Origin of the sequence: Sphingorhabdus rigui (genome assembly GCF_014196595.1) — a bacterium.
GTDB lineage: Bacteria > Pseudomonadota > Alphaproteobacteria > Sphingomonadales > Sphingomonadaceae > Sphingorhabdus_B > Sphingorhabdus_B rigui.
In genome coordinates, this window is record NZ_JACIEA010000001.1 from 834,415 (window position 1) to 947,442 (window position 113,028).

The 113,028-nt window shown below is 56.1% G+C and carries 112 protein-coding genes, 4 tRNA genes and 1 other RNA gene (2 of these 117 cut by a window edge); 61 read left to right on the forward strand and 56 right to left on the reverse strand.

Going from position 1 to position 113,028, the window contains the following annotated elements:
* The 4 genes from hisD to GGR91_RS03855 all read left to right on the forward strand — a co-directional run.
* On the forward strand, window positions 1-934 hold the 3' portion of the coding sequence (hisD, locus tag GGR91_RS03840) for a histidinol dehydrogenase (protein WP_183940221.1). Its footprint begins 356 nt before the window's first position; 934 of the gene's 1,290 nt are visible here — the last part of the coding sequence; its start codon lies off the left edge, out of view; its stop codon occupies window positions 932-934.
* The gene (nusB, locus tag GGR91_RS03845; protein WP_183940223.1) at window positions 931-1,392 is read left to right on the forward strand and encodes a transcription antitermination factor NusB; all 462 of its coding nucleotides are present in this window, start codon (window positions 931-933) and stop codon (window positions 1,390-1,392) included. Before hisD ends, nusB begins: the two co-directional genes overlap by 4 nt.
* Window positions 1,393-1,450: 58 nt before the next feature.
* Window positions 1,451-2,368: a thiamine-phosphate kinase gene (gene thiL, locus GGR91_RS03850; protein ID WP_183940225.1), complete on the forward strand. Its 918-nt coding sequence runs from the start codon at window positions 1,451-1,453 to the stop codon at window positions 2,366-2,368.
* Between the two features lie 136 nt (window positions 2,369-2,504).
* Window positions 2,505-4,601: a sodium-translocating pyrophosphatase gene (locus GGR91_RS03855; protein ID WP_183940228.1), complete on the forward strand. Its 2,097-nt coding sequence runs from the start codon at window positions 2,505-2,507 to the stop codon at window positions 4,599-4,601.
* A gap of 168 nt (window positions 4,602-4,769) precedes the next feature.
* Here GGR91_RS03855 and GGR91_RS03860 read toward each other — a convergent pair whose 3' ends face one another.
* Window positions 4,770-7,484, reverse strand: a complete 2,715-nt coding sequence (locus GGR91_RS03860) for a porin family protein (protein ID WP_183940230.1) — start codon at window positions 7,482-7,484, stop codon at window positions 4,770-4,772.
* Between the two features lie 183 nt (window positions 7,485-7,667).
* Here GGR91_RS03860 and infA point away from each other — a divergent pair, with 183 nt between their 5' ends.
* The 5 genes from infA (at window position 7,668) to GGR91_RS03885 (ending at window position 9,767) form a co-directional block, all read left to right on the forward strand.
* Window positions 7,668-7,886, forward strand: a complete 219-nt coding sequence (gene infA / locus GGR91_RS03865) for a translation initiation factor IF-1 (protein ID WP_125230427.1) — start codon at window positions 7,668-7,670, stop codon at window positions 7,884-7,886.
* 18 nt (window positions 7,887-7,904) lie between these two features.
* Entirely contained in the window at window positions 7,905-8,480 is a 576-nt protein-coding gene (locus GGR91_RS03870) for a Maf family protein (RefSeq protein WP_183941541.1), read from the forward strand.
* Complete coding sequence (locus GGR91_RS03875) at window positions 8,473-9,462, forward strand: ribonuclease E/G (protein WP_183940232.1); 990 nt, start codon at window positions 8,473-8,475, stop codon at window positions 9,460-9,462. The genes GGR91_RS03870 and GGR91_RS03875 overlap by 8 nt, the downstream gene beginning before the upstream one ends.
* On the forward strand, window positions 9,446-9,625 hold the full coding sequence (locus GGR91_RS03880) for a DNA gyrase inhibitor YacG (RefSeq protein WP_183940234.1): 180 nt from the start codon (window positions 9,446-9,448) through the stop codon (window positions 9,623-9,625). Before GGR91_RS03875 ends, GGR91_RS03880 begins: the two co-directional genes overlap by 17 nt.
* 67 nt (window positions 9,626-9,692) lie before the next feature.
* Window positions 9,693-9,767: transfer RNA gene (locus tag GGR91_RS03885), tRNA-Phe, on the forward strand.
* 144 nt (window positions 9,768-9,911) lie between these two features.
* Here the strand turns inward: GGR91_RS03885 and GGR91_RS03890 are convergent.
* Entirely contained in the window at window positions 9,912-12,464 is a 2,553-nt protein-coding gene (locus GGR91_RS03890) for a TonB-dependent receptor (RefSeq protein ID WP_183940236.1), read from the reverse strand.
* 223 nt (window positions 12,465-12,687) lie between these two features.
* Between GGR91_RS03890 and GGR91_RS03895 the strand changes: the two genes are divergently transcribed.
* Window positions 12,688-12,828, forward strand: coding sequence for a DUF2256 domain-containing protein (locus GGR91_RS03895; protein WP_183940238.1), 141 nt, complete (start codon window positions 12,688-12,690; stop codon window positions 12,826-12,828).
* Between the two features lie 31 nt (window positions 12,829-12,859).
* Here GGR91_RS03895 and GGR91_RS03900 read toward each other — a convergent pair whose 3' ends face one another.
* The 8 genes from GGR91_RS03900 to GGR91_RS03935 form a co-directional block, all read right to left on the reverse strand.
* Window positions 12,860-13,582 (reverse strand): HvfC/BufC N-terminal domain-containing protein, encoded by a 723-nt coding sequence (locus GGR91_RS03900; protein ID WP_183940240.1) that lies wholly within the window; start codon window positions 13,580-13,582, stop codon window positions 12,860-12,862.
* 23 nt (window positions 13,583-13,605) lie between these two features.
* Complete coding sequence (bufB, locus tag GGR91_RS03905) at window positions 13,606-14,430, reverse strand: MNIO family bufferin maturase (protein WP_183940242.1); 825 nt, start codon at window positions 14,428-14,430, stop codon at window positions 13,606-13,608.
* 36 nt (window positions 14,431-14,466) lie between these two features.
* Complete coding sequence (locus GGR91_RS03910; protein ID WP_183940244.1) at window positions 14,467-14,733, reverse strand: BufA1 family periplasmic bufferin-type metallophore; 267 nt, start codon at window positions 14,731-14,733, stop codon at window positions 14,467-14,469.
* A gap of 212 nt (window positions 14,734-14,945) precedes the next feature.
* A complete protein-coding gene (locus GGR91_RS03915; protein ID WP_322788763.1) occupies window positions 14,946-15,350 on the reverse strand; it encodes a BufA1 family periplasmic bufferin-type metallophore in 405 nt (134 codons plus the stop codon).
* 90 nt (window positions 15,351-15,440) lie between these two features.
* Window positions 15,441-15,516 (reverse strand) — tRNA-Thr (locus tag GGR91_RS03920).
* 18 nt (window positions 15,517-15,534) lie between these two features.
* The gene (locus tag GGR91_RS03925) at window positions 15,535-16,383 is read right to left on the reverse strand and encodes a hypothetical protein (RefSeq protein ID WP_183940246.1); all 849 of its coding nucleotides are present in this window, start codon (window positions 16,381-16,383) and stop codon (window positions 15,535-15,537) included.
* Between the two features lie 25 nt (window positions 16,384-16,408).
* Complete coding sequence (locus tag GGR91_RS03930; RefSeq protein WP_183940248.1) at window positions 16,409-17,734, reverse strand: replication-associated recombination protein A; 1,326 nt, start codon at window positions 17,732-17,734, stop codon at window positions 16,409-16,411.
* Window positions 17,735-17,782: 48 nt separating this feature from the next.
* Window positions 17,783-18,949: a glycosyltransferase family 4 protein gene (locus GGR91_RS03935; protein WP_183940250.1), complete on the reverse strand. Its 1,167-nt coding sequence runs from the start codon at window positions 18,947-18,949 to the stop codon at window positions 17,783-17,785.
* 35 nt (window positions 18,950-18,984) lie between these two features.
* Between GGR91_RS03935 and GGR91_RS03940 the strand changes: the two genes are divergently transcribed.
* Window positions 18,985-19,695 (forward strand): MOSC domain-containing protein, encoded by a 711-nt coding sequence (locus GGR91_RS03940; protein WP_246337038.1) that lies wholly within the window; start codon window positions 18,985-18,987, stop codon window positions 19,693-19,695.
* 7 nt (window positions 19,696-19,702) lie between these two features.
* On the opposite strand, the gene GGR91_RS03945 is transcribed toward GGR91_RS03940, so the two are convergent.
* The 11 genes from GGR91_RS03945 to GGR91_RS03995 all read right to left on the reverse strand — a co-directional run bounded on the left by GGR91_RS03945 (window position 19,703) and on the right by GGR91_RS03995 (window position 27,602).
* Window positions 19,703-20,641, reverse strand: a complete 939-nt coding sequence (locus GGR91_RS03945) for a hemolysin family protein (protein WP_183940252.1) — start codon at window positions 20,639-20,641, stop codon at window positions 19,703-19,705.
* 32 nt (window positions 20,642-20,673) lie between these two features.
* Window positions 20,674-21,180, reverse strand: a complete 507-nt coding sequence (gene ybeY, locus GGR91_RS03950) for an rRNA maturation RNase YbeY (protein ID WP_322788764.1) — start codon at window positions 21,178-21,180, stop codon at window positions 20,674-20,676.
* Window positions 21,173-22,168 carry a PhoH family protein gene (locus tag GGR91_RS03955; RefSeq protein WP_183940254.1) on the reverse strand — a complete coding sequence of 332 codons (996 nt, stop codon included), beginning with the start codon at window positions 22,166-22,168 and terminating at the stop codon, window positions 21,173-21,175. The genes ybeY and GGR91_RS03955 overlap by 8 nt, the downstream gene beginning before the upstream one ends.
* A complete protein-coding gene (gene miaB, locus GGR91_RS03960; RefSeq protein WP_183940256.1) occupies window positions 22,169-23,503 on the reverse strand; it encodes a tRNA (N6-isopentenyl adenosine(37)-C2)-methylthiotransferase MiaB in 1,335 nt (444 codons plus the stop codon).
* Window positions 23,504-23,512: 9 nt separating this feature from the next.
* Window positions 23,513-24,313, reverse strand: a complete 801-nt coding sequence (locus tag GGR91_RS03965) for a lysophospholipid acyltransferase family protein (RefSeq protein WP_183940257.1) — start codon at window positions 24,311-24,313, stop codon at window positions 23,513-23,515.
* Window positions 24,285-24,707, reverse strand: a complete 423-nt coding sequence (locus GGR91_RS03970) for a Fur family transcriptional regulator (RefSeq protein WP_183940259.1) — start codon at window positions 24,705-24,707, stop codon at window positions 24,285-24,287. Before GGR91_RS03970 ends, GGR91_RS03965 begins: the two co-directional genes overlap by 29 nt.
* A gap of 91 nt (window positions 24,708-24,798) precedes the next feature.
* On the reverse strand, window positions 24,799-25,233 hold the full coding sequence (locus GGR91_RS03975) for a MucR family transcriptional regulator (RefSeq protein ID WP_183940261.1): 435 nt from the start codon (window positions 25,231-25,233) through the stop codon (window positions 24,799-24,801).
* Window positions 25,234-25,330: 97 nt separating this feature from the next.
* Complete coding sequence (locus GGR91_RS03980) at window positions 25,331-25,786, reverse strand: GNAT family N-acetyltransferase (protein ID WP_183940263.1); 456 nt, start codon at window positions 25,784-25,786, stop codon at window positions 25,331-25,333.
* Window positions 25,783-26,391: a tRNA (adenosine(37)-N6)-threonylcarbamoyltransferase complex dimerization subunit type 1 TsaB gene (gene tsaB / locus GGR91_RS03985; RefSeq protein ID WP_183940265.1), complete on the reverse strand. Its 609-nt coding sequence runs from the start codon at window positions 26,389-26,391 to the stop codon at window positions 25,783-25,785. Before tsaB ends, GGR91_RS03980 begins: the two co-directional genes overlap by 4 nt.
* 21 nt (window positions 26,392-26,412) lie before the next feature.
* Window positions 26,413-27,003: a malonic semialdehyde reductase gene (locus GGR91_RS03990; protein WP_183940267.1), complete on the reverse strand. Its 591-nt coding sequence runs from the start codon at window positions 27,001-27,003 to the stop codon at window positions 26,413-26,415.
* Window positions 27,004-27,026: 23 nt separating this feature from the next.
* Entirely contained in the window at window positions 27,027-27,602 is a 576-nt protein-coding gene (locus GGR91_RS03995) for a NifU family protein (RefSeq protein WP_183940269.1), read from the reverse strand.
* Window positions 27,603-27,699: 97 nt separating this feature from the next.
* Here GGR91_RS03995 and GGR91_RS04000 point away from each other — a divergent pair, with 97 nt between their 5' ends.
* Entirely contained in the window at window positions 27,700-28,524 is an 825-nt protein-coding gene (locus tag GGR91_RS04000) for an SDR family NAD(P)-dependent oxidoreductase (RefSeq protein WP_183940271.1), read from the forward strand.
* A 53-nt stretch (window positions 28,525-28,577) separates the two neighbouring features.
* Here GGR91_RS04000 and GGR91_RS04005 read toward each other — a convergent pair whose 3' ends face one another.
* Together GGR91_RS04005 and ccmA are read right to left on the reverse strand one after the other, a co-directional pair.
* Window positions 28,578-29,225, reverse strand: coding sequence for a heme exporter protein CcmB (locus GGR91_RS04005; RefSeq protein ID WP_183940273.1), 648 nt, complete (start codon window positions 29,223-29,225; stop codon window positions 28,578-28,580).
* On the reverse strand, window positions 29,222-29,833 hold the full coding sequence (gene ccmA / locus GGR91_RS04010) for a heme ABC exporter ATP-binding protein CcmA (RefSeq protein WP_183940275.1): 612 nt from the start codon (window positions 29,831-29,833) through the stop codon (window positions 29,222-29,224). The genes GGR91_RS04005 and ccmA overlap by 4 nt, the downstream gene beginning before the upstream one ends.
* A gap of 49 nt (window positions 29,834-29,882) precedes the next feature.
* Between ccmA and GGR91_RS04015 the strand changes: the two genes are divergently transcribed.
* The gene (locus GGR91_RS04015) at window positions 29,883-30,182 is read left to right on the forward strand and encodes a 4a-hydroxytetrahydrobiopterin dehydratase (RefSeq protein ID WP_183940277.1); all 300 of its coding nucleotides are present in this window, start codon (window positions 29,883-29,885) and stop codon (window positions 30,180-30,182) included.
* Here GGR91_RS04015 and GGR91_RS04020 read toward each other — a convergent pair.
* The 3 genes from GGR91_RS04020 to rlmB form a co-directional block, all read right to left on the reverse strand.
* Window positions 30,163-30,984, reverse strand: a complete 822-nt coding sequence (locus tag GGR91_RS04020) for an SDR family oxidoreductase (protein ID WP_183940279.1) — start codon at window positions 30,982-30,984, stop codon at window positions 30,163-30,165. The two genes, GGR91_RS04015 and GGR91_RS04020, sit on opposite strands and share 20 nt — an antisense overlap.
* 120 nt (window positions 30,985-31,104) lie before the next feature.
* The gene (locus GGR91_RS04025; protein ID WP_183940281.1) at window positions 31,105-31,728 is read right to left on the reverse strand and encodes a DNA-3-methyladenine glycosylase family protein; all 624 of its coding nucleotides are present in this window, start codon (window positions 31,726-31,728) and stop codon (window positions 31,105-31,107) included.
* Between the two features lie 89 nt (window positions 31,729-31,817).
* Window positions 31,818-32,576, reverse strand: a complete 759-nt coding sequence (gene rlmB, locus GGR91_RS04030) for a 23S rRNA (guanosine(2251)-2'-O)-methyltransferase RlmB (protein ID WP_183940283.1) — start codon at window positions 32,574-32,576, stop codon at window positions 31,818-31,820.
* Between the two features lie 144 nt (window positions 32,577-32,720).
* Between rlmB and GGR91_RS04035 the strand changes: the two genes are divergently transcribed.
* Window positions 32,721-32,806 (forward strand) — tRNA-Tyr (locus GGR91_RS04035).
* Between the two features lie 82 nt (window positions 32,807-32,888).
* Here the strand turns inward: GGR91_RS04035 and GGR91_RS04040 are convergent.
* The gene (locus GGR91_RS04040; RefSeq protein WP_281370180.1) at window positions 32,889-33,905 is read right to left on the reverse strand and encodes a LacI family DNA-binding transcriptional regulator; all 1,017 of its coding nucleotides are present in this window, start codon (window positions 33,903-33,905) and stop codon (window positions 32,889-32,891) included.
* 31 nt (window positions 33,906-33,936) lie between these two features.
* On the reverse strand, window positions 33,937-35,064 hold the full coding sequence (gene ald / locus GGR91_RS04045; RefSeq protein WP_183940287.1) for an alanine dehydrogenase: 1,128 nt from the start codon (window positions 35,062-35,064) through the stop codon (window positions 33,937-33,939).
* A gap of 130 nt (window positions 35,065-35,194) precedes the next feature.
* Here ald and GGR91_RS04050 point away from each other — a divergent pair, with 130 nt between their 5' ends.
* The 11 genes from GGR91_RS04050 (at window position 35,195) to GGR91_RS04100 (ending at window position 47,583) form a co-directional block, all read left to right on the forward strand.
* Window positions 35,195-35,662: an Lrp/AsnC family transcriptional regulator gene (locus GGR91_RS04050; protein WP_183940289.1), complete on the forward strand. Its 468-nt coding sequence runs from the start codon at window positions 35,195-35,197 to the stop codon at window positions 35,660-35,662.
* Between the two features lie 338 nt (window positions 35,663-36,000).
* Window positions 36,001-36,726 (forward strand): TorF family putative porin, encoded by a 726-nt coding sequence (locus GGR91_RS04055; RefSeq protein ID WP_183940291.1) that lies wholly within the window; start codon window positions 36,001-36,003, stop codon window positions 36,724-36,726.
* Between the two features lie 74 nt (window positions 36,727-36,800).
* Window positions 36,801-38,147, forward strand: coding sequence for a glutamine synthetase family protein (locus GGR91_RS04060; RefSeq protein WP_183940293.1), 1,347 nt, complete (start codon window positions 36,801-36,803; stop codon window positions 38,145-38,147).
* On the forward strand, window positions 38,147-39,418 hold the full coding sequence (locus tag GGR91_RS04065) for an NAD(P)/FAD-dependent oxidoreductase (RefSeq protein WP_183940295.1): 1,272 nt from the start codon (window positions 38,147-38,149) through the stop codon (window positions 39,416-39,418). The genes GGR91_RS04060 and GGR91_RS04065 overlap by 1 nt, the downstream gene beginning before the upstream one ends.
* A 20-nt stretch (window positions 39,419-39,438) precedes the next feature.
* Window positions 39,439-40,761 carry an aspartate aminotransferase family protein gene (locus GGR91_RS04070; RefSeq protein ID WP_221204212.1) on the forward strand — a complete coding sequence of 441 codons (1,323 nt, stop codon included), beginning with the start codon at window positions 39,439-39,441 and terminating at the stop codon, window positions 40,759-40,761.
* A 23-nt stretch (window positions 40,762-40,784) separates the two neighbouring features.
* A complete protein-coding gene (locus GGR91_RS04075) occupies window positions 40,785-42,188 on the forward strand; it encodes a glutamine synthetase family protein (protein WP_183940299.1) in 1,404 nt (467 codons plus the stop codon).
* Between the two features lie 124 nt (window positions 42,189-42,312).
* Window positions 42,313-42,407: signal recognition particle sRNA small type (gene ffs / locus GGR91_RS04080), an RNA gene on the forward strand.
* A 178-nt stretch (window positions 42,408-42,585) separates the two neighbouring features.
* Window positions 42,586-44,232, forward strand: coding sequence for a DNA polymerase III subunit gamma/tau (locus tag GGR91_RS04085; RefSeq protein ID WP_183941545.1), 1,647 nt, complete (start codon window positions 42,586-42,588; stop codon window positions 44,230-44,232).
* Window positions 44,229-44,564 carry a YbaB/EbfC family nucleoid-associated protein gene (locus tag GGR91_RS04090; RefSeq protein WP_183940302.1) on the forward strand — a complete coding sequence of 112 codons (336 nt, stop codon included), beginning with the start codon at window positions 44,229-44,231 and terminating at the stop codon, window positions 44,562-44,564. Before GGR91_RS04085 ends, GGR91_RS04090 begins: the two co-directional genes overlap by 4 nt.
* A 154-nt stretch (window positions 44,565-44,718) precedes the next feature.
* Window positions 44,719-47,118 carry an endopeptidase La gene (gene lon, locus GGR91_RS04095; protein ID WP_183940304.1) on the forward strand — a complete coding sequence of 800 codons (2,400 nt, stop codon included), beginning with the start codon at window positions 44,719-44,721 and terminating at the stop codon, window positions 47,116-47,118.
* Window positions 47,119-47,310: 192 nt separating this feature from the next.
* Complete coding sequence (locus tag GGR91_RS04100; protein WP_183940306.1) at window positions 47,311-47,583, forward strand: HU family DNA-binding protein; 273 nt, start codon at window positions 47,311-47,313, stop codon at window positions 47,581-47,583.
* Between the two features lie 183 nt (window positions 47,584-47,766).
* Here GGR91_RS04100 and GGR91_RS04105 read toward each other — a convergent pair whose 3' ends face one another.
* On the reverse strand, window positions 47,767-48,006 hold the full coding sequence (locus tag GGR91_RS04105) for a hypothetical protein (protein WP_183940308.1): 240 nt from the start codon (window positions 48,004-48,006) through the stop codon (window positions 47,767-47,769).
* Window positions 48,007-48,184: 178 nt separating this feature from the next.
* A complete protein-coding gene (locus tag GGR91_RS04110; protein ID WP_183940309.1) occupies window positions 48,185-48,595 on the reverse strand; it encodes a hypothetical protein in 411 nt (136 codons plus the stop codon).
* Window positions 48,596-48,833: 238 nt separating this feature from the next.
* Between GGR91_RS04110 and rpsB the strand changes: the two genes are divergently transcribed.
* The 26 genes from rpsB to GGR91_RS04240 all read left to right on the forward strand — a co-directional run bounded on the left by rpsB (window position 48,834) and on the right by GGR91_RS04240 (window position 72,878).
* Complete coding sequence (rpsB, locus tag GGR91_RS04115; RefSeq protein ID WP_183940311.1) at window positions 48,834-49,643, forward strand: 30S ribosomal protein S2; 810 nt, start codon at window positions 48,834-48,836, stop codon at window positions 49,641-49,643.
* A gap of 148 nt (window positions 49,644-49,791) precedes the next feature.
* Window positions 49,792-50,718, forward strand: coding sequence for a translation elongation factor Ts (tsf, locus tag GGR91_RS04120; protein ID WP_183940313.1), 927 nt, complete (start codon window positions 49,792-49,794; stop codon window positions 50,716-50,718).
* A gap of 102 nt (window positions 50,719-50,820) precedes the next feature.
* A complete protein-coding gene (gene pyrH, locus GGR91_RS04125) occupies window positions 50,821-51,546 on the forward strand; it encodes a UMP kinase (RefSeq protein WP_183940315.1) in 726 nt (241 codons plus the stop codon).
* A 3-nt stretch (window positions 51,547-51,549) separates the two neighbouring features.
* Entirely contained in the window at window positions 51,550-52,107 is a 558-nt protein-coding gene (gene frr / locus GGR91_RS04130) for a ribosome recycling factor (protein ID WP_183940318.1), read from the forward strand.
* Window positions 52,108-52,258: 151 nt separating this feature from the next.
* Entirely contained in the window at window positions 52,259-52,978 is a 720-nt protein-coding gene (gene uppS / locus GGR91_RS04135; protein WP_246337039.1) for a polyprenyl diphosphate synthase, read from the forward strand.
* A complete protein-coding gene (locus tag GGR91_RS04140) occupies window positions 52,975-53,712 on the forward strand; it encodes a phosphatidate cytidylyltransferase (protein ID WP_183940320.1) in 738 nt (245 codons plus the stop codon). The genes uppS and GGR91_RS04140 overlap by 4 nt, the downstream gene beginning before the upstream one ends.
* A 2-nt stretch (window positions 53,713-53,714) precedes the next feature.
* On the forward strand, window positions 53,715-54,881 hold the full coding sequence (locus GGR91_RS04145; protein ID WP_183940322.1) for a 1-deoxy-D-xylulose-5-phosphate reductoisomerase: 1,167 nt from the start codon (window positions 53,715-53,717) through the stop codon (window positions 54,879-54,881).
* Entirely contained in the window at window positions 54,871-55,992 is a 1,122-nt protein-coding gene (gene rseP, locus GGR91_RS04150) for an RIP metalloprotease RseP (RefSeq protein ID WP_322788765.1), read from the forward strand. Before GGR91_RS04145 ends, rseP begins: the two co-directional genes overlap by 11 nt.
* A gap of 185 nt (window positions 55,993-56,177) precedes the next feature.
* Entirely contained in the window at window positions 56,178-58,769 is a 2,592-nt protein-coding gene (bamA, locus tag GGR91_RS04155) for an outer membrane protein assembly factor BamA (RefSeq protein WP_246337040.1), read from the forward strand.
* Window positions 58,769-59,473: an OmpH family outer membrane protein gene (locus tag GGR91_RS04160; protein ID WP_183940326.1), complete on the forward strand. Its 705-nt coding sequence runs from the start codon at window positions 58,769-58,771 to the stop codon at window positions 59,471-59,473. The genes bamA and GGR91_RS04160 overlap by 1 nt, the downstream gene beginning before the upstream one ends.
* A 5-nt stretch (window positions 59,474-59,478) precedes the next feature.
* Window positions 59,479-59,940 (forward strand): 3-hydroxyacyl-ACP dehydratase FabZ, encoded by a 462-nt coding sequence (fabZ, locus tag GGR91_RS04165; protein WP_183940328.1) that lies wholly within the window; start codon window positions 59,479-59,481, stop codon window positions 59,938-59,940.
* A gap of 112 nt (window positions 59,941-60,052) precedes the next feature.
* Window positions 60,053-60,280: a 50S ribosomal protein L31 gene (rpmE, locus tag GGR91_RS04170; RefSeq protein WP_125230382.1), complete on the forward strand. Its 228-nt coding sequence runs from the start codon at window positions 60,053-60,055 to the stop codon at window positions 60,278-60,280.
* Between the two features lie 85 nt (window positions 60,281-60,365).
* A tRNA-His gene (locus GGR91_RS04175) sits at window positions 60,366-60,442 on the forward strand.
* 116 nt (window positions 60,443-60,558) lie between these two features.
* Complete coding sequence (locus tag GGR91_RS04180) at window positions 60,559-61,590, forward strand: Leu/Phe/Val dehydrogenase (protein ID WP_183940330.1); 1,032 nt, start codon at window positions 60,559-60,561, stop codon at window positions 61,588-61,590.
* 52 nt (window positions 61,591-61,642) lie between these two features.
* Complete coding sequence (gene ccmC / locus GGR91_RS04185; RefSeq protein WP_183941548.1) at window positions 61,643-62,359, forward strand: heme ABC transporter permease CcmC; 717 nt, start codon at window positions 61,643-61,645, stop codon at window positions 62,357-62,359.
* Entirely contained in the window at window positions 62,359-62,490 is a 132-nt protein-coding gene (ccmD, locus tag GGR91_RS04190; protein WP_183940332.1) for a heme exporter protein CcmD, read from the forward strand. The genes ccmC and ccmD overlap by 1 nt, the downstream gene beginning before the upstream one ends.
* Window positions 62,487-62,936, forward strand: coding sequence for a cytochrome c maturation protein CcmE (ccmE, locus tag GGR91_RS04195; RefSeq protein ID WP_183940334.1), 450 nt, complete (start codon window positions 62,487-62,489; stop codon window positions 62,934-62,936). The genes ccmD and ccmE overlap by 4 nt, the downstream gene beginning before the upstream one ends.
* A gap of 10 nt (window positions 62,937-62,946) precedes the next feature.
* Complete coding sequence (locus GGR91_RS04200; protein ID WP_183941549.1) at window positions 62,947-64,878, forward strand: heme lyase CcmF/NrfE family subunit; 1,932 nt, start codon at window positions 62,947-62,949, stop codon at window positions 64,876-64,878.
* Window positions 64,875-65,405, forward strand: a complete 531-nt coding sequence (locus GGR91_RS04205; protein WP_183940336.1) for a DsbE family thiol:disulfide interchange protein — start codon at window positions 64,875-64,877, stop codon at window positions 65,403-65,405. The genes GGR91_RS04200 and GGR91_RS04205 overlap by 4 nt, the downstream gene beginning before the upstream one ends.
* Before the next feature lie 2 nt (window positions 65,406-65,407).
* Window positions 65,408-65,803: a cytochrome c-type biogenesis protein gene (locus GGR91_RS04210; RefSeq protein ID WP_322788766.1), complete on the forward strand. Its 396-nt coding sequence runs from the start codon at window positions 65,408-65,410 to the stop codon at window positions 65,801-65,803.
* The gene (locus GGR91_RS04215) at window positions 65,800-66,456 is read left to right on the forward strand and encodes a tetratricopeptide repeat protein (RefSeq protein ID WP_183940340.1); all 657 of its coding nucleotides are present in this window, start codon (window positions 65,800-65,802) and stop codon (window positions 66,454-66,456) included. The genes GGR91_RS04210 and GGR91_RS04215 overlap by 4 nt, the downstream gene beginning before the upstream one ends.
* Before the next feature lie 128 nt (window positions 66,457-66,584).
* Window positions 66,585-68,525, forward strand: coding sequence for a potassium transporter Kup (locus GGR91_RS04220; protein WP_183940342.1), 1,941 nt, complete (start codon window positions 66,585-66,587; stop codon window positions 68,523-68,525).
* Window positions 68,526-68,611: 86 nt separating this feature from the next.
* Entirely contained in the window at window positions 68,612-69,355 is a 744-nt protein-coding gene (locus GGR91_RS04225) for a hypothetical protein (protein ID WP_183940344.1), read from the forward strand.
* 48 nt (window positions 69,356-69,403) lie between these two features.
* Entirely contained in the window at window positions 69,404-69,877 is a 474-nt protein-coding gene (locus tag GGR91_RS04230) for an AHH domain-containing protein (protein WP_183940346.1), read from the forward strand.
* A 217-nt stretch (window positions 69,878-70,094) separates the two neighbouring features.
* Window positions 70,095-71,765 carry a 2-isopropylmalate synthase gene (leuA, locus tag GGR91_RS04235; protein ID WP_183940348.1) on the forward strand — a complete coding sequence of 557 codons (1,671 nt, stop codon included), beginning with the start codon at window positions 70,095-70,097 and terminating at the stop codon, window positions 71,763-71,765.
* Window positions 71,766-71,906: 141 nt separating this feature from the next.
* Window positions 71,907-72,878: an NAD(P)H-dependent flavin oxidoreductase gene (locus GGR91_RS04240; RefSeq protein ID WP_183940350.1), complete on the forward strand. Its 972-nt coding sequence runs from the start codon at window positions 71,907-71,909 to the stop codon at window positions 72,876-72,878.
* Window positions 72,879-72,986: 108 nt separating this feature from the next.
* Here GGR91_RS04240 and GGR91_RS04245 read toward each other — a convergent pair whose 3' ends face one another.
* The 5 genes from GGR91_RS04245 to miaA form a co-directional block, all read right to left on the reverse strand.
* On the reverse strand, window positions 72,987-73,616 hold the full coding sequence (locus GGR91_RS04245; RefSeq protein WP_183940352.1) for a YceI family protein: 630 nt from the start codon (window positions 73,614-73,616) through the stop codon (window positions 72,987-72,989).
* Window positions 73,617-73,692: 76 nt separating this feature from the next.
* Window positions 73,693-74,712, reverse strand: coding sequence for a ketol-acid reductoisomerase (ilvC, locus tag GGR91_RS04250; RefSeq protein WP_183940355.1), 1,020 nt, complete (start codon window positions 74,710-74,712; stop codon window positions 73,693-73,695).
* Window positions 74,713-74,794: 82 nt separating this feature from the next.
* Entirely contained in the window at window positions 74,795-75,310 is a 516-nt protein-coding gene (gene ilvN / locus GGR91_RS04255) for an acetolactate synthase small subunit (protein WP_183940357.1), read from the reverse strand.
* Complete coding sequence (locus GGR91_RS04260) at window positions 75,310-77,070, reverse strand: acetolactate synthase 3 large subunit (RefSeq protein ID WP_183940359.1); 1,761 nt, start codon at window positions 77,068-77,070, stop codon at window positions 75,310-75,312. Before GGR91_RS04260 ends, ilvN begins: the two co-directional genes overlap by 1 nt.
* An 83-nt stretch (window positions 77,071-77,153) precedes the next feature.
* On the reverse strand, window positions 77,154-78,080 hold the full coding sequence (miaA, locus tag GGR91_RS04265; protein WP_183940361.1) for a tRNA (adenosine(37)-N6)-dimethylallyltransferase MiaA: 927 nt from the start codon (window positions 78,078-78,080) through the stop codon (window positions 77,154-77,156).
* On the opposite strand from miaA, the gene serB reads away from it, so the two are divergent.
* Window positions 78,073-78,963 carry a phosphoserine phosphatase SerB gene (serB, locus tag GGR91_RS04270; protein WP_183940363.1) on the forward strand — a complete coding sequence of 297 codons (891 nt, stop codon included), beginning with the start codon at window positions 78,073-78,075 and terminating at the stop codon, window positions 78,961-78,963. The two genes, miaA and serB, sit on opposite strands and share 8 nt — an antisense overlap.
* Before the next feature lie 73 nt (window positions 78,964-79,036).
* Window positions 79,037-79,576 carry a superoxide dismutase family protein gene (locus GGR91_RS04275; protein WP_183940364.1) on the forward strand — a complete coding sequence of 180 codons (540 nt, stop codon included), beginning with the start codon at window positions 79,037-79,039 and terminating at the stop codon, window positions 79,574-79,576.
* Between the two features lie 15 nt (window positions 79,577-79,591).
* On the opposite strand, the gene GGR91_RS04280 is transcribed toward GGR91_RS04275, so the two are convergent.
* Window positions 79,592-80,344, reverse strand: a complete 753-nt coding sequence (locus GGR91_RS04280; protein WP_246337041.1) for a murein L,D-transpeptidase catalytic domain family protein — start codon at window positions 80,342-80,344, stop codon at window positions 79,592-79,594.
* 77 nt (window positions 80,345-80,421) lie between these two features.
* Here GGR91_RS04280 and GGR91_RS04285 point away from each other — a divergent pair, with 77 nt between their 5' ends.
* The 3 genes from GGR91_RS04285 to GGR91_RS04295 all read left to right on the forward strand — a co-directional run bounded on the left by GGR91_RS04285 (window position 80,422) and on the right by GGR91_RS04295 (window position 83,574).
* Window positions 80,422-81,192, forward strand: coding sequence for a L,D-transpeptidase family protein (locus tag GGR91_RS04285; protein ID WP_183940366.1), 771 nt, complete (start codon window positions 80,422-80,424; stop codon window positions 81,190-81,192).
* A 98-nt stretch (window positions 81,193-81,290) separates the two neighbouring features.
* The gene (locus GGR91_RS04290) at window positions 81,291-81,743 is read left to right on the forward strand and encodes a MerR family transcriptional regulator (protein ID WP_183940368.1); all 453 of its coding nucleotides are present in this window, start codon (window positions 81,291-81,293) and stop codon (window positions 81,741-81,743) included.
* A 31-nt stretch (window positions 81,744-81,774) separates the two neighbouring features.
* Window positions 81,775-83,574: an acyl-CoA dehydrogenase C-terminal domain-containing protein gene (locus tag GGR91_RS04295; protein WP_183940370.1), complete on the forward strand. Its 1,800-nt coding sequence runs from the start codon at window positions 81,775-81,777 to the stop codon at window positions 83,572-83,574.
* Window positions 83,575-83,637: 63 nt separating this feature from the next.
* Here GGR91_RS04295 and cysK read toward each other — a convergent pair whose 3' ends face one another.
* The 4 genes from cysK to GGR91_RS04315 all read right to left on the reverse strand — a co-directional run bounded on the left by cysK (window position 83,638) and on the right by GGR91_RS04315 (window position 89,450).
* Window positions 83,638-84,558, reverse strand: coding sequence for a cysteine synthase A (gene cysK / locus GGR91_RS04300; RefSeq protein ID WP_183940372.1), 921 nt, complete (start codon window positions 84,556-84,558; stop codon window positions 83,638-83,640).
* Window positions 84,555-85,883, reverse strand: coding sequence for an MFS transporter (locus tag GGR91_RS04305; RefSeq protein ID WP_183940374.1), 1,329 nt, complete (start codon window positions 85,881-85,883; stop codon window positions 84,555-84,557). Before GGR91_RS04305 ends, cysK begins: the two co-directional genes overlap by 4 nt.
* An 86-nt stretch (window positions 85,884-85,969) precedes the next feature.
* Complete coding sequence (locus GGR91_RS04310; RefSeq protein WP_183940376.1) at window positions 85,970-87,115, reverse strand: aspartyl/asparaginyl beta-hydroxylase domain-containing protein; 1,146 nt, start codon at window positions 87,113-87,115, stop codon at window positions 85,970-85,972.
* Window positions 87,116-87,161: 46 nt separating this feature from the next.
* Window positions 87,162-89,450, reverse strand: coding sequence for an ATP-dependent helicase (locus tag GGR91_RS04315; RefSeq protein ID WP_183940377.1), 2,289 nt, complete (start codon window positions 89,448-89,450; stop codon window positions 87,162-87,164).
* A 103-nt stretch (window positions 89,451-89,553) separates the two neighbouring features.
* Between GGR91_RS04315 and GGR91_RS04320 the strand changes: the two genes are divergently transcribed.
* On the forward strand, window positions 89,554-90,837 hold the full coding sequence (locus tag GGR91_RS04320; protein ID WP_183940379.1) for an MFS transporter: 1,284 nt from the start codon (window positions 89,554-89,556) through the stop codon (window positions 90,835-90,837).
* A 63-nt stretch (window positions 90,838-90,900) separates the two neighbouring features.
* Here GGR91_RS04320 and rsmD read toward each other — a convergent pair whose 3' ends face one another.
* Together rsmD and GGR91_RS04330 are read right to left on the reverse strand one after the other, a co-directional pair.
* Window positions 90,901-91,455 (reverse strand): 16S rRNA (guanine(966)-N(2))-methyltransferase RsmD, encoded by a 555-nt coding sequence (gene rsmD / locus GGR91_RS04325; RefSeq protein ID WP_183940381.1) that lies wholly within the window; start codon window positions 91,453-91,455, stop codon window positions 90,901-90,903.
* On the reverse strand, window positions 91,455-92,300 hold the full coding sequence (locus GGR91_RS04330; RefSeq protein WP_246337043.1) for a pseudouridine synthase: 846 nt from the start codon (window positions 92,298-92,300) through the stop codon (window positions 91,455-91,457). The genes rsmD and GGR91_RS04330 overlap by 1 nt, the downstream gene beginning before the upstream one ends.
* A gap of 91 nt (window positions 92,301-92,391) precedes the next feature.
* On the opposite strand from GGR91_RS04330, the gene GGR91_RS04335 reads away from it, so the two are divergent.
* Window positions 92,392-93,954, forward strand: coding sequence for an AmpG family muropeptide MFS transporter (locus GGR91_RS04335; RefSeq protein ID WP_183940384.1), 1,563 nt, complete (start codon window positions 92,392-92,394; stop codon window positions 93,952-93,954).
* Between the two features lie 2 nt (window positions 93,955-93,956).
* On the opposite strand, the gene GGR91_RS04340 is transcribed toward GGR91_RS04335, so the two are convergent.
* The 9 genes from GGR91_RS04340 to GGR91_RS04380 all read right to left on the reverse strand — a co-directional run bounded on the left by GGR91_RS04340 (window position 93,957) and on the right by GGR91_RS04380 (window position 104,131).
* Window positions 93,957-95,297, reverse strand: a complete 1,341-nt coding sequence (locus GGR91_RS04340; RefSeq protein ID WP_183940386.1) for a bifunctional folylpolyglutamate synthase/dihydrofolate synthase — start codon at window positions 95,295-95,297, stop codon at window positions 93,957-93,959.
* A 34-nt stretch (window positions 95,298-95,331) separates the two neighbouring features.
* Complete coding sequence (accD, locus tag GGR91_RS04345) at window positions 95,332-96,186, reverse strand: acetyl-CoA carboxylase, carboxyltransferase subunit beta (protein ID WP_183940388.1); 855 nt, start codon at window positions 96,184-96,186, stop codon at window positions 95,332-95,334.
* Window positions 96,183-96,974 (reverse strand): tryptophan synthase subunit alpha, encoded by a 792-nt coding sequence (trpA, locus tag GGR91_RS04350; RefSeq protein ID WP_183940390.1) that lies wholly within the window; start codon window positions 96,972-96,974, stop codon window positions 96,183-96,185. The genes accD and trpA overlap by 4 nt, the downstream gene beginning before the upstream one ends.
* Window positions 96,975-97,029: 55 nt before the next feature.
* Window positions 97,030-98,271 carry a tryptophan synthase subunit beta gene (trpB, locus tag GGR91_RS04355; RefSeq protein WP_183940392.1) on the reverse strand — a complete coding sequence of 414 codons (1,242 nt, stop codon included), beginning with the start codon at window positions 98,269-98,271 and terminating at the stop codon, window positions 97,030-97,032.
* The gene (locus tag GGR91_RS04360) at window positions 98,258-98,899 is read right to left on the reverse strand and encodes a phosphoribosylanthranilate isomerase (RefSeq protein ID WP_183940394.1); all 642 of its coding nucleotides are present in this window, start codon (window positions 98,897-98,899) and stop codon (window positions 98,258-98,260) included. The genes trpB and GGR91_RS04360 overlap by 14 nt, the downstream gene beginning before the upstream one ends.
* An 80-nt stretch (window positions 98,900-98,979) precedes the next feature.
* Window positions 98,980-99,654, reverse strand: a complete 675-nt coding sequence (gene pyrF / locus GGR91_RS04365; protein WP_183940397.1) for an orotidine-5'-phosphate decarboxylase — start codon at window positions 99,652-99,654, stop codon at window positions 98,980-98,982.
* Window positions 99,651-99,956: a hypothetical protein gene (locus GGR91_RS04370; protein WP_183940412.1), complete on the reverse strand. Its 306-nt coding sequence runs from the start codon at window positions 99,954-99,956 to the stop codon at window positions 99,651-99,653. The genes pyrF and GGR91_RS04370 overlap by 4 nt, the downstream gene beginning before the upstream one ends.
* A gap of 105 nt (window positions 99,957-100,061) precedes the next feature.
* Window positions 100,062-101,372 carry an adenylosuccinate lyase gene (purB, locus tag GGR91_RS04375; protein WP_183940414.1) on the reverse strand — a complete coding sequence of 437 codons (1,311 nt, stop codon included), beginning with the start codon at window positions 101,370-101,372 and terminating at the stop codon, window positions 100,062-100,064.
* A 143-nt stretch (window positions 101,373-101,515) separates the two neighbouring features.
* Entirely contained in the window at window positions 101,516-104,131 is a 2,616-nt protein-coding gene (locus tag GGR91_RS04380) for a TonB-dependent receptor plug domain-containing protein (RefSeq protein ID WP_183940416.1), read from the reverse strand.
* Between the two features lie 211 nt (window positions 104,132-104,342).
* On the opposite strand from GGR91_RS04380, the gene parC reads away from it, so the two are divergent.
* Window positions 104,343-106,670, forward strand: coding sequence for a DNA topoisomerase IV subunit A (parC, locus tag GGR91_RS04385; protein ID WP_183940419.1), 2,328 nt, complete (start codon window positions 104,343-104,345; stop codon window positions 106,668-106,670).
* A gap of 276 nt (window positions 106,671-106,946) precedes the next feature.
* Window positions 106,947-108,452 carry a putative bifunctional diguanylate cyclase/phosphodiesterase gene (locus GGR91_RS04390; protein WP_183940421.1) on the forward strand — a complete coding sequence of 502 codons (1,506 nt, stop codon included), beginning with the start codon at window positions 106,947-106,949 and terminating at the stop codon, window positions 108,450-108,452.
* On the opposite strand, the gene GGR91_RS04395 is transcribed toward GGR91_RS04390, so the two are convergent.
* From GGR91_RS04395 to GGR91_RS04410, 4 genes are read right to left on the reverse strand one after another with little or no spacing between them, the layout of a single operon-like run.
* Entirely contained in the window at window positions 108,410-109,636 is a 1,227-nt protein-coding gene (locus GGR91_RS04395; RefSeq protein ID WP_183941551.1) for a CCA tRNA nucleotidyltransferase, read from the reverse strand. The genes GGR91_RS04390 and GGR91_RS04395 overlap by 43 nt on opposite strands.
* Window positions 109,636-110,211, reverse strand: coding sequence for a CoA pyrophosphatase (locus GGR91_RS04400; protein ID WP_183940423.1), 576 nt, complete (start codon window positions 110,209-110,211; stop codon window positions 109,636-109,638). Before GGR91_RS04400 ends, GGR91_RS04395 begins: the two co-directional genes overlap by 1 nt.
* Entirely contained in the window at window positions 110,208-110,759 is a 552-nt protein-coding gene (locus GGR91_RS04405; protein ID WP_183940425.1) for a DUF1285 domain-containing protein, read from the reverse strand. The genes GGR91_RS04400 and GGR91_RS04405 overlap by 4 nt, the downstream gene beginning before the upstream one ends.
* Window positions 110,760-110,797: 38 nt before the next feature.
* Complete coding sequence (locus GGR91_RS04410) at window positions 110,798-111,277, reverse strand: GNAT family N-acetyltransferase (RefSeq protein WP_183940427.1); 480 nt, start codon at window positions 111,275-111,277, stop codon at window positions 110,798-110,800.
* Window positions 111,278-111,451: 174 nt separating this feature from the next.
* Between GGR91_RS04410 and GGR91_RS11730 the strand changes: the two genes are divergently transcribed.
* Entirely contained in the window at window positions 111,452-112,309 is an 858-nt protein-coding gene (locus GGR91_RS11730) for a DUF1499 domain-containing protein (protein WP_183940429.1), read from the forward strand.
* Window positions 112,310-112,324: 15 nt separating this feature from the next.
* Here GGR91_RS11730 and GGR91_RS04420 read toward each other — a convergent pair whose 3' ends face one another.
* Window positions 112,325-113,028 carry the 3' portion of a PQQ-dependent sugar dehydrogenase gene (locus GGR91_RS04420; RefSeq protein ID WP_183940432.1) on the reverse strand. Its footprint extends 430 nt past the window's final position, so only the last 704 of its 1,134 coding nucleotides appear in the window; its start codon lies off the right edge, out of view; it ends in the stop codon at window positions 112,325-112,327.

The following is a 113,028-nucleotide window of genomic DNA, read 5'->3' on the forward strand; positions in this document are numbered from 1 at the left end:
TTGGTCAGCGGTCGATGCGGCGGGGGTCTATGTACCCGGTGGCCGTGCCGCCTATCCATCGTCGGTGCTGATGAATGCCATTCCTGCGAAGGTTGCAGGGGTGGAGCGCATTGTCATGGTCACGCCAACGCCTGGCGGCGAGACAAACCAAGCCGTTATGGCGGCGGCCTATCTGGCTGGTGTCGACGAAATCTGGCGCGTCGGCGGCGCGCAGGCGATTGCGGCGCTCGCTTATGGTACGGAGCGTATTCGCGCCGTTGATGTCATCACTGGCCCCGGCAATGCATGGGTCGCCGAAGCCAAGCGTCAGCTATATGGTGTGGTCGGCATTGATATGGTTGCTGGCCCATCCGAAATATTGGTGGTTGCAGATGCGAAGAATGATCCCGAATGGATTGCCGCGGACCTTTTGAGCCAAGCCGAGCATGACCCGACCAGCCAGTCGATTTTGTTCACCGATGATGCCGGTTTTGCCGACGCAGTCGCAAAAGCCGTTGATGCCCAGATTGCATCACTCGCAACCGGCGCCGTCGCGCGGCAGAGCTGGGATGATTTCGGTGCGATTGTGCTGGTCGACGATCTGGAAGGCGCGATGCCACTGGTCAACCGCTTGGCGGGTGAGCATTTGGAGCTTGCCGTGGATGATGACCGCGCCGAACGGCTTTTCGATCTGGTGCGGCACGCAGGTTCGGTTTTCTTAGGGCGTATGACGCCAGAGGCCATTGGCGATTATGTTGCCGGGCCCAACCATGTGTTGCCAACGGGACGCCGCGCGCGATTTGCGTCGGGCCTCTCGGTTCTCGATTTCATGAAGCGCACCAGTTTTATCGCGCTCGATAAAGCCGCCATCAATGCTATAGGCCCAGCAGCGGCAACGCTTGCCGATGCCGAAGGTTTACCCGCCCATGCGGCGAGTGTCAGGAAAAGATTATGAGTGCCAATAACGCAAGTGCGAAGTCTAAATCCCGTTCGGCAGCGCGTCTCGCGTCGGTGCAGGCGCTGTACCAAATGGATATGGAAAACATCGGCATTGCGCGCCTTTTGAATGAATTTCATGCCCATCGTTTGGGGCAGGAAATCGAAGACGCACAATATGCGGACGCCGATGCCGACTTTTTTGACGACGTTGTATCTGGCGTTGATGCCCGCCGCGAAGAAATTGACCTGCTCGTTGACGCAAAGCTTGGCGAACAATGGAAGATGGGGCGTCTGGACAAGACCATGCTTCAGCTATTGCGCTGCGGTACGTATGAATTGATTGCGCGGCCTGATGTCCCAACGGCGACGGTGATCGACGAATATCTCGACGTCGCGCACGCCTTTTTCGACAAGAAAGATGCGAAGTTCGTCAACGGTTTGCTGGACGCAGTTGCGAAAGATGTCCGTAATTGAATGTCCTTTCGTCCTGAACATGTTTCAGGATAGCGCACACATCGGCTAAAGTTGCAGCATGACCACCGAATCCGCTTTCATCAATATATTGCGTGGTTTCGCGAAAGACCCTGCGGCGCGCGGGCTTCTGGATGACGCTGCGGTAGTGGAAATCGGCGACAGCTGCCTGATCATCACGCACGATATGATGGCCGAAGATGTGCATTTCAAATCCAATGCAAATCCCGCCGATGTCGCGTGGAAACTGGTCGCCTCGAACCTTTCCGACCTCGCGGCGAAGGGTGCTTCGCCCATTGGCGTGCTGCTGGGCTTCATGCTTGGTGATGATGATTGGGACAGGGCGTTTGCCGCCGGTCTGGAAAAGGTGCTTGGCCATTATGGCGTTGCTTTGCTTGGTGGGGATACGGTTTCCAACCGTGGCGACAAACGCGCGCTTGGGTTAACCGCGCTTGGTATTGCGGCCAATCGCCCGGTGCCTTCACGCGCGGGCGCGCAGGTCGGCGACATACTGTACGTGACCGGAACATTGGGTGACGCACTGGCCGGGTTTGAGCTGATCGATGCTGGCTTTGATGAGGTGGGCCCGCTTGCCGACGCATTCAACCGGCCACAGGCGCGCTTGGCCGAAGGACAGAAGCTTGCGCCATTTGTCCACGCGATGATGGACATATCCGACGGGCTTTTGATCGATGCAGAGCGCATGGCGACCGCCAGCAGGCTTGGCATCGAAATCGACCTCGCGTGCATTCCATTGTCGCCTGCTTATGTCAGCTACCGCACGGACAGCCTCGAAAGCCGAATGCAGGCGGCAAGCTGGGGCGATGATTATGAACTGCTGTTCTGCGCGCCGGCGGACGCCCGCTTAAATGTCGACGCAACCGCGGTGGGACGTGTGATTGCGGGTGGGGGCCTGACATTGCGCAACGGCGATGAACTGGTGAAATTGCCGCCTACACTGGGTTATCAACACCATTGACCGAAGCGGCGGAACTGGCGGCGTTTAAGGGTTGCTAAGTCTGACGATGCCGCCTTATACCCCTACGGCTTGCAGTTCTCGGGAGGAGAATGGCAACAGGAGTTGTTTTTATAAACAGGAGGGGAGAGATAATTTCATGTCTCTGACAATTATTGCAATAATATGCGGGTTGCTTGCCGTCGTGTACGGTATTGTAACCAGCCGCCAGGTGCTGAGCGCCTCGGCTGGCAATGAAAAAATGCAGGAAATCGCCGCGGCTATTCAGGAAGGCGCAAAAGCCTATCTTGGCCGCCAATATCGGACCATCGCCATCGTCGGCGTTGCTGTTGCGGTGCTTGTGGCGGTTTTCCTTGGCGTCATTCCAACCGTTGGCTTCGTCCTCGGTGCGGTGCTTTCGGGCGTTGCGGGTTATATCGGGATGAACATCTCGGTCCGTGCAAACGTCCGCACGGCCGCTGCGGCGCAGACCGGGCTTCAGGCTGGTCTGACCATGGCATTCCGCGCAGGGGCGATTACCGGCATGCTCGTGGCTGGCCTTGCCTTGCTCGCGATTGCTGGCTTCTTTTGGTATCTGACCGATGTCGCGATGATGGCACCGAACAGCCGCCCCGTAATCGATGCGCTGGTCGCATTGGCATTCGGCGCGTCGCTGATTTCGATCTTCGCACGTTTGGGCGGCGGTATCTTTACCAAGGCCGCTGACGTCGGCGCTGACCTTGTTGGTAAGGTTGAGGCTGGAATTCCCGAAGACGATCCACGCAACCCTGCGGTTATCGCCGATAACGTTGGCGACAACGTAGGCGATTGCGCTGGTATGGCGGCTGACTTGTTCGAAACCTATGTCGTCACCGTTGGTGCAACGATGGTTTTGATCGCGCTGCTGGTGCAGGGCGTCACCGACACTGGATTGTTCATGAACCTCATGAGCTTGCCGCTGTTGATTGGCGGCGTGTGTGTTATCACGTCGATCATCGGAACCTATTTCGTCCGTCTTGGTGGCGGCACGAACATCATGGGCGCAATGTACAAGGGCTTCCTTGTAACAGCAGTGCTTTCGGTTCCTGCGATCTGGTGGGCAATCAGCCATGCGCTTGGCGGCATGGAAACGGATGTTGGCGGGTTCACCGGCCGGACATTGTTCTATTGCTCGTTCCTTGGTCTGGTTATCACTGGCCTGATCATCTGGATCACCGAATATTATACCGGCACCAATTACCGTCCGGTCCGTTCGATTGCGAAGGCATCCGAAACGGGTCACGGCACCAACGTTATTCAAGGTCTGGCAATCAGCCTTGAATCCACCGCGATGCCAACGATTGTGATCTGCGCGGGTATCATCATCGCGTATCAGCTTGCTGGCGTTATCGGCATTGCCTTTGCCGCAACGGCCATGTTGGCATTGGCCGGTATGGTTGTGGCGCTTGATGCATACGGTCCAGTTACCGACAATGCCGGTGGTATTGCCGAAATGGCTGGCCTTGATGAATCGGTGCGTGAAAAGACCGATGCACTCGACGCCGTTGGGAACACCACAAAGGCTGTGACCAAGGGCTATGCCATTGGTTCGGCTGGTCTTGCCGCACTTGTGCTGTTCGCATGCTACACCGCCGACCTACGGGAATATTTCCCCGATCTTCAGGTGAATTTCAGCCTTGAAAACCCCTATGTCATCGTCGGGCTCTTGCTCGGCGCGCTTCTGCCGTACCTGTTCGGTGCGATGGGCATGACAGCGGTTGGCCGTGCTGCGGGTGAAGTGGTGAAGGACGTGCGTGACCAGTTCGCGAACGACCCAGGCATCATGACCTTCAAGTCCAAGCCAAATTATGCCCGTACAGTTGACCTCGTTACCAAGGCCGCAATCAAGGAAATGATTATTCCTTCGTTGCTGCCAGTACTGACGCCAATTGCGGTATATTTCATCATCTCTGCTGTTGCAGGTCAGGCAGAGGGCTTTGCGGCTCTCGGCGCGCTCCTGCTTGGTGTGATTGTGGGCGGACTGTTCGTTGCTATCTCGATGACCTCGGGCGGCGGCGCATGGGACAATGCCAAGAAATATATCGAAGACGGCAACCATGGCGGCAAAGGTTCGGAGGCCCATAAGGCAGCCGTTACCGGTGATACCGTTGGTGACCCTTATAAGGACACCGCTGGTCCAGCCGTAAACCCAATGATCAAGATCACGAACATCGTGGCCTTGCTTCTGTTGGCGGCATTGGCCCATGGTGCCATGTAAAACTTAACCGCATTAACGGTTTAAAAAGCCCCGCCGGAAGCGATTTCGGCGGGGTTTTTCTTTAGGAGGGGGCGCCACCTAACCTTGTCACTATTGAAGGCATATCGCTGGCGGTATAGGGCGTGATGCCTGCGAATGCGCAAATTACGCGTGGGCTGAACGCGGCAGTTAAAACCGCTTTCTAAAGCTCAGTTCAAACACACGGCCGCGCGGGTCGATATATCCTGGCTGATAGCCCAGCGGCACATTGCCGTTCTGGTCACGCACATCGACAATGTCGTTCAGGATGTTTTCGACACGGAATGTCACGCGGCTGCCCTTCAAGAAGGGCATTGCGTTCACAACGCGCGCCTGTTGGTCGAGGTTGATGAACAGGAAGGCGTTGACCGCTGCAAGATCGCTGAAGCGCAGATCATTGCTGCCGGGCAGTCCGGTGCCATTGGCGGCCGTGCCGCTCTTGTACGTGCCCTGCAGGCGCAAACCAAAGCCCTTGTGGAACATACCGCCCGAAAGCTCGACCTCATGCCGTGACGCGCCACCATTGCTGTTGGTGGCCGACCCATTGAGCAAATCGAGCACCGGAACGCCCGGACGGATCAGGACTTCCTCCTGAATGCGATATGTGTGGTACAAGGCGATGTTCCAGCGGCTTGGCTGGCCGCCGCCACCGCCAAAGCCACCACCGCCAAAGCCGCCACCGGCACGTGGTCCACGCGGCACGCCAGCGGGGGCAGCCGCGCCGGGTGCGCCACCGGAGCCACGGGGAGCGCCCGCGCCAGGAGGGCCGCCAAAGGGCCCGCGCATTGGCGGGGCTGCGCCGATATTTCCGGACATGTTAAAGCCCCAGCGAATGCGTTGCGACGTTTCACGGTCATAATTCACCGGCCGCTGGTCCACGCTCACTAGGCGACCATTTACGTCACGCACGACGCGGCTTGCGAACGCAGCCTCAATTTCGGGGGTCAGCAATGGAAAAGACGCGGTTGTATTGCGGCTGTTGTTCCGGAAATAGCTCGCCTGAAGCGCGAAATCCTTAATGAAGGTCGGGGTCCAGTTGGCGTTCAGGATCAGATCGCGGCGCTTTTCACCAATCAACGCCGGATTGCCGCCGGTTGTGACATTGATGAACAGGCTTTCCCCGCGGGTAAAGTCATAGGTCGCGACATTTGGCGTGACTAAGGTGGGGTTGCCGAGCTGGCCAATGCCGGACGCATTTTCATCACCGGTAATGGACGCCTGAAATGTCAGGTTGCGGGCAGGGGCCCAACGCAAACCTGCGCCATATTCAACAAGTTTGCCAAAGTCCGACAGGTCGCTGAACCCGACATTGCCGTTGATCGACCATTCGCCGATGGTTGAACCAATGCCGAAATCGCGGCCTGTGATGGGTAGTTCGGCGTTAACCGATTGGTTTATGATATTGCGGCGCAGGGCAACATTTGTGGTGACACCCGACCGCCATGTTTCGCTGTCGAGCATCTGGCGTGTGAAACCGGAGGCCAATGTTGTCTGCACCTCGCCAGCGGGCAGGGTGAGCACGGAACCGGCCAACGTACTGCGGACATCCAGATTTTGGTTCAGGCTGCTCGCCAGATCAGGTGCCAGAAACAACAGATCCGCGCCAAAGCCCGCGGCAAACGGGTTCACCGTTCCCGCAAGGACGCCCGCACGCAAAGCGGTGTAGTCTGCGTTGCGCGTGGTGCGGGTTTCATTGTCGGTGCGCGCGTAATTCCCCGTCACCGTCCAGCGCCATCGCCCCAGCACATGATTGAACGTGCCACCGGTTTGGAAAACATGCGTTTCGCTCTCGCGCTCGAGCGGGCGGGGCGTGTCGAAATAGCGGCTGAGCGTCACATCTTGGCCGAACGGGGAAAAGGGGCTGTTGCCCGGCAACACGAAGCTGGTTCCGGGCAAGCCAAGTAATGATGCGCTGCCATTCAGCGCATAATTGGCATTGAACGACAGCCCCGTCTGTGGGCCAAGCGATCGGCTCCATGTGCCATTGACTTCTAGCCGTTCGGTCCGTGGCAACAGCGTGCGGGCATCGCCGATGTCGCTATCGTTCAGCCGGTTTGCGGTGCCTGCAAATTGCGCCAAGGTTGGGTTGGCAATGCCAATCGGCACGCCAGCCTGTGTGACCGCCGCACCTGCAGCAGCGTTGAGCGATGGCGATATTACGCCATTGAGGCCAAGGCCGCTGATATTACCGCCACGGGCCAACAATGAACCATTGGTTGCAATCAGGTCGCGTTCGCTTTCGGTCAATGCGGTCGCGCGTTCCAGTTCCACATCAAGGTTGAAGCGCGTGCTGGCGCCAATACGCGTCAGCGTCGCTTCCAATTCATTGCTACCAAAACCGCCCGCTTCGGGCTGTGCATGTTCAAACTCGGTTGCGAAGGATGCAAAATTGTCTTTCAATATGAAGTTGATGACGCGTTGATCGGGGCGATAGCCATATTTCAACGCAACTTCTTCGGGGAAAATTTGGACCTGCCGAATGGCTTCGGGTGGCAGATCGCGCAATTCGCGAAAGCCGGAAACGCGCTGACCATTGAGCAAGATGATCGGCATGCCGCCGCCACGGCCACGCCCCGAATTGGCTTGCGGTGCAACCGCCGCGACCAGATCGGTCAACGATGATGCGCCTAAGGACGCAATATCGGCTTCGTTCAGCTGCTCCACGGGCGGAACGTCGGTATCAACTGACCCGCGAATGCGTTCTGCGGTCACGACAATTTCACCCGATGCGCCTTCGTCAACGGGCATGTCTTCGTCGTCTTGCGCGATGGCAATAGTGCTGCCGGTGGCCTGTACATCAACGGCCGCCATGGCAGGCACGGCAGTCGTGGCAAGCAGGATGATGCTGAACGGAAAAATTTTCATTGGGGGGAGAAACTCAGTTTATGTTGTTAAAGCACGGGTTTCATAACGCATTACAACATTGCGTATAGCTGAACATTGTAGCATTTTGTCGCAATAACGTGAATATACTGTAGCGCTTCCCTTTTTCCAACATGTGGTTTAAAGGCGCAGCAAGTTTGGATTTTTGACGATTTAAGGGGCCGAATGGCAAAAGAAGAATTACTCGAAATGCGCGGTACAGTACGTGAACTGCTGCCTAACGCGATGTTCCGTGTCGAGCTGGAGAATGGCCATGAAGTTTTGGGCCATACCGCCGGAAAAATGCGCAAAAACCGCATCCGCGTTCTCGTGGGTGATGAGGTTTTGTGCGAACTCACCCCTTATGATCTGACCAAAGGCCGGATCACCTACCGCTTTAAATAAGGGCGGCAGACCTTGGGTCTGAATCCCACACTCATATTGGCATCATCAAGCCCGCGCAGGCGCGAATTGCTTGCGCGGCTTGGCGTCGTGCCCGATCGCATAGCATCGCCGGACATTGACGAAACGCCGCGTAAGGGCGAGGTGCCGCGCGTTTACGCGCTGCGCATGGCCGAGGAGAAGGCTGTCGCTGTTCCGCGCGCAACCGGTGAAATTGTCATCGCGGGCGATACCACGGTCGCAGTCGGCCGCCGTATCCTGCCGCAAGCGGCCGATGGCGATATGCAACGCGGGTTTCTGGAGCTGCTGAATGGCCGCCGCCATCATGTTTTGAGCGCGGTCGCCGTGATTGACGCGGACGGACGGATGCGCAGCCGCCTTTGCGACAGCATCGTCCGCTTCAAGCGTTTGTCGTCCGAAGAAATCGAAAGCTACATCGCGTGTGGCGAGGGGCTGGGCAAAGCCGGTGGCTATGCCATTCAGGGCAGGGCAGAGGCGTTGATTGACTGGATGGCGGGCAGCCATTCGGGCGTCGTTGGCTTGCCGCTGTATGAAACGCGCACGTTGCTGCGCGCATCGGGTTATACGCTTGCCTGAACTTTGGCGCGACGATGCGCCCGGCGAACGCCGCGCCGCCTACGTCGAAGACGGTCAAATAGTCGAAATTCATATTCAGCGCGATGCACATTGGGTGCTTGGCGAATGCGGCATGGGCCGTGTCGACCGGCGTACACCGGCGGGCGCTTATATCATTACCGAAGATGGCAGCGAAGTTTTGCTGCGCAGCAAGATGGGCGCGGCCGAAGGCACACATGTGGCGTTTGAAGTGACGCGGGAAGCCATTGCCGAGCCTGGCCGGATCAAGCCGCCGGAGGTTATCTTGCGCGATGGCTTGCCTGAAGACGCTTTGTCGAAAGATGGTCTGTGGGAACAGCGTCTGGCGGCTTTAGGCAGCTCCACTGCTAAGCAAGCTCTCGATGACGTCTTTGATACTGCCATTGCAGGCTATTCGCAGGTTGGGGATGTCATCATCAGTTTTCAACGCACGAAGGCAGGGCTGGTATTCGATGTCGACGGTATTGGAGACGCCTTTGCCATTAACCGCGTCGCTGCCGGGGAAATCGCGCGGCTGCTCCGCCTGTATCAGGTGGGTGCGATGGTCATGATCGATTTTGTGTCGATGGAAGCCAAATCCCAGCGTGCGGAGATTGCGAACATTTTTGACGCGGCGTCGGCAAATGACAGCCGTCCCTTCGAACGCACCGCGATCAATGGCTATGGCCTTATGCAAGTCGTACGCGCGCGTCCTCGGCCTTCTGTGCTCGATCATCTGTTTGGCACCCGCATTGCCGCCTTGTCCGATGAAACGCAGGCCTATTGGTTGTTGCGCAGCGCGGCGCGGTCATCGGGTTTCGGGGTCCGAACGATAACGGCCCGCCCCGCAGTGGCGCATGTGTTGTCGTCCGAACGCTGGCAGGCGCTGCGCACCGAATGCGCGCGTCTGGCGGGGGCAGGGATTGCGGTTGTTGCAGATGAAAATGCCACAGGCTATGGGCATGTGCATGTCGCGCAAAGCTAATCAATGCCCTTTATGTGGGAAGCCACAACAGCCTGAAACCAAACCTTTTTGCAGTGAGGGATGCAAGGATCGCGATCTGCTGAAATGGCTGGATGAGGGCTATCGCGTGCCTGGTCCACCGGCGGATTATGCAGATAGTTTTGGCGGAGACGACATAGACTGATTTTGCGCTTGCCAAGGGGCGTATCGTCTCTCTATAGGCTGCGCTCCCACGCGGTTTTTACCGTGTAGCCCGAGTAGCTCAGGGGTAGAGCAGCGGATTGAAAATCCGCGTGTCGGTGGTTCAAATCCGCCCTCGGGCACCATTTTCCAGGTGTTTTATATTTATCCAGCGCGCGGCCTGTTTGGCCGGTCGTCGGCTTTTGTGCGCCGTGCATCTGCCGCAGGCAAAGAAAAAGCCGGAGCAGCACTGCTGCCCCGGCTCAATCTGCCCTGAGGTTCTCAGGATATTAGAACTTGTACTTCACCGAAGCACCATAAGTGCGTGGTGTGTTTGGATAGCCCGAAATCGAACCCGACTGCACAACACTTGGGAAGTTGACGGAAACATATTTCGCATTCGTCAAGTTGCGGCCCCAAAGCGAGAACTGCATACCAGTATCCAAACGCAACGTTACCGCTGCACTCAGGTCATTAACTTCGCGCTTATACTGACGCCAAGCTGGGTTTTCGTTGATAACGACATTCGATTCATTGTGGTAATCGGCGTTCAGGATCAGCGTTTTGCCGTCGTTCAATTCCGCTGTGTAGGTTGCACCCAATGTTGTCGACAATTCTGGAATACCAGCAACCGACTGGCCACTGATGTCACCAAATTGCGAACCAACATAGCTGTCATACTTGGCATCGAGGTAGACAAAGGCAGCACGCAATTGCAGTGCGTCGGTCGGATTGACACTGCTGTCAAATTCGATGCCCTTTACAGACTGCTTACCCGCGTTAGCCAAAACAAAGCCCGTACCGATGAAGCTGTTGCCCTGGAAGTTTTTGATCGCCTGATCAAAAACGGTCAGGTTGAATGCAACGCTGTCCCATTTCGCTTTCAAGCCCAGTTCCTTAACCGTCGCCTCTTCAGGAAGCGCATAACGCGTTCCGCTGGTGAGGTTAACCAAGGAAAGACCTGCCGTACGAATTGGCGACGCGGTGATCGGTGCGCCTTGTGCAGGTGAACCCGCGACGAAATCCGAAACGAACGGACGCGAGTCAATCGACATGTTCCACGACGTTGCCTTAAATCCTGTGCCATAGCTGGCGTACAGGTTGATATTGTCGGTGGCTTCCCATGCCAAGCGTACCGAATAGGTCAACTTGCCATCGCTCGTGCGGCCATTTTCTACCGCATTCGGGATATTCAGGAATGGCGGCAAGAATTGCAGCGCCTGAAGGCCGAGGAACGGGTTACAGACAGTTGGCGCGCCATTAGTATTCGGGCAAGCCGTGATGCGTGGGTACAATGTGCTGGTATTGCCAACTGCACCAGCTGGAAGAACGGCAGGGACGCCCGCTGCACCCGCAACCTGGATCAAGTCGATGCTTGAGAACACATCCGTGATAGTGGTGTTGCTCGCAAGGTTCTTCTTGTCCTTGGTGTAGTTGAAACCGCCCGTCAGAACGAGGCCGTCTGTCAGTTCCAAATCAGCCGTACCGAAGACGGAATAGGCTTTGTTCTTGTAATCCCAATCTTCGAAACGACCTTGTCCTTGGCCACCAAATGGCGCGGCTGTCGAAGGGACGCCTGCCAAGGCGCGGATGAGCGCCTCATTGCTGGTATATGCACCGGCAGTTAAGGCGTTTGCATAGTTACGGAAATCACGACCAAGCGTCAGTGCCTGCTTATTGTTGATGCTTTCGTTGAAATAATAGGCACCAAGCAAGAAGTTGAATGGACCGTCAAAATCCGATGCCAAACGCAATTCCTGCGTTTTTGTGGTGATATCCACGTCGCCGCGGTTCGCACCAATCAAATCTGCACTGGTGAAATCACTGTCCGCATTCGTTTTTGCGCGTGATTCACGATAGGCGGTGATTGAGGTGAGGCTCAACGCGCCCATTTCATAGTCCGCCTGCATCGAGACACCACCATTGGTGATTTTGTTTTCCGATGCAAAGTTCTGATATTCGCTATAGCTGAAGATGCCAGCCGAATTTACGCGACCACCGATAGCACGAATGGCTGCGCCGGTTGGGCCGTCAAAGATATTGCCGACGAAGCAGCAATCTTCGTCAATCTTGTCATAGTCGCCGATGAAACGCAGCTTGAAGCTGTCCGAAGGCTCGATCAACAATTGTGCACGGCCATACCAGCGGTTACGCTCGCTTGTTTTTGATCCGTCAACCAAGTTGGTGCCGTAACCGTCCGCCTTGTTGATGCCGCCAGCAAGGCTGAAAGCGACATTGTCAGAGATTGGGCCCGTAATATCGGCCTTCGCTACGATTGCGTTACGATTGCCATAGCTGACTTCAGCCGAACCGCCGAATTCATAGCTTGGTGCTGCAGTAACAATCGAGATAACGCCAGCCGAGGCGTTTTTGCCGAACAGGGTCGATTGTGGACCGCGCAACACTTCGACGCGTTGCAGGTTTGGAAGATCACTGATCGCTGCAGCTGAACGCGAACGGTAAACACCGTCGATGAACACGCCAACCGAGCCTTCGATGCCTGGGTTGTTGGCGCCATTGCCGAAACCGCGAATGATGAAGTTCGTGTTGGCCGAGCTTTGCAGCTGGCTGACGCGGAGCGAAGGAACGAGTGTCTGCAGATCCTTAAGGTCGCGAACTTGCGCGCGTTCGATTGCAGCAGCCGAGGTCACCGAAACGGCAACTGGCACTTCTTCAAGTGTCTGTTCGCGCTTCGTTGCGGTTACGATGATGACATTTTCGTCAACTTCATCGCTTGCCTGTGGCGCAGTGTCTTGTGCGAACGCTACCGAGCCAGCGCTCAGCGACACAATGCTGATCGTTGACAGCATTGCAGCCTTCAGCAGATGATTTTCGAATTTCATATTCACTCTCCTGTTGATCACTTTCGTAAGGCTTCCGGCCTTTTTTATTGGGGATGAACGCTTAATTTGCCCCCAGCATCCCTCTGAGCGGCCTAAAGGCGTATTGGGCTGATAACGTTTGAAATGCTGCGCAGCAAATAGTTAGTTTCATTTGTAAAAATATAGCGGAAACTGCGATAAAAATGTTACGCATGTAATAGGCGCTCAAACATGGAAGTTCGCAATGCCCAAGATGGTCAAAAAATCAGACCTGCCGTCGAAAATATGCGCGGCATGTGAAAAGCCGTTTGCGTGGCGCAAAAAGTGGGCGAAAGATTGGGAAAATGTGCGCTTCTGTTCGGATCGCTGCAGGCGGGCGCGTTAACCGCGTTCTGGAGGGCCACTGGGCAGGCGTATCAGGTTGCTGAGACGCTGACGGCTTCATCATCCGCCCACCGCGCCAAAAGCAAGCCAGCGCGTGCGATGCCGGCTTCCTCTCCATGTTTTTGCTCAAGCTGTGCGCAAATGTCCACAAAGCGCAACGCGGGGTTCATTTGCATGAAAATTTCCGCTTCGTCGGCATCAACTATCCTAAAACACGGGGCCCAATCGCTTCTCCAAACGAGGATGTCGATGGGAGCCTTCGCAGTTTTGGGCACTGGCGAGATTTCCGCGCGCGACAGTGCGGACCAAATCTCAGCTGCGTTGCTGGTGTGACGCAGCACCTGGCCCCCCGACGCATGTGTGAGGGAAACCTGTTCCCAATCGAGATGCGTGAACATGTCACGGGATAAGGGCAGTCGGTCGGCTGCAGTCTGGGCGTCGCTCAGCGCCAGCTCCAATTCGGCAAGTTCGTGTGCGACCAGATCATCGGGAAACAGCGTGCCGACTTCAGCGGCAAAGGACACAGGGTAGGCGTCAAGCGTCCACGCGACTGGTGGCTGCGCCATGATATGGCAACGGGCGCCTGCGTGAAACCGGTCACTGCCAAGCCATGTTCGCGTGTGGGGAAATGCGCGGTCAAGGCAATGCAGCAATTGCGTCCGGTAATTGTTGAGATAGACGTTAAGCCCTGGCTGCGCGGCATCGCCGAAGTCTACGACGTAATCCGGGTTTCCGGTTTCGAGCCATCCCCTCATGGCCTTCTGTATGCTGGCGAGGTTCAATGTCCCAATCCACGCTTTGCGGCAGCGTCTGCGCACGCACGTGCCATTGCAAGTTCGTCGAGCAATTCGCCAATCGGGGGGATATTGTTGTCGCGTTCAATCATAACCGCAACGGGCCCGACGAGAGTCATTGCAGTCTCAAAAAGATCCCAGACGGCGTCGCAAACGGGTTGATCGTGCGTGTCAACCAGCACGTCCTGACCTTGGCTGTGGCCAGCGATGTGGATCTGCCGCACATTAGCCATAGGAAAGTGCGCTATATAATCCGCAGGATCGAAACCCAGATTGAGGGCGCTTACATAGACGTTGTTCACATCCAGCAGCAGGCCGCAGCCAGTTTGCGCGCACAGTTTGGAGAGGAAGTCCCATTCGGGCATCTCTGACTCGGCAAAACCAAGATAGGCGGACGGATTTTCGAGCAGTATCTGTCGCCCAAGTATTTCCTGCGCCGCCTGAACATGGTTAGAAACGATGTCCAGCACCTCCTGCGTATAGGGCAGCGGGAGAAGATCGTGGGAGCTGAAGCCAGGAACCCGGGTCCAACATAAATGGTCGGACACGAACAGCGGATCGATGACATCGACCAATGCCCGAAGCCTCTGCACATAGTCCCGATCGAGACCTGATGCGGAGCCTACCGACATCGAAACACCGTGCAAGGCAACCGGGCATTTTTCCCGGACAGCCAATAAATCAGCGAGCGGACGACCACCGGGAAACATGAAATTTTCCGAGATTACCTCGGCAAAATCGAGTTGCACATTTCCCGACAGGACGTCTTCATAATGTGGCTTGCGCAGGCCCAGCCCGAACAACGTCATTGGCTGTTGCTCATGACTGGTTCAGCAAGCGAATTACTACTTGGCAGACTTGGCAGGAGGCGTGGTTTTACCGCGTTCTTTTTCGCATGTGCCCTTGGCGACATATTTCCATTCGGTTGCACTTTTATCAGCCTTTGCCTGACCAGCGCAGCTATGAACGCCGTTAGCGTCAGCACAATCATTCTGGCCTGCCTTGGCAATACCATAGCATTTTTCTTTGCCATCGGCTGCTACAGCAGGCGCGGTGCTAAGGGCGACCGATACGGCGAGAGCCGCAATAGCGAATTTACGTTCCGTTTTCATGATCACTGTGTTCTCATCTCATTAGATTTTGGGCGACATGATGCCAGCTAGTCCAAATCATTTTACAAGTATATTTAAAAGCGGAGAGCGACTTTCGTGCGCGCCCCACATGGATGTCCGCGCATCAATGTACTTTGCGATATATGCACCCAGTGAATGGCCAGTCCAAACAACGCCATTGGCCGCCGCGACAACTTGGTTCGGCAAGATACCTACTTCTTACTAGGGGGCATGGTTTTGCCGCCGACTTTCTCGCATGTGCCTTTTGCGACGTATTTCCAGTCGTACGGATTATTATCTGCTTTTGCTTGGCCAGCGCAGCTGTGGCTTCCGTCCGCACTAGCACAGTCATTGGCACCGGCTTTGGCAACACCAAAGCATTTTTCTTTGCTTGCTTTGTCACTGGCAGCCGCAGCAGGCACGGTGCTGAGTGCGACTGATATGGCAAGCGCCGCGATCGAATATCTACGTTCCGATTTCATGATCATTTTTTCCCATCTTACTGGATTTGTGGAAGTGATGCGGTCAAATAATCCAATAAATTTTACAAGTACATTCAAAAACTGACGGGCACTACTCTCGTACCACGCACAGAAATTAGGGCCCGAACGCGTCATGCTATGCGTCCGCCACTAGCTGGGTGATTTCTTGGAAAAAGGCCCGAATACAGATCCTATGGATCAAAATCGCAAGATGAACGGGAAAAGTGGTGCCGGCTACAAGGTTCGAACTCGTGACCCCCTGATTACAAATCAGGTGCTCTACCAACTGAGCTAAGCCGGCACTGTGGCGCCCATTGCCTCAAATGATGCCAAAGGTCCAGCCCTCAGTTGCGGCTATTTCGCAATTTAATGCGGTTGGGGTCCAAAATTGTGGATTTGACGCGGTTGCGCGCAGCCATGCGGCGGTGAGTAGGGCATCTGTCGCATGGTCTGTGTAGCGTTCGAGCGGTGTGTGGGGCAGGGAACCCAACGCACTGAGAGCGTCGTCGAGCCCGTTTGCGTCGCGAATCTTGCTGCGGCCTTTGGCGACGCCTGCGGCGCGGGCGGCGATTGTTGTATATATCTCCACCACTACAGGCCCGCGTTCGGGCAACGGGTCAAATGGCCATATGGCGACATGGTCGCGGACATGGTGCAAAAAGCGCATGCCGGCAAAGCTGGCCTTTGCGACTTGCGACGCGCCGATCGCATCAAAGACGGTCGAGATTTTTCCGCTGCTGTGCTTGTTCAACAACTCGCACTGCCGCCAATGCAGAAATGTCGATTTTACGCCATCGGCAGCGCCGAAGTAAAAATGGCGGCGATGGTGTTTTTCAAGGAATGAGGCTGCGCCCAAATCGGGATCATCGCAGATGTCGTCAACATAGGCCCAAAAAGGCTTCGCAGTTGTTGGCAATTCATCGCCCGGTAAATAGGCGCCGCGCGCAATCATGGGCGGTGCAAAGCTGAAGTCGAAGGCAATCAGCAAATCATCATCTTGCGCCAGCAACCAATCGGCAACCGCCTGACGCGACCAAATGCCGGAGGGGGCAGGAACAAGGCGCGGGGCTTCATTGCCGGCTTCGCAGACGGCAAGGGCGATGCCGGGATGGCGGCTGCCCTTTGCCCCGGACCAATCGGCGCAGGCAAAACGCGCAAAGGGCCGCATCAGGCGTTTTGGCGGTGGGCGGACATCATGTCGCGTCTGGATCGGCTTTGCGGGCGCGCAGACGATCCCAATATTGCAGCCGTTCTATGATCTTGCGTTCAAAGCCTCGTTCGACCGGCTGATAAAGCTGCGTTGGCGGAACTTGGTCCGGCCAGTAATTGGCGCCGGAAAATCCGTCCGCGCTGTCATGGTCATACGCATATCCCGCGCCATAGCCGATGTCTTTCATCAGCTTGGTTGGCGCGTTCAATATGTTCGCGGGCGGCATTAACGATCCGGTATCGCGTGCCAGCTTCCACGCGGATTTTTGCGCTTTATACGCAGCGTTCGATTTTGGCGCGGTGGCCAGGTACAGGCATGCCTGCACAATGGCGACTTCGCCTTCGGGGCTGCCCAGAAATTCATAGGCGTCCTTTGCGGCGAGACATTGGACGAGCGCTTGTGGGTCGGCGAGGCCGATATCTTCGCTGGCGAAACGGACGAGGCGGCGCAGGACATATAATGGCTCTTCGCCCGCCACCAACATCCGTGCCATCCAATAAAGCGCGGCCTGCGGATCAGAGCCGCGCAAGCTTTTGTGCAGCGCGGATATCAGGTTGTAATGCCCTTCGCGGTCCTTGTCATAGACGGGCATCCGCCGCTGCAGCAACGCCGCCATCGCAGACGGGTCGAGCGGGTTTTCGATTGTGATGGAAAACAACGTCTCGGCTTGATTAAGCAGGAAGCGGCCATCGCCATCCGCGCTCGATATCAACGCGGATTTGGCATCGGCCGTGACGGGCAGGGGGCGCTCCATGATATCTTCTGCGCGTGCGAGCAATATTGCCAACGCAGCGTCATCAAGACGGTGGAGCACCATGACCTGCGAACGCGACAACAAAGCGGCGTTCAGTTCGAACGACGGATTTTCCGTTGTGGCGCCAACGAGCGTGACCAAGCCGCTTTCGACAAAGGGCAAAAATCCGTCTTGCTGCGCGCGGTTAAAACGGTGGATTTCGTCCACGAACAATAAGGTTTGCTTGCCCGTCCGCGCCATAGTCTCGGCTTCGGCAAACGCCTTTTTGAGGTCCGCGACGCCCGAGAAGACTGCGGAGATCGGTTTGTAATGCATGTTGACGGCATCCGCCAGCAAACGCGCGATGCTCGTCTTTCCCGTGCCCGGCGGACCCCAGAGGATCATGGACGACAACTTGCCCGCGGCCACCATCCGGCCAATGGCGCCCTCTGGTCCTGTCAGATGCTCCTGACCAATGACCTCGCTCAACTGCGCAGGACGAAGCTTATCCGCCAGTGGCGCTGTTTTCGGCAGGGTCCCTGTTTGCGTTGGTTCATCGTGGAAAAGGTCGCTCATGCGGATGGGGATCCGGTCCCAAGCAGCCCGTTCAACACATGCACCACGTCAGCGCGCAGCGATTGCACGTGCGGCATGTTGACGGATGAGGCGCAGGTAGGTGTCTGCAACGGTCTGGTTGATCGCATCCCAGCTATAATCATGTGACCTGCGTTCGCCGGCGCTGCCATGTTCGGCGCGCAGGTCTGCATTCACGCAATAGGCCTGCAATGCATCGGCATACTGGTTGATTGCGCCCGGCGTTATAAGGCGTCCCGACACTTTGTCTTCGACCAGACTTTGGCTGCCGGTTGCTTTTGCGGCGACGACGGGCAACCCGCAGGCCATTGATTCAAGCGTTACGTTGCCAAATGCTTCCGTGACCGATGGGTTGAAAAACACATCCATGCTCGCGACGGCTCGCCCAAGATCAGCACCCACTTGAAATCCGGCAAATTTCGCGTCGGGTATCCGCGATTCAAACCATGCACGTGCGGGGCCGTCTCCGATAACCAAAACCTGATGCGGGACGTTGCGTCGTTTCAGTTGGTCAATCGTGTCAGAAAAGACATCAAGACCCTTTTCCATCACCAGACGACCCAGAAACCCGATGACAGGTATATCGTCCGACATGCCAAGTCCGCGCCGCCATTCCATGTCACGGCGGCCTGGATTAAATATGCCCCTGTCGACACCACGCGACCAGATGTCGATGTCGTAGTTCATACGCTGTTGGCGCAAGACCTGAGCGAAGCTTTCGGACGGTGCAACCAAGGCATCGCATTTTCGATACAGGCGGCGGATCCATGCTTCGACGACCGGCTCGATGAATGACATGTTGTAGTAGCGGAAATAGGTTTCAAAACGGGTGTGCACCGAACACAGAACGGGAAGGTTCTGCTTTTTTGCCCATTTGACGGCCTTGCGTGAAACCCGGTCAGGGCTTGCGATGTGGACAATATTTGGATTGAAAGCTTCAAGATCACGTCGAACGCTTCGCGATAACGACAATGGTATGCGATATTCGGGGCGAAAGGGAATGGCCATTGAAGGCACGGACACCAGATCGCCCGTTGCTTCAAATGCGGGATTTTCCACTGTCGGCGAATAAATACGCACTGACGCGCCTTGGCTTAAAAGATATCCCACCAGCCGGTTGAGCGCCTGATTGGCGCCATCACGTACATAATTATAATTGCCGCTGAAAAGCGCAATGCGAAGGTCGCTGGTGTGCATTTTGGGGCTTTTATCTGCGGTAAAGCAAAATGCCAATGGGAATGCTGCATTTGGTCGGATATGTTGTCGCAATGATTTTAACCCAAGTTGATACGCTGCTGATTGGCAGCCCCAAGGCCTTCCGCGCTGACGGCACGATGAGCGCCATGGCCCGCGCGCCTGTGGACCGGCCTGTGATGCTAGGCAAAATGGGGTTTGCCGGCGATCAAGTGGCCGATCCAACGGTGCATGGCGGCGTTGATAAAGCGGTGCATTTTTACCCTGCCGAACATTATCCCAAATGGATTGCCCATTTCGCAGCGGAAGGTTTTACGAATCCGAAACTCGATTACGCTGGCGCCTTTGGCGAAAATATTAGTGCATCAGGGCTGACCGAGGACAAGCTGCGCATCGGTGACAGGCTTCGGATCGGAAAGGCCTTGATTGAGGTTGCGCAGGGGCGTCAGCCATGTTGGAAGCTGGACCATCATTTCGGTGTGCATGGCCTGTCCGGCGTGGTCATTAGCTCAGGCCGCTGCGGCGGCTATTTTCGCGTTATTGAGGAAGGGGAAGTCGCGCCGGGTGACTGCATAGAGCAAGTCGAACAGGCGGGGCACGACTGGACCGTCGCCCGCACATTCAAACTGCTGATCGGCGGTGGGCATAAGCAAGTCGATGCGCTCGCGCAGTTGCAGGCGCTTTCGCAGCTTGAAACATTGGCCGAATCCTGGCGGATGCGCGCCGCGAAACTCGCCGCGCAGCTTTAACGCCGCCTTATTCGTCTATTTCGTCCGTGTCGGGCGATGGCGCGAACAACCGGATGCGCGTGACCCGTTTTTCGTCCGCTTCCAATATTTCGAGTTTCCACCCGCTCGCTTCGTGCGTCAGCATTTGGCCGACATCGGGAACTTGCCCGGCAATAACAAACGCTAGTCCGCCCAGTGTGTCGACATCTTCTTCAACTTCGGACAATTTAGCATCAATGGCTTCAGCCAGATCGTCGAGCTCCGCGCGCGCATCGGCTTCCCACATGACGGGGCTTAACTGCGTGAACATCGCTTCAGGTTCTTCGTCATGCTCATCTTCGATTTCACCGACGATCTCCTCAACGAGGTCTTCAATCGTCACCAGACCTTCGGTGCCGGAATATTCGTCAAGAACGATGGCCAAATGCGTGCGCGTCCGACGCATTTCGTCGAGCAACGCCAATACGCTCATATTCTGCGGAACGAAGCGGGGCTGACGGATGAAGGCTTCCAAGCTTTCCGGAGGCTGTTCATCAGACGCAAGAACGGCGAACACATCCTTGATATGGATCATGCCGATGATGCTGTCCAAAGTATCGCGATAGACGGGCAGGCGGCTGTGCCCATGCTCGGCAAAGGCCGCGATGCAATCGGTAAAGCCAGCGCTTTCCTCAATGGCGACAATATCACTGCGGGGCACCATGACGTCGTCAACCCGGTGCTCGCTAAAATGCAAAAGGTTGCGCAGCATGGTGCGCTCAACCGCGGTCAGGTCGCCGTCATTGTCCGATTGGTGGGCATTGTCGCTGTCTTCTTCATGCTCGGCAATCGCTTCTTCAAGCTGCTCGCGCAAAGTCGGCTCGTGATCGCGGCCAAAAAACATCGTTTTCAGCCGCTGCCATATTCGTCCGTCGTTATCGTCGTCGGTTGCGGTTCTTGAACCGCTAAAACTGTCACCCTCGGGCATAATGGAAGCGTATTGGCCTCTTTTTAATGGAATTAAGCGTCATATGGATTGTGAAGCCCCATGGATGCAAGCGCTTTTACTTCTAACGCCTCCATGGCTTCTGCCTCTTCGTCGTCAACATGGTCATGGCCAAGCAAATGCAACATGCCGTGGACTACCAGATGTGTTGCATGGTCAGCGACGGAAATTTGCTTTTCCTCCGCTTCGGCGGCGCAGGTTTCATACGCCAAGATGATGTCACCCAGCATGATTTCGGGCGCGTTATAGGTCCCATCCAGCAATGCGTCAATTTCGTCATCGTCGAGCATAGGAAAGGACAGCACGTTGGTTGGCTTGTCCTTTTCGCGCCATTCACGGTTGAGTGCGTGCACCTCTGCATCGTCGGACAACTTGACGCTGACGCTCATGGGCACAATGGGGTCGGCCAGTTCAGGTATCGCGGCAAAACGGACAGCCGCATCGACGGCCTTTTCAACTTCACTTTGCCCGAAATTGCAGCTGCCCCATGGCAAGCCGATGTCTAATTCGACGTCAATCACGCCCGCCCTCATATGCATCGACGATCCGTCCGACCAATGGATGGCGGACGACGTCGCTGCTATTGAAGCGGATGGTTTGAATACCGTCCACACCTTCGAGGCGTTGAACAGCGTCGTTCAGGCCCGACATCCGTTCGCCACCGGGGATATCAACCTGATGCGGGTCTCCGCAAATGACCATGCGGCTGTTCATGCCAAAACGGGTCAGGAACATCTTCATCTGCGCGGCAGTGGTGTTCTGGGCTTCATCGAGAATGATAAAGGCGTCAGCGAGCGTGCGCCCGCGCATAAAGGCGATAGGGGCGATTTCGATTTCGCCCGAAGCGATGCGGCGTTCGACCTGTTCGGCGGGCAAGCAGTCGTACAACGCATCGTAAATGGGCCGCAGATAGGGATCGACCTTTTCCTTCATGTCGCCCGGCAAGAAGCCGAGCCGTTCGCCCGCCTCAACCGCTGGACGCGAGAGGATGAGGCGTTGCACGGCGCCGGTAATCAGCATCGCCACAGCCTGCGCCACCGCCAGATAGGTTTTTCCCGTTCCCGCTGGTCCAAGTGCGAAGATAATCTCGTCGCGCGCCAATGCTTCCATATAGGGGATTTGCGTGGCGGAACGCGGCACTAGGGTTTTCTTGCGCGTGCGGATCATAATGCCGGGGGCGGCATTGTCTTCCTTGCGCAATATGCCTTCAAGCGTGGGTTCGGCGGTCATTGCGATAATCGACTGCACGGCTTCGGAATCCATTTCTTGTCCGCGTGAAATGCGCGAATAAATATCGTTGAGAACATCGCGTGTCCGGCCAATGGCACCAGCTTCACCTTCGATTTGGACGCGATTGCCGCGGGCCGAGATATAAACGCCAAGCCTGTTTTCAATTGTCACCAGGTTGCGATCAAATTCGCCAAACACCGCATTGATAAGATGTGGCTTGTCGAAGCTCATTTCCAGCCGGGACAGGTCACCGGCTTGCGCTTGGGCTTTTTTGGCCATTCAGGCGGCTGCTCTCATCGTTGGTTCACCTTTTAAGCTAAGGGGGCCAGAATCGGTAATCTGAACGCTAACAATATTGCCGATAGAAAGGTCCGGCGCAAGGACATGAACTGATTGAAGCCACGGTGATTTGCCAATCAATTGTCCGTCAAATTTGCCCGGCCGTTCGAGAAGAACATCGCAGGTTTTACCAACGGTATTTCGGTTGAACGCGGTTTGGTCCGCAACGATTTGCGCCTGCAACCGCTGGAGCCGTTCGTCCATGATTTCCATCGCGATCTGGTCGGCCATATCGGCGGCGGGTGTGCCCGGACGCGGGCTATATTTAAACGAATATGCCTGCGCATGGCCGACTTCACGTACCAAGCGCATGGTATCTTCGAAATCTTCTTCGGTCTCGCCGGGAAAACCGACGATAAAATCACCCGAAAAGGCGATGTCAGGCCGCACGGTACGTACGCGGTCCAAAATGCGCAGATAGCTGTCGCGGCTGTGGCTGCGGTTCATCGCCTTCAATATGCGGTCCGAGCCCGATTGTACGGGCAGGTGCAGGAATGGCATCAGCTTTTCGACATCGCCATGTGCGGCAATCAGCCCCTCAGTCATATCGTTCGGGTGGCTCGTCATATAGCGGATGCGGTGCAGACCGGGAATTTTGTCCAGCGCGCGGATGAGGCCATCGAGACCCTGCAACTGACCTTTGTCGTCTTCGCCATTCCAAGCGTTAACGTTTTGTCCCAATAACGTGATTTCTGCGGCACCGGCGTCAACGATGGCCTTTGCCTCATCAATCAACGCGCTCCAGCCGCGCGAAATCTCCGCGCCGCGGGTGTAGGGCACGACGCAATAGGTGCAGAATTTGTCGCAGCCTTCCTGAACCGTCAGAAACGCAGATGGCGCTTGCTTGCGGCGTGCAGGGAGTTTGCCAAATTTGTCGAGACCGGGCAGGTCCAGGTCGACCACGCGTTCACCGCGTCCGACCGCGGCAACCATTTCAGGCAGATTATGATAGGCTTGCGGGCCGACAACGATGTCCACTTCGGGCGCTCTGCGGCTAATCTCGCCGCCTTCGGCCTGCGCAACGCATCCGGCCACAGCAATGACGGGGCTGCTGCCGTCCTTGCGACGCAGACGGCCGATTTCGGAATAGACCTTCTCTGCGGCCTTTTCGCGAATATGACAGGTGTTGAGCACGACGAGATCGGCATTCGCCTTTTCATCGGCGGGTGTCATGCCTTGGCTTTCGAACATTTCGGCCATGCGTTCGCCATCATAGACGTTCATCTGGCAGCCGTAATTTTTGATCGAATAGGTTTTGGGAGAATCCGTGCTCATAGCGCGCGTCTATACATAGCGCAGTGTGCCGCCGCCACCCTCCATCGCTGCACCTATGCGCGCGCGCACTTCAGCGGAAATCGCCTTGCGGTCGGGGTAATGCAGCGGATCGAACGGTTCCAGAAAATGCAGGGTCGCCGTTATCGGTTTCAGATAGGACAAAAGCCGCCAGAAATTCTCGGTCACTTTTTCATCGCCGACCCACGCCACACGCGGGGTATGGTGCCCGTAGCTTAGAAATACGGGCTGAACGAGCATGCCGGATGGTGGCGGAACGAGTGCGGCAAACAAAGATGGTTTGAACGGCAAAAGGCCCGAACCGTCATGGGTTGTGCCTTCGGGGAATATCGTGACGGGTTGATTGCCGGTCATTGCCGCGCGCAGATCTTCCACCTGATTTCCAACGCTGGCGCGGTTTTCGCGGTTCACAAAGATGGTGTTGTTGATTTTGCAAAGCCACCCAATCAATGGCCAGCCCTCAATCCCGTCATTGGCGACAAAGGTGCAACCGGTGACGCCTGACATCACGGGAATGTCGATCCAGCTATGATGGTTGGCGGCGTAAAACACATTCGCGCGCACGCGCTGTCCCTTCGTGGCGGTTGCAATACCGCTGGTCCAGCTGATCGACAGAAGGAACAGGCGTGGCCACGGCGATGGCCGATTAAGAAGCCGCCAGAAATTGTGGAGAAGCAAGCTCGTTACCAAGCTGGCGGCCATCAGCAGCAGCCGGGCGGCAAATAAGCATTGGCCAGCTAAAAATGCAGCGGGGTTGCGGCGTTTAATCCTTGCGGTCGATGGCGACGCCATAGAGTTCCATGCGATGGTCAACGAGACGGTAGCCGAGGCGTTCTGCAATGATTTTCTGCAGCGCTTCCAGTTCGGGATCGACAAATTCAACAACTTTGCCAGTTTCGACGTCGATGAGGTGATCATGATGTGCCTCGGGCGACGCTTCATAGCGTGCGCGCCCGTCACCAAAATCGTGGCGGTCCAATATGCCCGCTTCTTCGAACAAACGGACAGTCCGATATACGGTGGCGATGGAAATCTTGGGATCGATGGCGGACGACCGGCGATAGAGTTCTTCGACATCAGGATGGTCAGTCGAATCCGATATGACGCGCGCTATGACGCGGCGTTGATCGGTAATACGCAGGCCACGTTCGTTACACAGCGCTTCAATGTCGATTTTGATGTCCATCGCGATGCACATTTAGTGCCGCGCCACGATTCGTCAAAGAAAAAGGCCGGAGAACGCTCCGGCCTTATTTTCCAGTGAAGCTGTTTGCGCTTTACTTGATTTTTTTCTTCCGGCCTGAACCCGGTGCACGACCAAGGCCGATTGCCTTTGCGAGTTCGCGACGTTGTTCTGCATAAGCAGGTGCGACCATCGGATAGTCGGCGGGCAAGCCCCATTTTGCGCGATAGTCATCCGGCGTCATGCCATAATGAGTCATCAGGTGGCGCTTTAACATTTTTAGCTTCTTACCATCGTCCAAGCAGACGATATAATCGCGCTTCACCGAATTGCGGACTGGAACAGCGGGTTCCAAAACTGTTTCGGGTGCAGCAGCCGTTCCGGAAAGACCGGCGAGTGCAGCGTGCACATTTCCGATTAAAGTTGATACGTCAGATACAGCCACACTGTTGTTGCTAACATGAGCCGCGACAATATCGGCGGTCAGAGTAATTAACAATTCTGCGGTATCGTTACTTTCTTGAGACATATTTTGAACCCCTAGACCCATTTTTATATTTTGCGACTTACCGATTGCATATAGGCTTGAAATTACGTCGTCAAGAAAAGCCGCTAGCTTTCAAATATTAAAGATCAATGAACATCGTAATCGCGTCTGGACTTATTCCTTCAGCGCTTTTGTAATAATTTTTGCGTCGTCCGATGGGTACAAAGCCAGCTTTAAAGTAGAAAGAAGATGCAGGGTTCCCGTCCCGAACTTCAAGAAATAATTTCTCCCGGCCCGCGGCTTTGCCTCTATTTATAACTTCGCTGAGCAGATTTTGGCCAATCTGTTGGCGCTGGTGATTTCGTGAAACGCCAATCATCAGCAATTCTTCATGCTCAAAAACCCAGCGCGTTATGGCGAAACCGCATACAATGTCACCATCTTTGGCAAGTAACAGTTGGCAGTCCGGCAGTACTAAAGTGGACAGGCATTGCGCCGCCGTCCATGCTTCGCCAAAACGGCGGTCGAACGCATCGGACATAATGGGCATGATGGACGCAACGTCTTTTGCATCGCCGTCTACGATGTGGATCATGCCCGGACTGCAGCCGGTTTTGCGTCTGGCGCCCTTCCATACACAGGAACGGGGGGAAGGGCATGGTCGTCGGGTAAATGTGCCCATGCTCGCGCGTCGGGCAGAATGTCGGTCCAGACACGATCGCCGCGTTGCGGGTCAATGTCGCCGGCAACATGGTCAGCGAGAGCAACAGTCGCCAATAGCTCAGGCAAAACCGAACGCGCTGGCGCTATCGAATGCCCGGTATCGTTAAATGCTTCAAAGAAATACTCACCATGGCCGCCGGTCATGATGACATCGACAGCTGCTTGTGATCCGCTTTGTGCACGCGCCATCGCGGCCACCAAGGATAGGCAACCATAGCCGTGCACTTGTATGCGCCACGCCAATCCCAATGCTTTGGCGGCGGCGACGCCTACACGGATGCCCGTGAAGCTGCCGGGACCAACATCCACCATAATCTGGTCGGCCTTGCCGTTATCCGGCAACGCGGCAATGAGCGGCAGCAAACGTTCCGCATGCCCCCGGCCAATCACTTCATGTTGGGCGGCCAGCAACTGCTTCCCGTCGAACAACGCAACTGAGCACGCCCGTGTGGCGGTATCGATGACCAATGTGCGCATGATCGCCTGCCGCCGTTTAGGTTAGGCGACCTGATTGAAGCGGGCAAATTCGGGGCGCGGGCTGCGTGCAAAAATGCTCGCTGTGTCGCCATAGCCAAGCGTACAGATGAAATTCGACTGCAGTTTGGTTCCGGCAAAGAATGCCTTGTCGACAGCGGCATTGTCAAAGCCCGACATTGGACCCGTATCCAGTCCCAATGCACGCGCGGCCAGCATCAGATAGGCGCCTTGCAAGCTGCTGTTCCGAAACGCCGTCTTTTCAATGAGCGCGTCGTTACCGACAAACCAGCTGCGGGCATCCGCATGGGGAAATAATTCGGGAAGCTGTTCGTAAAATTCGAGGTCCATTCCGATAATCGCCGTGACAGGCGCTTGCAGAATTTTGTCACCATTCGACGGCATCGTGCATGCCGCCAGCTTTTGCTTCGCTTCGGTGGATGTGCACCAAATGATGCGCGCAGGAAGGCAGTTTGCAGATGTCGGGCCAAATTTCATCAGGTCCCAAATGCCCTCAAGCTGCGCCTGCGATACGGGCGTATCGAGATAACCATTGTAACTGCGGGCTTCGCGGAACAGCTGATCAAGCGCGGTGTCATTTAAAGCTTCGGACATAAGATTTCTTTCAGGTGGAGAGATTAGGCGGCACGCACTTCGATGACTTCGGGCACATAATGCTTCAGCAATTGTTCAATGCCATTTTTCAGTGTTGCCGAAGACGATGGGCAACCGGCGCATGCGCCTTGCATCTGCAAAAAGACGATGCCCTTTTGAAAGCCGCGATAGACGATGTCGCCGCCGTCATTGGCGACTGCAGGGCGGATTCGCGTTTCAATCAATTCCTTAATCTGGATAACGATGTCGGCATCTTCCGGATCATCGAGCGGATAGTCGGCATCTGCCAATGGGACAGAGAACCCAGCTGCGGCTGGTTTGAACAACGGCATGTTTGCGCTGAAATGGTCGAGCAATATCGCAAGCACGTCGGGTTTCAGGTTGGACCATTCTGTACCGGGGGCAGCAGTGACCGATATAAATTCGCGTCCAAAAAATACCCCGGTGACATCACCAAGCCCGAAAAGTGCCTCTGCCAATGGGGAGGCTTCAGCCTCTTCCGGGGAAGCAAAATCGCGCGTTCCATTTTCCATCACGGCGCGGCCGGGCAGAAATTTGATCGTGGCGGGGTTTGGTGTGAGTTCAGTTTCTATCAGCATTTCACGCATGTGGTGCGGTGACGGTAAAAGTGCAAGCCAGAATGTCTTGACAGCGACGAAGCCACGGTTGACCAAGCGCGTCAAAGGGAGAGCAAAAATGGTCGATCAGTCGCATAAAACAGCCTGGATAACGGGCGCATCGTCGGGGATAGGTGAGGCGCTGGCCAAAGCATTTGTCGGAAGCGGCGGCCACGCGGTGTTGTCCGGCCGAAATGTGCCTGAACTGGAACGCGTCGCGCATGCTACCGGCGTGCCTGAGCGCTGCTGCATCCTGCCATTTGACACCGTCGATTATGCGGCCTTGCCGTCAAAGGTTGCTGAAGCCATTGCCTATCAGGGCAAGATCGATGTGCTAGTCAACAATGCAGGCATTTCGCAGCGCTCACCCGCCCTCGATACCGATCTGTCGGTTTACCAGCGGATTGTTGATGTCGATCTGCTTGCGCCGATTGCGCTCACGCAAGCGCTTTTGGGACATTTGGTCTCGAATGGGCATGGGCAAATTATTATGATCTCCAGTGTTGCTGGCAAGGCAGGCATCCCCATGCGGACTGCCTATTGCGCGGCAAAGCACGGGTTGATCGGCTATGCCGATGCGTTGCGCAGCGAAGTTGCCGGGCAGGGCGTCAAAGTGCTCGTCGTCGCGCCGGGTTCTGTGCGGACCAACGTATCGCGCAATGCATTGAATGCCGACGGAACGGTGCGCGGCACGAGCGATGCTGCCATCGATAACGGTATTGATCCAGACGTTGTCGCAACCACGATTTGGGACGCAGTTGATGCCGGAAAGCGGGAGATTGTTATCGCCGAAGGGATGGAGGCAGGCATTCCGGTTCTGCGCGCGCAGGATCCCGAAAAGCTGTTCGATATGGTCGAAGCGATGGTTGCCGACGGCTATGCGCAGAAAATCGCGGCGCGATAAGCTGCGCGGCGGCGGGGCCGCACATGAGCCCCGCGACAGGTGCGGTTTGTTCCTTAAGTGCGGCCTGCGCGTAACGCCGCGCCGGCGGCAAAGGGCGACAAAGCCGTAATGGCCAGTGCAGTCGCGGCAAGCAGCTGCATCGCGTTGCCGGGATTTTCGGACAATGTGCCCGCGCCGAAGATCAGCAACGGTATCGTGATGGGTACGAGCAGCAGCCCGCCCAGCGCGCTCGCCCCGCTAAGGCCCGCCGTTAGCGCTGCGATGGTGACCGACAGCCCGGAAAGCGCGGGCAGCGCCAAGGCGAGGCCAAGCAGCAATGTCCCCAATTGTGCCTCAGGCAATCCGATCAGCGCGGAACCGACAACGGTCGCGAGAAGGAGCGGAAGGGCAAAGGCAAAAATCTGGCCAATGATTTTGGCGGTGGCGACCAATTCGTCCGACCAGCCACGCATCGCCAGCTGATCCAATATGCCCGCTTGCCGGTCGGGGAGTATAAGCCGCTCAATCGGCAGGAGCGTCGCCAGCAGCGCAGCAATCCACAATATGCCGCCGCCCGTGCGCGCAAGGAGTGCCTTGTCAGGCCCCGTCACAAACGGAAACAGCGTCGCAACCGCAAGATAAAATATCACTGGCAGCCATAGGCCGCCGCCCGTCCATGCCACACGCACTTCGCGCGCAACCAAGGCTGCAAATGCCTTCATGCGTCGGCCTCCGGCCTGTCGAGAATGAGGCTGTGCGCCACGTTAATTGATGGCGGCTGGTGGGCCGCGACGAGCACTATGCCACCGGTTGCGGCGTGCGCCGTGATGGCTTGATCAAGCCGGGCGCAGCTTGCACTGTCCAAGCCATTATAGGGTTCGTCGAGCAACCAGATATCCGCCTTCGACGTGAGCACGCGTGCGATACTGGCGCGTTTGCGCTGGCCGGTCGACAGGAAGCGCACGGGAACCTGCGCCAGACCTTGCAAATCCATGTCCGCCAGTGCTGCGCTGCGCGCGTCGGCAGATGCGCCGTCCATATCTGCCCAGAACATGAGGGCTTTTGCGACCGTCAAATTTGCATCAAGCGCGAGATTTTCATCGGCGAGGGCAATCCGGCCTTCCGTCTGTATCGACCCCGCTGTTGCATGCAAAAGACCGGCGATGAGCCGAAGCAACGTAGATTTGCCGCAGCCATTCGCGCCACGGACCCAAATGATATCACCACTGCGCGCAGTGACCGTCAGCCCGCGCAGCACGAGCCGATTGCCACGGATAACCGCGACATTGTCAACGCTGATGGACGGCAAGGGCGCTTGACGTGACGACATTGGGCGACTTAGGCATGAATTCCACCAATTGCAAAATCAGGATGACGTTATGCAGGTTTCAAGACTCGATGAAGCGGATCGCAACGCAGTTTTGGAACAGCTGCCTTTGTGGTCATATGACGCTGATGCAAAAGGGATAAGGCGCACTTTGCGTTTTGCCGATTTTGCCGAAGCGTTCGGTTTCATGGCGCGCGTCGCGATCCTTGCCGAAAAAGCAGACCATCATCCCGAATGGTTCAACGTTTACAACCGCGTTGAGATATTGCTGACAACGCATGATGCCGGTGGTTTATCGCGGCGCGACGTTGATCTGGCCGCGGCCATCGACGCTATTGCGCCGACGGCTTAACCACATCGCCTAAACCGCCCAGTAAGCCTAATTGCTTGCGCAACCGGTTCGGAAACCAGCGGGCAGAAAAAGCAAGTTGCTTCGCCATTTTGTTGACGGGCGTGTGTACCTTGTCACCGTGGATGGCGTCCCATGCGGCCGGACCTATGATCGAGACCGGGCTGACTTCGACGCCAGCCGACTGCAATTTTTCTTTGCCGGTCATGTTGCTGTTCGTATCAACCGCGCCAATGATGTTGGTGTCGATAAAGCCGGGCATGAGGCTGCGGGCCTTAATCCCGTAAGGGCGCCATTCAATGTCATGCGCTTCGGCAAGACCGCGCACTGCGAACTTGGTTGCGCTGTACACGCTAAGTCCAGCCGATCCGTAGATGCCAGCGGCTGAACTGGTGTAGAGGACGCAGGCATCAGACGTATTTTTCAACAGATCAAAACAGGCGCGGGTTCCGCTGATAACGCCAGTCAGGTTGATGGCGATCATCTTGTCGATGTCCTCGTCGGTCATGTCCTGAATAGGTCCGCCCGATCCAATGCCCGCATTGTTGAACAAGACCGTCATGTGGCCATTTGTGTGCTTGGCAAAGTCGGCGACGGCGGCTTTCCACTGCGCACGATCCGTCACATCAAGGCGGTGGCGCGACCATTGACCTGCTGGCAACAAAGCCGCGGTTTCGTCCAGACCCTTTTCATTGACGTCAGCAAGGCCCACGAACCAGCCGACATTGGCAAAGTAACGCGCAACTTCGCGTCCTAAACCCGACGCGGCGCCAGTGATGAAAATGCTTTTTTGCGTTTCGGACATAATTTCGTCTCTCCCTTATTCACATGTCTGTCAGCCACATTAATTTACCCGAAACGTCAACTGAATATTGCTGCAGCGGCTTTGCTTGGACTGAAGAACGGACTGAAGCTCTAGCCTTGATCAAATCGCCTGAAATCCCTTGGCGTAAATGTGCCAAGTGAAAATGGCGGCCGCGCCGCGATGGGGACGCCAGCGTTCGGCGATGACGCGTATGTCTTTTTCCGATGGCCGTGCATCCAGCTTCAGCAAACGGCCCACGCCTTCTTGCACAGCGAGATCGCCTGCGGGCCAAATGTCGGTCCGGCCCTCGGCAAAAAGCAAATATATTTCCGCAGACCAGCGGCCAATGCCCTTTACGCGGGTGAGGTAGGCAATCGCCTCCTCATCATCGGCGGGCAGGGCATCGAGCGGCAATTCGCCCGACAGCACGAGCTCCGCAAGCGAGCGCGCATAGCCTTGTTTCTGGCGGCTCAACCCACAGGCTCTCAAGCCGTCGAAATCTTGCGCCAACAGCTTGTCTGGCGGGCATTCTGGGCCAATGAGCGCTTCAAGCTTGTTCCACACCGATGCGGCGGCCGCGACGCTCACTTGTTGCCCGACAATCGTGCGCAGCAATGTCGCATAGCCCGGTTCTCGGATGCGCTCGTCCGGGTAGCCCGTGACCGCAAGCGCCTGCGCTATGCCCGGTTCAAGCGCTGCCAGTGCATCAAGGGCAGCATGCAATTGTGCAGCAGGAATACCCATCAGCGCGCTACGCCTAGCACCGCCACCGGCGCAGCAGCGACCTTCATCCCTAAATTTACGCGATTCTGCAGCATCATTGGTGTCCTTGTTTAGCCCCGCCGGACGGTGGCCGCATATAATGCGATCGCCGCAGCGTTCGATACGTTCAGCGACTCCATTTGTTCGCTGATTGGCAGCTTCGCCAGCTGGTCACAATGTTCTTCAATGTTACGACGCATGCCATCACCTTCAGCGCCCAGAACAAGCGCGTTGCGGCCCGGCGTCAACGCTTCGTCCAACGTCACGCTGGCATGGCCCGACAGACCGATTCGCCAATATCCAGCCTCAGCAATTTCTTCCAATGCACGTGCCAGATTAACAACCCGGACCCATGGGGTGATTTCAAGCCCACCCGAAGCCGCCTTCGCCAGTGCCCCGGATTCAGGCGGCGCGTGCCGGTCCTGCGTCACAACGGCGACTGCATTGAATGCGGCGGCCGTGCGGAAGATTGCACCGACATTGTGCGGATCGGTGACCTGATCGAGAATCAGCAACGGGCGGTTATCATCATTGTCGACCGCAAGTGCATCGGTCAGCCAGACGTCCTCCAATGGCGCAACTTCAAGCACGAGTCCCTGATGCGGTGCATCTTTCGGTACAAAGCGCGCCAAATCATTCACCTCGGCATATTGAACCGTCAGCCCGTCGGGAATCACGATTTTGCCGATTTCTTCGCGGGTGCCCCACAGGTTGATGAGTCGCCGATCGGGATTATCGAGCGCGGCATATACGGCGTGACGGCCGTAAAATTTGGGATTGCCGCTGGAAACTGCAGCGCCGCGGCGGCGCTGGCTCTTATGGGAAGACATTTGAAACACCTGTTGATGAAAAAGAAGACGATATAGGCCCCTTTCCCACTTGAGGCATTGACAGGCAAGGGCCGTTTCGCCATTGGGCTGCTTCTTCGTCGGGACCGGCCCTTATGCTTTGGCATAATGCCCCGTCAAAGAAGTGGACAGGTGGCCGAGTGGTTAAAGGCAGCAGACTGTAAATCTGCCCGGTTTTCCGTACGCTGGTTCGAATCCAGCCCTGTCCACCATTTTTCTGAATAAGTGATTGTTATACAGCGATTTTATCGCTGCGCTTGATTTGGGCACCTCATGTGTTGAGGTCGCGCGCGCTTAAGCAGTTCCGCGCTTCAGCAGCTTAACCGGCACAGGTGCGATGTTTGGGGCATCGCCCTTCAAAACGGCGATCAAAGCCTCCACCAGCATTTCACCGGCCTGAACATAGTCCTGCTCAATCGTGGTGAGCGGCGGTTGCGCATAGGCGCCGGTTGCAATGCCATCAAAGCCGATGACGCGCACGTCGGTGCCAACCGCGATGTGGTGCTCATCAAGCGCGCGCATTGCGCCCAGCGCAATGAAGTCGTTGGCGCAGAACAGGCCGTCAAAATCGATCTTGTCGCGGATAAGCCCGTTTACCGCTGCATAGCCTTGGTCTTCGCGTACCGCGTTTTCGGGAAGCGGCGGGCAGATGGGTGGCATGCCCTTTTGTGCCATCACCGCCATGTAGGTTGTCAGTCGATCCTGAAATGGCGGCTGTTCGCTGTTTGTGGGGCCAATATAGGCAATTTTCTTACATCCGCTCGACAGCAAATGTTCAATGGCAAGTCGTGCACCCTGCACATTGTCGCTCTTGATGGAAATGAGGTCTTCTTTGCTTGCGCCCCAACAGATCATCGGCGTGTTGTGCCGCGCATATTCGCCAAAAAACTGCCAGCCTTCGATATTCTGGCCGCTGCCGATGACAATCAAGCCGTCTGCTTGTCTGCTGCCGGTGTAATTGGCGAAGAAGTTTGCCGGGGAATCCTGAAACGAAACGATAAGGTTGTAGCCGCGCTCGGAAGCGGACGCCGCGATGCAGCCCAATAGCGACAGGTAAAATGGATTGATGTTGGCCTTATTCTCTCCGCGCCGGCACAGAATAACCAGCGCAATGGAGTAAGTTTGCTGTGTGCGCAGGCGCAGGGCGTTGTGATCGACCGAGTAATTAAGTTCGTTGGCGAGCGCGACAATGCGCGCCCGCGTGACTTCATTTACCTTTTTGTCACCGCGCAACGCCCGCGACACTGTTGGTTGTGACACCCCCAGCATTGCGGCGATTTGATGCGCCGTTATTCTGCCCTCTTTGCCCATGCAGTGCCGTTAGCACTTGAGCATGCGCAAGTCACGCGGCGAGCGCGGATTCCGGCGTGACAAAATCAAGGCCAAGGCTTTCAGCGACGGCTTGGCTCGTCACCTTGCCGCGATGTACGTTCAAACCGGCGAGCAAACCGCGACCGGTTTCTGTGCCGCCATCAAGCGCGGCGGTACCCTTGCTTGCTAGCGCTAGGCCATAAGGCAATGTCGCGTTGTTGAGTGCCGCTGCGCTGGTTTGCGGAACGGCGCCGGGCATATTGGCGACGCAATAATGTATAATGCCATCAACGACATAGGTTGGCTCGGCGTGGGTGGTGGCATGGCTGGTTTCAAAGCAGCCGCCTTGGTCAATCGCGACATCGACCAGAACCGACCCCGGCTTCATATGCTTCAACATTTCGCGGGTGACCAGCTTGGGTGCGCTTGCGCCGGGAATAAGGACGGCGCCAATCACGGCGTCGGCGATGCTAATCTCATGGTCGATGGTTTCCAGTGTGGAATAGCGGGTACGAACCCGTCCGTTGAACAGCTCATCCAACTGGCGAAGGCGCGGGATTGAGCGGTCAACGATGGTGACTTCCGCGCCAAGGCCAACGGCCATACGCGCGGCGTGGGTGCCAACAACGCCGCCGCCCAGAACGGTAACGCGGCCGGCAGGAACGCCGGGAACGCCGCCAAGCAATATGCCCGCGCCGCCCTTACTGCGCCGCATCGCTTCGCCTGCTGCCTCAATGGCCAAGCGGCCAGCGACTTCGCTCATGGGTGCCAGCAGGGGCAGGGTGCCCTTGTCATCGGTGACGGTTTCATAAGCAATTGCAGTGCAACCGCTGGCGATTAAGCCTTTGGCCTGCTCAGGATCTGGGGCGAGGTGGAGATAAGTGAAAAGCAACTGGCCGGGGCGCAGCAACACCCATTCGCTCGGTTGGGGTTCCTTGACCTTTACGATCATGTCGCAGCCAGCAAAGATTTCTGCGGCTGTTGCGGCGATTTCCGCGCCCGCTGCGCGATAGGCATCATCGCTGGCCATGATGCCCGCGCCTGCGCCCGATTGCACCATAACCTGATGGCCATGGGCGACATATTCACGAACCGCGCCGGGGGTTAAACCAACACGATATTCATGCACTTTGATTTCGCTGGGGACGCCGACACGCATAATCTCACTCCTGAAAAATTATCTGTATCGGAAATAGCATCTTCGATATGACGATACTGTGCAAAGATTCGCCTGTTTGCGTGAATATGCGCATAGAATTGTCGAAATTACTTATATTGGCGAAGAATTTATGCAGCTTGATCGGACAGACCGTAAATTATTGGGTGCACTCGTGCAGAATGGACGGGCAACGCAGGCGGAATTGGGGGAAGCTGCCGGCCTGTCGCCAAGCGCGGCTGCGCGGCGGCAAAAATCATTGGAGGATGAAGGGATCCTGCGTGGCTATCGCGCAGATGTGAATCTGCGCAAACTTGGGCTCGCGGCAACGGTGATGGTCACCATCACGCTTGATAGCCAAAGCGAAGAGGCCATGGCGGCATTTGAAGCCGCCGTGGTGGGAAGCCCGTCAACCATCCGGTGCCACCTTATGAGCGGCCGGAATGATTATCTGCTCGTTGTGCGTGCGGCATCGATTGAGGACTATGAGCTCATTCACCGGCAGGAAATTGCCCGATTGCCAAGGGTCGCGCGCATCGAAACCGCATTTGCGTTGCGTGAAGTCGTCAATCGTACCGTCCCGCCGCGGCTGTTTGACTAATCGCTTAAAATCGAACTGGGCGGCAAGTTTGTAACGCCCCGGCCATTTAAGGAATTTTTGCGGCGTTACTCTGTGCTGCGCTCGCCGATACCGCAATCCTGCGTCAGACTGTGACGGTTTTGTCACATTGCGTAAAAAGGACAATGACATTGACACAAAATTGCTTGCCTGCGGTAAGTTTTGATGTTTGTGTGCACCTGCACAATAAAGCGCAGGCCGATATGTATCGGTATTGCGCAGGCATTTAGATTTAGCGGGATAGAACGGTATCTGCCGGATGTAGCGCTATGCGGTCGCTTTCGGCGCAGTTTTTTGTGTACCTAAGAAGGGGTAATTTTATGCGTAAATCCATTTTGAAGCTGGCAACAATGAGCGTCGCGATGAGCGCGATGGCCATTTCCGTTCCTGCTTTCGCCCAGGACGCGGCGGCAGAAGAAGCCTCCGGCCCAATCACTGTTTCCGGCGGTGCCGCTTTGGTATCCGACTATCGTTTCCGCGGCGTATCGCTCTCTGATAAGGGCTTTGCGCTTCAGCCATATTTGACCGTCAAGCATGAGTCCGGCTTTTATGTCGGTGCGTGGGCTTCAAATCTCTCCGAAAATGCGGGCGATGATCTTGAAGTTGATCTCTATGCCGGTTTTTCGGGCGGTGAAGAACTGACTTACGACATCGGTGCGACTTATTATGTCTATCCAGGCGTCTCCAGCTTCAACTATCTTGAGCTGACCGGTAAGCTCGGCTCAACCGTCGGACCCGCAACCGTTGGCGCTCAGTTGAGCTACGTCCCAAGCCAGGACAACACCGGTAACACCGATAACGTCTATGTCGCTACCAATGCGTCGATCGCTTTGCCTGACTCACCAATTTCGATCGTCGGCTCAATAGGCATTGAAGATGGCGCGTTTACCGCGGGCAGTGAAAAGCTCGATTGGACGCTTGGTCTGACGGCTAATGTTGCAGGCTTTACACTTGGCGCATCTTATGTCGACACCAACCGTCGTTCGGTGTTTGCATTTAAAGACAGCGCGGCTGGCGTCGTATTTTCGCTCAGCTACGGTTTCTAAGACCGTAAATTGAATTCCATGATGTGCGCGGGCTGGCTTGACCTTTTCAAGTCGGTCTGCGCACATATTGTTTTATGACTATAAACCTCGCCAATTGGATAGCCGAGCATAAGATCGACGAGGTCGAATGCATCGTTCCTGATATTAACGGCGTGCAGCGCGGCAAGGTTTTGCCGGCCAAGAAATTCCTGTCGTCTGTCCGCGATAAATCGCTCCGCATTCCCGGTAGTGTCTTTATCTGCACAATCGACGGCCATTATCCCGAAGATATCGAAGATATTTGGGACAAGGATCCAGACAAAATCCTGATCGCTGATCCCGACACCATCTGCGTTGCGCCCGGTTTTAAATCGCCAACCGCATTTGTGATTGCTGACGTCCTCCATGGTGATGGCACTGAAGTGGAAATCGCGCCGCGCACGATATTGAAAAAGATTCTGGCCCTTTACGCCAGCCGCGGGTGGAAACCCATCATTGCGCCCGAGGTTGAATTTTATCTCGTCAGCCAAAATGTCGATCCGGACTTTCCGCTTGTGCCGCCGACGGGGTCGAGCGGACGGGCGGAAACGGCAAGCCAGCCTTATGGGCTTGAGGCGATGAATGAATATGAAGACATCATCGATCACATCTATGATGACTGTGAATTGATGGGTCTCGACATCGACACGATGATTCACGAAATGGGTGCTGCCCAGCTTGAGGTTAACTTTCTGCATGGCGACCCGCTGAAGCTTGCGGATCAGGTATTTCTATTCAAACGCGTTGTGCGCGCTGTGGCCAAGCAGCATGGTGTCTATGCCACATTCATGGCCAACCCGATGGCGGGCCAACCGGGCAGCGCGATGCATCTGCACCAATCGGTGGTGGATGCTGAAACCGGCCGCAATCTGTTTTCGAACGCCAATGGCCGCGACAGCGCGCTTTTCCGGAGTTATATCGCGGGGCTTGTGAAGTTCATGCCACAAGTATCGCCGCTTTGGGCGCCGAACGTGAACAGCTTCCGCCGGATGCGTCCCGACAGCGCCGCACCGATTAACGTCCAATGGGGCGAAGATAACCGCAGCTGCGGCTTCCGTGTGCCGATTTCTGACAAGGCCAATCGCCGCGTCGAAAACCGTTTGCCCGGCGCGGATTCCAATCCCTATCTCGCGATGTCCGCATCCTTGGTTTGTGGCTATATCGGCATGGTGGAACGCATGATCCCGGCCAAGGCGATAACGGGCAGCGCCTATAATCGTGCGCGGACGCTCCCCCGAACCTTGGAAGCAGCGCTGGACCGCTTCAGCGCGTGTAAGCCCGTCCGCAACCTGATTGGCGAAGAGTTTTTCGACATTTTCTATGCCATCAAAGACTATGAATTGTTCAATTACCAATCGGTCGTATCAAGCTGGGAACGCGAGCATTTGTTGCTGAGGGTGTGATGCCTGATCGGTTGAATGACAGCTATTACCGCGCGACCGCGCATGGCTGGGAAACGCAGCGTCCGCTCGATTACGCTTTGGATTGCGACGTCGCGGTCATTGGCGGCGGCTTTACGGGTTTGTCGGCCGCATTAGCCTGCGCCGAAAAAGGGCTTAAGGTCGCTTTACTTGAGGCCCAGACCATCGGCTTTGGTGCATCAGGCCGCAATGGCGGGCAGCTCATTCCCGGGCTGCGTTGGTCGATGCGTGAAATCGACGCGGAGTTTGGACGAGAGCGGGCAAAAGCCATATTCGATTTGGCATGGGGTGCAGGCGCAAGGGTGCATGACCGCATCGTCAGGCATGATATCCCATGCGATCTGAAATCGGGTCATCTCGAAGCCGCCTATAAGCCGGGACATTTCGACGACATGCAACGCGAGGCCGCTTTTTTGGCGCGCGAATTTGGCTGGGATTCAGTCGAGGTTGTCGCACCTTCCGACATCAATACACACATCAACGGCGGCGCATACCACGGCGGCCTTTATGACGCCAAAGGTGGGCATTTCCATCCGTTGAACTACGCGCTTGGACTAGCAAAAGCGGCGCTGGCCGTAGGTGTTTTGATATTCGAAAATACCACCGCGCAAACGCCGGTGGACCGGGCTGGCTATGTCGAGATCGCGGCGGGGGCAGGATCGCTCAACGCCCGTCACGTGATCATTGCCACCGACAACTGGACGGGCGATATTGCGCCGGAACTTGGCCGCTACACTGTCCCCATTATGAATTATAACATCGCGACAGCGCCATTGCCCAATGCCGACCAGCTTTTGCCCAGTGACGCGGCGGTTGCGGACAGCCGGTTTGTTTTGAACTATTTCCGATTGAGCGCAGATAAACGCCTGATTTTCGGTGGTGGTGAAAAATATGTCCGACGCCCGCCGGCAGACATCGCAGGATTTGTCCGAAAGCATATGGTTGAGGTCTTTCCCTCGCTTGCCCAGACGAAGATCGATTATGCATGGGGAGGTGCAGTGGGCGTGACGATGAACCGGCTGCCGCACATGGGGCGCAAAGGGAATGTTTTCTACGCACACGGCTTCTCCGGTCATGGCGCGTTGGTCACAACGGTCGCGGGCGAGGTGATGGCAGAGGCTGTGCTTGGCACCATGTCGCAGTTCGATGTCTTTGCCAGCCTGCCGCACAGCCGGTTCCCGGGCGGCAAGTGGTTGGCGCGGCCGCTCGCGACCCTTGGACTGCTCTATTATGCAATGCGAGACCGACTGTGATAGCAAGGGCCGCCATAGAAATGATGCGCACGCGTGAGGTTGCGCGGTTTGTTGAAGCCAACCCAAAGTCGCATGCGCAGTCCCAAGCGTCAAAAAGCTGGTTTCAGGGTGTTCCATTCCATTGGATGCTCGATTGGTCCACGCCATTCCCGATCGTCGCTCAGGAGGCGTCTGGCGCGACGCTGACGAGTGTTGACGGGCACGTCTTCGATGACTTCTGCCTTGGCGATACAGCCAGCATGTTTGGCCATTCGCCGCAGCCATTGGTCGAGGCCCTGACCGGGCAAGCGGGGCAGGGGCTCAGCTATATGCTCCCGACATCAAAGGGTGCAGACGTGGGCGATATGCTCGCCGCAATGTTCGGGCTGCCGCAATGGCAAGTCACGACCACGGCAAGCGAGGCAAATCGCGCCGTTATTCGCTGGTGCCGTGGGTTGACCGGCCGCGACAAGATTTTGATCTTCAATGGCTGTTACCATGGCGCGGTCGATGATGTTTTTGTTGACCTGCGTGATGGCGAGGCGGTCAATCGGCCAAGCCTGATCGGACAGGTGCAGGATTTGCTGCCGACCACTGTCGCAATCGAGTTTAACGATGTGGATGCACTTGCGGCGGCATTGCGGGGCGGCGACATTGCATGTGTGCTCGCGGAGCCTTTGATGACCAATATCGGCATGGTGCGAGACGCGCCGGGCTTTTTGGAGACGTTGCGCGCCTTGTGTGACGAAACGGGCACGATATTGGTGCTTGATGAAACCCACACCATTTCTTCGGGCTATGGCGGGCACAGTAACACCCACGGACCAAAGCCTGATATCATGGTGGTGGGGAAATCCATCGGCGGCGGCGTGCCATGTGCGGTCTATGGGTTTACGGACGAAATCGCGAAAAAGATGGCGGCGCTGAACCAGTCGCGTCCGCCGGGACATAGCGGCATCGGCACGACATTGTCGGCTAATGCGCTCGCTATCTCGGCCATGCACGCGATGTTGGGGCAGGTCATTACGCGGGATGCTTATGCCCATATGTTGGCGACCGCGGACCGGCTGGTATCGGGATTGAATGCCGTGATCGCGGCGCACCAGCTTGACTGGCATGTCAGCCATGTCGGTGCCCGCGTGGAAATGATATGCTCTGCGGTGCCGCCGCGTAACGGCAGCGAGGCGCGCGCCGTGATGGACCATGCGTTGGAAAGTGCGATCCATTTATACCTCGCCAACCGCGGCATATTGCTGGCGCCTTTCCATAATATGATGCTCGTCAGCCCCGTGACGTCGCCGGCGCAGGTCGATCGGTTGGCGTTTGAGTTGAACAATGCGCTGACTGAGCTACAAGCGTCTTAAACAGGGTAAGTGAAAGTGACGTCATGACAATTAAGCGGGCCAAGTCATCTGCGACCATCGCCGCACGAAGCGAGGCTGAGGCCTTTTTTGCGGCGAACCCGGATATTGACTCTGTCGAAATGATTTACACCGACATGGGCGGCGTGCCGCGCGGCAAACGTCTGCGCCAGCATGAGGTGCTATCGGTGTATGAAATCGGTCGCTTTTTCCCCGGTTCCATCACCGTGGTCGACATTACTGGACAAGATACCGTTGAAACAGGCTTGGTCTGGGAGGATGGCGACGCTGATCGTTCGATGAAACCAATCCCGGGAACACTCGTCCGGACGCCATGGGCGGGGGACAATGCCGCGCAATTCATGGTCGATTTTTATGAGCTGGATGGTCAGCCGCATGATCTGGACTCGCGGCATGTGTTGGGTTTGGTCGTTGACCGTTTCGCAGAAATGGGGCTGACCCCGGCATTGGCGGTCGAGCTTGAATTTTATCTGTTGGACCCGAAGCGTGCCCGTGACGGTTCCATTCGCCCAGCGCGGCCCGATTATAGCCACCAAACACCACAAATGGTTGAGGTTTATGGCCTGCGTGAACTGGACGACTTCCGGCCGTTCTTTGATGAGCTGTATGAAACCTGCGATATTCAGGGGCTTCCCCTGGAATCCGCTATATCCGAATTTGCGCCGGGGCAGTGCGAGCTGACCTTGCGCTACAAGCCCGACGTGTTGCGGGCGTGCGATGATGCAATCATGTACAAACGGGTGGTGAAGGCCGTGGCGCAAGCACATGGTCTGGAAGCGACCTTCATGGCCAAACCCTTTGCGGAACAAGCAGGCTCCGGCATGCATATTCACGTGTCGATGAACGATGCCGACGGGAACAACCTGTTTGCGTCGGATGATCCCGAAGGCACGCCAATGCTGCGCCACGCCATTGGCGGCATGATTTCAGCGGTGGGCGATTGTTTCGCGCTCTTTGCGCCGCATGCAAACAGCTACCGCCGGTTCAAGGCGAACAGCTATGCGCCCGTCGCGCCGACATGGGGCGTCAACAACCGCACCGTTTCTTTCCGGATACCGGCAGGCCCGGCGGCAAGCCGCCATGTCGAACACCGCGCATGCGGCGCTGATGCCAACCCATATCTGGCCGTCGCGGGCGTTCTTGCGGGTATCCATCACGGCATCGTCAACCAGATTGATCCCGGCCCCGCAGTCGTCGGCAATGGGTATGACCGCGACAGTTCAGGCGATGACAATCCGCCAAGCAACTGGTTCGCTGCGGTTGACCGCTTCCATGGGTCAAAGCTGATGCGCGAGTATCTGGGCGAACGCTTTGTGGACATGTTCACAATCGTCAAACGCGTCGAACAGGACCGCTATTTCGGTCAGGTCCCGTCAATCGACTATGACTGGTATTTGCGAAACGCTTAAGCGCTAGCGGTAGGAAAGCTTATGGAATTGCGGTAAATGAACGGTTCGCCGGCACGATACACGCGCCTTAACACATTCGTTTCCGCCCCACTTGCATTTCACCGATGTCGCGGCCATATGCGGCGTGGGAGTCGGATGGACGTGGCACTCGCCAACCTGGTCAGATCCTGACGGAAGCAGCCACAACGAATTCGCTGCGGGTCATCCGGCTCCTACTTTTCCCCGCCTTTTCTTTTAGAAAACTTCGACAAAGGTCGGTGACCGTCCTATCGTAACGATGATGCCCGATTCCAATCGCCCAGAATTCGCAGAACGCGACCCGGATATGCCCGATGATGCTTTGGGACTTGGCCTGGAATTGCCGCCCGTAGCGCAACCGACAGCTCCTGCCGCACCCATGCCGTCAGCGCCAGCTGCTGCTCCGGCAAATACCGGTGGAGCGGCTTACCGCGTGCTGGCCCGCAAATATCGTCCCCAAACCTTTGCCGAGCTTATTGGCCAAGATGCGATGGTGCAGACGCTTGGCAATGCGATTAAGCGCGATCGGTTGGCGCATGCGTTTTTGATGACTGGCGTGCGCGGTGTCGGTAAAACCTCGACGGCGCGGCTGATTGCCAAGGCGCTGAACTGCATTGGTACGGACGGGCAGGGTGGCCCGACGATTGATCCCTGTGGCACCTGCGAGCCGTGCGTTGCTATCGCCGAAGGCCGCCATATCGATGTCATCGAAATGGATGCCGCGAGCCACACCGGCGTGGATGACGTCCGTGAAATTATTGAGGCTGTGCGCTATTCTGCCGTTTCGGCACGCTACAAGATTTACATCATCGACGAAGTCCACATGCTGTCGAAAAACGCGTTTAACGCGTTGCTGAAGACGCTTGAAGAACCGCCCGGCCATGTCAAATTCCTATTTGCGACGACCGAAGTGAATAAGGTTCCGATCACCGTTTTGTCACGGTGCCAACGGTTTGATCTTAAGCGTATTTCCACCGCAAAATTGGCGGACCATTTCGCGGACATCGCTGCCAAAGAACATGTTGAGGCCGAGGTTGAGGCGCTGACATTGGTTGCGCAAGCCGCCGAGGGCTCCGTACGCGACGGCTTGTCGATACTCGATCAAGCCATTGCCCATGCCGACATGGAAGGTGACGGCAGGGTTACGGCTGCGCAAGTGCGCGATATGCTTGGCCTGTCGGATCGCGGCGCAATCCGTCGGTTGTTTGGCCTGATATTGGCGGGCGACGCGCAAGGCATGCTGGCGGAAGCCCGCAGCCAATATAATCTGGGCGTTGAGCCGCTCGCGATGTTTGCCGGGCTTTTGTCCGAAGTGCACCGGCTGACGCTCGCAAAGGTTGGCGCACCGCGCGATGGCGCTTTGGATGCCGACGCTGCTGCATTGGTGGAAGAGCATGCGGATCGTCTGTCCTTTCCAGTCCTGCACCGTTTGTGGCAGCTGTTGCTGAAGGGGCAGGAAGAGGTCGCGCGTGCCTCTGTACCGCTTGATGCTGCGGACATGGCGCTTTTGCGCGTTATTCACGCCGCGACACTTCCCGATCCCGGTGAGTTGGCCAAGATGATTGGGCAGGGCAGCTTTGCTGCGCCACCGGCCTCTGCGGCCACTGGACCGAGCGCGCCACAGTCCGCGACCGTGCAGACGTTAATGCCTAGCGATTTCCATGCACTTTTGGATCGTTTGGCGCGCGAGGGTTTTGTCGGTCTGGAGATGACCCTGCGGGATGTTGTCCGTCTGGTTGAATATGCGCCACCGGTATTGGCATATCAGCTGGCGGGGCCCGTTGCGCCCGGTTTTGTTGCGGAACTGCGTGATGCTTTGGCGAAGGTGACCGGCACGCGCTGGGACGTTGAAGAGCGCGCTGGCGAGGCTGCACCAAGTTTGTTGGAGCAAGAGCAAGCGAAGATCGACGCTGAAAAGCGCATAATATTGGAGTCACCTCTGGTCAAAGCGGCGTTTGCTGCGTTTCCGGAGGCGGAGCTGCTCGACAGCGACGCGCATGACATGAAATGGAGTAAGAGCGCATGAAAAGCATGGAAGACATGATCAAGGCAGCCCAAGAGGCAGCCCAAAGCATTCAGCAGCAAATGGAACAAGCGCAAGCGACGCTCGACACCATTCATGTCGAAGGCCAGTCTGGCGGCGGTTTGGTGAAAGTCCGCGCCACGGCAAAAGGCCGCATCTTGAATGTGGCAATCGATGACAGCCTGATCGTTCCTGCTGACAAGACGATGCTGGAAGACCTCATTACCGCAGCATTTAATGACGCCCGTGAAAAAGCGGATGCCGCGAGCAATGCTGAAATGGGCAAAATGTCGAGCAGCCTGCCTTTGCCTGCCGGGTTCAAACTGCCGTTTTAATCCCGCCAACATTGGCGCCATTTTCATTTAAACCCGTTTTTTCCCCAGCAAATTGCGCTTTTGGGGACCAGATGCATTGAAAGCCTGCGCAGAGCACTCATATTGAGCGGCAACGGGCGTGCCGCATTTTTGCGCGACCCCAGTTGGAGTATCTATGGATCTGAACCTGCCTTTATTGCCCTTGCGCGATATCGTTGTTTTCCCCGGTATGATTGTGCCCTTGTTTGTGGGGCGGGATAAGTCGGTCGTCGCGCTGGAAAAAGCGATGGCGGCGAACAAGGAAATTTTCCTCGTCGCGCAGCTTGATCCTGCCGAGGACGATCCCGGCAAAGATGATTTGTACGATATCGGTGTAACCGCGACGATTATGCAGTTGCTGAAGCTGCCTGACGGTACTGTGCGCGTTCTGGTTGAAGGCAAGCAGCGCGCGCAGCTGCGCGATTTGGTTGAGCAGGGCAGCGAATATGTCGAAGCGGCGGTATCCCTCGTTGTCGAACAAAATGCAGAAGGTCCTGAAGCCACCGCCCTGATGCGTTCGGTCGCGGACCAGTTTGAAAATTATTCGAAGCTCAATAAGAAATTGCCCGCTGAAACCGCGGTGCAGCTTTCGGAGATCGAAACGCCGTCGGCGCTTGCGGACGCCGTCGCGGCCAATATCCAGTTAAAGGTGTCGGATAAGCAATCGCTTCTGGTTGAAGCGAACCCGCTTCGCCGCCTGGAAATGGCGTTTGCCTTCATGGAAGGCGAATTGGGCGTATTGCAGGTCGAAAAGAAAATCCGTGGCCGCGTGAAGCGCCAAATGGAAAAGACCCAGCGCGAATATTATCTGAATGAACAGATGAAGGCCATCCAGCGCGAGTTGGGCAATGACGATGGCGAAGGCGGCGACGAAGTGGCCGAGCTTCAAAATAAGATCGACACGACGAAGCTGTCCAAAGAGGCAAAGGCGAAAGCCAATGCCGAATTGAAAAAGCTACGCGGCATGGCACCCATGTCGGCCGAGGCGACCGTCGTGCGCAATTATCTCGATACGCTTTTGGGCATACCATGGGGCAAAAAGTCCAAGCTGAAGCGCGATATTGCCAAGGCGCAGGAAGTTCTTGACGAGGACCATTTTGCCCTCGAAAAGGTCAAGGACCGCATTGTCGAATATCTTGCGGTACAGGCACGCACCAACAAGCTTAAAGGCCCAATTTTGTGCCTCGTCGGACCTCCCGGCGTTGGTAAGACGTCGCTTGGCAAATCGATTGCTAAGGCAACGGGACGTGAGTTTATCCGTCAGTCGCTTGGCGGCGTGCGCGATGAAGCGGAGATTCGTGGCCATCGCCGGACCTATATCGGTTCGATGCCCGGTAAGGTCGCGGCCAATTTGAAAAAAGCAGGAACGATGAACCCGCTGTTCTTGCTCGATGAAATCGACAAGCTTGGTCAGGATTTTCGTGGCGATCCGGCGTCTGCATTGCTTGAGGTTCTCGATCCAGAACAGAACAACAAGTTCAACGACCATTATCTGGAAATCGACTTGGACCTGTCCGACGTGATGTTCGTGACAACGGCTAACAGCCTTAATTTGCCACAGGCGCTTTTGGACCGCATGGAAATCATCCGGTTGGAAGGCTATACCGAAGACGAGAAGCTAGAGATTGCGAAGCGACATTTGCTCGACAAGCAAATCGAAGCTCATGGGTTGAAGCCGGAAGAATTCTCGGTCAGCGACGATGCTCTGCGTGATCTGATCCGCTATTACACGCGCGAAGCCGGTGTGCGTACGCTTGAGCGCGAAATTGCAAAGCTGGCGCGTAAAGCGCTGCGCCGCATCTTGGAAGGCAAAGCCACCAGCATTGCCATCACACCCGATAATCTCGCAGATTTTTCGGGCGTCCGTAAATATCGCCACGATATGGGCGAGGAAGAAAACCAGATTGGCGCGGTTACGGGGCTTGCTTGGACGGAAGTTGGCGGCGAACTGCTCACCATCGAAGCTGTGACTGTTCCGGGTAAGGGCCAGATCAAGACCACCGGTAAGCTGGGCGAAGTGATGGGCGAGTCCATTCAGGCCGCCTTGAGCTACGTTAAGGCGCGTGCACCGAGCTATGGCATTAAGCCAAGCCTGTTCGGGCGCAAGGATGTCCATATCCACCTTCCCGAGGGTGCTGTGCCTAAGGACGGTCCATCGGCAGGTATCGGCATGGTGACATGTATCGTCTCGACCTTGACCGGCATTGCGGTGCATCGCGACGTTGCCATGACGGGTGAAGTTACCTTGCGCGGACGCGTGCTCCCAATTGGCGGACTGAAAGAGAAACTGCTCGCCGCGCTCCGGGGCGGCATCAAGACGGTGCTCATTCCGCAGGAGAACGAGAAGGACCTCGCCGATATTCCAGGCAACATAAAAGAAGGTCTGGAAATCATTCCTGTCAGCCATGTCGATCAGGTGCTGGCGCGTGCGTTGGTGTCGCCTCTGGTGGCCGTAGAATGGACGGAAGCCGATGAACTTGCTGCGGCCTTGCCGCCTGCAGTTGGCGGCGAAAACGGGGCGTCGGTGACCCATTAAGGGGTGATTTATTGCTTTCGGTTGGTCGTTATCGTTGAAACTGGCAGTTTTTCACAGAAAATGACGGTTTTGGGCGGATTTTTCCTTTGACAGTGCACGCAATGTCATCATTATCGCGCGACCGGCTCACGCCGCGACTCAATTAATCAATGTTTTGAGTTTCATACAATTTTTGAGAGGGGGGTTCCCAATATGAACAAGCAAGATCTCGTCAATGCAGTTGCAGACGCAAGCGGCCTGACCAAGGCAGATGCTGGTAAAGCAGTAGAAGCGACCTTTGAAGCAATCACTGGCGCGCTGAAGAGCGGTGGCGAAGTACGTCTCGTTGGCTTCGGCACATTCGGCGTTGCAAAGCGTAAGGCTTCGACCGGCCGTAACCCACGCACTGGCGAACCAATGACCATCAAAGCATCGACTCAGCCTAAGTTCAAGGCTGGCAAGGCGCTTAAGGATGCCGTCAACTAAGACAGGCCAAATCTATTTGGGAAAAAGGGCGGGGCGAAAGCACCCGCCCTTTTTTTATACCCGACGCTAGCGGATATAGCCGTGGTGCAACATGGCAAATATAACGCACACGCAAAAACGCCGCCATGACGGCGGCGTGATGATGCAGCCGATATGCTCGGCCCGTTTGTGCAATAAACCTTATTAAGCGGCGAGGCGCATTTCGCCCATGGAGCGGCCAGCGACCGGGAATGCGATAATCGTTGCAGGGGTGCGACGACGCATGTCGCCACATATGATGCGCCGTTCGCGGGCAACTTCGCCTGCAAATTCCATTGCAACGACTTCACGTATCCGCGGCATTGCGTTGCGCACTGTTAAAAATATTGTGCCGGCTGACAAGCCAAGCGCGGTCACAAAAAGAAGGGAAGCTACGATAGTCATGGCACTGGTCCTTTCTGTCCCCCGCCAAATTATTTAGCGGGCTTTGCTGGCCCGGCATGGGCAGCGTTTGAGCCCTTGTTCGCTATTTGTTCTTACTTGTCAAGCATGTTCTCACCGACGAAATGAAGTGGAGTATTTCGGGGATTATCTGTGGAAAACTTCCGTAATCAGGACAGGTTCAACGCCCTTCGCTTTTTCCGCGCCTTTCAGCGAACCATGCCTGTAACCCTTGTCGCGAGCAGCCGGTAAATCCATTTGATCCGTTTACCGAGCAGCTGTTGGGAAGAACTGCGCGGGCATAGCCATCGAGGCTCTCGACGGCGGACGTCCAGCTCCCGCCGCGAACCGGTGCGCCTTCGGCTTTACGCAGCGATTCGGGAACGCGGTATCGTTCGCTTTCGGGTTGGGCAGCGCACACGACAATTTCATCGCCTGCCGCCTTGGGGCATTTGTCTTCGCCGAAAGTGACGAGAAACGAAATGCGTTCGGGAGGAGCGGATACCAGTGCCTCACCCAACGGATTGCCTTCGGCCTGCAAAGGACTGCACAGCAGGGCAATGGGCAATAACAACGTAATGCACTTTAACATATATGGCCTTTATGCCGTTCCAGTGTGTGGGCTAAGCTGCGTCGGCTGAACGCTTTGTTAATAGCAAGGGCGCCCAATATTTGGCCAGCTGTACGCGTTTGTTCTTGACGAATCCCCACCGCGACTATAACGGCGCGCTCATTCCACATGGGAAACGCACATACCGGTGCTGATCTTTGTCTTTTAGGCAACAGTGACGTTCTAGTTTCCCAGAGGCTCAACCGGAAGGAGAAGTACCATGGCGGCACCTGTCGTAACCATGCAGCAATTGCTTGAAGCTGGGGCCCATTTTGGCCACCAAACACACCGTTGGAACCCGCGTATGAAGCCGTATATCTTCGGCGCGCGCAACGGCATCCACATTCTCGATCTCTCGCAGTCCGTGCCTTTGTTCGCACGTGCGCTTGATTTTGTTGCCCAGAGCGTTTCGTCGGGCGGCAAGGTTCTGTTCGTTGGCACAAAGCGCCAGGCACAGGGCCCAATCGCGGACGCAGCCCGCGCATCGGGTCAGCATTTCGTCAACCACCGCTGGTTGGGCGGCATGCTCACCAACTGGAAGACCATTTCGAACTCGATCAAGAAGCTCAAGACGCTTGAAGAGCAGCTTTCGGGCGACACGCACGGTTTCACGAAGAAGGAAATTCTTCAGATGACCCGCGAGCGCGACAAGCTTGAAATGAGCCTTGGCGGTATCCGCGATATGGGCGGCATTCCTGACGTGATGTTCGTCATCGACGCCAACAAGGAAGAACTCGCCATCAAGGAAGCCAATGTTCTTGGCATTCCTGTCATCGCGATCCTCGATTCGAACGTATCGCCAGACGGTATCGCGTTCCCGGTTCCTGCAAATGATGACGCAGCGCGCGCCATTCGTTTGTACTGCGACGCCGTTGCCACTGCGGCGACCAAGGGCAACGTAAATGCTAAGGTTGCCAAGGGCGTTGACCTTGGTGCCGAAGTTGAACCAGCTGCTGAACCTGCATTGGCCGAAGAAGCTGCACCTGTAGCCGAAGTCGCTGCAGAAGAAGCACCGGCTGCCGACGCGTAAATAAACCTTATGACCCCCCGACTTGTTCGGGGGGCATGACCCGAAATATCGGTGTACACATCGTTTTCGGATCATATTTTCCCGCTTTCACGGGAATGACAAAATTGGCGGCTATGGCTGCCGCCGCATTCATTCGAAAGGACAAAATATGTCTGCAATTACAGCTTCAGCCGTCAAGGAACTGCGTGAGCTTTCCGGCGCCGGCATGATGGACGCCAAAAAGGCGCTTGAAGAAACCAATGGCGATATCGAAGCCGCGGTAGATTTGCTGCGTGCCAAGGGCCTTGCAACTGCTGCCAAGAAATCGAGCCGTACGGCTGCAGAAGGTCTTGTCGGCGTTGCCGTTGAAGGTACCAAGGGTACCGCCATCGAAGTCAACAGCCAGACGGACTTCGTTGCGAAGAACGAACAGTTCCAAGAATTCGTTGCTGCCGTCAGCAATGTTGCCTTGAGCCTGAGCGCAAATGACGCTGAAGCGGTTTTGGCTGCGCCTTATGGCGATGGCGAAACCGTTCAGGACCGTTTGACCAACAACATCGCAACCATCGGTGAAAACCAGGTTATCCGCCGCGTTAAGTCGCTTTCGGTCAGCAATGGTCGCGTCGTGTCTTACGTGCACAACGCTGCTGCGCCTGGCATGGGTGGTATCGGCGTTCTCGTGGCGCTCGAAAGCGAAGCAGACGCTGCAGCGCTGGATGGCCTCGGCAAGCAACTGGCGATGCACATTGCTGCTGCATTCCCGCTTTCGCTCGACGAAACCGGTTTGGACGCAGAAACACTTGAGCGCGAGCGTGGCATTGCCCGTGAGAAGGCTTCGGAAAGCGGCAAGCCTGCCGATATCGTCGAAAAGATGGTTGAAGGCGCTGTTAAGAAGTTCGCAAAGGAAAATGCTTTGTTGAGCCAGCCATTTGTTATGGACGGCAAGACACCGATTTCCGACGTTGTTGCCGCCGCTGGTAAAGAAGCCGGCAAGCCAATCGTGTTGAAGGACTATGTCCGCTTCCAGCTTGGTGAAGGCATCGAAAAGGAAGTGTCTGACTTTGCAGCTGAAGTGGCTGCTGCGGTCGGCGCATAAATATTCTGGGCTTCCCCGTCAGATGACGGGGATAAAGCCTTGGCGATGTGGCGCGCGGCTCCTATAGCTGGGCGCCATTATTGTATCGGGACGAGGGACATTATGAGCGCGCACGGCTATCGTCGTATATTGCTTAAGCTTTCGGGCGAAGTGCTGATGGGGGATCAGGCCTATGGCATTGACCCAGATACCGTCGCGCGCGTGGCCGAAGAAGTGAAGGCTGCCCAGGATACCGGGCTGCAACTGTGCCTCGTTATCGGTGGTGGCAACATCTTCCGCGGAATGGCTGGTGCTGCCAAGGGCATGGACCGCGCACAAGCGGACTATATGGGCATGCTGGCGACGGTCATGAATGCTTTGGCCATGCAGAATGCGCTCGAACAGCTTGGTGTTCCCACACGGGTTCAGTCTGCCATCGAAATGGACAAGGTGTGCGAGCCTGTCATTCGCCGCCGCGCAGAACGTCATCTTGAAAAAGGCCGGATCGTGATCTTCGCCGCCGGCGTTGGTGCGCCATTCTTCACGACCGATAGCGGCGCTGCGCTGCGTGCTGCTGAAATGCAGTGCGATGCTTTGTTCAAAGGGACTTCGGTCGATGGTGTCTATGATGCCGATCCGAAGAAGGTCGCGACAGCAACCCGTTATGAAACATTGAGTTACGACCGGGTCTTGGCAGATAATCTGAAGGTTATGGACGCGAGCGCCGTGTCACTTTGCCGTGACAACAACATTCCAATCGTGGTGTTCTCCATCCGCGAACAGGGCAATATTTTGAAAGTGCTGGACGGAAGCGGCACTTCTACTGTGGTAACAAGCGAAGGAAATTGAATCATGCCGCAATATGACAAGACTGATGTCGAGCGCCGCATGAAAGGCGCTGTTGATTCTTTTAAGAGCGACCTTTCCGGTTTGCGCACGGGCCGTGCGAACGTAACCTTGCTCGACCCCGTGGTGGTCGAAGTATATGGCGCACACATGCCATTGAGCCAGGTTGCAACGGTCAGCGCGCCTGAGCCGCGGCTGTTGTCGGTACAGGTCTGGGACCGTTCAAACGTGACCCCGGTTGAAAAGGCTATTCGTTCGGCGGGCCTTGGCCTGAATCCGATTACGGATGGCCAGACATTGCGTTTGCCTATTCCCGATTTGACCGAAGAGCGCCGCAAAGAGCTGGCTAAGCTTGCAGGTCAATATGCGGAGAAGGCGAAAATTGCGATCCGCAACGTGCGCCGCGATGCCAATGACGGGCTGAAGACCGACGAGAATAAGAAGGAAATCAGCGAAGACGATCGCAAACGGCTAGAGACGGAAGTTCAAAAGATGACCGACGAGATGATCAAGGCCGTTGATGATGCCGCTGCGCACAAGGAAAAGGAAATCCTTAGCCAGTGATATTGGCGCAAGTCCCTCTAAAGACATTGTGCCATTCCCGCGAAAGCGGGAATTCATGGCCAAAGTTGTCAGTGAACGCTGATGACTTAGACCATGGCCCCGTGATCAAGTCGGGGATGACAATGTTTTGCGGGGCGGCAGGTCAATCATAATGCTGACCAACGGTTCCCAAACTGAGCGCATTGAGGCAGGCACCGGAAAAATGCCGCGGCATGTTGCTATCATTATGGATGGCAACGGGCGCTGGGCGAAAAAGCGCATGTTGCCGCGGGCGATGGGGCACAAAAGGGGTGTTGAGACCGTTCGCAAAATCGTGCGGGCAGCGGGCGAGTTGGGTTTGGAAACACTTACCCTCTATGCGTTTTCGAGCGAGAACTGGAAACGTCCGGAAGATGAAATCAACGACCTGATGGGGTTGATGCGCGAATTCATCAAATCGGATCTCGATGAATTTGCTGCCAATGATGTTCGTTTAAAGATAATAGGAAATTACAAAGCATTAGCGCCCGATATTGTGGAAATGCTTGAAGAATCGATTGCGAGAACGTCACAGAACACGCGCACGACGCTGGCCGTTGCGTTGAATTATGGTGCGCAGGATGAGCTTGTGCGCGCGGCCCGTTCCGCTGCTGCGCAGGGTGAGATTACCGTAGAATCTATCGAAGCCAATTTGGACACCGCAGGTCTGCCGCCGTTAGACCTTTTGATCCGGACGTCGGGCGAACAGCGGTTGTCTAATTTCATGCTGTGGCAAGCAGCCTATGCGGAGTTCTGGTTTACAGACACGCTGTGGCCCGATTTCAGCAAGGATGAACTCGCACAAGCTTTGACCGAGTTTTCGACGCGAGAGCGACGTTATGGTGGCCGATGACCGATAAGATCGTTCCGTTGCTGAAGCCGCGTTCCGACTTAGGCGTGCGGACATTGTCAAGCGTTGCCATGATGTCAGTGGCCATCGGCGCGATCTGGCTGGGTGGCTATGCGTTTATGGCGCTGATCCTTTTGGTCGGGTTGGGCGTGTACTGGGAATTTGCAAAGCTCGCGCTTGCGTTTGCCCGCAATATGTCCGCGCGTATCATCTGGCTTGTTGGCGGGCTTTTGTACGTTGGGCTCGCTTGCTTCACGTTGCTGCTGTTTAGCGCGCCGTTTTTTGGAATGACGCCCACAATCATGCTCATCGCCGGTGTCATCGGAACTGATGTCGGCGCATATTTCGCGGGGCGGACATTCGGCGGGCCAAGAATTGCGCCGCGCATTAGCCCGTCGAAAACATGGTCTGGTTTGCTGGGTGGAATGGTTGGCGCTGGCTTGATGATGATCGCTATTCAGGCCGCGATTTACGCATTCAGGGGCGGCAACGCGGGCGATGGCGATGTTTATCTGACTTATGGTTGGCAGCGCCTTGCATTGACCGGCGCTGCACTTGCCATTGTTGCCCAAATAGGTGATTTTTTCGAAAGCTGGATGAAACGACGGGCAGGGGTAAAGGACTCCGGAGGGCTTATCCCGGGTCATGGTGGCTTGTTTGATCGTACCGACGGTTTGATTGCCGTCGCATTTGTCGCTGGACTGATCACCATATCGCAAAGCGTAATGGGCAGTTAGCGATGACACGCAGCGTTTCGATATTCGGGGCCACTGGCTCTGTGGGGCTCTCCACCCTCGATCTCGTGCGTCAGCACCGTGATGCCTATCGCGTCGTCGCCCTGACCGCCAATAGCAATGCTTCTGCGCTTGCAAAGCTTGCCATTGAATTCGGCGCAGAGCTGGCGGTGGTTGCTGATGAGGCTTCGTATCCGGCGCTTAAAGATGCGCTGCAAGGCACGGGCATCGAAGCGGCTGCGGGCGCACAGGCGCTCATTGAGGCTGCGCAGCGTGATGTTGACTGGACCATGGCATCTATCGTGGGCTGCGCTGGACTGCCGCCCACCATGGCCGCGATACAGGCGGGCAAAACCGTTGCCCTTGCCAATAAAGAAGCGCTGGTTTCGGCGGGCGCGCTGATGATGGCTGCGGTGCGGCGGTCAGGCGCCGCGTTATTGCCCGTCGATAGCGAGCATAATGCCATTTTCCAGTGCCTTGCCGGTAGCAAGCTGGAGCATGTGCGCAAAATCACGCTGACGGCAAGCGGCGGGCCGTTTCGGTCGTTCTCGCTTGACCAGATGCGTGCCGTCACACCTGCGCAGGCCGTCGCGCATCCCAATTGGGACATGGGCGCAAAGATAAGCGTCGATTCCGCGACGATGATGAACAAGGGCCTTGAGCTGATTGAGGCATATCATCTGTTTCCCGTCGGGCTCGATAAGCTCGACATTTTGGTTCATCCGCAATCGGTCATTCATTCGATGGTGGAGTATGACGATTGTTCAACGCTGGCGCAGCTTGGTTCGCCGGACATGCGTATACCCATCGCCAGCGCGCTGGCATGGCCGGAACGTATGGCCACGAACTGCAAGCCGCTGGATCTCGCGACCATCGGACAACTGACGTTTGAGCAGCCCGACATTGTGCGCTTTCCTGCGCTGCGCTTGGCGCGTGCGGCCATTACCGAAGGCGGCGCAAAGCCGGCCATCCTGAACGCCGCTAATGAAGTGGCCGTCGAAGCGTTTTTGCATGGCCAGATTGGCTTTCTGGATATCGCAAATGTGGTGGAGGCAACATTGACGGCCTATGCACCGGCAGCGCCCACACATCTGGACGATCTGTTCAGCATAGATGCAGATGCCCGCATCTATGCGCGGCGTGAATTGGAGACATTGACGCGTGGCAACTGAATCACCCAATATCTTTTTGACCCTGATCGCGTTCATTGCGCTGATCGGGTCTTTGGTCGTTGTGCATGAACTTGGGCATTATTTCGTCGGCCGCTGGTTCGGCGTGAAGGCCGACAAATTCTCCATCGGCTTTGGTCCGCAAATTTGGGGCAGGGTAGACAAGCGCGGCACGCTGTGGCGCATTGGATTGTTGCCATTGGGCGGATTTGTTCAGTTTGCTGGGGACATGAACCCGTCCAGCCAAGCCGATGACAGCTGGCGGCAGCTGCCCGAGGCGGAACGCAACCAGACTTTTCAATCCAAGACGCTGTGGCAGCGCGCATTGATCGTGTTTGCTGGGCCGACGGTGAACTTCCTGCTCGCGATACTGATCTTCATGGGCTTTCTGTTGGCATTCGGGAAATCGGTTACACCGCCGGTATTGGACGTGGTTCAGCCCGGAAGCCCCGCCGCAGAAGCCGGTTTGATGCCAGGCGACCGAGTGCTAAAATTCAATGGACGCAGCATCGAAACTTTTAACCAGATGGCGAACGAGACCATCATGATCCCCGGTGAGCGCGTTACCATCGAAATCGAGCGCAATGGTGCGCGGCTGGCAAAAGAAACCGTCTTGGCCGAAGTCAAAGAAGTCGATCGCTTTGGTAACGAATACCGTATTGGCCGCATTGGCGTTGGCGCCAGTAAGGTTGAAACCCGGGAAGTCGGGATATTGGAGGCGCCCTGGGCCGCTGTCTTGCAAACAGGCAATGTTTTGCGTCAGCAGATGATGGGCCTTGGGCAGATTATTTCGGGCCGCCGTCCGCTTTCCGAACTTGGTGGGCCATTGAAAATCGCGAAAGTTTCCGGCGAAGCAATGAGCCTTGGCATTTTGACGTTCATAAGCCTTGCGGCGCTCATCTCGATTAACTTGGGGTTCATGAATTTGCTGCCAATTCCCATGCTCGATGGAGGACATCTTTTGCTTTACGGAATTGAGGCGATACGCAGACGTCCCGCAACGGCACAAGTGCAGGAGTGGGCTTTTCGTGCAGGTTTCGCAATGCTAGCTGCGTTCATGCTTATGGTGACATTTAATGACCTTGCGTCTTTCGGGCTTTTTGAAAGCGGCTGAAGGCATTGCATACTTGATTGCGGACGCTGCATGGGGCAGGGACGCAAAACTGTTTTAGCGGCAATAAGCCAACTCCCGGTGGGGGCCGGACATCAGATCGGATGACAATGAAAAGTAGACCTTTCGGCAACCTCAAAAGCGTTGGCATTTTTTTGATGGGTTCAACCGCCCTTGCGGCGCCTAGCATGATGGCGCCCGCATTTGCGCAAGCTACGCCACCTGCATCTGCCGCTGAGCCAGTCACGCCGGCTGCGGTGGATCAAATCAATTCCATTACCGTTGTTGGTACACAGCGACTCGAGGCCGATACGGTCCGGTCTTATATCCGCTTGCGGACAGGGCAGCCTTGGACTCAGGTTTCGGCCGACCAAGCGTTGAAGGACTTGTACGCGACTGAACTGTTCGCGGATGTCGCAGTGCGCAACAATTCGGGTGCGGTTGTCATTGAAGTACGCGAAAACCCCGTGGTTAACCGCATCATTCTTGAAGGCAACAAGCGCATCAAGAATGACAAGATCGAACCTGAGATTAAGTTGGCGCCACGCCAGATTTACTCGCGTTCGAAAGTACGCGCGGACGTTGCGCGCATCGTCGAACTCTACAAGCGTCAGGGACGCTTCGCTGCCGTGGTCGAGCCCAAGCTGGTCCAGCTGGATCAGAACCGCGTCGATATCGTCTTCGAAATCACTGAAGGCCCCAAGTCAAAAGTTCAGCAGATCAACATCATCGGCAACGAAAAGTTCTCCGATGGTGAACTGCGTGGCGAAATGGTTACGAAGCAATCACGTTTTTACCGCTTCTTCAGCTCAGGCACCAGCTACGACCCTGACCGTCTGGCATTTGACCAACAAAAGCTGCGCCAGTTCTATCTGACGCAAGGCTATGCTGATTTCCGCGTGGTATCTGCTATTGCGGAACTGACACCCGATAAGCAGGATTTCATTATCACTTATGTGGTGGAAGAAGGCGATCGCTACAAATTCGGCGATGTGAAGGTTGAAAGCCAAATCCGCGATTTCGATTCCGCTCGACTTACAGCGACGTTGCGCATGAAAAAGGGCAATTGGTACGACGCCAAGATGGTCGAAGATACGGTCGAAAGCCTATCGGAAACCGCGGGTCTATTTGGGTATGCTTTTGCCGACGTGAACCCTGATTTCCAGCGCGACAAAGAAACGCTGACGATGGGTATTACATTCAACGTGGCGGAATCGCCGCGGGTGTTTGTTGAGCGTATCGACATTAACGGCAACACAATGACGCAAGACAAGGTGGTGCGCCGTGAATTCCGTTTGAACGAAGGCGATGCGTTTAACAGTATTCAGGTGAAGCGCACCGCAGAACGCATCAAGTCACTTGGCTATTTTCAGGAAGATCTTGAGGTCGAGCAAGAGCAGGGCAGCGCGCCCGACCGCATCGTGCTGACGACCAATGTCGAGGAAAAGGCAACGGGCGAATTGTCGCTTTCGGCCGGTTTTTCGTCGATTGAAAACTTCATTTTCCAAGGATCGATCAGGCAGCGGAACTTCCGCGGTCTTGGTCAGGAATTGCGCACGAATATCTCGTATTCATCCTATTCGAAATCCGCTGAAATCGGTTTTACTGAACCTTATCTGTTCGACCGTTCGATTGCGGTGTCCGGCGATATCTTTCGCCGCGATTTGAACAGCTTCAACTTCTTCAACAATCAACGCAACACAACTTATCAGCAGGCAACCACCGGGTTTCAGCTGCGCGTTGGTGTGCCAGTGAACGAATATATCTATTTCCAGGCACGCTATGGCCTCAGCCAAGATGACATCTCGCTTGATGAAAACACGTTTTTCACTGACCCAGATGGCACAGGTCCGTTACCTGCATCTTGCGACCCAATCGTTGCGGGCCGCTTCCTTTGTGATGCCACGGGCAAACGCCTGACTTCATCGCTGGGTTACACCTTGTTATATGATGATCGCGATAACCGCATCCGTCCAACGCGTGGCCAGAGCGTTGGTATCAGTCAGGATTTCGCAGGGCTTGGCGGCAGCGTTAAATATGTCAAGACGCGCATTAACGCGGACAAATTTTGGAAGCCATTTGGGAACTTTGTGTTTGGCCTGTCGATTGAGAGCGGGTATATCCATCCACTAGAAAATCGCGGTCTTTCGTCATTGGGCATTGATGACGTCCGTTTGACCGACCGTTTCTATCTCGGTGAACCACAGATGCGCGGCTTTGATATTCGTGGCGTTGGTCCACGGGTACAGCGCGTGTTCTTTCAAGGCGATGTCGTCAACGGCGTAGCGGTGAATACGGCATTGACGGATCGGAACCAGATTCAGGACGACGCAATCGGCGGTCGGGCTTATTATATGGGCCGTGCGGAGCTTCAGATTCCGCTGGGCAGTGGTGCCAAGGAATTGGGTCTGCGCCCGTCATTGTTCCTCGATGTTGGTTCGGTTTTTGACGTTACCCGGCCGATATTGCAGACGGTTCAGCAACGCGAAATATTGTCTGATGGTACGCAAGGTGCGCCGCTGTATTACTTTGTGGACTTCATGGGGACATTGCAGACGTCAACCACCGCGACCAATGCGGACGGATCGGCACGCATATCTGCGCTGCGTTTCGAAGAGCGGTTCTTTGGCGATACATGGAAGCCACGTGTGTCGGTTGGTTTTGGCGTAAACTGGAACTCACCTTTTGGTCCGTTCCGCCTTGATATTGCCCGTGCGCTGCTAAAACAGCCCGGCGACGACACCAAATTGTTCACATTTAACGTAGGGACTCAATTCTAATGAAAATTCGCAACACCGCCATCGTGGCAGCTCTTTTGTCCGCAACAGCCATTGCCGCTCCTGCAACGGCTCAGGTAGCCGGTATTGCAACTGCCGAAACATCGGTTGCAATTGCCCGTTCAAAGGCACTCGGCACTGCGTATCAGCAGATCGGTGCGCAATACGCAGCCGTCGTTCAACAAATGCAGACCAAGCGTCAGGAAATCAATAACATCAATGTGCAGCTTGATATCAATAAGGATAAAGAACTGACGCAGGCTGAACTGGACGTTGCAATTAAAGCGAAAAACCCTTTGTTGGCGCAGCTGGATGCGAAGCAAAAGGAAATCAATACGCTTCAAGAGCCAATTATCTTGGCGCAATTATATGCAGTCGAGCAGGTTGCATTGAAGTATGAAGCGGCCCAGCAGGCGGTTATTGCTGCAAAGAAAATCAACGTTATCTTGGCACCAGATGCATTTGTTTGGGCACCTGAAGCCGTTGACGTAACGCCTGCGATTACCGCTGAACTGGACAAAGCTATTCCAGCAGCCGTAATCACACCACCTGCCGGCTATCGTCCGTCGCGTCAGATTGGCGCTTTGTATCAGCAAATTCAGCAGTTGTTTAACAACGCAGCGCAGATGCAAGCGGCTCAGGCCGCGTCGGCTCAGCCTCGTGCCGCTGCACCAGCAAACCCTGCAGCACAGCCCGAAAGCCGCTAAGCGGAATGAGCGAAGCTGATTTTAGCAATTATGACGTCCGCCGGGTTATGTCGGTGCTTCCGCACCGCTACCCGATGTTGCTGGTTGACCGCGTTGAACAGCTTGTCCCTGATGAGCGCATCAGCGCGATTAAAGCCGTAACTATCAATGAAGGGTTCTTTCAGGGACATTTCCCTGGAAGGCCCATCATGCCCGGCGTGCTGATTGTCGAAGCGTTGGCCCAAGCGGCTGGCGTTTTGGCGATGGAGAGCCTTGGGTTGATTGGTTCGGGTAAGCTCGTATATTTCATGTCCATCGACAATGCGAAGTTCCGTGCGCCAGTTGAGCCCGGTTGTTTGCTGCATCTGAATGTCGAATTTGTGCAAAAACGTCCGCGGGTTTGCAAATTCGCCGGTCGTGCGATGATGGGGGATCAGGTCGCGGCGGAAGCTGAATTTATGGCCATGATCGCCGATCCGCCGGCTTGATAATATTCGCGGATAATTGAATCTTGCTATAACTGGCGTCCACCGCTATGCGCGGCGCTTCCGAATTTAGGGCTTCCGGTCGGAAACCGGTTGCTGAACAAAGGAATTATATATGAAAGCCGACATTCACCCCGATTATCACATGATCAAGGTGCAGATGACCGATGGCACCGTCTTCGAAACACGCTCCACCTGGGGCAAGGAAGGCGATACGTTGGCTCTGGATATTGACCCGACTTCGCACCCAGCATGGACCGGTGGTTCGGGCCGTATGCTCGACACAGGCGGCCGCGTTGCGCAGTTCAACAAGCGCTTTGGTGGCCTTAGCCTCAAGAAGTAAGATAATCAGCGTGCCGGGTTGACGCCCGGCATGTGATAATCTTAAGGCCAAAGTATAGGAATGCGCCTGCCTTAGTGGCGCTATGGCGACCGTAGCTCAGTTGGTTAGAGCGCTGGTTTGTGGTACCAGAGGTCGGGGGTTCAAGACCCCTCGGTCGCCCCATTTATTCCCCCCGCATAATCCGAGTGACATTCGCATTGCGTAATATTATTACGCCGATGTGTAATTTGATTCCGACTGTCGTTGGAATGAATTCGTCCGTATTTGGGAGTGACGAGATGCCCGCTATTTGGGATTTGCCAGACTTTGACTCGCATGAAGCGGTCCATGTGTTTGATGACCGCGCGACAGGGCTCAAGGCCGTCATTGCGGTGCACTCGACCCATTTGGGGCCAGCAGCGGGCGGAACGCGTTTCTGGCATTATGCCGACTCACAGGCGGCAATTACCGACGCACTCCGTTTATCGCGCGGCATGAGCTACAAAAACGCAATGGCGGGGCTTTCTGCCGGTGGCGGAAAGGCCGTCATTCTGGCGAATCCGCAGCGGGCAAAGCCGCAACAATTGCTTGAAGCGTTTGGACGTGCGGTCGACTCGCTCGGCGGCAAATATATCACGGCGCAGGATGTGGGCATTTCCGAAGCGGACATGGTCGCCGTTTCCAAGGTTACCCCGCATGTTGCGGGACTTCCGGACCAAGGTGGCGATCCCGGTCCATATACGGCGCGTGGCGTGTTTCTCGGCGTCAAGGCAGCGGTCAAGCATGCGCTTGGCACCGACGACCTCCACGGCGTCCATGTGGCCATTCAGGGCGTCGGCAGCGTCGGTGGCGGGCTCGCGCGTTATCTGGCGGCAGAGGGCGCCAAGCTGACGCTTGCAGATGTTGACGCGCAGCGCGCTGCCGATCTTGCGCGTGAACTGGGTGGGCAAAGTGTTGCGGCCGATGCCATTATGGCGGTGGAAGCCGATGTGTTCAGCCCCTGCGCGCTTGGTGCCGTGCTGACCGAAGCAAGCGTAGCAGCGCTAAAAGTGCGCGCTGTGGCCGGTGGTGCAAACAACCAGCTGGCAACCGGCCCTGAAGGTCGGATGCTCGCCGACCGCGGCATCTTATATGCGCCGGATTATGTCATTAACGCAGGCGGTATTATCAACGTGCTGCGCCATATCGAAAATGCTGACGATGCCGAGATTAACTGGCGCATTGATGCCATTGCTGGCCGATTGGCGGCAATCTGGAATGAAAGTGATTCGACCGGCAAGACACCGGCGGAAGTCGCCGACAATATGGCACAAAAGCTTATTGGCCGCTGATGCCGAATCCATTGGCGTAACGCTTTGGCGGTGCTAGATGCGTCGCCGAGTTATGCATCGTTTCGCCAATCCTGCCCGCTTTTTGCGTATTGCAAAGCCACTCACGCCTTGGCTGTTGTGGCTGGGCATCGCTTTGACGCTCGGGGCTTGCCTGTGGGGTGTGTTCTTCACGCCGACTGAGCGCCTCATGGGCGACACCGTAAAGATTATATTCGTGCATGTGCCCGCCGCTTGGCTGGGTATGGGCGGATGGACCGGCATTGCCATTGCCAGCATCGTTCAGTTGGTCTGGCGCCATCCGCTTGCTGGCGTGTCCGCGCGCGCGATTGCGGTCCCCGGCGCGACCTTTGCGGCGATTTGCCTGATCACTGGGTCGATCTGGGGCAGGCCAACATGGGGCACATGGTGGGTGTGGGATGGCCGGCTGACATCCATGCTGGTGCTGTTTTTCCTCTATCTTGGATATATCGCGCTTTCGAACGCATCGAGCGAGAAGGGCGATACAAGCCGCGTTGCCGCCGTTTTCGGCATCATCGGTGCCGTCAACATTCCGATCATCAACCGATCCGTCATCTGGTGGGAAAGCCAGCACCAAAAGGCGAGCATCACCTTGGGCGGCTCTTCCATCGATCAAGCCTATCTGGTGCCGCTTTTTGTTTCCGTTGCGGGCTTCAGCCTGTTGTTCGGCGCGTTGGTATTGATGCGGATGCGCACGGCGTTGGCTGAAATGCGGATTGAGGCGCGTATGCGCCGGATGGCGGACTATTGATGCCGCACGCACCGTTCATCATTGCATCTTTTGTTGTCACGGGCGTTGGCATCAGCTGGCTTGTGATCTCCAGCTATCTTGCCATGCGTCGTGCAGAGGCGTCGGCAGATGAATTGAGGCAACAGCCATGAAACCCAAGCATCAACGCCTGCTGCTCGCCGTGATTGCGGTTTTCGCCTTGCTAGGGGCTGGCCTTATCGCCGCCGCGGCATTGCGCGAAGAAGCGTCGTATTTTTACACGCCCACCACCTTGGCCAGCGCCAATGTTGCACCGGGCAAGGCCATCCGGCTTGGCGGGATGGTGCAAAAGGGCTCAATCGTCCGCGCCGCCGATGGCGTTTCCATCACCTTTACCGTGCAGGACAAGGATAAAACGCAAAAAGTCGCCTATCGCGGTATTACGCCCGATCTGTTCGTTGAAGGGTCTGGCGTGGTTGCAGACGGCCGGCTTGGCCCCGACGGCATCTTTGTCGCGGACAGCTTGTTGGCCAAGCATGACGAAAATTATGTGCCCAAGGAACTGGCGGATATCGACATGAATTCCGCAGAACACACAAAGGACACGCTTTCAAAATGAAGGCTTTGACATAATGGCAGAGGCAGGACTTGCCGCATTGTGGCTGGCCGCCGCAATGGCGCTGCTCCAACTTGTAGGCGGCATGACATTGTTGCGCGGCGGCGCAGGGCAGCTTGTGCCGCTCATCAAGCCTGCGGCCTATGTCCAAGGTGCCTTATGCGCCTTTGCATTTCTTGCGCTGATGTGGCTGTTTTACGTAACCGACCTGTCGGTGTTGCTGGTCGCCAGCAATAGCCACATTGATAAACCCCTGATTTTTAAGCTTGCGGGCACATGGGGCAACCATGAAGGCTCCATGCTGCTGTGGGTATCGGTTCTGTCGGTGTCCGGCGCTGCGATTGCGCTGCTGGAAAAGCGGATTGAATCCAAAACGCTCAATGCGACGCTGGCGGTGCAGGCATTCATTGCCCTTGGTTTTTTTGCGTTCCTTTTGTTCGCATCCAACCCGTTTGAGCGCCTCGTCCCTGCGCCTGTTGAAGGGAATGGACTGAATCCATTGCTTCAGGATGTCGGCCTCGCGTTTCATCCGCCAACTTTATATTTCGGTTATGTCGGGCTTTCCATCGCCTTTTCCTTTGCCGTGGGCGCACTGCTGACCAATCAGGTCGGACCCGCCTTTGCGCGTGCGATGCGACCTTGGGTGTTGGCGGCTTGGATATTCCTGACCATCGGCATCACCGCCGGCAGCTATTGGGCCTATTATGAGCTTGGCTGGGGTGGCTGGTGGTTCTGGGACCCCGTTGAAAACGCATCGCTGCTGCCATGGCTTGCGGCGACTGCGCTTCTGCATTCGGTCAGCGTACTTGCCACGCGTAACGCTTTGCGCGCATGGACGATCATGCTGGCGCTCGTCGCATTTGCGATGTCGATGGCTGGCACCTTTTTGGTGCGGTCTGGCATTTTGACGAGCGTCCACGCATTTGCTGTCGATCCAGAGCGTGGATCGTTCATTCTTGCCTTGATGTTGCTTTACACGAGCCTTGCATTTGTAATCTTTGCATTACGCATTGGTTCGGTCAAACAAGGTGAGCCATTTCAGCTCATCAGCCGCGAAGGCGGCATTGTTGCGAACAATATTTTCCTCAGCGTTATCCTTGCCGTGGTGCTCATCGGCACGCTGTACCCGTTGGCCGCCGAAGCGATGGGCGACAAGATTTCGGTTGGCCCACCCTATTTCAACAAGGCAACGGTGCCTATCGCTGTTCTGTTGATGCTTGCCCTTTTGATTGGCCCGATGCTGCGCTGGCGTCGTGATGATCTCAAGCGGTTGAAATATTGGCTTATCGGGGCGGCTGCAATTTTGTTGTGGAGCGGCATCGCTGTGTGGAAATTCGCGCCGGACATTGGGCTTTTCCCATTGCTTGGGATCGCCTTGTCATTGGCACTGGCTGTCGCCGCTTGGCTGCCCTTACGCGGCCGCAAATTGCTGCGCACGCCATTGCCTATATTCGGTATGGTCATCGCGCATTTCGGCATTGCCATCAGCGTTTTCGGCATGGCGGCAGAGTCCGGATTTTCATCAGAAACATTGACCGCGCTTGCCCCGGGTGAAAGCGCGCAAGTCGCGGGCTGGCACGTGAAGCTCGACGACGTCAATCCTGTTGTCGGGGACAATTGGGTCGCAGTTGAAGGCCAGATGCATGCCGTAAAAAATGGCAATGCGTTCGTGCTTCGTCCGCAATCACGTCAGTTTTTCAAACCCGAAATGCAAACGAGTGAGGCGGCATTGCTGACGCGCTGGAATGGCCAACTTTATGCCGTCATTGCGCAGCCGGACCAAGAGGGCGATGGCCGCTGGCAAGTGCGCTTGTGGTGGAAACCCTTTGTGTCGTTCATCTGGTATGGCGGACTGCTGATCGCGGTCGGTGGCATCATTGCGCTGCTTGGCCGCATGTTCCGGCGCACGAAAAAGCCTGCTAAAAACAAGTGGCAGACGGCATGAACCGGCCCTGGCTTCTGTGGATCCCGCTTGCGGTGGTCGCTTTTATAGGTGGTCTGGCGATTTACGGCCTTGCTGTGCCGAAAGACGAACAGGTGCATTCGGCGATGATTGGCCAAAAGCTGCCAGCATTTTCATTACCTGCCGCAGCGGCCGGAGTCGAAGGCTTGGCCAGCGGCGATATGGTTGATGGGAAGCCTCGTTTGCTCAACATTTTTGCCAGTTGGTGCCTGCCGTGCAAGGCGGAAGCGCCGTATCTTGACGCGTTGAAAAAGGCAGGTGTCGAAATTGACGCCATCGCCATTCGCGACAGGCCCGAGGACGTCGCAGCGTTCTTGAGCGAATTTGGCAACCCGTTTCGGCGGATTGGATCGGACAGCGAAATGGCTGTGCAGCTTAAGCTTGGATCGTCAGGGGTTCCGGAAACTTATGTCATCGGCGGTGATGGCACGATATTATATCAGCATATCGGTGATATCCGGGCTGAACATGTCCCGATGCTGATTGAAAAAGTGAACGCCGCGAAATGAGAATGCTCGCACTCATATGCCTGATGCTTGCAACACCCGTGTTCGCGCAAGGCAGCGGCCCCACGCCCGCATTGGCGAACCGTCAGCTGCCTGATCCCGCACAGGAAGCGGAGGCCACCAAGTTGATGCACAGCTTGCGCTGCATTCAATGTCAGGGCCAATCGATCGCCGATAGTGACGCGCACATGGCGGGTACGATGCGCGCGGAGGTGCGACAACAAATTGCAGCGGGGCAAAAGCCCGAGGCCATTCGTGGCTGGATGATCGCGCGCTACGGTGAATGGGTCAGCTTCGAACCTGATATGAAGGGGGCAGGGCTGCTGCTTTGGCTAACGCCCTTATTGGTCCTGATCGCTGGCATATGGCTGGCGCGCGGACTATTCCGGAGGGGCGCATGAACGGTTGGTTCGCACTTGGTATTTTGGCCATCATTAGCTTGGCCGTGCTCGTCTGGAATGTCCGATCATCGAAAGGTTTGTGGCAGATTGCCGCAGCTGTCATTCTATTGGGCATGACCGGATACGCGCTTCAGGGACGGCCCACGACACCATCGTCACCTGCTAAGCCACTGGCGGCAAGCGAAGCCGCCGCGATCGAGCTTGTCGACATACGGGCTGATATGGACCAAAGCTTTGGCAGCGCAAAACGCTGGCTTGTTACTGCGGACTCATTTGCCAAGCAGGGCGATTACACGCTTTCGGCATCCTATATTCAAGCTGGTTTGCGCAAAGACCCCAACAACCCGGATTTGTGGTCCGCATTGGGGTTGCAACTGATGCTCGCAAGCGAAGGCCAAATGTCGCCACCGGCGCAATTGGCATTTGATAAGGCGCGGGCAATCCGGCCCAATTATCCTGCGCCATATTATTTTGCGGGGCTAGCGCGGCTCTTTGCCGGTGACCTCGACGGGGCCATTTTGCTTTGGGAAAAGACCGTGTCACTGGCGACGCCGCAAGCCAAGTGGAAGGCACGGATTGAGTCGCAACTGCAAGCGGCGAAGGCATTGCAGGCGCAGGCCGCTAATGCCCAAGCAGCTAATCCATCTAAGTAACTGATATAAATTGTTTTTGCTGCCAATGACGGGCTTTATTGCTTTGTTGTGATGGGTTGGTGGCCATGCTAATGCGCGCGTCCTGACTGCTTCTAGGGGCAAATTGGGGCAAACGCCGGGGAAACGAAATGGTTGGACCGCAAGCCGCAGACGATTTTGGTCATAGCGAGCAAGATCAACATGAAAGTCATGCCCCGAAGGGGTCGCTGCTCGCGCTGTGCGTTGGCACAGTTGGCGTTGTGTTTGGCGACATCGGGACCAGCCCGATTTATGCTTTCCGCGAAACATTCGCCGGACATCATCCTATCACGCCCGATCCGACGCATATTAATGGCGTTCTGAGCCTCGTATTCTGGTCGATGATGATCGTTGTGACATTCAAATATGTCTTCACGATCATGAAGGCCGACAACAAGGGTGAAGGCGGAAGCCTTGCCCTTCTCGCGCTGATTAACCGGCAGACTGCGGGCGCGAAATGGACCGCGCCCTTCGTGATGCTGGGTGTTTTCGCGACCGCATTATTCTACGGCGATTCCATGATTACGCCGGCGATGTCGATCCTGTCGGCGGCGGAAGGTCTGAAATATGTCAGCCAAGGCTTTAGCGCTTGGATCCTGCCCATATCGATCGTGATTATCGGTGGACTTTTTGCGTTCCAATCGCGCGGTACGGCAAAGGTTGGCGCATGGTTTGGACCGATCATGCTGGTCTATTTCGCAACGCTTGCCGGCCTTGGCATTATGCATCTTACAAAGATGCCGCTGATCATTCTCGATGTTCTGAACCCGCTAAATGCGCTTTATTTTTTCTACGCCGATGGGTTCCGAGCATTTGTGGCGATGGGCACTGTGGTGCTCGCCGTTACCGGCGCCGAGGCGCTCTATGCCGATATGGGGCATTTTGGACGGCGCCCAATCAAGTTCAGCTGGCTGTTCTTCGTTCTGCCAGCCTTGATGCTGAACTATATGGGGCAGGGGGCAATGATCCTGTCTATGACGCCTGAGGAAGCCCAGCTGGCCATTCGGGACCCGTTCTTCCTGATGGTGCCGGACATCATTAGCACGCCTGTCATCATATTGACGATCTTGGCCGCGATTATCGCCAGCCAAGCCGTGATTTCGGGTGCTTTCTCGCTGACCCAGCAAGCCATTCAATTGGGCTTCATGCCGCGCTTGAGTATCTTGCATACCAGCGAAAAAGCCGCGGGCCAGATTTACATTCCGGCAATCAACTGGGGGCTGGCGGTGATGGTCCTCTTGCTGGTGCTGTTCTTCCAGTCTTCGTCCAACCTTGCCGCTGCTTATGGTATCGCGGTTACGGGTGCGATGTTTATTGATACCTGCCTGATAGCGGTCGTTCTCTTGTCGCTGTGGAAATGGCCAAAGTGGAAAGCCATTCCGATCTTGGCGTTGTTCTTCATCGTCGACTTTGCCTATTTCGGCGCAAATCTGCTTAAGGTTCCTTCGGGTGGCTGGGTGCCGCTGCTGATTGGTTTGGTGATCTTCACCTTGCTGACGACCTGGTCACGTGGCCGCGCGCTGATGCGCGAGCGTATGGCCGAAAGCACTATGCCGATGGAAATCTTCATCAAATCCGCCGCAAACAGCGCGACGCGGGTTCCGGGCACGGCGATTTTTATGGCGTCGGCCGCGAGCGGGGTTCCTTCGGCTTTGCTGCATAATATCAAGCACAACCGCATTTTGCATGAACGCGTCATCATTCTCACGGTGCAAATTGAGGATGTCCCCTTTGTCGAAACCGGTGAACGGATTATCTGCAAAGACCTGGGTGAAGGTTTCTATCGCGTCAAAATGCGCTTTGGCTTTTTGGAAGAGACCAATGTCCCTGCGACCCTCGATATGGTCGATCTGTGCGGTCCAAAGTTCGACATGATGCACACCAGCTTCTTCCTGTCGCGGCAGACGCTGATTGCTTCGAAGATTCCCGGCATGGCGATCTGGCGCGAAAAGGTTTTCGCATGGATGTTGCGCAATGCGGCAAACGCCATGGAGTTCTTTAAGCTGCCCAGCAATCGGGTGGTCGAACTGGGAAGCCAAGTCGAAATTTAATACGCTACGCCGCGTTGACCGTGTGTTGTCGCAAAATCGCTTGAACCTTTTTGTTTCGACCAATACGAACAAAAAAGGAACTTCGATTGGAAGATCGTATGTCGGTTATTTCATTACTTTCGGCAGCTAGCTTCGCCGATTTGAGAGAAATGTGGCGATCAGTCGATTTCGACCGGCTTGGCATCACCTTTGATGACGGCAGTAACCCGGCGAGCGTGTCGGGCAGTCTGCTGTTTAGCGGTGTTGCATTTAGCTATGCGTTACAGTCGTGCCCTCCGCCAGCGGCAACGCACCACATTTTTTGCAACGCTGATCTTTCGGATATTCAGTCCGCCGTCCATATCGATTTGGGCCCAGCAGTCGCATCTGGCCGCATTGTTCCGGCAATAGTGAAGGCTCTACTGGAGCTTGGCGACGTTCTCGGCCGCAACTTGGGTATCAAGGCCGTGTTCTGGTCTCCGGCGGCTGTTGTTTCCGGATATGATTATTACGCGGAGGCTGTGGCGCAATATGCCCAAGGTGCTGCCTTTCCGGCATTGCTGTGTGTTGGCTTTGACATGTCGACTATCGGTACTGTGCAAACCACAGGGTTGGCGTGGCTATGCGATCAGGAACTTACCTTCACGCATCCGCCGCTGCCGATGCATGAAGCTATGCGTTATGTGGTGCGCCTTGTGCACGACCTTGCCACGCAAGGGGCATATGATCGCGCACTGGAGCTGCCCGGCTTGCACGCAGATGAGGTTGTTGTCGTGACGCCCAGCCCCGATCAGGGCAAAGTAAATGCATGCTTGGTTAACGGTATTGAGGCCATAAAATCCGTCCAATAATATATGAGTCGCGCCATTAGGCCCGCGACTATGGTCGGCGGAGGCAAGATGCGCACTTTTCCCAGAATCGCACGCGCGGCGGCTCCGTTGCATCACCAATCGCATCATATCATTCCTGTCGGCGTCTTTGCCGGTCGGGCATTTGCCGCGCACTTTGATGCTCTGTCGTTCCACGGATTTGACGCCCGTCAGTTTGATCGCAATGGCGTGTTTTTGCCAGCGACGGAAGGGGCGGCCATACGCTCGGGCTTGCCACTGCATCGGGGGCCGCACCGCCGGTATAATGAACTTGTGGCCTACCGCGTCGATGCCATTTTTCGAGACTTCGACCGCGCCCGTTGCCAATCGCGCGCACGACTTGAGGCCGTTCAGCGTATCGACTTGCTGACGTTGGCATTACGGGCCGTGTTGCGCCGAACGTCACCACGCATGTCACTAAACCAGCGTGACCCGTTCCACAGCAGCGCATGCTTCCACGATCTCGATAGCGCGTGCGATGCAATTTGGTTGGCAACTAAATGAATGCGCATAAATTTTATACTGGACGAATGTTGCTTTGAATGGCTATCGCCGCAACATAATGTCTTTGCATAACGCGACCTTGCTTCTTCTACGACTTACACGCCCTTAGGCGTGCGCTTGATGTCGGCATCGTTCGGCAGGCCGCCTAAGGGCTTCATGAAACCCCGCCAAGTCTTACAGCCCATATAATGGGCGCAATAGCGAAGTTGCACAGAACATGATGTTATCCGATCCATCCCGTAAATACCGCGCATTCCCGCAAGTTGACCTGCCTGACCGTCAGTGGCCAAGCCGTACAATTGATTATGCCCCACGCTGGCTTTCAACCGACTTGCGCGATGGCAATCAGGCGCTGATCGACCCGATGGGCGCCGAGAAAAAGCGCCGCTTTTTTGATCTTCTCCTGAAAGTCGGCGTGAAGGAAATCGAAGTTGGTTTTCCAAGCTCCGGTGCGACGGATTTCGATTTTATCCGTGGTTTGGTCGATAGCGGAAGCATCCCCGATGATGTGACGATCCAGAGCCTGACGCAGTCGCGGCGTGACCTTATTGAGAAAACGTTTGAAAGCATGGCGGGCGCACCGCGTGCGATCGTGCATCTGTATAATGCCGTTAGCCCCGCGTGGCGGGACATTGTCTTCAACCTCGACAAAGCGGGCGTGAAGGCCATCGCGGTTGAGGGCGCCAATATTTTGATGGAGCAAGCAGCACGCTTCCCCGAAACCGACTGGCATTTTGAATATAGCCCCGAAACCTTTTCGACCGCAGAGCTCGAATTCAGCCTTGAGGTGAGCGAGGCGGTGATGGAGGTTCTGAAACCGACCGCTGCCAAGCCACTGATCCTGAATTTGCCCGCCACCATCGAAGCCGCGATGCCCAATGTATATGCGGACCAGATCGAATGGATGTGCAAACATATCAGCGCGCGTGATGCCGTCGTCATCAGCCTGCATCCCCATAATGACAGGGGCAGCGGCATCGCCGCGGCGGAGCTTGGCTTGTTGGCGGGCGGCGACCGGATCGAAGGTTGCCTGTTCGGCAATGGGGAACGCACGGGCAATGTTGACCTCGTTACGCTGGCGCTGAACATGTATACGCAAGGGCTGAACCCAGGCCTTGATTTTAGCAATATCGATGAAGTCATTCAGACCGTGGAATATTGCAATCAACTGCCGGTCCATCCGCGTCACCCATATGCCGGTGAATTGGTGTTCACGGCCTTTTCCGGATCGCATCAAGACGCCATTAAAAAGGGTTTTGCCGCGCATGAACGGCAAAATGACGAAATCTGGCGGGTTCCGTATCTGCCGATTGATCCAGCTGATCTGGGTCGCTCATACGAAGCCGTCATCCGCGTGAATTCGCAGAGCGGCAAGGGCGGTGTCGCCTGGGTTATCGAGCAGGACCACGGCCTCAAACTGCCGAAGCGTATGCAAGCCAATTTTTCCACGACGGTGCAGGAATTGTCTGACACGACTGGCCGGGAGTTGACCGGTGCCGATATCTGGGAGGCGTTTGAAAAACGCTATCATCTGAAAGGTGAAGGGCGCTTCCGCCTAATCGACTTCCGCGAAAGCCAAAGCCAGCGTCAACTGGATGAGCGGATCTTCGCAGGCAACATCCGCATCGATGGCGTCGAACAAAGCGTGAGCGGTCGGGGCAATGGACTTATCTCAAGTCTGGCCAACGCGCTTGAGGAGGCTCTGGGAGGGCCACTGGACATCATTGACTATAGCGAGCACGCAATCGGCCATGGCACCGATGCACGCGCTGCTGCCTATGTTGAGTGCCGTGTTGGCGATGGGCCGATTTTGTTCGGTGTCGGGATCAGCAGGGATGTCGCGACGGCATCCGTCAGGGCGATTTTGAGCGCCGCTAACGGCGCGTAAGGCGATCTAAAGGCGGGCGTGCATGAAAAATCACGCCCACCTAACCTTACGTAATGGCTTGTTCCGTGCCACCCATTTGACAGCCGCAATGTGCAGGCGCTAACCCATCGTTAAATGCTCAATTAACAAGGGATTCGGCGCATGGCACTTCCGGCAATTTTCGACAATCTTCGTCTTCCGGTGATTGGATCGCCGCTTTTTATCGTTTCAGGCCCAGAGCTGGTGATTGCACAATGCAAGGCCGGTGTTGTCGGTTCATTCCCAGCGCTCAATGCGCGTCCGGCCAGCCAGCTGGACGAATGGTTGCACCAGATCACTGAGGAACTCGCCGCACATAACCGCGACAATCCCACGCGTCCTGCCGCGCCTTATGCGGTGAACCAGATCGTCCATAAATCAAACAACCGGTTGCAGGAAGATTTGGCGACCTGCGCGAAATGGCAGGTTCCGATCACGATCACGTCGCTAGGCGCGCAGGAAGAACTAAACCAGGCCGTGCACAGCTGGGGCGGCATTGCGTTTCATGACGTCATCAATGACCGTTTCGCGCATAAGGCAATTGAGAAGGGCGCTGATGGCCTTATTCCCGTCGCTGCAGGTGCTGGCGGACACGCTGGCGTAACCTCACCATTCGCATTGATGCGCGAAATTCGGGAATGGTTTGATGGACCGGTTGCGCTTTCGGGATCGATTGCGCACGGTGCGTCCGTGTTGGCCGCGCAAGCCATGGGTGCAGATTTTGGCTATATCGGCAGCGCGTTCATCGCGACGAAGGAAGCCAATGCTGTTGACGGCTACAAAGATAACATCGTTGAAGCAAAAGCAGCCGACATTGTTTACTCGGACCTGTTTACCGGCGTCAGCGGCAATTATCTGCGCCAGTCGATCGAGCGCGCAGGGATGGACCCCAACAATCTGCCAAAGGGCGATATTTCCACGATGAACTTTGGTTCGGGCGGCAATAGCGAAGCCAAGGCTTGGAAGGATATCTGGGGTTCAGGCCAGGGTATCGGCGCGATCAAGGAAGTGCAAACTGTGGCACAATTTATTGATCAGCTTGAGGCAGAGTATCGCGCAGCCAAGGTTGCTTTGGATGCGGCTTTCCGGGGGTAATTATATCCCAAGCTTGGCGTAGCCAGCAAGATATGCACATGACGCCGCAAAGGCACAAGGCGCGGAAAATCTCCCCTTTGTGCTTTTGCGGCGTTTTATTTTTGATCGTTAGCTGGCCTTTTCAAAGGCGACGCTAATGTCGAGCTTTACCTCGTCCGATACGACTGGAACGCCGTAACTTACGCCAAATTCGCTGCGCTTAATGGTGGTTGTGGCATGAAAGCCGACGGTTGGCTTCTTGTTGAACGGATTGTTGCCAGCGCCTGAAAAGGTCGTGTCGAGCACGACTGGCTTGGTAATGCCGTTCAGCGTTAGGTTACCGGTAATTTTGGCTGTCGTGCCCTTGGCCACCACGCTGGTGGACACAAATTTTGCGTCCGCTGGCGCAGGACCGAAAAAGTCCGCTTTGCCGCCTTCTTTGCCAGCACGGAGCAAATGGCCCGTGAGGCCAGCGCTCGCGGTTGTGACTTTGCCTATAGGAATAGTGATATCGACCGTCGATGTATTTGGCTTTGCAGGGTCCAGAACCAATGTCCCGGTCGCATCGCCGAAGATGCCAAAATAATCGTTGAATCCGAAATGGCTTACGCGCCAGCCGATCAGCGTGTGCCCGGGATCGGTGTTGTACGTTCCTGCGGTCACGCGCGTGACATCGACTGCGCCGGGGGTTTGTGGTGCGCTTTGGGCGATGAGGGGGACAGCCGCGAAGAGGGGAAGGGCACATAAAAGCTTGCGCATAAAATTGCTCCAGACATGAAAAAGGGGAGGCACCAGTGTCGATGCCTCCCCTTAAACTGTCAAGATGCCAAGAAGATTAGTTTTTCGCTTGATCAACCAGCTTATTCTTGGCGATCCAAGGCATCATGGCGCGCAGTTTTGCGCCAGTTGCTTCGATTGGATGCGCAGCAGCAGCCTTGCGTGCGGCCTTAAGTTCAGGTTGTCCCGCACGGTTGTCCAGAACGAAGTTCTTCACAAAACGGCCCGATTGAATGTCCGCAAGAACGCGCTTCATTTCTGCCTTGGTCTCATCGGTAATGATGCGCGGGCCGGTCGTGATGTCGCCATATTCTGCGGTGTTGGAGATGGAATAGCGCATGTTGGCGATGCCGCCTTCATATAGAAGGTCAACGATGAGCTTCGTTTCATGCAAGCATTCGAAATACGCCATTTCAGGGGCATAGCCCGCCTCAGTCAGCGTTTCGAAGCCGGCTTGGATAAGGTGCGTGATGCCACCGCAAAGGACGGCCTGTTCACCGAACAGATCGGTTTCGCACTCTTCGCGGAAATTGGTTTCGATGATGCCGCTGCGTCCGCCGCCAACGCCGCTTGCATAAGCAAGCGCGATGTCATGGGCATTGCCCGATGCATTTTGCGCGACCGCGATAAGGCAAGGCACACCGCCGCCTTTTTGATATTCGCTGCGCACGGTATGGCCGGGGCCCTTTGGCGCGATCATGATGACATCAATGTCTGCGCGTGGTTCGATAAGGCCAAAATGGACGTTCAGGCCATGGGCAAAGGCAAGCGCCGCGCCGGGCTTCATATTTGCATGCAAGTCATCCGCGTAAATGGCGGCCTGATGCTCGTCAGGTGCCAGCACCATCAAAATATCGGCCCATGCTGCTGCATCGGCATTTGCCAAGACCTTGAAGCCAGCTGCTTCGGCCTTTTTCGCGGTGGCCGATCCAGCACGCAACGCAATGGCTACGTCCGCAACGCCGCTGTCGCGCAGATTCTGTGCATGTGCATGACCTTGGCTACCATAACCAACAATCGCGACTTTCTTGTCCTTGATCAGGCCCAGATCGCAATCTGCGTCGTAAAATACTTTCATGTTTTAGTCCTTCTGCTTTGCCGTCACCCTGAATGTGTTTCAGGGTCTTACTTTCAACGGCGTAATATTTTGACGATGAAATTTAGCTGCCTTCGGCTCCACGCATCAGGCCGACAATTCCGGTTCTGCCGACTTCAACCAGGCCGACTTCGCGCATCAACGCGACGAACGTGTCGATCTTGTCCGGGCCGCCGGTTATCTCAAAAATGAAGCTGTTGACAGTCGCGTCGATCACGCGGGCGCGGTAGATATCGGCAAGGCGCATAGCCTCAACCCGCTGGTCGCCGGTACCGCGAACCTTAACCAACGCAAGCTCTCGCTCGACATGGGGGCCAGCTTCGGTCAGGTCCGTGACCTTGTGTACCGGGATCAGGCGCTCACATTGCGCAATGATCTGGTCGATGACCGGGGGTGGCCCGCGGGTTACAATGGTAATCCGGCTGGTGGTATGGTCTTCGCTGATATCGGCAACGGTCAAACTGTCGATGTTGTAACCGCGCGAGGTAAACATGCCCGCGATCCGCGCCAGCGTGCCAGCTTCGTTGTCGACGGTCAGCGTGAGCACATGCCGTTCGGTGAGTTCCTGTTTGATATGCATTATACGAGCGCCTTTGCTTCGTCGTCCATCGTCCCTGATACTTCATCGGAATGCAGGATCATGTCCGTATGGGCCGCGCCTGACGGTATCATCGGGAAGCAATTTGAGGTTTTGTGCACGCGGCAATCGAACATCACCGGCCCGTCATAGGCAAGCATTTCGGCTATGGCATCATCCAGCTTGGCCGGGTCACTGCAACGTATGCCTTTCCATCCATAAGCTTCGGCAAGCGCCACAAAATCGGGTAAGCTGTCTGAATAGCTTTCTGAGAACCGGCTTTCATAAGTCAGCTCCTGCCACTGGCGTACCATGCCCATCCATTCGTTGTTCAGGATGAAGACCTTGACCGGCAAACGATATTGGGTCGCGGTCGCCATTTCCTGAATATTCATCTGGATCGACGCTTCGCCAGCGATATCGATTACCAGCGCGTCCGGATTACCCATTTGTGCACCGACCGCTGCGGGCAGGCCATAGCCCATGGTTCCCAAGCCGCCGCTGGTGAGCCATTTGTTGGGGGCATCAAAATGGAAATGCTGTGCGGCCCACATTTGGTGCTGCCCAACTTCCGTCGTGATGATCGGGGCTTTGTCTTTTGTTGCCGCGAATAAACGTTCAATCGCATATTGCGGCATGATTTCCTGCGTGCTGCCGGGGTAGCTGAGGCAATCGACGGCGCGCCAGCCTTTGATACGTGCCCACCAGTCATTCAATGCCGCAGCCTTGTACTTACGGCCTTTCCACACTTCGACCATTTGCCGCATCGCCGCGCCAACATCAGCCACGATGGGCAGATCAACGCGTACCGTTTTGTTGATCGAACTGCGGTCGATATCGATATGGATTTTGATGCTGTCGGGTGAGAATGCATCCAAGCGACCAGTTACGCGGTCGTCGAAGCGCGCGCCTAGGCATAGCATCACGTCGCACTGGTTCATCGCCATATTGGCTTCATATGTGCCGTGCATGCCAAGCATACCCAGCCATGCGTCGCCGGAGGCAGGATATGCGCCAAGGCCCATGAGGGTTGATGTGACAGGCGCGCCGCACAGTTCGGCGAGCTCGCGCAGCGCTGCACTTGCCTCTGGGCCGGAATTGATGATGCCGCCGCCGGTATAGAGAATTGGCGCCTTCGCATTGGCCAACAGCTCAACCGCGCGATTGATTTCGGCGTAATCGGCTTCGCCCGCAGGGCTAAACCGCGACGACGTTGGGCGCTTTACGTCGGTGGCCGCTGTCGCAACCTGAACGTTTTTCGGAATGTCGATGACAACGGGGCCAGGGCGTCCTTTGGTCGCGATGGCAAAAGCCTCGCGCACGGTGGATGCGAGGTCCGCGGGATCTTTCACAAGATAATTGTGCTTTGAACAGTGGCGCGTGATGCCCACCGTGTCGGCTTCCTGAAACGCGTCTGTGCCGATCAAATTCGTGGCAACTTGGCCAGTCAAAACGATTAGCGGAATGGAGTCAAGAAATGCGTCGGCAATGCCCGTGACGGCATTGGTCGCGCCGGGGCCTGACGTAACCAGCACGACGCCCGGCTTGCCCGTCGAACGTGCGTAACCTTCTGCCGCATGCGCAGCGCCGGCTTCGTGACGGACGAGGACGTGACGGATTTTCTTATGCTGAAACAGTGCGTCATAAATGGGCAGAACTGCGCCGCCGGGATATCCGAATACGGTGTCCACACCCTGTTCGATCAAGGTATCGATCAAAATTTCTGCGCCGGATTTTTCGGGCACTGCAAAGTCCTCACTCATTATGAAACTGCCCTATGTTGCAGCGCAACACAGTAGGCAAGAGCGGGCTAGCTAGAGATTACAAAATGACATGTCAACGATAATCATTGAAATATTGTTTCAAAATAATGTCTATTTGAATCATTTATTTCATCGACGATACGAGGCCATGCGGCGGGGGCTTGGTTCCTGAACCAGGTAAACTGCCGCTTTGCATATTGGCGGGTCGCAATTTGGCCGCGTTCGATGGCTTCTGCCTCTGACATAGTGCCGTCAAGAAGCGCGGCGATCTCGGGAACGCCAATGGCGCGCATGATTGGTGCATCGTGCGGCATTTGCTGCGCCAGCAAGGCTTCAACTTCCTGAATAGCGCCGCTTTGCATCATCTGTTCAAACCGCATGTCGCACCTTTGATACAGCCATTCACGCGGTGGCAAGAGGAGGAGCGGGCGCAGCGAGATGTCTTGCGCGATGCCACCTGTCTTAATTTTGCGCCATTCGCTGATGCTGCGGCCAGTGCCCTCAATAACCTCAAGCGCGCGGGTAATACGGATGATATCTGCAGGGCCCAAGGTCGCGGCCATAGCGGGGTCGCGCTTTTGAAGCGCCGCATAGGCTTGTTCGACGGGCAGTGCCCGAATGCGGGCGCGCAATTCCGGATCGATATCGGGTATGGGTGCGATCCCATCGAGTAATGTTTGGATATATAGGCCACTGCCACCGACCAGTACAGGCAACGCGCCTGCATCATGCGCTTCCTCAATGGCGTTTTTGGCATCATTGGCCCAGCGCGCCGCCGAACAATGCGTTTGGCCGTCCAGATATCCGAATAAACGGTGCGGCGCGCTGCGTTGTTCGCTTTCGGTCGGTTGGGCGCTGAGTATCGGCAGGTCGGAATAAACCTGCGCGCTATCGGCGTTGATAATCACGACATTGCGTGACTGCGCCAATTGCAGCGCTAATGCTGTCTTGCCGCTTGCGGTTGGACCCGCAATAAGCGCGACCATCTTTTTAGGATTCGAAATGCCCATCTTAACCCTGATAGCAGCAGATTCTTTGGAAAGCGGCATAATTTCAGAAGCCTGCGACCGATTGGCTGAACATACATGCGTTCCCGAGACCACGGACTGGCTGGCGGAGGGCAGGGCCGTGGACATTCGCTTTGAAGGCGCTCTGGCAGATGCGCGCGCCGCGGTTGCCATTTTCGAAGATCGCGTCGATGTCGTCGTCCAATATGAAGAGCAGCGGCGCAAAATGCTGTTGGTTTCCGACATGGATAGCACGATGATTACGGTCGAATGCATTGATGAGCTGGCTGACTTTGCCGGAATAAAGCCCGAAATCGCCGCAATTACCGAACGGGCCATGGCGGGGGAGTTGGACTTTGCCGAGGCGCTGAAGGCGCGTGTTGCTTTGCTGGCTGGGCTTGATGCCGACATGATCCAGCAATGCCTGCACGAACGCGTCCGCCCTATGCCGGGTGCGGAGACATTGGTGCGCACCATGGCCGCATGGGGTGCACATGCTGTGCTGGTATCGGGGGGCTTTACCAGTTTCACCGGTCCCGTTGCAGCCATGCTTGGCTTTGCAGAGGTGCATGCCAATGTCCTTGAGATTGAACAGGGGCGCCTGACGGGACGTCTCGCCGCCGATATTGTCGATGCGGCGACGAAGCGGCAGGTGCTTCAATCTGCGGCAGAAACGCTCGGGTTAGACCTGAAATCCGCGCTTGCGGTCGGCGACGGCGCCAATGACATGCCGATGATCGCAGAGGCCGTATCCGCCGAAGGCCTTGGCGTGGGCTATCATCCCCGGCCGCGACTCGCTGCCGCAGCCAATTTCTCGGTACGTCATAATGATTTGACCGCGCTTCTTTTTGCGCAGGGCGTTAAACCCGACGCATGGGCACATTGAGTAGGTGAAACAAATTGAGTGCCGCAGGGTTGATGTTATGTTGGCCTGAGCGGTTTTTCCATAGGAGCATAATATGCGCGCATTTCTGCCTGTTCTACTCATCCCGGCACTAGCCAGCTGTGCGACGCTTGTGCCAACACGGTCGGGTGAGGTTTCTGAAGTCGTCACGGCTGACCTTGCGCGGGCAGATGGCAGCTGGGCAGGCGTTGCAACGATATCGCGGCGCCGGGACGGCGTGTTCCTAAGCCTATCCGCCGAAGCGCCTGTAGAAGGAACATATGGCATGCACCTTCACGCAGTTGGAAAATGCCAAGCGCCGGACTTTACGTCTGCCGGACCACATTGGAACCCTGACATGAAACAACATGGCCGGGATAACCCAATGGGTGCGCACCATGGTGATTTGCCAAATGTAACGGCTGGCGCTGATCGTAAAATAACATTGGAATATAAATTGCCCGATTTTGTGATTTCAGGACCTACCGGGCTGTTAGATGCCGATGGTGGTGCGTTGGTTATCCATGAAAAAGCAGATGATTATAAAACAGACCCCAGCGGGAACAGCGGCAAACGAATCATTTGCGGTGTCTTCAAGTCGGGCAACCGGAGCTGAAGCTAGGTCCTGTCCCTAAACTTTATCCGCATATAGAAGGCAGCCGGGGGCAACGCGCTCGAGAATGACGTTGATGTCATTTTTGGCGAAGGCAAAACAACCCTGGCTGCGGCCAATCTTACCCTGATCATGGATAAGTGACTGGTTCACATACCATGCTGGATGAATAACAATCGCGCGCGCTTCGGCTTGGTCATTCTGCGGATCCAAACCAATGAGCCGGCGAGATTCGCCATATTGGCCGATATAGGTATCGCTGACGAGGTAACTGCCAGCCGATGTCGCTTCGGACCCATGAACGTTTGAGAAATTCTGTACCCATCCGCTATGGCTAGGGTCGGAACCCTTCCCATGGGCGACCAGATAGTGCGCGGATGAACCGTTCCGTAAATCAACGATGTAAAAGCGTGGGTCGCGTGACGGTTTCGAAAAGTCGGCAAGTGCGATGAGGTCGTGATTGCGAATGCGGCTTTTATGCATGTCCAGTGCAGCTTTAGCGCGGCTGAGCAATAAAGGCGAGGGTGACCCAGCGTTGTTATTACCGGTTCCCGGGGCAAAAACGATATCAGTCGCCGTAGATGGCGCGGCAAGCAAGCTGGCACCGGCAATAGCCGATTGAATGAAGTGTCTGCGACCAATTATCATGGAAATAAGATAGGGACGAACGTTTGCCAGCAACAGTAGCGCACAGGCGCTTCGCCGCAAAACTAGGACAGTTAACCTCATTGCAGCCGGATCTGTTTTTACCGATTGCAGCGAAATTAACATCGAATTCATCTGAGTTGTTTGCTAAGATGCTTGAATTGCAGTGTGTTGCTGTATCCTGAGGGTTTAAGGCCAATTCCATGAAATTGAATGCGGGCATCCGGACATTGCATGTCATATGTGCGCTTGTGCTGTTCGCGAGCGCGCCCGGTGCTGTTGTTGCGCAGAACAGTGCTCCAGCCGTGCCGACGAACATACAGGCTAGCCCTGCTGTCGTGCCTGAAAGCGCGGTGCCGCCGCCGGTTGTTGCTCCACCTGAAATCAAACCACCCGCCGTTGCGCCGACACCAAAGCCCGTCCCAAAAAAGGGACCAGTGGATACGCTTAAGCCCGGGCAGTATGTGTGGATCCCGCAAGACCGCTATGAGGGGCCGATGAAAATCGTCATCGTGCTGGATACCCAGCGGGTCTATGTATTCCAAAATGACAAGCTGATTGGCTTCAGCACGATTTCGTCCGGTAAAAAAGGCAAAGAAACACCCATAGGTGCTTTCAATATTCTGCAAAAAAATATCGATCACAAATCCAACCTCTACAGCAATGCCCCAATGCCGTACATGCAGCGGCTCACATGGGACGGGATTGCTATACACGGCGGTTATGTACCCGGATATCCTGCATCGCATGGCTGCATTCGCTTGCCACTGCCTTTTGCGAAGTCATTGTTTGCGGTCACAAAATTGGATCAAGAAGTGGTGGTATTGAAGGATACATCGACGCCGGTAAAGCGGCCTCCGCCCAAGCCAGAACCAACGTTGGAGCCCGCGCCTGCACCCATGACTGGCGATACATTGGCCGACCCATCCGCCACCCCGCCTTCTTCCCCTCCAAAACCCGACACGCGCACTTAAACGCAGGCTATGTTACGTCGCGGCATGGGTAACTTCGTCAATTGACGTTTACGCTAACGTAAAGTAGTGACGCTAGTGCACACAAGAGGGAAGGCGCCATGGAATCAATTACGCGCGAGGAAAGGCGGGCCGATGCCACCATCGATACGCCAGACGCATTTAACCGCGATTCATTCACAATCTCGGATCTTTCGAGCGAGTTTGATGTAACCGCGCGGGCCTTGCGCTTTTATGAAGACCAAGGCTTGATTTCCCCCGAACGTCTGGGGCTTGCCCGCATTTATTCCAAGCGCGACCGCGCCCGGCTTGCGTGGATATTGCGTGCAAAGCGCGTCGGTTTCAGCCTTGCTGAAATCCGGGAGATGATTGACCTTTACGATCTGAACGATGGCCGCAATATTCAGCGCCGCGTGACCATTGAAAAATGCCGCGACAGGATCAATCTGTTAAAGGCGCAGCGTGATGATATCGAAAGCGCTATTCACGAGCTTACCCAATTTGTTTCAACCGTCGAAAAGGCAGAGGCCGCAGACAAATCTGCCACCGCCTAATTTGATATTTCCAGCCAATTAAGGATCGAAAATGCCAAGCTACACCGCCCCCGTTCGCGATATGCAGTTCATTCTCAACGAAGTATTGGCTGTTGAGCGCTTCGCCAATCTGCCCGGCTTTGAAAATGCCAGCGCGGATATGGTCGACGCGATCCTGACGGAAGGCGCCAAGTTTGTTGAGGGCGTTCTTTTTCCGTTGAACCAAGTCGGCGACTTGCAAGGCTGCACGCGCCATGAAGATGGCAGCGTCACCACGCCGGATGGCTTCAAAGAAGCCTATAAGCTTTACTGCGAAGGCGGCTGGGGCACATTGTCTGGACCCGTGGAGTTCGGCGGCCAAGGCATGCCACACATCGTCTCCATGGCGTTTGAAGAGCTTATGGCGAGTTCAAACATGGCGTTCGCGATGTATCCGGGGCTTACCCAAGGTGCGGTATCGGCGATCTTGGTGAAGGGCAGCGACGAACAGAAAGCCAAATATGCGCCGAATATGATTTCGGGCAAATGGGGCGGGACAATGAACCTGACCGAGCCGCATTGCGGAACCGATCTTGGCCTCATCCGCACCAAGGCTGTGCCCAATGATGATGGCAGCTACGCCGTTTCTGGAACGAAGATTTTCATTTCGTCGGGCGACCATGACCTGACCGAGAATATCATTCACCTCGTCTTGGCCAAGACACCCGGCGCACCGGACAGCGTCAAAGGCATTTCGCTGTTCATCGTGCCAAAGTTCCTGGTCAATGATGACGGCTCGCTTGGCGCGCGGAACACACTGTCCTGTGGTTCGATCGAACATAAAATGGGCATTCACGGCAATGCGACCTGCGTCATGAATTATGACGGCGCTACGGGTTATCTTGTCGGCGAAGAGAATAAGGGCCTCGCGGCCATGTTTATCATGATGAACATCGCGCGTCTGGGCGTTGGCCAGCAAGGCCTTGGCATTGCCGAAGTCGCTTACCAAAATGCCGTGCATTATGCGCAAGATCGCCGTCAGGGCCGCGCGCTGACCGGTCCGCAGGATCTGGAGCAGAAAGCTGACACCCTGTTCGTGCACCCCGATGTGCGCCGCATGTTGATGGATGCCAAGGCGTTTACAGAAGGTATGCGTGCCTTGTGCCTGTGGGGCGCTTTGCAAGCCGATTTGCTGCACCATGCGCAAACTGAGGAAGAACGGCAGATGGCGGACGACCTTTTGTCGCTGCTGACGCCCGTCATTAAGGGCTATGGCACAGACAAGGGCTATGAAGTCGCCACCAATGCGCAGCAAGTCTATGGCGGCCATGGCTACATCGCCGAATGGGGCATGGAACAATATGTGCGCGATGCCCGTATCGCGATGATTTACGAAGGCACCAACGGCGTACAGGCGATGGACCTTGTTGGCCGCAAGCTCGCGCAAAATGGTGGCCGGGCAATTCAGGCGCTCTTCAAGATCGTCGATGAGGAATGTGCGGCCGCAAAGGGCGGGGCACTCGCGGATTTCGCAACCCGTCTTGAAAAAGCCAGTGGCGATTTGAAGGCATCGACCATGTGGTTCATGCAAAACGGCATGGCCAATCCGAACAACATCGGTGCGGGCGCGCATCATTATATGCACATCATGGGCATCGTGGCGCTTGGCCTACAATGGCTGCGCATGGCGGAATCGGCGCAACGTGCGCTTGATGCCGGCACCGGCAATGCGGCGTTTTACGAAACCAAATTGGTGACCGCGCGCTATTTTGCCGAGCGTTATCTACCAGATTGCGGCGCGCATCGTCGCAAGATTGAGGCGGGCAGTGAAGCGTTAATGGCCTTGTCGCCAGAGATGTTCGCCGCAGCGTAACCGTTCCGGCGTTTCATGCTTAGATACAAAAATGCCGGGATATTACGTCCCGGCATTTTTTGTTTAGTCGACGGGCAAAAAGTCGGGGACCGATAAATAGCGTTCGCCGGTGTCATAGCTGAAACCAAGAACACGTGACCCCGCTGGCAATTCGGGCAGCTTCTGCGCGATGGCGGCAAGTGTCGCACCGGATGAAATGCCAACCAGCATGCCTTCTTCGCGTGCGGCGCGTCGTGCGGTTTCCTTGGCAACTTCAGGGTCGACCTGAATGACGCCATCCAACAATGCGGTGTGCAGGTTGGCGGGAATAAACCCTGCGCCAATTCCCTGAATAGCATGTGGTCCAGGCTGGCCACCGCTGATCACTGGCGACAAAGTGGGCTCCACCGCAAAGACCTTCAAATTGGGCCAGGCCTTCTTCAGAACTTCTGCGCATCCCGTGATGTGCCCACCTGTACCAACGCCCGTAATCAGGGCATCAATCGGTGTATCGGCGAAATCTGCCAATATTTCCTGCGATGTGGTGCGCACATGGACGTCGACATTGGCAGGGTTCTCAAACTGCTGCGGCATCCACGAACCCGGTGTTTGGGACACCAGTTCCAAAGCACGTTCAATCGCACCCTTCATACCCTTTTCGCGCGGGGTTAGGTCGAAGCTGGCCCCATAAGCAAGCATGAGCCGACGGCGTTCCAGCGACATGGACTCTGGCATGACGAGAATAAGCTTATAACCCTTGACTGCCGCAACCATGGCAAGGCCAACGCCGGTATTTCCGGACGTCGGTTCAATGATCGTGCCGCCGGGTTTCAGACTGCCGTCCTTCTCGGCTGCCTCGATCATGGCAAGACCAATGCGGTCCTTGATTGAACCACCGGGGTTCGACCGTTCGGATTTAATCCAGACTTCAGCATTGGGGAACATGCGCCCCATCCGGATGTGCGGGGTGTTGCCGATGGTTTCGAGGATCGATTGGGCTTTCATGGATTGCTTCCTCTATATTGTGGTTCAAATGTGCGGGCGTTTTTAAGCTCGGGGAATAGCCGCGCCCAGATTCCAGTGACCAATATGGCACCAACGCCGCCGAATACAACTGCGCCAACAGGTCCAAGGGCCGCCGCCGCCACACCGGACTGTAGCTCGCCCAATTCATTGGATGCAGAAATGGCGAGGCCAGATACCGAGCTTACGCGTCCGCGCATTTCATCTGGGGTGTTCAGCTGAACCAATGATGATCGGACATAGACGGACAACATGTCTGACGCGCCAAGGATGATGAGTGAGATTAACGCGACCGCCATGCCAGCCCCCATGTTGAGGAAACCGATGCGCGCATCGCCAAAAACATGGCTGCCAATTTCGTGGCTTAGGCCAAATCCAATCGTTGCGACGCCAAAGACCACCACCGCCCAAAGCATTTTGGCGCCAACATTGTGGCGTAATGGCCAGATCGCGAGCATCAGCGCAACGACGGAGGCTCCGACTGCTGGCGCGGCGCGCAGCTGGCCAAGACCATCCGGTCCGACCATCAGGATATCGCGCGCATACACGGGCAGCATTGCGGTGGCACCGGCAAGCAGGACGGCAAATAGGTCCAGCGTAATGGCACCCAACAGAAATCGTTCGGACCATGTATACCGCAGACCATCAATCATTTGCCTTATGGGATGGATTTTTCTTTCCATGCGCGGCGGATGGACTGGCTTCACACAGCTAAGGCTGATTGTGGCGGCCAACATCAAACCTGCCGAAACCCAATAAGGCAGCGACGCACTCTCGGCGAACATCAGACCGCCTGCGGCTGGACCAAAAACGGACCCGACTTGCCACGCGATGGAACTCAGTGCGATGGCGCGCGGCAATGCCGGCGGTGGAACAATGTTGGGCGCGATCGCGGACATGGACGGCCCTACAAATACGCGGGCGACGCCATGCAACGCGGCAAACAGGAAAAGCAGGGGCAGGGTAAGCCCATCGACATAAGTGAACCATCCAAGCGCCAACGCCACCATCATGTCGATGCTGTTGGCAAGCCGCGCGACTGTCCGACGTTCCCACCGGTCTGCGGCCCATCCGGCAACAGGGGTCAACAATGCAAGTGGCACGAATTGCACAAGGCCCAGCAATCCAAGCTGCAGCGACGCTTCGCGAATGGACATGCCATAGTCACTGCGCGCGATGTCATAGGCTTGGTAACCGATAACGACGACCATCCCCATTGTTGCCAGCACCGCCATAAAGCGTGCGAGCCAATAATAGCGAAAGTCAGCGATGCTGAGCGGGTGGATGTTGGGGGGCGTGTCAGACATGATGCGTTCGCCTATCGGCTGGTCTTGCCCAAGGCAATGAGGAGATTTTCATGACGCCGCTAGCGGCCATTTCACGAGGCCAGATATTATCCTGCATCTTCGGGCATGCCGTGATAGTCGTTGATCGTTTCGAAAATGGTGGTGAGCGCAGCCTGTTCCTCAGCGGAAATCTCCGGCCTCCAGACTTCGAATAACAATATAACGCGGGTATCCGTGCTTTTATTCCATGCCTCATGTTCGAAGCTGTCGTCAAAAATGAGGGCCTCGCCTGTGTGCCATGCACGCGTCTCGTTGCCGACGCGAATGGCGCAGTCGTCGGGAACGATGAGCGGAATATGGCAAATCAACCGTGTGTTCAAAAGCCCATGATGCGGCTGAATATGCGTGCCGGGCTTAAGCAATGACCATAAGGCAATGGGCGAACGTTTATCGATGCGCGGCATCGGCGCCAATTCCAGCGCAGCCATCGTCGCCGGACAACGCGACGCGTTGGCTTCAACTTTTTCGCCGTTGCGCCAAAAATAAAACGCGCCCCAGCTTGGATCATTGATCAGCGGGTTTGCCGCTCTCGGCCGGTCACTGCTCGCCTCGACATAGGGTGCGAAGTCTTGCCCATTGGCCAACACTGCGCGCAATTCCGCTTGCATCGCCGGTACTGCATTTTCGACTTCGGCTATCCACGGAAATTCCGAACGCTCGTAAAATTGCCGTTGCGGGAGCCCAGGAAAATAAAAACTCGAAGGCTGCTGCACGTATAGCTGCTTTTTGCCGAGCAACATGTCGATTGCCGTGCCAACCCTGCCGTCGCGATGCAAACCCGCTTGCGCAAGCCCGTCAACCAAATGCTGTTCGAATTTCGCCTGAACGTGCACGATGAAATCGCGCGCGCGGTTCAACATGGGGTGCAGCGATGCCGGCACGTCTGGCATCGTCGCGGCTTGGTTAAGCGCGGCTTGAAAGAACGCGTTTGCTGCCCGATCATCGCCCAAGCGCGCTTTTAACTCGCCCGACAAAATTAAGGCTGGCAAATGGCGTGGTTCGATTTCCAATTGGCGCTGCAACGCAGCTTCTTCGGCTTTGGCATCTCCGGCCAGGCTGCAGGCTTGCGCCATCATGAGCCACGGCATCTGGGCATCGGGCAATTCCGACAGCAAGCGCATCGCGGAAGACGCGTCGCGGCGGCCAAGCGCGGCTCTTGCGTCCGATATGATGTGTGCAGCCCCCGCAGTCATGGCTTTCCATAACCGCAAAGCGATAGGCATTACCAGAGCAGATACGTCAGCTGATCGTTACAAAACTGTCCATCACCCGTTTGCGGCCCGCCTGTTCGAATTCGATCTCAAGCTTATTGCCTTCGATCTCCGCGATTTCGCCATAACCGAATTTCTCGTGAAAGACGCGCAGGCCGATGCTGAGGTCGCTGCGACCTTTATTGCCAAGGCTGACCGCGCTGCGTGTGTTTTCCGGTATGCGCTGTGGGCGCGGGTTAAATCCGCCGGATGTGGCTGCCCGTTGCCAGCCGGGACCACGCGCATTGCTGCGGCCTTGGTTGGCGGCGGCCAGATGCGCGAACGGGTCCGTTTGTTCGCTCCAGTTGGCACGCCAAAGTGATGCGCCGCCTGTCATGGTTTGCTCGGCCTCAATATGGTCGAGCGGCAGTTCCTCAATGAAACGGCTGGGAATGCTGCTGGTCCATTGGCCATAAATGCGGCGGTTTGCCGCATGGATGATGGTGCACCGACGTTTCGCGCGGGTTATTGCGACATAGGCCAGCCGGCGTTCTTCTTCCAACGAAGCAAGGCCGCCTTCATCAAGCGCACGTTGCGAAGGGAATATGCCTTCCTCCCATCCGACGAGGAAGACATTGTCATATTCAAGGCCCTTGGCGGCATGAATGGTCATGATCGTGACGCTTGCGCCGGTATCGCCGCGGTCATTGTCCATAACCAGGCTGACATGTTCCAAAAACTCGCCAAGCGTTTCATATTCTTCCATCGCGCGCGCAAGTTCGCTTAGGTTTTCGAGGCGGGCCGATGCTTCGGTGCTGCGTTCGGCCTGCAAAACGGCCGTATAGCCGCATTCATCCATGATCAGCCGCGTCAGGTTCGCTGGCGACATATGCGCCGCTTCGTCGCGCCAACGGGCGATATCGACCACCAGATCGGCGAGCGACTTGCGCGCCTTGCCGGTCAACTCATCAGTTCCAACCAATCGCGCGGCGGCGACTGAAAGCGGGGTGCGCTCGGCACGGGCAACAATGTGGATTTTTTCGACCGCTTTATCGCCGATACCGCGTTTTGGGACGTTGACGATACGTTCGAACGCCAAGTCGTCGGCCGGCTGGTTTACGATACGCAAATAGGCAATGGCATCGCGAATTTCGGCGCGTTCGTAAAAGCGAAAACCGCCGACTATCCGATAGTTAACGCCGATTTGTATGAAGCGGTCTTCGAATTCGCGTGTTTGATGCTGCGCGCGCACGAGTATAGCCACGCTGTCGAGGCTCTCGCCTTTATATTGCAACGCTTCAATTTCTTCGCCGACGCGGCGGGCTTCTTCTGGACCATCCCAGACCCCGATGATGCGGACCTTTTCGCCATCGTCGAGTTCCGTCCACAATGTCTTGCCGAGCCGCGTGCTGTTGGCGTCAATGAGGCCAGAGGCCGCCGCCAAAATATGCGGCGTGCTGCGATAATTTTGTTCGAGCTTAATCGTCTTCGCGCCGGGGAAATCTTTTTCAAAACGCAGGATGTTGGCAACCTCTGCGCCGCGCCATGAATAAATGCTTTGGTCATCGTCACCGACGCAGCAAATATTTTTGCGTTTTTGGGCGAGCAAGCGCAGCCAGAGATATTGGACGGCGTTCGTATCCTGATATTCGTCGACGAGAATATATTTAAACTGGGCCTGATATTTTTCGAGGATGTCGCGGTTGTTTTTCAACAGATTCAGCCCGTGGAGCAACAAATCGCCAAAATCACACGCGTTCAGGGCAAGCAAGCGCGCCTGATACAGCGCGTACATCCGTTGCCCCTTACCATTGGCGAAAGCCTCATTATCACCAGCGTCCAAATCTGCCGGTGACTTGCCCGCGTTTTTCCATTTGTCCAATAATGCGGCAAGCCCGCGCGCCGGAAATCGTTTCTCGTCCAAATCTTCCGACTGGATCAACTGCTTGAGCAATCTGATCTGATCATCGGTGTCGATAATCGTAAAATTGCTCTGTAGCCCGATTATTTCGGCGTGGCGACGCAGCAGCTTTGCGCCAATGCTGTGGAACGTGCCAAGCCATGGCATGCCTTCCACCGCGGAGCCGACCATAGCGCCAATACGCTCACGCATTTCACGCGCGGCTTTGTTGGTGAAGGTCACGGCGAGAATTTCGGACGGCCATGCAAGGCGCGTGTACAAAATCTGCGCCATTCGCGCGGTTAATGCGGCCGTTTTGCCTGTGCCCGCTCCGGCCAGCAGAAGCACGGGGCCTTCGGTTGTCAAAACGGCTTCGCGCTGGGGCGCGTTCAAACCGTCCAACCAAGGCGGCGTCGGGGCAGGGGAGGGGTGATTCACGTGCGAACGATTAGGGAACAGATCATCGAAGGGCAATGCACTTTTCCGCTTTCCTTTCGCCGCCGTCGGTGTCAGCAGAAATGTAAGACAAGGGGGAAGTACAATGACAACCACCAACGCAGGTGAAGCCGCAACCGCGCCTGAACCGTCGCATCGTCGGATTCTTGGCGCGGCCATGGCCGGAACAGCCGTCGAATTTTATGATTTCTATATTTTCGCAACGGCGGCTTCGCTGGTCTTTGGCCCGCTATTCTTTCCGCAATCGAGCCCCGAGGCTCAGTTGCTGCAAAGCTGGCTGACCTTTGCGTTGGCCTTTATTGCCCGGCCGGTTGGCGCGCTGGTATTTGGTCATTATGGCGACCGCATCGGGCGTAAGGCAACGCTTGTCTGGTCGTTGATGATCATGGGCGTATCGACTTTTCTGATTGCGCTGCTGCCGACCTACGCCGTTGCCGGTTGGATCGCGCCGGCGCTTTTATGCCTTTTGCGTTTCGGTCAGGGCTTTGGACTTGGGGGCGAATGGGGCGGAGCCGCGTTGCTTGCGGTTGAAAATGCACCCAAGGGCAAGGTCGCGCGCTATGGAATGTTCCCGCAACTCGGCGCGCCTGTGGGTTTCATCCTTTCGAACGGCCTGTTCCTGATACTTGGCCTCATACTCAGCGATTCCGAGTTCCGTGAATGGGGCTGGCGCATTCCGTTTGTGTTGAGCGCTCTTTTGGTCGGCATGGGTTTGTGGGTCCGCCTTCGTTTGACCGAAACACCAGCATTTGCCGCGGCGCTGGAAGAGGCTCCGCCGCCGCGCGTTCCCATGGCAGAGGTTGTGCGCACCCACCCACGCCAACTGTTCGGCGGTACATTTGCGGCGATCGCCTGCTTTGCGGTCTTCTATCTCTCGACCGCTTTTGCGCTCGGCTATGGCACAACCAAATTGGGCATCGCGCGCGAGGCGTTTCTGGGCATCCAGCTCATCTCGATCCTGTTCATGGCCGCTGGTATCATTGTTTCGGGTTACTGGGCCGATCGGACCAGCCCGGCCCGGGTGCTAGCGATTGGATGTGTGGCGCTGGTTGGCGCAAGTTTCACAACCGGGCCTTGGCTAGGCAGCGGTGACCTGATGCTCACCGGCATGTATCTTTCGCTGCTGCTCTTTGTGATGGGGCTGGTTTACGGACCACTTGGCGCATGGCTGCCGGGGCTGTTCGCTGCGCGTGTGCGCTATACGGGCGCATCGATCTGTTTCAACGCAGCGGGGATATTGGGTGGCGCGCTGGCCCCTAACATCGCTTTGAAACTATCGGAATTAGGCCTCGAATATGTCGGCTATTATCTGGCTGCTATTGCGCTGTTCAGCCTTGCCGGGCTTTGGATGCTACGCCCGGCGAAATAGCCGCCCGTCCAGGATCACAAAGCCGGCGGCAATCAACACGCCGCCGCCGGCTTGGCGCGGCGTTCATGCCTGATCATGATCCGGACGCAGCAATGTGATCCGTGCTTTGCCGACGTTGCGCACAGTATCGACGGTGAAGCCCTTGACCTCGACATCCTCTTTGATGCTGGTCTCGACGCTGATCCATGCGGAGGGTGCAAACCATCCAAAACGGCCAAGCTTGTCGAGCGCTACCGATCCAGCACCGCTGAGATAGGGTGGGTCCATCAGGACGATGTCCGCAGGCCTTAAAGCGCTGCCCATCGACAGTACCGACGATTTGCGGACATCGCATCGGTCCTTGCCGCCGAGTTTTGCGATATTCTTTTCAAGCGCGTCGAGTGCCAAATGGTCCTGCTCGACAAAGGTGCAATGCGCGGCGCCGCGCGACAAAGCTTCAAGGCCAAGCGCCCCTGAACCTGCAAAAAGGTCCAGCACCCGCAAATCGTCGAATGAACCGAGCCGACTGGTGAGCATGGAAAACAATGTCTCGCGCGTACGATCGGCCGTGGGCCTTGTCGTATCACCCTTGGGCGCCACCAACGGACGTGAACGCCACTCCCCTGAAATGATCCGCATTATTTCAAAGTCTTTCGAAATTCGATGAGGTCGACGCGCCGCACTTCGCCGACAGTGCCGGGTGCAAGCTCACCCAATACAAATGGCCCATAACGCGTGCGGATAAGACGGCTGACTTCGAGCCCAAGATGTTCAAGGACACGGCGCACTTCGCGATTCTTGCCCTCGGTCAGCGTCATTTCAACCCAACCATTGCGGCCGGTCCGGCGCTCCAGATTGGCGTCGATTTTGCCATATTTGACGCCTTCAATTTCAATGCCGTGGATCAGCTCTTCCAGCTGTTCTTGACTGACGTCACCAAAGCAGCGTGCGCGATATGTCCGCTCCACGCCGGTGGACGGTAATTCCATCTGGCGTTTGAATTCACCGTCATTGGTGAGCAGCAACAAGCCTTCCGTGTTCAAATCCAACCGCCCAATGGGCATAAGGCGCGGCAGGTCTGTGGGTAGAACGTCGTAAATCGTCTTGCGCCCGCTAAAGTCGCGTTCGGCCGTCAGGCAGCCCTCGGGCTTATGGAACATGTACAATTGCGTCGGCGCAGGTTGGCCCACGGCCTTGCCATCCACCGCCACACCGCGCAGCGATTTTAGCAATGTTGCGGGGGTTTCGACCTTCTCATCATTCAACGTCACACGGCCATCGGCAATCATGCGTTCGATTTCGCGACGCGAGGCGACACCAGCGCGCGCGAGCAGCTTTGCGATACGTTCTTCGCCATCCTTACGCTCCAATGCACCTTTGCTTGGCGCGGCGTTCGGGTTGGGTTTACGGACGGGTTTGCTGTCCCAACGCAGGCGCGGAGGCTTGGCTGGACGGGCAGGGGCTTTTAAAGGAGGTTTTACCATAAAGCGCCTTTGACGCATGTTGCTTCAAAAGTCACTGGCCATTCAGGAAAATGCCGTTAGTCATCTGCGCAACACGCTCGGAGGGGTCCGTATGTCAGTTGATTTGCAACGTTTTATCATTTTTGCAGCTATTTTGATTGCATTGCCGGTTATCGCAATGCTGGTTCCGGCCTTTCGGCCCTATATGCGCAAAAACCCGGTGATTACGTTCCTGCTGGGCATTTCGAGCGGCTTTCCGTTGACGTTGCTGGTAGCAACAATGACATTCTGGCTGGCGAAGGTCGGCATCGACACCGCGACCATCGGTTTTGCCGTGGCATTGGGCATTCCCTACACGATCAAATTCCTGTGGGCGCCATTGGTGGATAAGCTGCACTTGCCAGTGCTTACCAAGATATTCGGCCAACGCCGCAGCTGGCTGTTCGTCATTCAGGCATTGCTGTTTGTGTCGATCTGGCAACTCGGCGCCAGCAACCCGCAGCCGGGCGAGATGGGCCTTTTCGCGATTTGGGCACTGATAACCGCCTTCCTTTCTGCGACACAGGACATTGTTATCGACGCCTATCGTATCGAGATTTTGGAAGAAGAAGAATTCGCCCATGGTACCGCAACCAACCAGTTTGGCTATCGCACCGGCAATCTGATCGCTGGCGCAGGCACGATCTATTTTGCCTCTCAGGAAGGGCTGGGGCTTGGCTGGGCAACCGCTTATGGGCTGACTGCCTTTTGCATCATCCCTGCCATCATTGGTGCCCTGTGGGCCGGACCGGGCAAGTTTGTTGACCGCTTTGCCCATGTGGAGGGCATGAAGCCAAAGCAGTGGCTGATAGAGGCCGTGGTGAACCCGTTCCGCGAGTTCCTGACGCGGCATGGCGCGTTCCTCATTCTTGGTTTTGTGCTGGTCTACAAGGTGGGCGATGCCATGGGGCAGGCGATGCTGAGCCCGATGATCGTGGACCTTGGCTTTTCCGATCTGGATTACATTTCGGCGAACAAATTGTGGGGCTTTGGCGCACTGATTGTGGGTTCCGCGCTTGGGGCGCCATTCATCCTATGGCTTGGCATGGGCCGCGCGCTGCTGATTTCGGGTCTGTTGATGATGTTCTCCAACGTCATGTTTATGATATTGGCGGCGACGGGTAACAGTTATTGGATGATGGTTGCGGCGATCTGCACCGAAAATTTGACCAGCGGTATCGGCCTGACGGTATTTGCGACCTATTTGTCGGGACTATCGAGCATCGCCTACACCGCAACGCAATTTGCGCTGCTGTCGTCCTTTGCGGGCGTGGGCCGCACGTTCATGGCGGGCCCGGCTGGGATCGTTGCGGAAAATGTCGGTTGGGTGGGCTTTTGGGGCTTCACCGTCGTGGCAGCCATTCCGGGCATGGTCTTGCTCTGGCTGCTGTGGAGCAAAGGCTATGTCGTTCAAAGCATTCATCAGGTTGAAGCGGTGAACGAGAAGGCTTTGAAAGAGCCCGTCGGGCCATTGCGTATCTTCGGATTTTTGCTCGTGGTGGCGGGCCTCATCGGGCTATTGCTTTCGCAGCCGCTAGAATTTGCCAACAGCATCACGGCGATTTTTGCGGCCGTGTTGGTAGCAGGTGGGCTGCTTGCTTGGAAAGGGCAGCCTAAGCGCTTGACGCAGCCTTAAAGTCAGTCTGGACTTTGGTCGTTCAGCCGTAACACTTCACCGGCAAGATAGAGCGAACCGCAGATCAACACATTCGATGGCTGGCGATGGCTTGCAATGCGTTCCATCGCAGCGTCAACGTCGCCCTCAGGGGCGGCCACTGCGATGCCAAGATCATCTTTCGCTATCCGGCACAAATCCAACGGGTCATGATGCTCATGGCCCGCAATCGGCACGGCGGATAGCGATTCAATTTCGTGTGCGAACGGCGCAAGGAAACCAAGCGCGTCTTTGTTAATCAACATGCCGATGATGACGTGAACGGGCGCGCCGTCCTCAAGCGTTTTGGCAATCGCCGCCCCGGCATCGGGGTTGTGCCCGCCGTCGAGCCAGACGGTTGAACCCGTCGGCAGTCGGTCAGTCAGCGGCCCCGCAGACAATGTTTGCATCCGTGCGGGCCAGCGTGTCCACTCCATCGCGGCAGACAGCGCTGCCTCCGGAATATGGATCGCCGTTTGATGGCGCAGCATTGCAATGGCCAAAGCCGCATTGTCGGCCTGATGTGCGCCTATCATGCGGGGAAGGGGCAGGTTAAGCTTTCCGGCGGCGTCGCGGTAATGCAAACGGTCATCATAGACGGCCGCATCCCAGCTTTCACCGCGTGCGTGCAACGGTGCGTTGTGCAATATGGCTTGCGTGGCAACGGTGTTGGCCATCGATGCTGAATATTTTTGCGTGAGCAGGTGTGATCCCGGCTTTGCAATTCCAGCCTTTTCAAAGGCGATGCGGTCGAGCGGCGGCATATCGGGAACACCGTCCTCCGCCGCCAACAAGAAGCCTTCATGATCCAATCCCAAGGATGCAATCGCGCACGCCACGGGCTGCGTGAGCACATTGGTTGCATCCAACCGGCCACCCAGGCCGACTTCGACGATGCACGCATCGGCTGGCGTCCGCGCAAAGGCGCAAAAGGCAACTGCGGTGGTGACTTCAAAGAAGCTCGCTTCCAGCCCTTCGGCATGGTCCAAAACCTCCGAAAGCAGCGCGGATAAGCTCACGTTATCGATCAGCTTGCCCGCAACGCGGATCCGCTCATTGAAACGCACCAGATGCGGGCTTGAATAGACATGCGTCGTCATGCCCGCCGCCTCAATCGCTCCGCGCAAAAACGCGCAGGTCGAACCTTTGCCGTTGGTGCCAGAGACATGGAACACCGGCGGAAGATTATGGTGCGGATTACCGAGGCGGTCCAGCAACGCAGCAATGCGCGTTAGCCCCAAGACATCCTTGCCGGGCGACAACATGGTCAGCCGGTCCAATTGCGCCTGAACAGCAGGGTCAGAGGAAATGGCGTGGTCAGGCATGCGGGAATGACAATATAGACTGGTTGTCGTTTACTTAAGCCGCCTTCTTCTCTGGCGCGAGGTACCCGACGAGCTGCGACAATACGCCGCGGAGTTCGTGGCGGTGGGTGACCATGTCGATCATGCCATGTTCCAACAGATATTCGGCGCGCTGGAATCCTTCGGGCAGTTTCTCGCGAATTGTCTGCTCAATCACCCGCTGTCCGGCAAAACCAATCAATGCGCCTGGCTCTGCAATCTGGACATCGCCCAGCATCGCGTAAGACGCGGTGACACCGCCGGTGGTGGGGTCGGTAAGCACAACGATGTAGGGCAGTCCCGCATCATGCAGCATCTGAATGGCGACGGTCGAACGCGGCATCTGCATCAGGCTCAATATGCCTTCCTGCATGCGTGCGCCGCCTGCGGCTGTGAAGATGATGTAGGGGCATTTCGCGCGGATCGCGGCCTTTACAGCGTCAATGAATGCCTCACCAACCGCCATGCCCATGGAACCGCCCATGAAGGCGAAATCCTGAACACTGACCACGACAGGCTGGCCGTTGATTTCGCCACGTGCGCTCATCATCGCGTCTTGCTCACCTGTTGCGAGGCGGGCGGCTTTGATGCGGTCGATATATCTCTTGGTATCTTTGAACTTCAACGGGTCTTCGCCGACAACGGGCGGCTTAAGCACGTCATAGCTGTCGTCATCGAACAATGCGGCAAAGCGTTCGGCGGGGCCAATGCGGCCGTGATGGTCACATTTCGGGCAGACAGACTGGTTTTCCTCAAATTCCTTGAGGAAGATCATCGCCTGACAGCCCTTACACTTGTGCCAGAGCGTTTCGGCCGTTTCGCGCTTGGCGATGAAGGGAATGGCGTTGCGGACGCGGGTGACCCAGTTCATGCGGAGGCCTTTCTGGCTGTGACGATTGCGTGCTTAAGGGATGCCACATAATCGCGGACTGGACCAGCGGCGTTGACGCCATGTGTGGCGACGAGTTCGACGATTGCGGAACCAACAACAACGCCATCGGCAACGCGGGCGATGTTGGCGGCTTGTTCGGGTGTGCGGACACCAAAGCCAACCGCGATGGGTAGATCGGTATGGGCCTTTAGCCGGGCCACAGCCTCATCAATGCTGGTCTGCGCCGCGACTTGCAGGCCGGTGATACCGGCGACCGAGACATAATATAGGAAGCCCGATGCGCCATTCAGGACGGCGGGCAAGCGCGCGGTGTCGGTGGTGGGCGTTGCGAGACGAATGAGGTCAATGCCCGCGCTGCGCAAGGCAGGGCCAAGCTCAGGGTCTTCCTCTGGCGGAATGTCAACGCAGATGACGCCATCTACGCCCGCTTTGTTACATTCGGATGCGAACCAGTCGCCGCCACGGATCGTCATCGGGTTGGCATAACCCATCAGCACCAAGGGCGTGTCTGGATGGCGTTTGCGAAAGGCTGAGGCGAGGGCGAAGATATCCGCCGTGGTGGTGCCAGCGTTCAGGCTGCGGATGTTCGCTTCCTGAATGGCGGGGCCGTCGGCCATCGGGTCCGTGAATGGCATGCCAAGTTCAATAACATCCGCGCCACCCGCGACGAGCGCATCGAGATTGGCTGCGGTGTCGCCGTCACCCGCAGTGATAAAGGCGACGAGGGCGGGGTGGGCTTTGGCAAAGGCGGTGGAGAGGCGGGTCATGCAACCAACCCCTCGTTATCCTGAACGTGTTTCAGGATAACCAAAGTCGGGCCGTTCATATCGAAGTCCCCAAAGCCTCAGCGACGGTGAAAATATCCTTGTCACCACGACCGCAGAGGTTGGCGAGGATGATCTGGTCACGGTCCATCTTCTTCGCTTCGCGTTCCACCGCTGCAATGGCGTGGGCAGGCTCTAGCGCGGGAATAATGCCTTCGGTGCGGCAGAGCAATTGGAACGCGGCAAGCGCTTCGGTGTCGGTCACGCTGTCGTAACGCACGCGGCCGATTTCCTTGAGCCAGCTATGCTCTGGGCCAATGCCGGGATAATCGAGGCCCGCCGAAATTGAATGCGCCTCGGCGATTTGGCCGTCGTCATCCTGCAACAAATAGGTCTTGTTGCCGTGCAAGATGCCCGGGCGACCGCCCGCAAGGCTGGCGGCATGTTCTTTTTCAAGACCATGACCCGCCGCTTCAATGCCAAGCATTTGAACGTCTTTGTCGTCCAAAAACGGGTGGAAAAGGCCAATGGCGTTTGATCCGCCGCCAATGGCTGCAACCAACAAATCGGGCAGGCGGTTGATGCGGCTCAGCATCTGCGCGCGCGCTTCCTTGCCGATGACGCTTTGGAAATCGCGGACCAATTCAGGATAGGGATGTGGGCCAGCGGCTGTGCCAATGATGTAGAATGTGTCGTGGACATTGGCGACCCAGTCGCGAAGTCCTTCGTTCATTGCGTCCTTCAACGTGCCAGCACCGCTGGTAACCGGAATGACCTCCGCGCCTAACAAGCGCATGCGGAAGACATTGGGCTGCTGCCGTTCAATGTCCTTCGCACCCATATAGATGAAGCAAGGCAGGCCAAAACGTGCGCAGACGGTTGCCGTGGCAACGCCATGCTGGCCAGCGCCAGTTTCCGCGATGATCCGCGTCTTACCCATCCGGATGGCGAGCAATATCTGGCCAATGCAATTGTTGATCTTGTGCGCGCCCGTGTGGTTCAGCTCGTCGCGTTTGAACCAGATTTGCGCGCCTTTGCCTGCGGGTGCGTTTTTGCGGACTTCCTCTGTCAGGCGCTCGGCATAATAAAGCGGCGACGGACGACCGACATAATGCTCCAGCAAATCATCGAACTGGGCCGCAAATGCCGGGTCCTGTTTTGCGGCGCGATATTCGCGTTCTAGGTCGAGCACGAGCGGCATGAGCGTTTCGGCGACATAGCGACCACCGAACTGGCCGAAATGGCCGCGATCGTCGGGTTGGTTGCGGAATGAGTTTGGTGTGAGTTCAGCTGTTGTCATGGTTGCGCACCGCTTGGCAGAAGGCCGCAATCTTGTCCATATCCTTGATGCCCGGCGCGGACTCAACGCCAGACGAGGTATCGACCAATATCGCGCGAGTTTGCCGCAGGGCTTCTCCAACATTGTCGGGGTTCAGACCGCCGGCAAGCCCCCAAGGCAGCTTGTGCTTATGCTGGTTGAGCAAGGACCAGTCGAACCGCGTACCCGTGCCGCCGGGCAATGCTTGCGCCGGCGCATCAAATAGGATGAGGTCTGCTGCGCCTTCATATTGGTCCGCATTTTTAAGCGTTGCGGCGTCTTTCACCCCAAAGGCTTTCCAGATTTCGATGTCGACCGCGCTTTTTAAAACGCGCAAATATTGGTGCGTTTCCGATCCGTGAAATTGCACGATATCGGGTTTTACGACTTCAATAGCCTTGGCGGTAAAGCCGGGCTCGGCGTTCACCAGCAGCAGGACGACCTTTACACCGGCGGGCGCGCGCATCCGCAACGCAGCGGCTTGTTCTAAGGGAACGGAACGCGGGCTCGGTTCATAGAGATTAAGACCGATGTGTGTCGCGCCTGACTTAGCAGCCGCATCAACGGTATGTTCGTCTTTCAGGCCACAGATTTTGATTTGTGTTTGCATCGGGCGCTAATAGCGGAGCGGTTGGTCCCCGTCATGCTGAACTTGCTTAACCTCGCGTGATTTTATGTCCGCGTCTTGCGTTACAACGTACCCATAATGGCCCGTGCTGCATCTTCGGGGCTCTCGGCCTTGGTAATCGGCCGCCCGATAACCAATATGCTTGCGCCGTCGTCGCGTGCCTGACGGGGGGTAACAGTGCGTTTTTGATCTGCGCTGGTGCCGCCGGCGGGACGAAGACCGGGAACAACGAAAAACCCGTCTTTCCAATTCTTTTTGACGGATTTTACTTCGTGGCCCGAACACACAATGCCGTCGAGTCCCGCTTCCTGCGCCAACGCGGCCAGTCGGGCGACCTGAAGGTCTGCGCTGTCGGACACGCCGACGCGGTTAAGGTCATGGTCGTCGAGGCTGGTCAAAACCGTAACAGCGACAACTTTGGTATGCGCACCGGCCGCCGCCTTGGCATCTTCCATCATCGCGCGGCCACCGGCGGCGTGGATGGTGACAATGGCTGGTTCCAACGTATTAATCGCCTGCATCGCCTTGGCGACGGTATTGGGAATGTCGTGCAGTTTCAGATCAAGAAAGATCGGCAGGCCGAGCTTTTGCACTTCGTGCACGCCATGATGTCCGTTGGCACAGAAAAATTCGAGGCCAAGCTTAATCCCGCCAACCTGGTCCTTAATACGCCGCGTCAATTCCAGCGCGTCATCCAGATAGGGCGTGTCGATTGCGACGAAAATCGGGTTGGTCATATCATGTCCACAGCGGTGTATGCAGGGGGAGGGGACACTGGAGGCGGTGGCGGCACTGCCGAGCCGCGCTGGTTTGCCTCAAGCGTCATTATTCGCCTTTTTATGCGCCACACCTGCGTCAGGTGCACGAAGTAAAGCGGCACAAAACCAATCAGAAACGCTGCAATGACCAAAGCCGGCAATTTGGTGTCTAGGCGAAGGCCACCCCATAGGCTGACCGACACCGGCACCCAATTGTTGGTCGCAAACACGATTAGCCCGATAATGATCGTTACCCAAATGAGCATCTTCAAAAATCGCATCGGTCGGCCGCTCCTTCTTGTCTTGCCACCTTATGACAAGATTTTGCCTTTGGGTAGCGCTATCCAACAACCTATGCCGCCGCACATTTTGGTGGCGGCCAAGACTTAGCCAAATACGCGTTCGAAAATGGTGTCGATATGTTTGAAGTGATAATCAAGATTGAAGCGGTCTTCGATTTCTTCGGCGGACATTTTCGCAGAAACATCTGCATCGGCCTTCAAAAGCTCCATGAGCGATTCTGCGCCGTCGGATTCCCAAACCTTCATCGCGTTGCGTTGAACGATGCGGTAGCTGTCCTCGCGGCTGATACCAGCCTGCGTGAGCGCCAATAGCACGCGCTGTGAATGGACAAGGCCGCCCATGCGGTCGAGATTCTTCTGCATCCGTTCAGGATAGATCAGCAGCTTATCAATGACGCCCGTCAGTCGGCCAAGGGCGAAATCAAGTGTGATTGTCGCATCTGGCCCGATATAGCGTTCGACGCTTGAGTGGCTGATATCGCGTTCATGCCACAAAGCGACATTTTCCAGAGCAGGCGTCACATAGCCGCGCACCATACGGGCAAGGCCAGTCAGATTTTCCGTCAGCACCGGGTTGCGCTTATGCGGCATGGCGGAGCTGCCCTTTTGACCCGGCGAGAAATACTCTTCCGCCTCAAGCACTTCGGTGCGTTGTAAATGGCGCACTTCGGTCGCGAGACGTTCAATGGACGAGGCGATAACGCCCAGCGTTGCGAAATACATGGCATGGCGGTCACGCGGGATGACCTGCGTCGATACAGGTTCAATCGCAAGGCCAAGCTTTGCCGCAACATGCGCTTCAACGCCCGGATCGATATTGGCAAAGGTTCCGACTGCGCCCGAAATGGCGCATGTCGCGATTTCAGCGCGGGCGGCCACAAGGCGTTCACGGCCACGTGCGAATTCGGCATAGGCTTGCGCAAGCTTCATACCGAACGTCACGGGTTCGGCATGAATGCCGTGGCTGCGGCCGATGGTCGGCGTAAATTTGTGCTCCATGGCGCGCGTTTTAATCGCGGCGAGCAACGCATCCATGTCCGCGAGCAAGAGATCGGTTGCTTGCGTGAGCTGAACCGCCAAGCAGGTGTCGAGCACATCGGATGATGTCATCCCCTGATGCATGAAACGCGCTTCGTCGCCCACTTGCTCTGCGACCCATGTCAGGAACGCGATGACATCATGCTTTGTGACGGCCTCAATCGCGTCAATGGCTGCAACATCGATAGCTGGGTTAGTGTCCCACCATTTCCAAAGCGCTTGCGCAGCAGAGGCGGGAACAACGCCGCGTTCGGCAAGTGCATCGGTGGCATGTGCCTCAATTTCGAACCAAATGCGAAAGCGGTTTTCAGGCTCCCAAATCTTCACCATGTCGGGGCGGGAATAACGTGGGATCATGTTGGTCGCTTTCTGCTGCTATCGGGAGTCGTCGCCCCGTTAGCAGGCAGACCGCAAGGCGTCAAAAATGACGCGTCTGAAGTGCACAAAAAAGAAAGGCGCGGGTTTTACGCCGCGCCCTTGCTTCTCAAAAAGTCGTCAATTTAGAAGTCGATAGAGACACGACCATACACAAACCGTCCGCTGAAACCGAATGGCGACTGCGAGCTGTAAGGCAGGAATGAGTTGTTCAAGCCATAGCTTACGCCATCAACCGTTCCGAATGGAAGACGATCTGGATACACATCCAACACGTTGTTCGCGCCAAATGCAATTGAGACGGACTCAACGGGTTTGAAGCGGAACTCAAGGTCGGTAATCCACTTGGGCGACAGGAATATATCGCCTGGGACAGCCCCGGGAGTGAGCGCAATGTTGCTATTGTTCGCTGATGTCGAAAAGCCGCTTGGCAAGAATACTTCGCCGTAACGGTTCGTGCGCAGCGTCATGCCAAGATTGTTATAATCCCAATCGAGCGTGGCGTTCAGCTTGTTCTTGGGCTGTCCGTCGGTCAGGCGATAGCTTTCCTGCCGTGCGAACAAACGCTGCGCAGTGAAGCCCGAAAATACCCGGCGGTCGGTAATTTTGGTATTGTTCAAATTATACCCGACGCTGACGCGGAATTTGCCGAGGCCGAATTCTGGCACACGGTAGCTGGCAACGATATCAAGACCAGTTGTACGGGTATCAATACCGTTGATGAAAAAGCGAGCCGAACTTACGCCCGTCACACCGGCTGCAGTCAGCAACGCCAGAACGTCTGTACCTTGAAGGTTTTCGGTCAAAGTGATGCGGTCGTTGATTTTTATGTTGTAGTAATCCGCAGTGATGCTGAGCCCGCTAATCGGCGTGAATGTAACGCCGCCGCCAAGGTTCAACGATTTTTCTGGCGAGAGTGCCTGTGCACCCAACGCAACCGCTACAGGCGACGAAACCGGGAATGTCCCGACTTCGATAAGCACGCCGCCTACGTTGTTGGTCGATGTGGTTGCGAATGATTGCTGGGCGAGGCTTGGCGCGCGGAAGCCTGTTGAAATTGAACCGCGCAAAGCAACGCCATCAACGATTTCATATCGTGCTGCGGCTTTACCATTGATGGTATCGCCAAAGTCACTGAAATGTTCGTAGCGTCCCGCCAATTGCATCGTCAAGCTGTCGGAGAGGTCGGCATCGAGTTCGATATAACCAGCAAAGCTATCGCGTGAAACGTCCGTCGCGTTTGCAGGACGGAAGCCCGGGAACACCTGCGCACCACCGGCGGCATTATATGGCGCAGCCGAAAAAGGCCCGTTGACGTAGCTCTGCAGCTCGCCAGGGACGATTTTGTAGTTTTCGTTGCGATATTCGCCACCGACGGCAAGCGATACGCTTTGGCCAATACCGATGTCCAAATCGCGGCGCATATCAAGGTTGATCGACGTCTGGCCTGAACGCAGGCCGCCGGCGTCAAATTGGCGCGCACTTACTGCGCCGCCCAAGGATGTGTTGACCGTATTTTGGATCTCATAATCCAGACGGTTGGACCCATAGACCACCGATAGGTCATAATCCCATCCGCTCATGTCGCCACGAAGACCCGCTGCCGCAGAGATGTCAACGATTTCGCTGGCAATCAGGGGAAGGAAGCCATCTGCGTAAATGGGCACAAAGGTCGTCGTCGACGCGGCCCAATCGCGGTTGCGTACGTCCGCGGAACGGCGGTAGAAACCAGCGCCATTACCTTTACGGATGCCGTAGCTGCCGAAGGTGTAGAATTCTGCTGAGTCAGAGAATTCAATGCCGCCGTTGACGAAGAAGTTCAGATCCTGCGACACGCCGTCACCGTAACGATGCGCATAACGGTTGAAGGTCGCTTCGCGCGGATCACCTGCGTTGAAATAATTGCGGCGGATGTCTGGGCCCGAACGGTTGGTGGGTGAACGGTCCTTATATTCGGCAGTAAGGTTCACATAGCCGCTGTCGCCCAAGGGTAGACCAAAGTTTGATGCGAAAGTGTATGTGTCACCATCGCGGCGTTTGCGGTCTTCGCCGGTGTATGTGATGACCGGGTTGTCCGAAAGGCCAGTGGTCAAGGAAACGGTATCAACCTGACCGACATCTTCCATCTCGGTGATATATTTGCCGAACGTTGCCTGCGCACGTCCGCCAATGCCCTTTTTCAGCTGAATGTTGATCACGCCTGCAATTGCATCGGAACCATATTGCGAGGCCGCGCCGTCGCGCAGGACTTCGAGGCGTTCAATGGCGAGCGGCGGTATGGTGTTCAAATCAACCGCGGTTGATCCGCGACCTACTGAACCGTTGAGGTTGACCAACGCAGACTGGTGACGGCGCTTGCCGTTGACGAGCACGAGCACTTGGTCTGGCGCAAGTCCGCGCAAGGTCGCTGGACGAAGCGAGTCGGTGCCATCGGTCAAGGATGGCTGCGGAAAGTTGAATGAGGGAACGAGCTGGTTCAGCAACTTGTTGGTTTCGGTTGTGCCGCTGTTCAGCAGTTCATCGCCGGAGATGACATCGACGGGCACTGTGCTGTCGGCAACGGTGCGGTCGGTCCGACGTGTACCGGTTACGATAATTGCATTTATACCGGTTGCCTCTTCAGCATCGGCTGCCTGCGCAGATGTATCTTGCTGTGCAAACGCCGGATTGGCTGCCGCTACGAAGAGCGCGGTGGACGAAACCGTCACCGCAAGTGCAGAAATTAACTTATATGTTTTCATGATCATCCCCAGTTTTGTCGGTATATTTCTACTGACGGGCATGAATCTGGCACTTTGTTACGCTAAATTCTAGCAAACTCGTGATTTATTACAATTTTGCACCTGAAATGTGTCTTTATTGCAACGCAGCATATTGCGCTGAGCGCATTAAGCTGTGGATTGCTGAAATCGTTGCTTTGCGGCGGCGGGTTCCCTCGCTATCGGGTAAATTATGTCTGACACAGTTGACGCTCCAGCAGAAGATCCATTTGACGCGATTGTCGATGCGCCGTTTGATGCGGCTTTGTCGGAACGCTATCTGATCTACGCGATGTCAACGATCACCGCGCGGTCGCTACCTGATCTGCGCGACGGGTTGAAACCTGTGCACCGGCGTTTGTTATGGGCGATGCGCTTGCTCAAGCTTGATCCGGCTAGCGGGTATAAGAAATGTGCCCGTGTTGTCGGCGATGTCATCGGTAAATATCACCCGCATGGCGACCAATCCGTTTATGACGCAATGGTCCGGCTCGCGCAGACTTTTTCGCTGCGTTATCCGCTGGTGGACGGGCAGGGCAACTTTGGCAACATCGACGGCGATAATGCGGCTGCGTATCGATATACTGAAGCCCGTCTGACGCGCACAGCGATCGAGCTCATGAACGGGCTTGATGAGAACGCAACGGACTTTCGCCCTACCTACAATGGTGAAGACGAAGAGCCCGAGGTTATGCCCGGCCTGTTCCCCAATTTGTTGGCAAATGGTGCAAGCGGCATCGCCGTCGGCATGGCGACCAGCATCCCGTCGCATAATGCGGCCGAAATTATCGACGCTGCCATGCTCTTAATTGATGAGCCACAGGCGCGGCACGAACAGTTGATGGAAATCGTCAAGGGACCCGATTTTGCAACGGGTGGCGTGCTGGTGGACAGCCCAGCGGTCATAAGTGCAGCCTATGCGAGCGGTCGCGGTGCCATGCGGGTACGTGCGCGCTTTTCAAATGGCTGGCAGGACAGCGAGAAATGCTGGGAACCCACAGGCGTCGAAAAACTGCCCGGCGGCACGTGGCAGCTTGTTGTGTCGGAAATTCCGTATCAGGTGCAAAAAGGCAAGCTGATCGAGCAAATCGCGCAACTGATTGCCGATAAGAAGCTCCCCATATTGGACGACATTCGTGACGAAAGCGACGAACGCGTTCGTATCGTGCTTGTGCCCAAAAGCCGCAATGTTGATCCCGAAGATCTTAAAAACGCGTTGTTCCGCCTTACAGACCTTGAAACGCGCTTTTCGTTGAACATGAACGTGCTCGATGCCGACCGCACGCCAAAGGTCATGGGCTTGGGCGAAGTTCTGTTGCGTTGGTTGACGCACCAGATCGAAGTGCTGGTGCGCAAATCGCAGCACCGGCTGGAAAAGATCGATAGCCGCCTTGAACTGCTTCAGGGTTATATCATTGCGTTCCTCAACCTTGATCGCATCATTGAAATCATCCGTAACGAAGATGAACCAAAGCCCGTTATGATGGCCGAGTTCCTGCTGAATGACCGGCAGGCCGAGGCCATTCTTAACATGCGTTTGCGTTCGCTCCGCCGGCTGGAAGAAATGGAGTTACGGCGCGAGCTTGAGGGCTTGGAAGCTGAACGCGAAGAGCTGGTGAAGCTTATCGAAAGCCCCGCGCGGCAGAAGACTCGCTTGAAAAAAGATCTGACTGCGCTGCGCAAAAATTACGGTGAAGATACCGAACTTGGCCGGCGCCGCACAAGCCTTGAGGAAGCAGGGCAAGCGCGCGAGATTTCGCTCGAGGCATTTGTCGAACGCGAACCCGTCACGGTTATCATGTCAAAACGTGGCTGGATTAAAGCCATGAAGGGGCATGTGGATCTGTCTGCGCGCGCCGATTTCAAATTTAAGGAAGGGGATGGCCCTGCCTTTGCGTTCCACACGCAGACGACAGACAAGATCCTGATCGCAACAGCGAATGGCCGTTTTTACACCTTGGGTGCTGACAAGTTGCCCGGTGCCCGCGGTTTCGGTGAACCTGTTGGCACAATGATCGACATCGAAACCGGGAATGATATCGTTGCGGCGTTCCCCGCAGTTGCAGACGGGCGCCTGTTGCTCGCGGCTTCAACGGGCAAGGGCTTTATCGCGCGGATGAGCGACATTATTGCCGAAACCCGCAAAGGACGCGGCGTCGTCACGTTGAAACCGGGCGCGAAGCTTTCGGTGGTTCGCCTTGCTCCCACAGAGGCCACAGACGAAGCGACGTTGAAGGACCAATATGTTGCCGTAGTGGGTGACAACCGCAAATTGGTGGTCTTCCCGCTCAGTGAAATTCCCGAAATGGCCAAAGGGCAGGGCGTTACCTTGCAGCGTTATAAGGATGGCGGCCTTGCAGACGCTGTGTGCTTTAAGATGAGCGAAGGGCTCAGCTGGGCGATGGGCGGCGATAGCGGCCGGATGCGCACGGAAAACGACATGTCCTTGTGGCGCGTAGCGCGCGGCGCAGCGGGTCGACTTCCGCCGCAAGGTTTTCCAAGGAATAACCGCTTCGATTAGGTTTAATGAAAATTAACCACGCACGGGGTGAACATATTTTACAATCGGTGTGCATAACGCCGCGTAATGAACCGCGCGATCTCGCCCATTTTAGACGAAAAACACCCTGATAACAGGGCGGTCTTAGCCATAGGCGGGGCAGAGTTTAACTGGCTTTCCTCATTGCCCATCGCGGGCGCTATATTTCGCACCAATCAAAATGAAGTTCATCTGGTCCGCAGTAACAGGACGTTTGACGACCTGATGCTTGGCTTTGGGGGGCAAGCAAAACCCGACATGGAATTGCTGAGCGACCGGGCAATGGCCATGCTCGCCACAGGCCGTGAGACACATTTCGAATGCTGGCGATCGGACGACGCCGTTCATCCGCGTGAGTTGGAAATCAGCATCGCACGTTTCGGCGGTGGTGATGACATGTTCCTGCTGTCGATGGTTGACCGCACGGCCGAAGCCATCAGCCGGATTAACCTGCGCCGTGAAATGATGAGCGATAGCCTGACCGGATTTTGCAACCGCATCGGTTTTGAAGAACGGGTTGACGCCGCGGTTGCCGAGATGCGGAAATCGGGTTCGTCGCAAAATTATGCCATCATCCTGGTCGACTTGGCGCGTTTCAGCCGTGTGAATGAATCGGTAGGCGCGATTGCTGGCGACGAGCTGATCATTACCGCCGCCCACCGCCTGAATGCGCGCATCCGCAGCAATGAAATTCTGGGGCGGCTTGGCGGCAATGAGTTCGCTCTATTTGCGCAGATCGATTCCGGTTCAGTCGACGTCGCGGCCATTGCCCAACGTCTGGGTGATGCATTTCAAGATCCATGCAAGCTTTCGAATTTGGAGATTCAGGTTGAATGTGCGCTCGCTGCGGCGACCGGTGGTGTCGGGGATGATCCAACGGATACATTGCGCCATGCCCAAATTGCGCTGAAGCGCGCCAAATCTTCGAAGACCTTCGAACTATATGCGGTGGGGGCTCTCGATACCGCACGGCGCCGGTTCAGCCTTGAGACCGATTTGCGGCGCGCATTGAATCGCGGCGAACTTGTTCTGCATTATCAGCCGTTGGTGGACCTCGAGTGTGGCTCGTTAAGCGGCTTTGAAGCGCTGGCGCGTTGGGATCATCCCGACCTTGGCCCCATATCGCCGGTCGACTTTATTCCTGTGGCGGAGGAAAGTGGCTTAATCGTACCACTTGGCCGCTGGGCACTTGAAGAAGCGGCCAAAACCATCGCGCGATGGGATAGCAGATCGGGCGGGCAAAAGGATTTCCGGGTTTCCGTGAATATGTCTGCGGTGCAGATGCAGCGCGATGATGTGGTGGACGCGGTTGCTTCGGCGCTTAAGGGCGCGAATGTTGATGGCAACCGGATCACAATTGAGCTGACCGAGAGTGCCTTTATCAATGACCCGGCTGGCACAAAGACGTTGCTCGATGCGTTGAAGGGGCTGGATACCAACCTTGCGATGGATGATTTTGGCACCGGTTATTCCAATCTGGCCTATCTCCAGCAGCTCCCAATTGATGTTCTGAAAATCGACCGCAGCTTTGTATCGGAGATGTTGGTGAACAAAGATAAGCGGGCCATCGTGCGCACCGTGTTGTCGCTCGCGCGGGCATTGGGTATGAAGACAACGGCTGAAGGCATTGAAACCATTGAAATTTCGCAGTTGCTCCGTCGTCTTGGCTGTTCCGTTGGGCAGGGCTATTATTATGCGCGGCCTTTGTCTGAAGATGCTGCTTATGCCTTTTTGGCCGCTGACATAGCTGCCTCGACAAGCTGAAGCGCCAATTCGGACTGGCGGTCCGAAATCGGGAAATCTTCGGCAACCCAGTTGGCCTCCAGCTCTTGCAAGGTTTTCGCCACGAGTGGACCAGCGGGCAATCCCATTTTGATAAGATCGCCGCCTTTGATGTGCATGGTGGGGCTATCCCAATTGTCCAAGCGCGCCAGACATAGCGGCAGCGCATTGTCGTCTGCAAACAACATGGCGACATCGCGCGCGGTGTCGTTATCAAAACGATAAGCAATGGCGCGGATATTGCCCTCAGTCGGCGCGCCAGCGTTCAACCGGTTGGCGAGATTTTCGCGCATTTTGTTCGACAGCTTCAGGCGTGCCGCCACTTTGTCGACCGCGACGGGATCCGTCACCAATATGCTGAGAAACCGGGCAGGGAGCGAGAGCGGTTGATTGTGCAACTGCTCCCTGTGCACGAGCCGCTGCAATCGGTCGTGGGCATCGCTGCAAAGTTCGGGAAGAAATGGCGCAAAAATACCATTTTCGATCATGAGGGTGACAGACGCGACTGGGTTTTTGAGCGACAGCAGTCGGGCGAGTTCCTGCGCAATGCGTTCGCGTGACAACGCCGTCAGACCGTGCGCACCTTGCGCGCAGGCATGGATTGCGTCTGCATCCACCGGACCGCTGCCAAATCGGGCCAGGAAGCGGAAATACCGCAATATGCGCAGGAAGTCCTCGGCGATACGCTGCGTTGCGTCCCCAATGAAGCGAACGCAGCCGTTATCGAGATCACTTAAACCGCCGAAATAATCGAAAACCTCTCCTGTTTGTGGGGCGGCGTAAAGTGCGTTGATCGTGAAATCCCGCCGTGCGGCATCTTCCCGCCAATCGGTTGCGAAAGCCACCGTCGCGCGCCGGCCATCGGTGGAGACATCGCGGCGTAATGTGGTGATTTCGTAATTCTTGCCGTCCACGACCGCCGTAATCGTACCATGGTCCAGCCCCGTCGGAACGGCTTTGACGCCGCCAGCTTCCAATCGGTCCATGACCGTTTCAGGCAACAATGCTGTGGCAATATCAACGTCCGAAACGGGCAGCCCCAATAATGTGTCGCGCACAGCGCCGCCAACATATCGGGGGCCACCATAAGAATCGGCCAGCAGCGCCAGCACCTTTTTCAGGCCTGCGGCCTGTTGCCATTCGGCATGAGGAAGCTGTGCCGCAATCATGCCAGCCGTCGCACCAGATTGGCGATTATCCCCGCCGTTACGCCCCATATTCGCCGTTCGCCCCATTGCATGTCGTAATAGCTACGCTGCTGCCCATTCCAGTTGGCCTGTTTCTTGATGGAATTGGCAGGATCAAGCAGAAACGCAAGCGGGACTTCAAACCAGTCTTCAACCTCTTGCGGGTTGGGCTGAATCTCAAGGTCGGGGGGAATGATGCCAACAACGGGTGCAATGCTATACCCGCTGCCTGAATAATAAGTGTCGGCCACGCCTATGACCTCGACACGGGCTGGCGGTATGTTCAGTTCTTCTTCTGCTTCGCGCAATGCAGCAAAGATCGAATTTTCGTCGCTGTCATCAACCTTGCCGCCGGGAAATGCGACTTGGCCGGCGTGGCTGCGCAGCCATGTCGGGCGCTGGGTGAGAATAACCCCCGGTTCGGCGCGGTCGGTTATCGGGATTAGGACGGCAGCGGCACGGTGTTGAACCGTGTCACCCAAGTAGCGCTCGTCTTCAATCTCGATATCCAGCGCGGGGTCGAGCGCCTTATGAATGCGGTGCCGCCAATTCATGCAGGCGCCATCAAGCTGAATTGCGCACCTTTACTCCAAATGCTGACGCCTTCGGGATCTTCGGCAAGCGCAAGGTTGGCAAGCTCATAATAAACGGGGCGCGCGAGCTTTGCCCAAAGTCCGCCGCGCACATGCAAATAGGGCAGGCCATCGCGCATTTCGATGGCGTGGTCGGCATCTGCAAAGACCAAATCGTCGCTGTTTAATCGGAACGCCAGAGTCCGGTCTTTGCCGTCGCCTTCGCTTTGCAGCTCAACCGCAATGAAGGGCGCATCATCGACCGCAATGGACAGCTTCTGCTGTGGCGTGACAAGCCAGTGCTTTCCATCGGCGTCACATGATAACAAACTCGAAAAGGCCCGGACCATTGCAGGACGTTTGATCTCACCGCCCTGATGATACCATTTGCCATCGGCAGCGACACGCATTTCGCTATCGCCTGTTTGTTCAGGCGTCCAGCTTTCGACCGGCGGCAGCTTTCGCGCTGCCACAAGTTCGGCAATGTCCGAAAGGCTCAGGTTTGCGAGGTCAGGGGCTTCGTAAGGCATAGGCTGGCGATACGGCTAAAGCGGACGGTCGTCAAAGCTTAGTCGGCTGGACCAAGCGCGCCATGTTCCGGCAAGTCCACCATCGCCGGGTTGCGCAGCAACAGTCGGCGTGGTTCCCAAGGGCCGGGCAAAGTCCAACCCGATGTGCCTTCAGCGGTAAATCCAAATCGCCCATAATATTCAGGGTCGCCAATCATCACCATCGGTGCGTCATCCGCGCGCATTGCGTCGAGCATGAGCTGCATAAGCTTTGTCCCAATTCCGCTATTCTGACGAAGACGGGCGACAGCGACCGGACCGACCAATATCAAAGCGGCATCGCCGACGCGTATCGGCCAACATTGAATGCTTCCCACAAGTTCGTCGCCGTCCAAGATGCCGAGCGACAAATGGTCAATCGCGTGCATCCCCTTACGCAGCAGATATGCGGTGCGTTGATGGCGGTCGAGGCCAAAGGCATCATCCAGCAACGCGTCTACAACGCCATCGGCAAGGTCCGAGAGTGCCGTTGGTTGCATGATTAATCACACAAGAGGGAAAATGGACGAAACATATGCGGCCCCCTGTCATTGCAGCCAGCATTTGTCCAATCGATTATCGATCAACTTGTTATGTAATCTTGGAAAATTGCGTTTGTCTGGAACATCGTTTAGCCTGTTCCCGTTAGAAAATGCTGGGTAGGAGACAATTTGGTGAACGAGCAAGATATCCCTCATGAGACCATGAATGCGCAAGTATCTCCGGCGTCTTCGCAGCAGGGTGAACCGGATGGTAAGAAGATCGACTATTGGGGCTATATTGTCCTATCCGCCGGCGTTGGCGCGCTCATATGGGGACTTGTCTCTGCCGTTGGAACCGGTTGGGGATTTTGGGAATATACGTCCGGATTAAAGGGCGTGGCCGGGGCATTTTTGCTGGGTCTTGGCGCGATATTGATCGGTGCCGTGCAAGGCTGGCGCGTCCGTAAAGCTATCAACCCGCCGCCGCGTGCGCGTCGTTGGGTCGGCATGGTTGTTGCGCTTTTATATGTCGGGTGGGTTGGAACGTTTTTGATGGCGGCATTGACCGTGCCTGCGATCCACGATGTTTCGACGGATTTGGCAGACCCGCCGGCATTTCAGACTTTGGCTTTGCGCACCGACAACCTCGACAATATTCCCGGCGCTGATGATAGCGATATGAGGGGCCTTACGCCGCTGCAACGTTGGGCGTTGGTGCACCAAAAAGCTTATGGCGATATTCGCTCGGTACGCATCAATGAACCCGTTCCCACGGTTATCGCCAAGGCGGAGCGTCTTGCCAAGGCACGGGGTTGGGATGTGGCGATATCGTTACCTGAAGAAGGGCACTTTGAGGCAACCGATACCACCGCGTTCTTTCAGTTTAAGGATGATGTTGTCCTGCGTGTTCGTCCATCGGATACCGGCGAGGGCAGCATTGTCGATATGCGATCGGTCAGCCGGGTCGGGATAAGCGATCTGGGTATGAATGCGAAGCGCGTTCGCGCATTTCTTGCAGACCTTACAGGAACAGTAACGGCGGCGCCATAAGCGCCGCCGCACGGTTTATTTCCTTGGCGTAAGCTTCAACAGGCGGCCCTGCGATCCGGCACGCTCGTCTTCCAGCAGCCAGATTGCGCCGTCTGGACCCTGTTCGACTTCACGGATGCGGGCGTCCATATTCCATTGGTCCGCTTTCGTTGCGTTCTCGCCGTCCAGTTTTACGCGCACCAACGCTTTTGCGCCAAGGCCGCCTAAAAACGCGCTGCCTTTCCAATCCTTGAACATATTGCCCGAATAAATCATCAGGCCGCCGGGTGAAATCGCAGGGTTCCAGAACAGCTTCGGTGCTTCAAAGCCATCACCTGCCGCGTGGTCTGGGATATCGCGGCCGTCGTAATGATTGCCGTTCGACACGATAGGATAGCCATAATTGGCGGCCTTTTTGACAAGGTTCAGCTCGTCGCCACCCGCAGGTCCCATTTCCTGGTTCCACAAACGCCCCTGCGCATCAAAGGCGATGCCCAGCGGATTGCGGTGGCCATAGGACCAGATTTGCGATTTTACGCGCCCTTGGTCGTAAAACGGATTGTCCGATGGCACCATGCCGCCATCCGTGAGACGGACGATTTTGCCAAGATTTTGGTTCAGATCTTGGGCAGGATCGAATTTCTGGCGCTCCCCGCTGCTGATGTACAACATACCGTCCGGTCCAAATGCCAAGCGGTGTCCGAAGTGGCCTTGGCCCGAAACCTTTGGTTCCTGACGCC

What these genes read in the sequence shown, in the direction of transcription:
- nusB (WP_183940223.1), top strand. Translation starts at nt 931, where the DNA reads ATGAGTGCCAATAACGCAAGTGCGAAGTCTAAATCCCGTTCGGCAGCG.
- thiL (WP_183940225.1), top strand. Translation starts at nt 1,451, where the DNA reads ATGACCACCGAATCCGCTTTCATCAATATATTGCGTGGTTTCGCGAAA.
- GGR91_RS03855 (WP_183940228.1), top strand. Translation starts at nt 2,505, where the DNA reads ATGTCTCTGACAATTATTGCAATAATATGCGGGTTGCTTGCCGTCGTG.
- GGR91_RS03860 (WP_183940230.1), bottom strand. Translation starts at nt 7,484, where the DNA reads ATGAAAATTTTTCCGTTCAGCATCATCCTGCTTGCCACGACTGCCGTG.
- infA (WP_125230427.1), top strand. Translation starts at nt 7,668, where the DNA reads ATGGCAAAAGAAGAATTACTCGAAATGCGCGGTACAGTACGTGAACTG.
- GGR91_RS03880 (WP_183940234.1), top strand. Translation starts at nt 9,446, where the DNA reads ATGTCGCGCAAAGCTAATCAATGCCCTTTATGTGGGAAGCCACAACAG.
- GGR91_RS03890 (WP_183940236.1), bottom strand. Translation starts at nt 12,464, where the DNA reads ATGAAATTCGAAAATCATCTGCTGAAGGCTGCAATGCTGTCAACGATC.
- GGR91_RS03895 (WP_183940238.1), top strand. Translation starts at nt 12,688, where the DNA reads ATGCCCAAGATGGTCAAAAAATCAGACCTGCCGTCGAAAATATGCGCG.
- GGR91_RS03900 (WP_183940240.1), bottom strand. Translation starts at nt 13,582, where the DNA reads ATGAGGGGATGGCTCGAAACCGGAAACCCGGATTACGTCGTAGACTTC.
- bufB (WP_183940242.1), bottom strand. Translation starts at nt 14,430, where the DNA reads ATGACGTTGTTCGGGCTGGGCCTGCGCAAGCCACATTATGAAGACGTC.
- GGR91_RS03910 (WP_183940244.1), bottom strand. Translation starts at nt 14,733, where the DNA reads ATGAAAACGGAACGTAAATTCGCTATTGCGGCTCTCGCCGTATCGGTC.
- GGR91_RS03915 (WP_322788763.1), bottom strand. Translation starts at nt 15,350, where the DNA reads ATGACGCGTTCGGGCCCTAATTTCTGTGCGTGGTACGAGAGTAGTGCC.
- GGR91_RS03925 (WP_183940246.1), bottom strand. Translation starts at nt 16,383, where the DNA reads ATGCGGCCCTTTGCGCGTTTTGCCTGCGCCGATTGGTCCGGGGCAAAG.
- GGR91_RS03930 (WP_183940248.1), bottom strand. Translation starts at nt 17,734, where the DNA reads ATGAGCGACCTTTTCCACGATGAACCAACGCAAACAGGGACCCTGCCG.
- GGR91_RS03935 (WP_183940250.1), bottom strand. Translation starts at nt 18,949, where the DNA reads ATGCACACCAGCGACCTTCGCATTGCGCTTTTCAGCGGCAATTATAAT.
- GGR91_RS03940 (WP_246337038.1), top strand. Translation starts at nt 18,985, where the DNA reads ATGGGAATGCTGCATTTGGTCGGATATGTTGTCGCAATGATTTTAACC.
- GGR91_RS03945 (WP_183940252.1), bottom strand. Translation starts at nt 20,641, where the DNA reads ATGCCCGAGGGTGACAGTTTTAGCGGTTCAAGAACCGCAACCGACGAC.
- GGR91_RS03955 (WP_183940254.1), bottom strand. Translation starts at nt 22,168, where the DNA reads ATGGCCAAAAAAGCCCAAGCGCAAGCCGGTGACCTGTCCCGGCTGGAA.
- miaB (WP_183940256.1), bottom strand. Translation starts at nt 23,503, where the DNA reads ATGAGCACGGATTCTCCCAAAACCTATTCGATCAAAAATTACGGCTGC.
- GGR91_RS03965 (WP_183940257.1), bottom strand. Translation starts at nt 24,313, where the DNA reads ATGGCGTCGCCATCGACCGCAAGGATTAAACGCCGCAACCCCGCTGCA.
- GGR91_RS03970 (WP_183940259.1), bottom strand. Translation starts at nt 24,707, where the DNA reads ATGGACATCAAAATCGACATTGAAGCGCTGTGTAACGAACGTGGCCTG.
- GGR91_RS03975 (WP_183940261.1), bottom strand. Translation starts at nt 25,233, where the DNA reads ATGTCTCAAGAAAGTAACGATACCGCAGAATTGTTAATTACTCTGACC.
- GGR91_RS03980 (WP_183940263.1), bottom strand. Translation starts at nt 25,786, where the DNA reads ATGATCCACATCGTAGACGGCGATGCAAAAGACGTTGCGTCCATCATG.
- tsaB (WP_183940265.1), bottom strand. Translation starts at nt 26,391, where the DNA reads ATGCGCACATTGGTCATCGATACCGCCACACGGGCGTGCTCAGTTGCG.
- GGR91_RS03990 (WP_183940267.1), bottom strand. Translation starts at nt 27,003, where the DNA reads ATGTCCGAAGCTTTAAATGACACCGCGCTTGATCAGCTGTTCCGCGAA.
- GGR91_RS03995 (WP_183940269.1), bottom strand. Translation starts at nt 27,602, where the DNA reads ATGCTGATAGAAACTGAACTCACACCAAACCCCGCCACGATCAAATTT.
- GGR91_RS04000 (WP_183940271.1), top strand. Translation starts at nt 27,700, where the DNA reads ATGGTCGATCAGTCGCATAAAACAGCCTGGATAACGGGCGCATCGTCG.
- GGR91_RS04005 (WP_183940273.1), bottom strand. Translation starts at nt 29,225, where the DNA reads ATGAAGGCATTTGCAGCCTTGGTTGCGCGCGAAGTGCGTGTGGCATGG.
- ccmA (WP_183940275.1), bottom strand. Translation starts at nt 29,833, where the DNA reads ATGTCGTCACGTCAAGCGCCCTTGCCGTCCATCAGCGTTGACAATGTC.
- GGR91_RS04015 (WP_183940277.1), top strand. Translation starts at nt 29,883, where the DNA reads ATGCAGGTTTCAAGACTCGATGAAGCGGATCGCAACGCAGTTTTGGAA.
- GGR91_RS04020 (WP_183940279.1), bottom strand. Translation starts at nt 30,984, where the DNA reads ATGTCCGAAACGCAAAAAAGCATTTTCATCACTGGCGCCGCGTCGGGT.
- GGR91_RS04025 (WP_183940281.1), bottom strand. Translation starts at nt 31,728, where the DNA reads ATGGGTATTCCTGCTGCACAATTGCATGCTGCCCTTGATGCACTGGCA.
- rlmB (WP_183940283.1), bottom strand. Translation starts at nt 32,576, where the DNA reads ATGTCTTCCCATAAGAGCCAGCGCCGCCGCGGCGCTGCAGTTTCCAGC.
- GGR91_RS04040 (WP_281370180.1), bottom strand. Translation starts at nt 33,905, where the DNA reads ATGGGCAAAGAGGGCAGAATAACGGCGCATCAAATCGCCGCAATGCTG.
- ald (WP_183940287.1), bottom strand. Translation starts at nt 35,064, where the DNA reads ATGCGTGTCGGCGTCCCCAGCGAAATCAAAGTGCATGAATATCGTGTT.
- GGR91_RS04050 (WP_183940289.1), top strand. Translation starts at nt 35,195, where the DNA reads ATGCAGCTTGATCGGACAGACCGTAAATTATTGGGTGCACTCGTGCAG.
- GGR91_RS04055 (WP_183940291.1), top strand. Translation starts at nt 36,001, where the DNA reads ATGCGTAAATCCATTTTGAAGCTGGCAACAATGAGCGTCGCGATGAGC.
- GGR91_RS04060 (WP_183940293.1), top strand. Translation starts at nt 36,801, where the DNA reads ATGACTATAAACCTCGCCAATTGGATAGCCGAGCATAAGATCGACGAG.
- GGR91_RS04065 (WP_183940295.1), top strand. Translation starts at nt 38,147, where the DNA reads ATGCCTGATCGGTTGAATGACAGCTATTACCGCGCGACCGCGCATGGC.
- GGR91_RS04070 (WP_221204212.1), top strand. Translation starts at nt 39,439, where the DNA reads ATGATGCGCACGCGTGAGGTTGCGCGGTTTGTTGAAGCCAACCCAAAG.
- GGR91_RS04075 (WP_183940299.1), top strand. Translation starts at nt 40,785, where the DNA reads ATGACAATTAAGCGGGCCAAGTCATCTGCGACCATCGCCGCACGAAGC.
- GGR91_RS04085 (WP_183941545.1), top strand. Translation starts at nt 42,586, where the DNA reads ATGCCGTCAGCGCCAGCTGCTGCTCCGGCAAATACCGGTGGAGCGGCT.
- GGR91_RS04090 (WP_183940302.1), top strand. Translation starts at nt 44,229, where the DNA reads ATGAAAAGCATGGAAGACATGATCAAGGCAGCCCAAGAGGCAGCCCAA.
- lon (WP_183940304.1), top strand. Translation starts at nt 44,719, where the DNA reads ATGGATCTGAACCTGCCTTTATTGCCCTTGCGCGATATCGTTGTTTTC.
- GGR91_RS04100 (WP_183940306.1), top strand. Translation starts at nt 47,311, where the DNA reads ATGAACAAGCAAGATCTCGTCAATGCAGTTGCAGACGCAAGCGGCCTG.
- GGR91_RS04105 (WP_183940308.1), bottom strand. Translation starts at nt 48,006, where the DNA reads ATGACTATCGTAGCTTCCCTTCTTTTTGTGACCGCGCTTGGCTTGTCA.
- GGR91_RS04110 (WP_183940309.1), bottom strand. Translation starts at nt 48,595, where the DNA reads ATGTTAAAGTGCATTACGTTGTTATTGCCCATTGCCCTGCTGTGCAGT.
- rpsB (WP_183940311.1), top strand. Translation starts at nt 48,834, where the DNA reads ATGGCGGCACCTGTCGTAACCATGCAGCAATTGCTTGAAGCTGGGGCC.
- tsf (WP_183940313.1), top strand. Translation starts at nt 49,792, where the DNA reads ATGTCTGCAATTACAGCTTCAGCCGTCAAGGAACTGCGTGAGCTTTCC.
- pyrH (WP_183940315.1), top strand. Translation starts at nt 50,821, where the DNA reads ATGAGCGCGCACGGCTATCGTCGTATATTGCTTAAGCTTTCGGGCGAA.
- frr (WP_183940318.1), top strand. Translation starts at nt 51,550, where the DNA reads ATGCCGCAATATGACAAGACTGATGTCGAGCGCCGCATGAAAGGCGCT.
- uppS (WP_246337039.1), top strand. Translation starts at nt 52,259, where the DNA reads ATGCTGACCAACGGTTCCCAAACTGAGCGCATTGAGGCAGGCACCGGA.
- GGR91_RS04140 (WP_183940320.1), top strand. Translation starts at nt 52,975, where the DNA reads ATGACCGATAAGATCGTTCCGTTGCTGAAGCCGCGTTCCGACTTAGGC.
- GGR91_RS04145 (WP_183940322.1), top strand. Translation starts at nt 53,715, where the DNA reads ATGACACGCAGCGTTTCGATATTCGGGGCCACTGGCTCTGTGGGGCTC.
- bamA (WP_246337040.1), top strand. Translation starts at nt 56,178, where the DNA reads ATGATGGCGCCCGCATTTGCGCAAGCTACGCCACCTGCATCTGCCGCT.
- GGR91_RS04160 (WP_183940326.1), top strand. Translation starts at nt 58,769, where the DNA reads ATGAAAATTCGCAACACCGCCATCGTGGCAGCTCTTTTGTCCGCAACA.
- fabZ (WP_183940328.1), top strand. Translation starts at nt 59,479, where the DNA reads ATGAGCGAAGCTGATTTTAGCAATTATGACGTCCGCCGGGTTATGTCG.
- rpmE (WP_125230382.1), top strand. Translation starts at nt 60,053, where the DNA reads ATGAAAGCCGACATTCACCCCGATTATCACATGATCAAGGTGCAGATG.
- GGR91_RS04180 (WP_183940330.1), top strand. Translation starts at nt 60,559, where the DNA reads ATGCCCGCTATTTGGGATTTGCCAGACTTTGACTCGCATGAAGCGGTC.
- ccmC (WP_183941548.1), top strand. Translation starts at nt 61,643, where the DNA reads ATGCATCGTTTCGCCAATCCTGCCCGCTTTTTGCGTATTGCAAAGCCA.
- ccmD (WP_183940332.1), top strand. Translation starts at nt 62,359, where the DNA reads ATGCCGCACGCACCGTTCATCATTGCATCTTTTGTTGTCACGGGCGTT.
- ccmE (WP_183940334.1), top strand. Translation starts at nt 62,487, where the DNA reads ATGAAACCCAAGCATCAACGCCTGCTGCTCGCCGTGATTGCGGTTTTC.
- GGR91_RS04205 (WP_183940336.1), top strand. Translation starts at nt 64,875, where the DNA reads ATGAACCGGCCCTGGCTTCTGTGGATCCCGCTTGCGGTGGTCGCTTTT.
- GGR91_RS04210 (WP_322788766.1), top strand. Translation starts at nt 65,408, where the DNA reads ATGCTCGCACTCATATGCCTGATGCTTGCAACACCCGTGTTCGCGCAA.
- GGR91_RS04215 (WP_183940340.1), top strand. Translation starts at nt 65,800, where the DNA reads ATGAACGGTTGGTTCGCACTTGGTATTTTGGCCATCATTAGCTTGGCC.
- GGR91_RS04220 (WP_183940342.1), top strand. Translation starts at nt 66,585, where the DNA reads ATGGTTGGACCGCAAGCCGCAGACGATTTTGGTCATAGCGAGCAAGAT.
- GGR91_RS04230 (WP_183940346.1), top strand. Translation starts at nt 69,404, where the DNA reads ATGCGCACTTTTCCCAGAATCGCACGCGCGGCGGCTCCGTTGCATCAC.
- leuA (WP_183940348.1), top strand. Translation starts at nt 70,095, where the DNA reads ATGATGTTATCCGATCCATCCCGTAAATACCGCGCATTCCCGCAAGTT.
- GGR91_RS04240 (WP_183940350.1), top strand. Translation starts at nt 71,907, where the DNA reads ATGGCACTTCCGGCAATTTTCGACAATCTTCGTCTTCCGGTGATTGGA.
- GGR91_RS04245 (WP_183940352.1), bottom strand. Translation starts at nt 73,616, where the DNA reads ATGCGCAAGCTTTTATGTGCCCTTCCCCTCTTCGCGGCTGTCCCCCTC.
- ilvC (WP_183940355.1), bottom strand. Translation starts at nt 74,712, where the DNA reads ATGAAAGTATTTTACGACGCAGATTGCGATCTGGGCCTGATCAAGGAC.
- ilvN (WP_183940357.1), bottom strand. Translation starts at nt 75,310, where the DNA reads ATGCATATCAAACAGGAACTCACCGAACGGCATGTGCTCACGCTGACC.
- GGR91_RS04260 (WP_183940359.1), bottom strand. Translation starts at nt 77,070, where the DNA reads ATGAGTGAGGACTTTGCAGTGCCCGAAAAATCCGGCGCAGAAATTTTG.
- serB (WP_183940363.1), top strand. Translation starts at nt 78,073, where the DNA reads ATGCCCATCTTAACCCTGATAGCAGCAGATTCTTTGGAAAGCGGCATA.
- miaA (WP_183940361.1), bottom strand. Translation starts at nt 78,080, where the DNA reads ATGGGCATTTCGAATCCTAAAAAGATGGTCGCGCTTATTGCGGGTCCA.
- GGR91_RS04275 (WP_183940364.1), top strand. Translation starts at nt 79,037, where the DNA reads ATGCGCGCATTTCTGCCTGTTCTACTCATCCCGGCACTAGCCAGCTGT.
- GGR91_RS04280 (WP_246337041.1), bottom strand. Translation starts at nt 80,344, where the DNA reads ATGTTAATTTCGCTGCAATCGGTAAAAACAGATCCGGCTGCAATGAGG.
- GGR91_RS04285 (WP_183940366.1), top strand. Translation starts at nt 80,422, where the DNA reads ATGAAATTGAATGCGGGCATCCGGACATTGCATGTCATATGTGCGCTT.
- GGR91_RS04290 (WP_183940368.1), top strand. Translation starts at nt 81,291, where the DNA reads ATGGAATCAATTACGCGCGAGGAAAGGCGGGCCGATGCCACCATCGAT.
- GGR91_RS04295 (WP_183940370.1), top strand. Translation starts at nt 81,775, where the DNA reads ATGCCAAGCTACACCGCCCCCGTTCGCGATATGCAGTTCATTCTCAAC.
- cysK (WP_183940372.1), bottom strand. Translation starts at nt 84,558, where the DNA reads ATGAAAGCCCAATCGATCCTCGAAACCATCGGCAACACCCCGCACATC.
- GGR91_RS04305 (WP_183940374.1), bottom strand. Translation starts at nt 85,883, where the DNA reads ATGTCTGACACGCCCCCCAACATCCACCCGCTCAGCATCGCTGACTTT.
- GGR91_RS04310 (WP_183940376.1), bottom strand. Translation starts at nt 87,115, where the DNA reads ATGACTGCGGGGGCTGCACACATCATATCGGACGCAAGAGCCGCGCTT.
- GGR91_RS04320 (WP_183940379.1), top strand. Translation starts at nt 89,554, where the DNA reads ATGACAACCACCAACGCAGGTGAAGCCGCAACCGCGCCTGAACCGTCG.
- rsmD (WP_183940381.1), bottom strand. Translation starts at nt 91,455, where the DNA reads ATGCGGATCATTTCAGGGGAGTGGCGTTCACGTCCGTTGGTGGCGCCC.
- GGR91_RS04330 (WP_246337043.1), bottom strand. Translation starts at nt 92,300, where the DNA reads ATGGTAAAACCTCCTTTAAAAGCCCCTGCCCGTCCAGCCAAGCCTCCG.
- GGR91_RS04335 (WP_183940384.1), top strand. Translation starts at nt 92,392, where the DNA reads ATGTCAGTTGATTTGCAACGTTTTATCATTTTTGCAGCTATTTTGATT.
- GGR91_RS04340 (WP_183940386.1), bottom strand. Translation starts at nt 95,297, where the DNA reads ATGCCTGACCACGCCATTTCCTCTGACCCTGCTGTTCAGGCGCAATTG.
- accD (WP_183940388.1), bottom strand. Translation starts at nt 96,186, where the DNA reads ATGAACTGGGTCACCCGCGTCCGCAACGCCATTCCCTTCATCGCCAAG.
- trpA (WP_183940390.1), bottom strand. Translation starts at nt 96,974, where the DNA reads ATGACCCGCCTCTCCACCGCCTTTGCCAAAGCCCACCCCGCCCTCGTC.
- trpB (WP_183940392.1), bottom strand. Translation starts at nt 98,271, where the DNA reads ATGACAACAGCTGAACTCACACCAAACTCATTCCGCAACCAACCCGAC.
- GGR91_RS04360 (WP_183940394.1), bottom strand. Translation starts at nt 98,899, where the DNA reads ATGCAAACACAAATCAAAATCTGTGGCCTGAAAGACGAACATACCGTT.
- pyrF (WP_183940397.1), bottom strand. Translation starts at nt 99,654, where the DNA reads ATGACCAACCCGATTTTCGTCGCAATCGACACGCCCTATCTGGATGAC.
- GGR91_RS04370 (WP_183940412.1), bottom strand. Translation starts at nt 99,956, where the DNA reads ATGCGATTTTTGAAGATGCTCATTTGGGTAACGATCATTATCGGGCTA.
- purB (WP_183940414.1), bottom strand. Translation starts at nt 101,372, where the DNA reads ATGATCCCACGTTATTCCCGCCCCGACATGGTGAAGATTTGGGAGCCT.
- GGR91_RS04380 (WP_183940416.1), bottom strand. Translation starts at nt 104,131, where the DNA reads ATGAAAACATATAAGTTAATTTCTGCACTTGCGGTGACGGTTTCGTCC.
- parC (WP_183940419.1), top strand. Translation starts at nt 104,343, where the DNA reads ATGTCTGACACAGTTGACGCTCCAGCAGAAGATCCATTTGACGCGATT.
- GGR91_RS04390 (WP_183940421.1), top strand. Translation starts at nt 106,947, where the DNA reads ATGGAATTGCTGAGCGACCGGGCAATGGCCATGCTCGCCACAGGCCGT.
- GGR91_RS04400 (WP_183940423.1), bottom strand. Translation starts at nt 110,211, where the DNA reads ATGAATTGGCGGCACCGCATTCATAAGGCGCTCGACCCCGCGCTGGAT.
- GGR91_RS04405 (WP_183940425.1), bottom strand. Translation starts at nt 110,759, where the DNA reads ATGCCTTACGAAGCCCCTGACCTCGCAAACCTGAGCCTTTCGGACATT.
- GGR91_RS04410 (WP_183940427.1), bottom strand. Translation starts at nt 111,277, where the DNA reads ATGCAACCAACGGCACTCTCGGACCTTGCCGATGGCGTTGTAGACGCG.